Raw genomic sequence first — 82,466 nt, 5'->3', positions numbered from 1 at the left:
CGTTGTGTCGGCTTCTTTCCGTCCACGTTGTCGAGAGCGTCTTGCAATTCCTCGACGGAGATCTCGTCGAGATGATTCACTAGCTACTGCAACTGTCTCTGAGTAAAAAGTTCTACCGGTTACTATAGGTCGAGCCCATCAACTTCTGTCGCTACGTACACCCACGGCTGGGACTTCAGGCCCGCGCTACCACTCCTCTTCTTCAGGTGATCTCGAAAGTAGTCTTGTGGTTCAACTATCGTGCCCCCGCCGAGTTCAACCGACCCATAGCTATCAATCTCTGGATCGCTACTACCAAGCTGAAGTGTATCGCTTTGAGAACCGTTTTCTTCCGGAGCCAGATTCAAATCAACGCCCGTATCTGAAATTTCCCGGACTAATTCACGGCCATCGTACGTTTCCACACGGAGATCGTCCGCGAGCGATTCTGCTTCGTCTGTAAACTCCCCAGAAGTGACGACGACGACTGCGTTGGCGTCAGGAACCTGCTGGTAAAGAGTCGCATACTCTCGAATTTGTTGGCTTCCGACCTTGTTCTTTCCAGTGTACCGTTTAGCTTGTATCACTTCCTTCCAACCCGCACCGACTTTCTCCGCTTCGATGTCGACACCGCGGTCCCCACTTTGCTGGCGGAGATTCGTCTCGAATCCTTTCGCTTCCCAGAGCGATGCGATGGCCTTCTCAAAGTCGTACGGGTCGAGCTCCTGTAGTTGCTCCAGAGAGACCATCAATAGCTTGAATCCGAATTAGACGGTCGTCAGATTATACTTTTGGTCGGAACACCAGCATTTCGTGAAGACGCACCAGATACCGAGGGGATAGGCTTGGAATCAGGGGAAGGGGTGGAACGGCTTGTCCAACCGCGCCTGAAAGCCGAGTTCACGGGGAACCTCACGCGCACGCTCCCCGAAGTACGATTCGTCGACGAACAGCGGCTGGGCTTCCGGGACTAACACCCGCACGGCCTCGAAACCCGCGTCCTCCAAGTCACGAGTCGTGAGGCGGGCGGCGTAGGCGTCGAGGTCGGCGTCCGCGAGCGCGTCGAGGACGGCGTCGAGTTCGTCGGTTCCCTCCGGGGGTTCGGCGGGGCCGACGTCGCTGGCGGGGATGGTCGTGTCGGGGTCGACGAAGCCACGGACGTCGCGGGGGAAGTCGGCGTACTTGCCGATAGCGCCATCCTCCGTGGCGGCTTGCTCGGGGCCCATCGCGCGCAGTTCCATCCAGTTCTGGAGGGCTTCGCAGAGCGCGTCGCGGGCGGCGGCGTCGGCGTCGAGGTCGGCGGCGGAACCGAGCGCGAATCGCGGCCACTCGTCGCGGTGGACCGCGACCGCGACGACGGGGACGTCGACGTCCTGCGTGCACAGCAGCGCCGTAACGTCCAGATTCTCGGCGCTCGCGCGGCGTTCGAGCTCGTCGAATTTGGGGTCGTCGACCTGGAGGCCGAGCGGGTCGAACGTGGAGTACCACGACAGCATCGTGGCGTCGCGCTCGACTGTCTCGTAGAGGCCCGACAGTACTGCGCCGACGCCGGAGTTGCCGAGGCCGAGGCCGGTCGTAATCGTTCCCGGTCGTTCCTCGGGTGGCGGGAAGACGACGCGGTCCGCGGGGAGCAGCGCCGCGTCCTTCGAGGCGAGGTTTTGGCCGCGCACCCACTCGATTTCGTCCGCCTCGCTGCCCGCATCTTCGGGGCGGATGAAGCTCTCTGGTGGGACTGCCTCCTCGTGGTCGACGGGCGCAGTCTCGAAGTCGTCGGTGCGGTAGACGCCGGCAGCGTACCGCTCGAACCCCTCGCCGACCGCTTTCATGTAGGCGGTGTTCCAGTCGGCGGCGACGCCCGCTGATTGCGTCGAGGCTTCGGCGTCGCTGAACGGCGACGTGTCGGTGCCCACGGCGAGGTAGTACGGCGCGGGGAACGACTCTCGTTCGCCGACCGCCGAGAGCACGCCGACGCGGTCGTCGACGAGTGGTTCGGCGGCGGCGAGCGCGTCGTCCAGCGACCGCTCCTCGTCGCTCAACGGGAGGTCGTCGTTCGTGCCGTCGTCCGCGCACGAGCAGTTCGGGACGGGCGCGAGCGTTCGCTCGGCGTGCGGGAGTTCGAGGACAGTTCCAGGTGCGGCGTCCCCGCGGAGCGCGTCGACGGCGAGGCGGCCGGCGTGCGCGCCGGCGAGCCGTACCGCACTCCGGTCGGCGCTCGGCGATTCCGCCGGTTCGTGGCCCGTCGCGGTCACGCGCGCCGCCAAACATTCGAAACACGGCCCCTCCGGAGCGAGCAAGGAGACACCCGCGTCGACGTCCGCGAGCGGGCGGCCGCCGAGCCCGCCGACCTCGACGGTGAGCAGCGGCGTGTCTCCGCTTCGGGCATGCTCATTCGCAGTGCCGAACCCGCCGGAGCCGGAGCCGGCGACGCCGACGACGACGGCGAAGTCCGCGTCGGCGACGCCAGCGACGTCCGTGGCTTCGACAGCGGCGTCGACGTCCGCGAGCGCGTCTCGGATGGCTTCGACGGCCGGGCCGTCGCCGACGACGGCGACGGTCACGGCGACTCCTCCAGTAGCATAGCTACGGGGTGGGGAGACGAGGGGAAAACTGTGCGGGATTCGGTGGACGGCTTACGAGAGGACGGACTGGGCGACGTTCGCGAGTTCCGCGGGCGGCGCGTCTTCGAGGCGCTCGTCGGCGAGCTTCAGACGGAGGCGCGGCCGACCGACGTCGATGGGGACCTTCTCGGTGTCGATGAGACCGAGGTCCTCGAGCTTCGTCTTCGTGCGGGAGAACGTCGCTTTCGACGCGATGCCGACGTCCTCGCCCCACTTGCTGATGTCGTAGAGGAGTTCGCGGTTCTTCGCGGCGACCAGCAGGCTGACGGTGACCTCGTCGAGGCCGTCGCCGTCGCCGCGGGCGGTCTCCATGGATTCGAGGACGCTCTCGAAGTCCTCCTCGACTTCGGGGCTGATGTCCTCGTCGAGCGTCTGTCGGACGCGGTCGATGGCGGGCGTGCGGAGCGTGAACTGCTCTGCGTCGGCCCAGTCGTCGGCGACGGCGTCGTAGGCCGTTTCGGCGAACTCGGCGTCGTCGGTGGTGAGACCGCCGACGAGGCCGCCGACCTCCACGAGCGCGACCGTGCGGTCCTCCGTGACGAGCATCGACGAACGTGCGTCGCCGTCGAACACGCGCAGTTCCAGCACGTCGGCTTCGACGAGGTTCGCGGCGTTGCTCGCGACGATGAAGTCGTCCATCACGTCCTTCAGCGTGCGCTCGTCGCCGAGCAGTCGGATTGATGGGAGCTCCCCCTCGTAGGCGTTGGCGACGTCGACGAGTTCCTCGACGGTCTTGCCGGCGGGGTTCACGACGAATAGCTCGCCGGGTTCGGCGTCGAGGACGGTGCGGACGACGTCGTCCACGCTCGTCCCCAGTAGATTCTGTGACATCTCTGCGTGGGTCTAGGGTCACGACGTATTTAATTTTACCGGACAGCGAGCCAGTAAAACCGCGGGAACCGCGCGCTATCGGCGACTTTCGCCCGTTTCACGTCGTAGAAGCGTTCGGCCGGAGGAGCGCTGCCGCCTCGTCGGACCAGTAGAACTCGCCGTCCACGACGACCGGGTGGTCGGCGTCCGCGAACAGTTCCGCGAGTTCGGCCGAAGGGAGTTCGAACTCAGTCGGGTTCCCGCAGAGTCGCGGGCCCGACGCGGCATCTGCGTCGACGTCGTACCAGCAACCGTGGCCGTCCGCCGCGACGTACTCGTAGGTCACCTCGCAGACACCCGTACCGTCGCGTTCGACGTGCGCGACCTTCGCGCCGTCGCCGTCCGTCCGGGAGAGCGTCTGCATGCCGTCACCGACCACCGCGTAGTCTTTCCCCATCCGGATACGCCGGCGCGCGAGCCGGAGTGCCGTCTCGATGGGGAAGCCGTGGACCAGCAACTCCGCGAACGCAGTGCCGACCTTGGCGGCCTGCTCGTCCAGCACTTTCCGTAGCGTCACCGCGCCCGCGACGCTCCCGCGCTCGACGAGGTCGACGCCCTCGTAGTACGACCCGCAGGCGTTCAGGAAGAACGTCTCGACGTTCGTCTCCGGGACGTCGTCGACGGCAAGATTACCGTCCGCACAACGCAGTCCCTCGACCTCGCAGTGGCCGATGTAGTGGAGGAACTCGTAGTGGTCACCGAGTACGCTCGCGAGCTCCTTCCGGGTGAGGTCCTCGAAGAAGGAGACGTCCATCGGCAGCGACTCGGCGTGCGCCTCGTAGACGTCCGCGACCGCCTCGTGCTCGCCGGTCATGCTGCGGTCGTTGAGCACCACCGCAACCGACAGCTCGTCGGTGGACTCGCGCTGGAAGTCGAGGTGATTGTGGTAGGCCTCGGGCTGGCTCTTGAACACGTCGATGGGCGTGCCGTCGGCGAGCCAGCCCTGCCAGCGGCCGTCACGGAGTTTCGGCTTCAACATCTCGACGGTAGCGACGGGACCGGGCGGCCCGCGGTAGAAGTCGTCGAGCGTGCGTTCCAGCAGCTCCTCGCTCTCCAACGCGGCGGTTTCGGGCGGGTAGACGAGCGCCAGTCGATCGAGGAGGAACGGTAGTGTTTCGACGTGGTCGAGGTTCGGCGAGACGTGCATCGAGAGGTGCCACTCCGGGAGGTCGTCGGCGACGCGCTCGAAGGGCGCGTCGAGGTACGTCGCGAGCCGGTCGGCGGGTGTCGCGTCGTAGGCCGCGACCGGGTCGACATCGACGACGTCCAGCAAGTCGTGCTCGGCGAGCGTCACGTCGACGGGTTCGTGAGTGGGAACCGCGCGCCGCTGCTCGGGCGGGACGGCCGTGCGGACGAGGCAGTCCAGCCAGAACGCGCGCGCCAGCAACTGCGGCACCTCCACGGTCAGCGCGTCGAAGGTGTAGTTGACACCCGAGTCGGGCGCGCGAAGTCGCGGCGTCACGCCCGCGTCGACGGTGACCGCCGCACCGAGGTAGTACGCCAGCGGCGCCGCGACGAACAGGTCCTCCAGCGACCGCGGGAGCAGGAGTTCGATGCCGGTGTCGGGCGTCTCCGCGGCGACCGTCTCGGGCACGTCGACGGTGTCCCCGAACGCGAATTGTGGTGGGTGGCAGCGCTGGTGCCACGCCGACCGGTCGGGAGTCGTCGTCCGATGAGCGGCTGCTGCGTGCGTCACCGCAGTCGCGACGCCGTCCAGCGTCTTCGGGATAGTGATGGTTTCCGTGGGGGCGCGGACGTCGCTCCGGAAGCCGATTGTGACGTCCGTGGGTTCGTCGAAGGCGACGTCGAGTTGGTCGCCCTGCGCCACGACGGCGGGCCCGTCGAAGCCGACGAGCACGTCGACCGCACCGCCGGCTTCGAGGACGTACTCGCCGACGTCGAGGCGGCGGCGTTCACCCACACCGAGCGAATCGGCACGAGCGCCAGCCGCGAACACCGACGCGTCGCTGGTGGGGACGGAAAGCTGCGTGGCGATGCCGGAGGTGGTGGCGTCCGCTGGCCACGCGAGCGTCCGCCCCCTGCTGGCCTGCCGCCAGTCGGGCGCTCGCACCGTCACTTCGTTCCCGGCCGCGTCGGCCGCGGACACCCCTGTTCCGGTTTCCTCCCACTGAATCACGCGGTCGAGACGTACTGCCAGTGGGCTTATATTTCTATCGAGAGCCGAGGGTGAATTATGGCAGGCTCGGTAGACTTATGCCGCGCGCACCGGCCACTCTAGGCATGAGCTACGACGACGTCCGGGACGTCGACCCGGCAGTCGCAGACGCGCTCGTCGGCGAGCGCCACCGGCAGAACGAGACGCTGGCGATGATTGCCAGCGAGAACCACGTCAGCGAAGCCGTCTTGGAGGCCCAGGGCAGCGAACTCACGAACAAGTACGCCGAGGGCTACCCCGGCGAGCGCTACTACGGCGGCTGCGACTTCGCGGACGATGTCGAGGAACTCGCCATCGAACGCGCGAAAGAACTGTTCGGCGCGGACCACGCGAACGTCCAGCCCCACAGCGGCTCGTCGGCGAACATGGGCGTCTACTTCGCGGTGCTGGAGCCCGGCGACAAGATTCTCTCCCTGGACCTCACGCACGGCGGCCACCTGAGTCACGGCCACCCCGCGAATTTTGCGGGCCAACTGTACGACGTCGAGCAGTACGAGGTCGACGCTGACACCGGCCGCCTGGACTACGACGCGCTCTTCGAGAAGGCCGAGGAGTTCGAGCCGGACATGATCGTCTCGGGGTTCTCGGCGTACCCCCGGGAGGTCGAGTGGCACAGCATTCAGGAGGCCGCCGACGCCGTCGGCGCGTACCACATGGCGGACATCGCGCATATCACGGGCCTCGTGGCGGCGGGCGAACACCCTTCCCCGGTCGGCGTCGCGGACTTCGTGACCGGGAGCACGCACAAGACGATTCGCGCGGGCCGCGGCGGCATCATCATGTGCGACGAGGAGTACGCCGGCGACGTGGACTCCGCAGTGTTCCCGGGCGCGCAGGGCGGCCCGCTGATGCACAACATCGCGGGGAAGGCGGTCGGCTTCAAGGAAGCGCTGGACCCGGCGTTCGACCAGTACGCCGCGCAAGTCGTACGAAACGCGGAAGTACTCGGTGAGACGCTCCAGGACCACGGCTTCTCGCTGGTCTCGGACGGCACGGACACCCACCTCGTGCTCGTTGACCTCCGCGACTCCCACCCCGAGGTCTCCGGCGGCGACGCCGAGGAAGCCCTCGAAGAGGTCGGCATCGTCCTGAACGCCAACACCGTGCCGGACGAGTCGCGGTCGGCGTTCGACCCGTCGGGCATCCGCGCCGGCACGCCCGCTCTCACGACGCGTGGGTTCGACGAGGACGCGATGGAGACGGTCGGTGACTGCATCGCGAAGGTCGTGGACAACGTCGGCGACGCCGAAGTGTACGCCGAGGTCGCCGCGACCGTCGAGCGCCTCTGTCAGGACCACCCACTGTACGAGTAATCCGACTGTCGCCAGCCACCTCACTTGGTTCTGGTAGGAGTACGAATAAATCATCGGTGTAGGCAGTCGCTTTCGAGTGGTTTTCCAGGTCCATTAGAGGTACCAGTAGGGTGACGAATGTTGGCTGACGGCCACTCTTCTTTTCCGGGGTCCGAGTGAGGAAATCTGCTGCATGGCGCGACACAGACAAATCGCAGTACTAGTCGTCGTGCTGCTCGTCGGCGTCACACACCCGGTCGGTGCGGCTATGACCGGTGGAGTCGCCGACGGCCCCGAGACCAGAGGCACAGTCACCGCGGACGCGACCGTTGAACTAAACCTGACAGCCGACCCGGCAACGGCGGAGACAGGGTCGAACGTGACGTTCCACACCGTTCGGAACGACACCGGTGAACCCGTGAACGCCACGGTCACTGTAGCGAACGAGACGCTCGCTACGGGCCCCGACGGGAACGTCACGTGGACGGCGACGAACGGGACGTGGACGGCGACTGCGTCGAAGAACGGAACGATGGAGTCGTACGTCAACGACACCACGACCGTCCGCGTCGCCGAGCAGGTCGCCGACCTCTCCCTGCAGGTCAGCGATTCGTCGGTGACCACCGGCGACTCGGTCACGTTCACCGTCAAGCACCCCGCGACGAGCGCGTACGTCAACGCCACGCTCCGCGTCGGCGACCGGACGTTCCGGCTCGGTGACGACGGGAAGCGCGTCGTGTCGTTCCCCGACGCGGGCACGTACGACGTGCTGGCGTCTCGTGAGCGTACCGCGGATACCGTCTACCGGAACGCGTCGGCGACGGTGACCGTCGAGAAGCGACGCGCCGACCTGAAACTCTCCGCGTCGAAGACGAGCGTCACGCCCGGCGAGGACGTGACATTCACGGTCAAGAACGCAGATACGTCCAACTACGCGAACGCCACGCTGCGCATCGCCGGTGACACCTATCGCACGGGTGACGACGGGAAACTCGTGTACGCCTTCCAGCAGGAGGGGACCTTCGAGGTGGTCGCCGAGAAGGCCGACACGGCGGGCACGAACTACGTTAATGCGAGCGTGAACGTCACCGCCGAGCGTGCGGAGTCGAATCTGAAACTCTCCGCCAGCGAGACGGCCCTGCGCCCAGGCGAGTCCGTCACGTTCTCCGTGAAGAGCAGCAAGTCCAGCGAGCACGTGAACGCGAGCCTCCGCCTCGGCGACGAGACGCAGTGGACGGGTAGCGACGGCACGCTCACCCACGCGTTCGACGAGGCAGGTGACTACGCGGTGGTCGCCTCGAAGCCGGCGACGCTGTCAACGACGTACGAGAACGACACCGTCGACGTCACCGTCGAGAAGCGCGACGAACCGCTCGCGCTGTCGGTGAGCGAGTCGACCGTGCGGCCGGGCGAAGCGGTGACGTTCACCGCCAAGAACGCGTACACGTCTAACTACGCGAACGCTTCACTCGCCATCGTCGACAACACGTACCGAACGGGCGCGGACGGCAAGCTCACGTACGCGTTCGAGGAAGAAGGGACGTACGAGGTCGTCGCGAACAAGACGGACACACTCGGGTCGGACTACCACAACGACACCGAGAACGTCACCGTTGAGAAGGCCGACGTCCCGCTCGACGTCTCCGTCAACACCACGAGTCCGCGACCGTGTGAACCCGTGCAGTTCGTGGTGAAGCGCGGCGACACCGGCAACTACGCGAACGCCACCGTCTCCGTCGCGAACCATACGGTCACGACCGGCGAGGACGGCACCGTCGTGCTGTCGCTCGGTGTGGCAGGCGAATTCGCTGCGACCGCGTCGAAGGACGACACGTTCGCGACGGAGTACCGCGACGACACGGTCGCGCTCACGTCCGAGCGGGAGACGGTACCGTTGTCGCTCTCCGCGAACCGGACCGGGCCGCGGCCCGGGCAGCCCGTGGAGTTCACCGTGAAGGACGGCTCCAGTGGCAACGTCGTGAACGCCACACTCCACCTCGGGGACGAGACGGTCGTCACGGGCCCGGACGGCACGGCGACGTACACGTTCGCCGAGCCGACGGCAGTGACGGTGAACGCGACGAAGAACCAGACGCTGTGCACCCGCTACCTGAACGGGTCGGTGAACGTCACCGCCGAGCGCGACGTCATCGAGGTGAAGGTGATGACGAGTCGCGCCGAGCAGATGGTGACGTTCAGTACGAACGACCACAACAGCGGGAACGCGATTCACGCGCGGCTGGTCGTCCGCCCCACGAACAACACGACGTTCTACAACCATAGCGTCGTGAACCGGTCGTACTTCCCGATTCGGAACGGTACTGGTGAGGATGGCCTCTGGTCCCACGAGTTCGACGTCGAGGGGAACTTCGAGGTCGTCGCGTACCGGAACAACACGACCGGCTACACGTTCACGACCGACCGTGAGGTCCTCGACATTCCCGGGCCGACGACGGTCACCGGGAACGAGACCGACGCCCTGGACGCGACTGCGCATGCGAACGACACGACTGCTGCGTTCCGCGCGACCGTCTGGGACGACCGCACGCGCGTTGCGGTGAACCTCACGGACGCGACGCCGGACAACCGAACGGTCGCGAACGTCACGTTCGGACCGACGGCAGCGACGAACGCGACAAACGTCACGAGCGTCGAAGTCGTCGGGAATACGACGAACGAGAACCTGACCGGGAACACCTCAGACGTGAACGTCACTGTGGCTGGCCCCGCGAACGAGACACTCGGCGGGGCGGCCGAGTTGACGAACGCGTCGGCCGTCCAGTACGTGAACCTCTCGGTCGACGGCTGGACGTCTGCAACCGTCGAGAACACGACGGTGCGCTTCTCGGTCGGGAACGCCACGCTCCCCGAGGGCGCGAACGCGACCGACGTGACGCTGTACCGCTACGCGAACAGTACGTGGTCGCCGGTCGAGACGGTTCACCTCGGCGACGGCCACTACACCGCGACGCTGTCCGGTGACGGGCCGCTAGCGGTCGCGGTCGACGACTGAGTCGACTGGTGGCTGGGAGGCCACCGGCGGCTGACGTAGCCACTTCTATGCATACTTTCCTGAGGTTCCCCGCGTGAGTATGCACGAACCGCCGAATTGAAGGCGGGCGAGCGCGGAAGTCGCGGCATGACCAGCATCATCGACGGGAACGCCGTCGCTGCCGACGTCCGTGACAACCTCGCCGAGTCCGTAGCGGCGCTGAAGGACGCCGGTGTGACGCCGCGACTCGCGACCGTCCTGATGAACGACAAGCAGGCCAGCGAGACGTACGTCTCGATGAAACAGCGCGACTGCGAGGAAATCGGTATCGCCGCCGAGGACATCCGCATCGACCCCGACGCCCCCGCCGAGGAACTCTTCGACACGGTCACCGACCTCAACAACCGCGAGGACGTCCACGGTATCCTCGTGCAGGACCCGACGCCCGACCACGTCCCCGACGAGCGCGTGCTCTCCGCGGTCGACCCCGCGAAGGACGTCGACGGCTTCCACCCCGAGAACGTCGGGAAGCTCGTCGCCGGGAACGCGCGCTTCAAGCCCTGCACGCCCCACGGCATCCAGAAACTCCTCGCGAGCGAGGGCGTCGACACCGAGGGCAAGGAGGTCGTCGTGGTCGGTCGCTCGAACATCGTCGGGAAGCCGCTCGCGAACCTCCTCGTCCAGAAGAGTGAGGGCGGCAACGCCACGGTCACGGTCTGCCACAGCCGCACGGAGGACCTCGCCGCACACACGCGCCGCGCGGACATCGTCGTCGCGGCGGCCGGCGTCACCGAACTCGTGGACGGCTCGATGCTTTCGGAGGGAACCGTCGTCATCGACGTCGGCATCAACCGCGTGGACGCCGACACCGAGAAGGGCTACGAGCTCGTCGGCGACGTGGAGTTCGAGAGCGCAAAGGAGAAGGCCAGCGCCATCACGCCCGTTCCCGGCGGTGTGGGCCCGATGACGCGCGCGATGCTGCTGTACAACACCGTGAAGGCCGCCGGCGAACAGACCGGAACGGACGTCGAACTCCCGTAGGCCGGCGAGCCGATTCCACTCAGGCGAGCGCGTCGAGGCGGGTGCGCGCCCGCTCGACGCCCGACTCGTCGCCGCGGAGCGCGTCCGCGATGGCGCGCGCTGCTTCCACCAGTCGTTCCGCGTCCTCCGGAGACACGTCGCCGTCCAGCGCGTCGACGCGCTTGGCGTGGTCGCGGAGGCGTTCGAGCAGTCCGCGCTCGGGTTCCGGTACTTCACCGTCGCAGTACGTCCGCACGTCCGCGCGGTAGGCGTCGACTGCCGCCGCGTACGCCAGCCCGCGAATCGCTCGCAGGGATTCGGGTACCTCGTCGGGCTTGGGCCGGTCGCCATCCTCCGCACCGTTCAACAACGTGAGCACGTAGCGTTCGGCCTCGTCGCTCGTCCGGAGCGCGTCCCCGAGCAGGACCGCCGCGCGCCGGAGTTCCTGAGCCGCGAGGTACGTGTCATCGAGATCGAGCAGGTCGCCACCCGAGACGAACCCCCGGGACTGGCAGTAGTCGCGGCACGCGTCCGCCGCGGGGTCGAGCGCACCGCGAAGGTCGCCGTCCGCGGCGGCGTCGCGGGCAGCCGAGAGGTCGAGGTCGGCGTTCCCGTCCGTGTGCGTGCTGCGCTCGCCGATGCCGACGCTGCGCATACTCCCGCAGTCGGGGCACTCGACGCTCCCGGTCTCGTAGTACGACCACCGCGTCCCACACGATTTGCACTCCCGTTCGCCGCGCACGTCCATACTCGGGTGTTGGGCGTCGCGGGGCAAAACCCCCGTGCATCGGGCTCGTTACTCGTCGACGCGCTCGACGACTTCCACGTCGAACTTCCCGCGCCAGCGGTAGCGCCGGCCACCCCAGACGAACGTCCGGCGGGCGTGCGCGTACACACCGAGCGGAATCGCTGCCAACACTGTGGGGTACGCGAGAATGGCAGTCCATCGCCGAATCCCGAACGCCGCGTAGACGCCCGCGACGAGGGCGGTGAGGCCGGCTGCGGCGTACAGCGGTACGAGCAGGCAGGCGAGGAAGAGCGCGAGCGTCACCAGCGCGACGACGACGTGCCCGCTCGGGTCGTGCGTGGCGACGATTTGCGTGAACCGGACGTGGCGTTCGAGCGTCTGCCGGAACGTGCCGCCGATTTCGACGCGGCGAGTGCGTCGCAGGGGTGTGACGTCGAGGCGCTCGGCGAGCAGGCCGTCGTCGCTGACCGTCCGGCGGAGGTCTGCGAGGAACGCGTCGACGTCGAGGTCGTCGCGCTCGAAGGCGACCGCGCCGGCCCAGGCCTGGTCGCCGACGTAGACGCCGAGCGTGCCGCCGAGCGCGTAGACGGGTTCGAGCAGCGTCGAGAGCGGGTCGCGCCCGACGAAGAACGGGAGTTCGGAGACAGGACCGTAGCGCTCGTAGTCTGCATGGAGGCCGTCGAGCCAGTCCGGTGGGTGGTGGAAGTCGTCGTCGGTCCACACGATGCGGTCGTGTGCGGCGGCTTCCATGCCCGCAGCGATGGCATTTGCCTTGCCCGAACACCCCTCGGGCTCGCCCGCGAACACGAGGTCGGTTTGCTCGGGGAGGTCGTCCACGCGGTCGGCGACGGGGTCCGCCTCGGTGTCGCAGACGACGAGTAGTTCGTCCGCGGGGCCGAGCTGGGCGGCCACCTCGTCGCAGGCCGAGGTCCACTCGACGGTCGGCAGCAGGACGCTCGTCGGCGGAGCCATACGCCGATATTCCGGGAGTCGGGTGAAAAATCGAACGGGCGAGTGCGGTCGGACAGCCGGCATCTGTCCCACCACCGGAGTTAACTATGAGTGCCTGCAACGGTCTCCCACGATGCCGAGTCAGAATCTGACGACGCCGGCACTTGAGGATAGAGTAAGCCACGGCGACGTGGCTGGTCGAGAAATCCGACCGCTCGCCTGATTTCTCCGTCGAGCGCCGCGGCGGCTGGGTCGCCGTCACTGTCGGCGACGAAGAACTGCTTCTCCCCCGCGAGGACGCCGCCGAGCTCCGTGACTCGCTGGACGACGCACTGACCGCTCGAGAGACGTTCATGAACACTGTCGGCGTGCACCGCGCGGACGGTAGTTACGTCGTGGAGCGCCGCGGCGCCGACTCGTCGGGCAACCGCAAAGTGTTCGACTCCTTCGACGCGCTGGAGCGACTCTGCCAGCGCCTCCCCGCGGAGTTCACTGCCGACGATCTCTCCGCGAGCGGGCTGACGGCGGGCCGCCGACACATGGTGTTGTGGCACCTCGCCGAACACCCCGCGTTCGACGTCTCGCTGGCGAGCCGGCAGCCGTTGACCGCCGAGAAGACGGCAACGGAGGTGGTCGAGCCGTAGGCTTTTGCCTGCGGCTGGCTACCTGCCGGCCATGACGTTCTCCATCGTTGCGCGCGACCCGGAGACCGACGCGGTCGGGGTCGCCGTCCAGTCGAAGTTCGTCGGCGTGGGCGCGGTCGTCCCGTTCGCAAGCGCCGACGCGGGTGCCATCGCCACGCAGAGTTTTGCGAACGTCGCGTACGGCCCGGACGGCCTCGACCTGCTACGCGAGGGGTACTCGGCCGACGAAGTCGTCGAGCAACTCACCGAGGACGACGAGGACGCCCCGCAGCGACAGGTGGGCGTCGTGGGGCAGGACGGCTCCGTGGCCGCGTTCACGGGCGACGAGTGCTTCGACCACGCCAGCGACCGACAGGGCGAACAGTACACCGTGCAGGGGAACATCCTCGAAAACCGTGAGACCGTGGACGCGATGGCCGAGACGTTCGAGGCGACCGAGGGTGGCCTCCCGGAGAAACTCATCGCGGCGCTGCACGCGGGCAACGAGGCGGGCGGCGACCAGCGTGGCGAGCAGTCTGCCGCGCTGTACGTCGCGAAACCCGAGGGCGGCTACGACGGCAGGAACGACCGCTGGATAGACGTCCGCGTGGACGACCACGACGCGCCCATCGACGAACTGGAGCGCGTGTTCCGCGTCTACGACGTCACGCTCCTCGAACGCGAGGACCCCGAGGAGTACCGCGAACTCGACGGCGACACCGCCGAAGCCGTCGAGGGAGCGCTCGCCGACCTCGGCTTCTACGACGGGACGCCATCCGGCGAGTTCGACGAAGCCGCTCGGGACGCGCTCGAAGCGTTCCGCGGGATGAACAACTTCGAGAACCACGACCTCGATGCGCTGGAGGATGCGCTCGCTCGCGGTTGGACGGTCGCCGAGGGGGACGGCGAGGAGCGGCTCGTGAACGCCATCTGGCACGGGCTCTCGCGTCTCGACCGGAAGTAGCGCGGCATATTGATACGGCCGGCGTTCCGACAGTCGGTATGCGAAGCGAGGAGGAAATCCGCGAGCAATACGAGTTTCTCGTCGAACAGCTCGAATCCGAGGAGATGAACCACGAGGGCGTCCGCGAGATGTTCACGTACTACCGACGGGCGCTCGGCTGGGTGTTGGAAGAAGAGCACATGTAGCGGCAGCCGTTACTGCCGGGGATAGGTTTATTATCGTCGCCCGTTTTGACCCAGGTGACGCTTCGCTTTGGAGGGCCGAAGCGTCAGCGGGGACCAATTCAGGGCGGCTGCGGGGCCGGCTTTTCCGGCTCCGCATCCTTTTCCGTTGTACAACGCTCGAAGCGGCAGTACTGTGAATTCGTCTCACCAGGCGCTCCAGAGATGGTTCTCGTCAGTATATTCGGTTACGTACAGAGCGCGTCAGCTCGGCCGTATCGTCGTCTGAAAAATTGGAGTGTCGGATGTCGCTGTGAACGACAGGTACGTCGTATTACAGTCGGACGACGTTCGCTGCGCGAGGCCCCTTGGGCGAGGACTCGATGTCGAATTCGACCTCAGTACCTTCGGTGAGGTCTTCGCCGCCGACGTCTTCCATGTGGAAGAACACGTCTTCGTCGTCGTCGAGGTCGCCGTCGTCAGTCGTGATGAAACCGTAGCCGCCAGTGTCGTTGAAGAAGTCAACCTTACCTTCTGCCATTACAACCAAACAGAGGCGCGATACACGGATAACCGTTCCGAGAGGATGGGTAGCACGACTGCCACGAGGTCGAATTCGTCGCGATTGCTCGAAGACGCCGGAAGACGAGGCGTCGAGTCGTCGGGCTGCGCTACCAGAGGAACATCGGCCAGACGAACTGGAACAGCAGCCAGATGAACACCGTCAGTACCGCGGTCATGAGGAGGTTGAGGACGACGCCGGCGCGCATCATGTCGCGCTGTTCGAGGTACCCCGAGCCGAACACGATGGCGTTTGGGGGCGTCGCGACCGGGAGCGCGAACGCGAAGCTCGCGGCGATAGCGCCACTCACCGCCAGGAAGATGGCGGCGGACTCCTCGGCGAGGCCGAGCGTCGCAGCGAGGATACCACCGATAGAGACGAGCACTGGCACGATGATGGTGGCAGTGGCGGTGTTGGAGGTCATCTCCGTGAGGAAGATGACCAGCAGGACGACAGCGGCGACGATGACGACGATGGGGAGGCCGGTGAGCGAGCCGAAGATGGACTCGGCGATCCAGCGTGTCGCGCCGCTGTTGGCGAACCCGGAGGCCAGCGAGAGGCCACCGCCGAAGAGGAGGATGGTCCCCCAGTCGATGTCGACGAGGTCCTCCCACTCGGTGGTGTCCGCGAGCACGAGCGCGGGGATGGCGTAGAGGCCGACCATGACGTAGTACAGCAGTCCCTGATAGCCGCCTTCGGTGCCGAACAGCGTCGGGCCGCTGCCGCCGAACAGCGTGGTGTGGAGGACGTTCGCGGTGTCGGTGCTGAGGCCGACGGTCTCGAAGAGCCACCAGACGGGGCCGCCGAGGCCGCCCAGAACCCACAGGCCGGCGGTCGCGGTGAAGATGTACGCGACGCGGCGGCCGCGCGTGCTCAGTTCGCCCTCCTCGCGAAGGTAGCGGCGTGCTTCCTCGCGTGCGCCACTGACGTCCTCGATTTCCGGCGGGAACAGCCGGAACGTCAGGACGTACCAGACGATGGGGAGCGTGACGACGACGATGGGAAGGCCGATGAGCAGCCAGTCGGCGAACCCGATTTCGTAGCCGAGCTGGTCGTTGAGGACGCCTGCGACGACGGCGTTCGGCGGCGTCCCGATGAGCGTGCCGACGCCGCCGACGCTGGCACCGTACGCAGTCCCGAGGAGGGTGGCGACCTGGATGTTCGTCGTGGGTTCCCCGTCACCGGCTTCCGTGAGTTCATCGCGGCCGACGACTTGCGCGAGCACGCCGACCGCGATGGGCGTCATCATCGCGCTGGTGGCGGTGTTCGAGACCCACATCGAGAGTACCGCGGTCGCGATCATCACCGCGAGGATGAGCTTGCGGGGACTGGACCCCATGCGCGCCATGATGTACAGCGCGATGCGGCGGTCGATGTCGTACTTCTGGAGCGCGTTCGCGAGCATGAACCCCGCGATGAACAGGAAGATGAGGTGGTCGGCGAACGGCGCGAGCGCGTCGTCGAGGTCGCCGAACACCCCGAACGCGGTGAGCAGCGCGGGAATCGAGAGCGCGGTGACCGCCAGTGGGAGCGCGCCGGTCACCCAGAGGATGCCGGCGAACGCCATCGTGGCGATGGCGTACTTCCCTTCGAGGCCGAGGCCCTCGGGGGTCGGTGCGAGCGCGATGGCGGCGGTGACCGCGAGCGCGAGCGCGAACACCGCGAGTCGGCCACGCGTCGAGCGAACGTCCACCTGTATCATTGATACACGGGCAGTCGCCACTCCTATCGTTAATGATTAACGGAATTACTCTCGTCGCGGCGGCTCAGAAGTGCTCGACGATGGCGGCCACCTGCTCGTCGTCGAGTTCGGCCGCGTAGAGGTCGAAGAGGTCGCGGAGGCGGTCGCCGGAGAGCCCGCGGTTTCCACCCTCGAGCATCGAGACGTGGGCCTGCCGGAGGTCCGGAGCTGCGCGCTCGACGTCGCGCTGGCTGAAGTCGGCGGCGACGCGGAGGAGTCGCCACGCTGTCGGCGAGACGTCTGCGAGGTCGTGGGCGTCCACGCCGGCCATGTGAGCGTGTCGCTCGGCGGCCGGCATAAAGTCGGCGGGACGGCGGGCGATGCCAGTTCGAGTCACCGATATCGACATGTCACTTCGATACACGCCCGGTCGTTATCGGCAATCGGCACGCCAATCCCCTACGCTTATGCTTTCCGAGACGAAAGACGTAACGAGAGTAGGACATATGTATGACCTGACAGGGTTCCAGCGCGACCTCCTCTACGTCGTCGCCGGACTAGACGAGCCACACGGCCTCGCCATCAAGGAAGAACTCGAAGAGTACTACGAGTCGGAAATCCACCACGGTCGACTCTACCCCAACCTCGACACCCTCGTCGACAAGGGCCTCGTCGACAAAGGCCAACTCGACCAGCGGACTAACTACTACACGCTCACTCGCCGCGGCCGCCGCGAAATCGCCGCGCGCCGCGAGTGGGAACAGCAGTACGTCGACCTCGACTAGCTGTGGTCTCCTCGCGGACCGCCACCGCCGCCGTCGGCGTGCTCGCGAGCCTCGCTATCAGCGTCGCCGCGTGGGTCGTCTTCGATATCGCCGTCTTCTTCCTCGCAGTGCCGCTGATTCCGCTGCTGTTCCGACGACGCACCGAGGAACCCGCCGTCTACGAGTGCCCGGATTGCGGGTTCCGGACGCAGAATCCCGAATTCGCGTACTGCCCGCACGACGGCACCCGCCTCGAAGCGCGCTGACTACGACCCCCCGCCGTTCTCCGAATCCGACTCGAATTCCGAGACGTCAGTCTGTTCGCCGTCGTCGCTCGCCGTCAAGATGTCGCCCCCCAGCGCCTCCGGTGAAATCTCCTCGCCCGCCAGCAACTCCGGGAGCACGAGCCGGGCGAAGTGGACGACGAACACGAGCACGAGCGGGCCGAGGAACAGTCCGTACCAGCCCCACAGTAGCGGCCCGAAGACGTACGACAGAATCACCAGCCCGAGGTGGATGTCGCGCCCCGAGACGTACGGCCGCAACAGCAAGTCCGGCACGAAGTCCACGACGACCGCGGCGACAGCGACGAAGACGGCGACGAACACGTAGCCGGTGCCGCTCTGGTACGCAACGAAGCCGAGCCACCCGGCTAGCGGTATCCACACGAGTTTGATGCCGACGACCGGAACGAGGCTCGCGATGCCCGTGATGAGCCCGAACAACACGGGATAGGGGATGGCGATACCCGCCGGCGAGAACGCGTCCAGCGTCGCATACGACACCGCGGCGATGACGCCGGTGGCGAACGCGAAGACGATGTTTCCGAAGAAGACCGTCGAGAGGTCGTGGTCGACCGCCCGCGCGTACGCCTCTGTGACACCGCTGCCGTCCGTGAACCGACGCTGGAACCAGCCGCCGAGGCGGTGGTCGTCCCGGAGCAGGTAGAACGCGACGATGACGACCGCGAACAGGTGGACGAACAGCGTCCCGAGGAAGCCGACGTACTCCAGCGCGTTGCTCGCCGACGACGCCAGCGCTTCCTGTACTGACGGCTGGTTCAGGAACGCCTGCGGGTCCTGGACGATGGAGGAGACGTCGAGATACGGGTCGAGAAGCGTTCCGACCCGCCCGAGGTCGACGTTCTGGGCGTCGACGAACTGGTTGAACTCCTGGAGGCCGACGGCGGTGGTGTAGGCGACGACCAGCATCGCGGGGAGCGCGAGCGTCACGAGCGCCACCACCGCGCGGACCGTCGGCTGCTGTATCCACCGTTCGAGACGGCGGTAGACCGGTCGCGTCGCGTAGTAGATGAAGATGCCGAGCACGAACGTCCCGAGGAACGAGTAGACGGTGAACGCGAGCACGCCGCTGAGCACGGCAGCCACCACCCACCACGCGAGTCGACCGCGGTCGACGTCCATTACATGAGATTGCAGCGCGGCCACGCAAAAAGATTCGCCGGCCGTGCCCGGGTGGCAGCCTGTTTGAGCCCGCAAGTTTTTGCCCACCCACGATGAACGCCAGAGAGTGCCCGGAATCATCGAGTTGCTGGCGGACGCCCCGGTGGACAGCCGCGTCGTCCGGCTCGCGCTGTCGGTCGCGCTCGGGCTGTTCATCGGCCTCGAGCGTGAGTGGGCCCAGAAGGCCGCCGGCATCCGGACGTTCGCGCTCGTCAGCGTTCTCGCCACCATCTTCACCGAGGTGGATACAGAGCGTTGCGCGGACGCCGCGGGCGTCTGCCCGCCGTACCTCTCCAGCGTCGGTGCCGCGTTCGTCATTGTCGTTACGGGCGTGCTGATGGTCTCGGGGATGCGCAACGAGGACGAGGGGCTCCACCTGACGACCGCTGTGAGCCTGATGGTGGCGTACGGCGTCGGCGTGCTCGTCGCCATCGACGCGGTGCTCCCCGCGACGGTCGTCGCCGTCACCAGTTCCGTCCTGCTGGTGTTCAAGCGCGAACTCCACGGGTTCGCGTGGGGGCTCTCCCGGGAGGAGCTGCGCTCGACGTTCGAATTCGCGATTCTGGCGTTCGTCGTCTACCCGCTGTTGCCGGCCGGCACCGTCGCGCTCGGGTCGGGGCGGTACGCGGTCGAAATCGAGCCACGCGTCGTCTGGCTGATGGTCGTGTTCGTCGCCGGTATCGGCATCGTGAATTACGTCGTCGTGAAGACGTACGGCGGCCGCGGCATCGCCGTCACGGGGTTCTTCGGCGGGCTGGCGTCCTCGACGGCGGTCGTCGGGACGATGCTCGACCACGTCAGCCAGCGCACGGAGGCGGCGTCGTACGCGGTCGCGGGCGTCTTGCTCGCAAATGCCGCGATGGCGCTCCGGAATCTCCTCATCGTCGTGGTGTTCACGCTCTCGACGGGCGTGCTCGTGGCGGCGACGGTCCCGCTCGTCGTCATCGTCCTCGGCTGTATCGGCGTCGCGGCGGTCACCGCGGACTGGTCGACGCGCGTCGAGATGGAACTGGAGAGCCCGTTCTCAATGCGGAATGCGCTCGCGTTCGGCGCGATGTTCCTCGTCGTCGTGGTCGCGGGTGGGCTCGCGCAGACCCAATTCGGTTCCGCCGGCCTCTACGCGACCGCCATCCTCTCCGGCCTGGTGTCGAGCGCGGGCGCGACGACGTCCGCCATCGTGCTCTACCGGACGGGCGCGATTTCGGGGACGGCCGCCACCATCGCTGTGTTGCTGGCAACCGCCTCCTCCATCGGCGTGAAGGTCGCGCTCACCGCCGCCAGCGACAACCGCTCATTCGCGTACCGTGTCGCCGGATACAGCGCAGTTCTGCTCGTCGCTGGTGGCGTCGCGACCGCTGTCGTCGCGTTCTGACGGCCGGTGAAGTTTGCCCCAACCGTAACGAATCGCTTTTGTCGGCGGCCCGGGCAACCAGTAGCATGGACAGGGAGACCGCGGAGCCGAGCGTCCGGAGCCTGCCCGGCGAGAAAGCCCGGCAGTGGGTCGACTACCACCACGAGCACGCCGCACCCAGCACGTACGTCTACGAGTTCGTCTGGGACATCACCGAAGACGCCGCCGGCCCGTTCTGCCGGGACGTCGACGGTAACGTCCTCATGGACTTCACGAGCCACGTCGCGGCCGCGCCGTTCGGCTACAACAACCCCAAAATCATGGACCGACTGGAGGAGTTCGACGTCGTCGACCCCTCCAAGATTGCGGGCCAGGACTTCTACGCCAGCGGCGGCTGGCCACCCGAGGACGCCGACTTACCGACATCCACGCAACTACTTCACCGGCTCACCGATATCACCGAGGAGTACGGCCTGGACACGGTCTTCCTCTCGAATACGGGCGCGGAAGCCGTCGAGAACGCCATCAAAATCTGTTACGCGAACGGCGGCCACCGCGCGTTCACGTTCGACGGCGCGTTCCACGGGCGCACGCTCGGCGCGCTCTCGCTGAACCGTTCGAAGGCCGTCCACCGCACCGGCTACCCCGAAATCGGCGGCGTCGTCTCCGCACCCTACTGCGCTTGTGAGGGCGACTGCGAGTGCGGCTGGAAGACCAACGGCCCCGGTGGGAACGTCGTTGCGGACAAACTCCATCCCAAGCGCGGCGTCATCGACCCTGAGGAAGTGGCGTACCTCATCCTCGAACCCCAGCAGGGCGAGGGCGGCTACCGCGTCCCCAGCGACGACTTCGCCGACGACATCGCCGACATCCAACAGACCCACGACATCCCCGTCATCGCCGACGAGATTCAGTCCGGGCTCGGCCGCACGGGCGAACTCTGGGGCGTCGACCACACCAGCATCGACCCCGACGTCATCACGTCCGCGAAAGGCCTGCGCGTCGGCGCGACCGTCGCCAACGAGGATCTCTTCCCCGACGAGACCGGCCGACTCTCCTCAACGTGGGGCGCGGGCGACCTGCTCGCGGCCGCACAGGGCGTCGCCACCATCGACGCCATCACCAGCGACGGCGTGCTCGACAACGTCACCGAGCGCGGCCGCCAGGTCGAAGAGATTCTCGCCGACGACGCGCCCGGCTTCGTCGCCGACGTGCGCGGGAACGGCCTCATGCTCGGCGTCGAGTTCGACACCAAGGACCGCCGCGAAGCCGTCGTGAAGGCGTGCCTGGAGCGCGGGCTGCTGTTGCTCGGCTGCGGCTACAAGACGGTGCGCTTGCTCCCGCCGCTGGACGTCACGGAGCGCGAAATCGACGTCGCGATGGACGTCTTCCTGGATGCTCTCGACGACCCGAAGGTCACGAAGGCTGGACCCACTACGGGCCACAGCGAGGACGTCCAGTAACTACTCTTCGACGACGATTGCGCCGGTCATCCCCTGCGCCTGGTGGGGCGTACAGACGTACTCGTAGCGACCCGGCACCTCGAAGGTGTGCTCGAAGTAGAAGCCGCGCTCCTCGATGGTGTCGTGGCCCGACCAGTCGGCGTCCGCGGGCTGACTCGTCACGGCGACGTTGTGCGTCCCGGACAGCCAGACGAACCGCACGGTCGTCCCCGTCGAAATCGTGAGTTCCTCGGGGTCGAAGACGTAGTTCCCGTCGGGGCCGACTTCGACGACTTCCGTGCCCTCCGGAGCGTCGAGTGCGTCGACTTCGTCGTCGCTGCCGCCGCCACCGCCGAGACAACCGGCGAGCGCGGCCGTCGCGCCGATACCTGCGGTCGCTCGCAGCACGTCGCGTCGCGTTCGGTCTCGCATACCTCGTAGTCGGCGCGTCCGGGATTTAACAACCCCGCATTCTGTCGGCGGTCCAGCTTTAGAACTGGTAGCGGCGGTCGTCGTCGGGCTGCTGGACCGCGGCGCCGCCGGTCACGTCGTCGAACGTCATCCCCGAGAGATACTCGTCGTAGGTGACGTCGTACGTCGACCGCAGGTGGAAGTCCAGGCGCCCGGACTCGGTCGTCGACTGGAACAGCAGGTGAATCGCACGCCGCAGCAGTTCGTCCGTGTCGGCGTCCAGCGCCGCGCTCAGCATCGCCAATTCTTGGCGACTCTCGCGGTCGAGGAACTCGTAGTCGTCGAGGTCTTCGTACGCCAATTCGACGTCGGTTTCGAGGTCGTCGAGACTCATACGCGGGACGTGTGCTGGCGTCGGGATACGCCTTTCCGTTGCTCGCAGCGCCCGCGTCAGGCGACAGCGCGGCCGCGCGCGGCCTGGTCGGTGGCGGCGTCGGGCACCGAGATGTTCACCGGCTCGCCGTACTCCGAGAACGTGATCGTGGCGTTCGCGTCCGCGGTCTGCCCGCTGATGGACATCGTGAGGTTCATCTCGACCTGCCGAAGCCGGTGCGTGTCGTTGGCGACGTACATCCGGTAAGTGGCAGACTCGACGCCGACCCCGTCGAGCGCCTGTCCTTGCTGCTGGGCGACGACGGACTTCACATCCGACGGGTCGGGGTCGACCCGCAGCACGGTCGTCGCCACGCCATCCACGGTCGCCGCCCCCGCGACGGTGACGTTACCCGACTCCAGAAGGGCGCGCTGCTGGTCGATGCCGGTGCTCTCGTTCCACGGCTCCCGGTCCGAGAGGTCGCGGGTCTGCCAGATGCCACCGACGTTCACGTACGCCGTCGTGCCGTCGATGTACGTCGTCGTCTCCTGCCCGAGAACAGTCGCGTTCACGCGCGCTCGTTCGGCCTCGTGGTCGAAGACGCCGCGTTGGGTCATCGACAGCGACTGGCCGCTCGCAGAGACGTTCATCCGCATCTCCATGCGGTAGGTGTCGACGTCGGCCATCGCGTCCACGACGTCGCTCTGGAGTTGTGCGGCGTCCGCCGCGTTTTCGCCGTCCGAGAGGCCGGTACAGCCCGCGGTCACGAGCAACGCGGCGACGCAGACCGAGAGGAGGGCGTTCCGTCGCATCACGCCCGATTTCCCGTGCGCAGAACTTAATCCTCGCGGGCGTTCTCCCCGCCTGCAATTCGCGGCCGGCCGCGAACCAGCACCCCTAAGCGCGCGACCGAACAACTGCCGTCCATGACTGAGGGGGCCGGGGAGTACGCACTTCCCAGCGACGTCGACGCCGTTCGGGACGCGCTGGTGTCGTGGTACGAGGACGGCCACCGGGACTTCCCGTGGCGCCGCACCGACGACCCGTACGCGATTCTCGTCTCGGAGGTGATGAGCCAGCAGACCCAACTCTCCCGCGTCGAGGACGCCTACCACGCGTTCCTCGAGAAGTGGCCGACGACGACCGACCTCGCCGCTGCGGACCGCGCGGACGTCGTCGGGTTTTGGTCGGCGAACAGCCTCGGGTACAACAACCGCGCGAAGTACCTCCACGAGGCCGCCCAGCAGGTCGAGAACGACTACGATGGCCAGTTCCCGGAGATGCCCGACGAACTCTCGGAGTTGATGGGCGTCGGCCCGTACACCGCCAACGCCGTCGCGTCGTTCGCGTTCGACAACGGCGACGCGGTTGTGGACACGAACGTCAAGCGCGTGCTCTACCGCGCGTTCGACGTCCCCGACGACGACACGGCCTTCGAGGAAGCCGCGAACGAGCTGATGCCGGACGGGGAGTCCGAGGTCTGGAACAACGCCATCATGGAATTAGGCGGGGTGGCCTGCGGGAAGTCCCCGAGTTGCGACGAGGCCGGGTGTCCGTGGCGGGAGTGGTGTGCGGCGTACGCCTCGGGCGACTTCTCCGCGCCGGACGTCCCCGAGCAGTCCACGTTCGAGGGGAGTCGCCGACAGAAGCGCGGGCGCGCTGTCGGGGCGCTCCGCGAGCACGGCGAACTCGAACTCGACGAACTCGGCCCGCGGGTGCGCGTCGACTACGGCGGCGACACCGGCCGCGAGTGGCTCCGTGGCTTACTCGAAGACCTCGCCGGGGACGGCCTCGTCGAACTCGAAGAGCACGGCGAAGAGACGGTCGCACGCCTCGCGAAGTGAACAGTCGGCGCCTACGCCAGCAATGTCGTTCCGGAGGGAGAACGAATAACCGGCCGCCGAATGTACGTCACGGTCCATGGCCGGGGTTCTCGTTCCACTAGTACTGGTCGTCGTTGGTACTGCCGTCATCTGGAAGGGCAGCAGCTTCTTCGAGCGCTCCGCCGAGCGCCTCAGCAAGTACTACGGCCTCCCCGTCGCCGTCCACGGTGCCATCGTCGTCGCCGTCGGGTCGAGTTTCCCCGAAATCAGTTCCGTCGTCGTCAGCACGGTCGTCCACGGCGAATTCTCGCTGGGCGTCGGCGCCATCGTCGGGAGCGCCATCTTCAACCTCCTCGTGATTCCGGCGCTGTCCGCGTTCTCCAGCGAGGAGCTGTCGACCACGCGGGACATCGTCCACAAGGACGCGCAGTTCTACATCATCTCCATTCTCGTGCTGTTCTTGGTGTTCGCGCTCGGTGCGACCTACGTTCCCGGCGGCACGAACCGGGCGGCAATCCTCACGCCGTCGCTCGCGCTCGTTCCACTCGCGACGTACGGCGTCTACGTTTTCCTCCACCAGCAGGACGCGAGCGAGCACGTCCCCGAACCAGCGCCGGACGTGCGCCCGCGCCGCGAGTGGGCCGTGCTCGCCGCCGCACTCGTCGTCATCGGCATCGGCGTCGAGGGAATCGTGCGCGCCGCGCTCTCCTTCGGCGCGACGTTCGACACGCCGACATTCCTCTGGGGCGTCACGGTCATCGCCGCCGCGACCAGCCTCCCGGACGCCATCGTCAGCGTCCGAGCCGCGAAGAACGACGAGAGCGTCACCAGCGTCACGAACGTCCTCGGTAGCAACACGTTCAACCTCCTCGTCGCCATCCCGCTCGGCGTCCTCCTCGCCGGCACCGCCACCATCGACTTCCGCGTCGCGGTGCCGACGATGGGGTTCTTGGCGTTCGCGACGCTCGTGTTCGTCGTCACTACCCGCACCGACCTCGAACTCACCGACCGCGAAGCTGTCGGCTTCCTCGCGTTGTACGCGCTTTTCCTCGCGTGGATGGTCCTCGAATCCGTCGGCGTCATCGAGACTGTCCGAGGTATCTGACCGCCAGCACCGAATGGCCACGCCTGGTCTACGCTTCGTCCTCGCGAACCGTCAACACGGGGACGTCTGAGGTACGGACGATGCGTTCGGTGACGCTCCCGAGGAGCGCGCGGTCGAGACCACGTCGGCCGTGCGTCCCCATCACGACCACGTCGATGTCCTCGTCTTCGACGTACTGGAGGATGGTCTCGTAGGCACCGCCCTTCATCACGACGCCGACGGCTTCGATGTTCTGGTTGCTGGCTTTCTCGACGACGTCGTCGACGACCTGCTCGCCTTCCTCGGCCAGCGGATCGACGACGTCGTCCTCGAAGGTGACGGTGCTGTACTCGGTGGTATCCGCGACGTAGAGAACGTGCAGGCGGGCACCGTAGCGGTCCGCGAGTTCGATTGCGTGCGGGACTGCAGCGTCCGCGGCACTGCTCCCGTCGGTCGGCAACAGGACGTCGTCGTACATACGCCGCGAGAGGTGAGCCGGCCCAAAATAGGTGCGGGTGGATTCCTGGCTGCCTGTAATCGCCGCCGCAGATGAGCAAGCGTTTTGCCCCGCGACCACCCCCGTTGTGAGCATGCACGCGATTACGAACTCCGGGTGGGTCGAGGTCATCACGGGGTCGATGTTCTCCGGGAAGACGGAGGAGCTGTTGCGGCGGCTGCGGCGCGCGGAAATCGCGGGCCAGGAGGTCGCGGCGTTCACGCCGGCCATCGACGACCGGTACGGCGAGGCGACGCTCGGCTCGCACGCCGGCCGCACGTGGGAGGCAACGGTCGTCGACACCACCGCAGAGGGCGTCTCGAAGATTCCCAGCTACCTCAACGGCGAGGAAGTCGTCGCCATCGACGAGGCGAACTTCTTCCCCGACGAACTCGTCGAAGTCTGTCAGAACCTCGCTAGCGACGGCCGCCGCGTCGTCGTCTCCGGCACCGACCAGACGTTCCGTGGGGAGCCGTTCGACCCCATCCCACAGTTGATGGCGGTCGCCGAGTACGTCGAGAAGTTCCAGGCCATCTGCACGCAGTGTGGGGAGCCCGCGACCCGCAACCAGCGGCTCATCGAGGGGGAGCCAGCCCACTACGACGACCCCACGATTATGGTCGGCGCGGAGGAGTCCTACGAGGCACGGTGTCGGAACTGCCACGTCGTCGAGCGGGACTGAGATGACTACGTGGGTAGAGCCTGAGGGTGGCCGCGAGCGCGGGCCGGTGGGGCTCGCGAAGGCGTTCACGCAGGTGCTCGTGAACCCCACGACGTTCTTCGAGGAAGCCGTCTCGCCGGGCGACCAAGCCCCGGGGCTGGTGTTCGCGATGGCGGTCGTGCTCGTCTCACAGGGAACGCGACTCGTACTGAACCCCGGGCGTGCACTGGAATTCCCGGCCCCATCGTGGCTCGCCGCCACGCTCACACTCGCCCTCGCCGTTCTCCTGATTGCGCCCGCCGCGCTGCACGCGCTGTCAGCTGTCGAAACACTCGTGCTCGCTGCCGTGGTTCCCGACCGCGGTGGCGTCAGCGAAACCGTGCAAGTGCTCGCGTACGCCAGCGCGCCCTGCGCGTTCGTCGGTGTCAGCGTCCCAGTAGTCACGTTCGTCTCCGGGCTGTGGGCGTTCGCGCTGCTCGTGCTCGGGACGCGCATCGTTCACGACACGTCGTTCGCGCGCGCCACGGTAACCGCGCTCGTGCCGGGCGTGCTCGCGTACGGCTCCGGGTTCGGTTGGTTCGCTGCAACGGCTGCGCTGTTCCCGTGGACGGCCGACTACATGCCGTGGGTCGGGCGCGCGGTCGAGGCCGCTGCAGTGCTCGGAGTTTAGTGGGCGCACCGCCAACGTCGGCGTGTGCTCAACGTCAACTTCTCGGACCTCATGTTCGAACTGAAAGACGGTGCTGTCAAGCACGTCGGCCCGTCGAACACGGCCGCCGACGCGAAACTATTCGACGTCGAAGCCGCAGAAGCCCGCGAATTCGGCGACAAGCGCGTCAAACTCGTCTTCGAGGACGACAGCGGCAACGAAGTACAGGTCGCGTTGTTCCCCGAAGACGTTCGCGACGTCGTCGACGATGTGGAAGCGTTGGAAGCCGACAGCCCGGTCTTCGAGTAGCTCGGGAGCGCGAGTGTTACCACGTGGAACCGACGAGCTTTCGATAATCGTTTACGGCAGCACCCGCTCTTTCGAAGCAAATGGGTACGTGTATCATCTGCGGCTCCTCCACGGACGGCCGTGTCTGTGACACCCACGAGGAGGACGTCGCCTTCGAGTTCCGCGGAGATTCTCCCGATCAACTGACGCCCGGTCGCTACTACAAAGGCACCATCGACGGCTTCGCCGACTTCGGCGTGTTCGTCGACATCGGTGACTCTGTCACCGGCCTGCTTCACCGTAGCGAAGTGCCCGGCCGCCTCGAATCGCTCGGCTGGGACGCCGGCGACAAAGTGTACGTCCAAGTTACGGACGTCCACGACAACGAGAACGTCGACCTCGGCTGGTCGATTCGACAGGACGACCGCGACTTCCGCGGCCACCTCGTCGACGACCCGAGCGCGGAGTCGAACGCGGAGCTCCCGGAGGACGACGACGATTCCGACGAGGAACAGGACACCGAGACCAGCACCGCGGACGGCGGAACGCCGGTTTCCGAGGACGACGCCGAGTTCGAATTCGGCGAATCTGAAGACGCCGAACCCGAGCCCGAAGCCGAGGACGAGTCGGAAGCCGAGGACGAGTCGGAAGCCGAGACGGACGAGGAAGCCGAGACGGACGAGGAAGCCGAAGCCGCCGACGGCGAAGCGGAAGCCGCGGAGAGCGAATCTGCGGATGCCGAGTCCGAAGAGAGCGAACCAGAACGCGTTCCGATTGCCGACCTCGAGGACTACGTCGACGAACGCGTCACGGTCGAGGGCGAGCTCGCGAACGCCCGGCAGACCAGCGGCCCGACGGTGTTCGAACTCGCCGACGAGACCGGTGCCGTCGACTGCGCTGCGTTCGTCGAAGCGGGCGTCCGCGCCTACCCCGACATCGAAGCGGGCGACGTCGTCCGCATCGTCGGCGAAGTCGAGCGCCGTCGCGGCGAACTCCAGGTCGAAACCGAGGACCTCTACGAACTCGAAGGCACGGACGCGCAAGCCGTCGAAGCCCGCATGGAGGACGCGCTCACCGAGCGCGCCACCCCCGAGACGACTAACCTGCTCGCCGAGGACGACGCCGTCGAAGCCGTCACCGACGACCTCGTCGACGCCGCGACGGCCATCCGCCGCGCCGTCGTCGAATCTCGTCCGGTCATCGTCCGCCACACCGCCACCGTCGAAGGCTACGTCGCCGGCACGGCCATCGAGCGCGCGCTCCTCCCACTCATCCGGGACGAACACGAGCGCGAGGACGCCGAATACCACTACGTCGACCGGCGGCCGCTCGACGACGCGTTCTACACCATCGACGACGCCACCGGCGACGTGACGTCGATGCTGGAAGCCGCCGAACGCCACGACGAGAAACACCCACTGTTCGTGCTCGTCGGTGCCGGCTCGACCAGCGAGTCCACGGACGCCATCGACCTGCTGGACATCTACGACGCAGACACGGTCGCCATCGACGGCGGCTACACCGACGACGCTGCGGGCGCAGACGTTCTCGTCAGCCCGACGGAAGCCGGCGAGAATCCCGTGAACACGGGGGCGCTCGGCTCGCAGCTCGCCGCGTTCGTCAACGACGACGTGCGCGAGGACCTCTACCACCTGCCCGCCGTCGCGTACTGGGCTGACACGCCCGACGCGTACGCGGACCTCGCCGCCCAGACCCACTACAGCCCGGACACGCTCGCCGAACTCCGAGACGCCATCGCGCTGGAAGCATTCTACCAGTCCTACGAGGACAAACGCGAACTCATCTCGGACCTGCTCTGGGGGGAGGCCGACGACTCGCTCATCGAGCACGTCTCCGAGCAGTTCCGCGAGCGCCTCGAAACGGAAGTTTCGACCGCCGAACCCCACCTCGACGTGCGCGGCCAAGACGGCGTCGCCTTCGAGACGCTGGACGTGGACGCGTACACTCACGAGTACGACTTCCCGCCGGTCGACCTGCTGCTCGACGCGCTCTACCGGCGTCGCGACCGCGCGGACGTGCTCGTCGGCGTGAGTGGCGACGAGATTCGCGTCCGCAGCGACGACGCGGTGGACGTGCGCGCCGTCGGCGAGACGGTCGCCGACGAACTCCCCGAGGCCGGTGTCGAGCCGCGCGGCGCACGCGACGGCCGCATCGAGTTCCTCTCCGGTGAGAAGGACGCGGTCGTCGACGCGGTCGTCGACGCCATCACCGACCAGCTCGCCTAACTGCGACCCCGCAACGACACGTTTTTTCGCTCGCGGCGGCTTCTACGGAGTAATGAGCGCGGACGCCGACCCCGCATTCGAGGCTGCCTGCGAGGAGCTCGTCGAACGAATACTCGACGGGGACGTCGGCAAAGACGACGTCGAGAGCGCGAAGCTCGAAGTCTGTTCGGAGCACTCCGCACCGAAGGTGCCCAAGCACTCGGAGCTGCTGGACTTCGCGCCCGAGGACCGCCGTGACGACCTCGAAGAAGTCCTCCAGCGCAAACCGGTGCGGACCGCGTCGGGCGTGACGCCGGTCGCGATCATGACGAGCCCGCACATGTGTCCGCACGGCAAGTGCCTGTACTGTCCGGGCGGGCCCGCCAGCGAGTTCTCGTCGAGCCAGTCGTACACGGGCCATGAGCCCGCTGCTGCGCGCGGCGTGCAGAACGACTACGACCCCTACGGGCAGGTGACGCTGCGACTCCACCAGCTCCGGGAGATCGGCCACCCCATCGACAAGGTCGAACTCATCCTGATGGGTGGGACGATGACCGCGCGCAGCCACGACTACCAGGAGTGGTTCGCGAAGCGAGCGCTCGAAGCGCTGAACGACTTCGACCCCGAGCAGGAACCGAACCCTTCCGAGACGGAGTCGTTCGCCCAGGACCCCGAAGAGTACGACTTCTCCTATCTCGAAGACGTCATCGCGGAGAACGAGCACGGCGACATCCGGAACATCGGGACGACGTTCGAGACGAAGCCCGATTGGTGTGACCCCGAGCAGGTCGACCGGATGCTCGACCTCGGCGGCACCAAAGTGGAGGTCGGCGTGCAGACGACCTACGAGCGCATCAACCGCGAGATGCACCGCGGGCACGGTGTGCAGGCGTCCATCGACGCGAATCGGCGGCTGCGGGACGCCGCGTTCAAGGTTGGCTTCCACATGATGCCGGGCCAGCCGGGCATGAGCAAGGAGATGTGCCTGGAGGACTTCCGGCGGCTGTTCGAGGACGAGAAGTGGAAGCCGGACTACCTCAAAATATACCCGACGCTGGTGGTTCGGGACACCGTCACGTACGACATGTGGCGGAACGAGGAGTTCCAGCCGCTACAGAACGAGGAGGCCGCCGAGCTCGTCGCGGAAATCATGGATATGATTCCGCGGTACACGCGCCTCCAGCGCGTCCAGCGGGACATCCCCGCGGACCACATCGACGCGGGCGTCTGGAAGTCGAACCTCCGCCAGCTCGCCTGGGAGAAGATGGACGAGCACGGCTACACCTGCGAGTGTATCCGCTGCCGGGAGGCCGGGATGAACGACGAGGAGCCCGAGAACGTCGAACTCGACGTGATGACCTACGACGTCGCGGGCGGTACGGAGCACTTCATCAGCTTCGAGGACTTCGAGAAGGACCTCCTCGTCGGATTCGCACGCCTGCGCTTCCCGAACGACACGGTCCGTGACGAACTGGAGGACGCGGCGCTGCTCCGCGAACTCCACGTCTACGGCGGCGAAGTCAGTGTCGGCGACGACACCGCAGACGGCCAACACCAGCACCAGGGCTACGGTCAGCGCCTGATGACACGCGCCGAAGAGATGGCCGCCGACGCCGGCTTCGAGAAGCTCAGCGTCATCTCTGGCATCGGCGCGCGCCAGTACTACAAGCAGAAGCTCGGCTACCGGCAGGACGGTCCTTACGTCAGCAAGCAACTGTAAGCCGGTTGCGCTCACAGGCGGCTACTTCTCGCGGAGCGTTCGCCGCGCTCGCCGTACCGATTGCTCGGCTCGGAGCGCCCCACGACGAGATTCAGGTCACGCGCAGGATTGGCTCCGTTCCGGTATTTGAACCTACGCAGCCAGTAGCAGCGAGCATTCGCGCGGCTTCGCCGCGCGATTCATCGCGAGCCTTCGGCTCGCGGGCCCCGATGACCCCCGAAGTGGGGTCCGACGGGGCTTTTTCCCCAAGTTTTTGCGAACGAGGACGGCGAAGCCGTCCGAGTGTAGCAAAAAGTGCGTTTTAGAAGGTGTCGAGTTCGCCGTCGATGACGCGCTGGGTGATGTTGGTGATGGTCGCGAGTTCGGCGTCGACAATCTTCTGGATATCGGGTTCGACGTCGGACACGGCGAGGCCGTCTTCGGTGACGACGTGGACGTCGGCGACGTGGGGTTGGTCGATTGGGCGGCCGATTTGGGAGAGGAGGCGGACGCGGAGGTCGCGGATACCGTCCACTTCGTCGACGATGCTCTCGGCGATTTCGGTGGACAGGAGGTTGTAGATTTTCCCGATGTGGTTGACCGGGTTCTTCCCGGAGGTGGCTTCCATGCTCATCGAGCGGTTCGGGGTGATGAGGCCGTTCGCGCGGTTGCCGCGGCCGACGCTGCCGTCGTCGCCCTGTTCGGCGCTCGTGCCGGTGGTGGTGAGGTAGATGGAGCCGGATTCGTAGTCGTCGGCGGTGTTGACGTGGACGGCGACGTCGCGGTCGGTGTGGTCGGTCGCGAGGTCGTGGACGTGTTCGCGGAGTGCCTCGACTTCGGCCTTGTAGGCGTCGAGGTCGTCGACGTGGGCGTCGACGAGCGCGGCGGCGACGGTGAGGTCGATGTGGTCGCCTTCGCGTTTGCCCATGACTTTGACGTCTTCGCCGACGGCAGGGTTGGCGTCGCCGTAGGGCCCATTGAGCGACTGCTCGGTCTCGTAGACGATGCGCTCGGTCTCGGTGAGGGGTGCGTGACCGACACCGAAGCTGGTGTCGTTGGCCATCGGGACGGCGGGACCGTCTTCGACGAACACTTCCTGGAGGTCGCCGGAGCCTTCGCCGAGTTTGACGTCGACGATGACGTCCGTTTCGAGGTCGAGGTTCGGGAAGTTCTCGCGGAGGTAGTCGCGGGCGGCTTCCAGCGCGATGGACTCGACGGGGATGTTGTACTCGACGCCGTCGTCGTCGACGTAGTGGCTCGTCGCGCGGCCGACGACGAGCACGTAAATCGGGTCGATGACTTCGCCGCCGCCGAACGCGGGCGCGGCGGTGCCGGCGACGAGCTGGGTCTCGTCGGTGTTGAAGTGGAGGACTTCGCCGACGCGGTCGATGTACTCGCGGGCGAGCCGTTCGCAGACGTGTTCGGCGATGCCGTCGCAGATGGAGTCGGGGTGGCCGAGGCCTTTTCGTTCGACGATTTCGACCTCTTCGTCCTCGACCGCCCCGCGGTCGAGAGACTGCACTTGGATGTTCCGCTCGGTCATTACGCAAGTGTTGCCCGCCTCCGCTTCTATAACTTGCGAAAAGCACGAGAAGAGATAATATTCCTCGTGCGCATACTCCGGTCAGGCGTCGGCGAGTTTGAGACCGAGATACGACGTCCGAATCTGGTCGGCGGGATCGAGGCCAAGCTGCCGGAGGAGGGCATACGCGTCCTCACGAGCGGCCTCGACTTCACTGTCCGACTCGACCTCGGTTTCGACTTCGACGTACTCGCCGACGTCCTCGACAGCGTCCAGTAGTACCTCGAAGTCGTCGACGTGATGGGTCTCGCGGAGCTTGCGCACCGTCGCGGCGGGATCGAACCCGAGCCGTGAGAGGATTTCACGCATCTCCTCGCCGCTCCCGACGGCCGTCTCGAACTCCTCCCGGGACTTCGACTCAGCCTCCAGCAGCGGGCCCTTGTACGTCACGCGGGACTCGCCCTCCGCACGGTACTCACCGTCGAGCACTGCGTCGATAGCGGCCGTGAGCCCGCCTTGGACAGCGTCCCGTTCGAACGTCTCGGCTGCGGTAGCGACCCGACGAACGCGTAGCGCTTCATCAGTCTCCGCGAAGTCGCGGTGTGGTGCGTCGAAGTACGTGTCCGCCTGAGCCACCGTTCCGACGCGCTCTGCGTCGCCGTCCGCGAGCGCCGCGCGGACCGCATCGTGGCTCGCCGGCACCTTCACCTCCACTTCGTACATGCACGAGTGCTCGCGGTCACCCCGGAAAAACACGGCGCTTCAAAGTGCTCAATAGTGCTACGTGGGGTTCTTAGCAGGCGTTATCCCGCGGTCTCGCGAATCCCGAATCGACTCACGATGTCCACCGACAGCACCCGTGGTGCCCAGCAGTCACGCGACGATGTCGACCGCACGCCGCTCGACGCGACCGTCGTCCGCTACCAGAACACGCCGGACCGCTGCACGCTCTCGCCGCCGAATGTCGACAGCGACCGGCGGCTCACCGCGTGGCTCTCCGTCGACGCCGACGCCCTCGTCACATTAGCCGAGAACCGGTGACCGCGCGACCCGCGATGGCGCTCACGGCCGCGAAACGTGATTCTTAAGGGTGGAACGGGAGTGCGTACTGGTATGAGCGACGAAACTGAGGCCGAGACGGCCGACGAATCCGAGACAGAACAGGGCGGACTTCAGGAGGGGGACTTCGTTAAGCTCTCCTACACCGCCTACACGGTCGACAGCGGCGAACTCGTCGACACCACCGACGAGGAAGTCGCCGAGGAAGAGGGCGTCGACACCGAAGAACAGGAGTTCTCCCCGCGCACCATCGTCATCGGCGAGGGCCACATCTTCGAGGACGTCGAGCAGGACCTCATCGGCAAGGAAGTCGGTGACACCGGCGAAGTCGTCGTCGAACAGGCGTTCGGCGAGTACGACGAGGACGAAGTCCGCACGGTCTCCGCGAACAAGATCCCCGAGGACGAGCGCTACCCCGGTGCGCACGTCGACATCGACGGCGAGCACGGCCACGTCGAAGCCGTCATCGGCGGCCGCGCCCGCGTCGACTTCAACCACCCGCTCGCCGGCGAGGACGTCGAGTACGAGTACGAGATTCTCGACCAGGTCGAGGACACCGTCGAGAAGGCCCGCGGCCTGCTCCAGATGTACTTCGACGCCGACCTCGACATGCACCTCGAGACCGACGAGGTCGAAGAGGAAGTCACCGAGGAGACCGAGGAAGGCGAGACGGAGACCACGACGGAAACCGTCGAGAAGGAGACGCTGTACATCGAGCAGTCCCCCGAACTCCAGTTCAACCAGCAGTGGATGATGGGCAAAGACCAGATTCTGAACCAGGTCATCGACATGCTGGACATCGACCGCGTCATCGTCCAGGAGATCATCGACGGCCAGCCCGCTGGCATGCCCGGTATGATGGGCGGTATGGGTGGCATGGGCGGCGGCGAAGGGCTCGGTGACGTCGAAGAAGCCCTCGAAGACGCCGACGTCGACGCGGACGAAATCGTCGAGGAGCTCGACATCGACGAAGACGAAGCCTAAAGGCGACTTCCGATTCCGGCCGCTCGGCCTACTTTTATCGCAGAACAGAACCGCACGACCCGATAGCCCGGGGTCTCGTCACGCGATGTCGCGGCTGGTGTCGACCTGAACGCGTTCGCCGAGGTTCAGCTTTATCGAGGAGTCCAGGGCGTTGCCGCCGCGGAACTTCGGAACGGTGAGTCGGGTCTCGACTTCGTCGTTGGTCTCCTCGACGCGCAGTTTGAACACGACGTCGGCCATGTGTTCGGTGGTGCCGCGGAGTTCGGGGGCGTGGTCGGTGTCGAGACAGTGCAGGACGGCGATGCCGCCGACGTTGCGCATGTGGTTGCCGAGTTCGTTGACGAAGTTCTCGTAGCGGCCGCGGTCGGCGCGCTCTAACGCGTCGGCGGGGTCGATGATGACCGTCGACTCCGGGGGGACGCTGCGGAACGCACGGCGCGCGTTCTCGATGGCGTCGGCACCCGGGATGTACCCTACCTCGGGGTCGCCCGTCGGCGCGTCCGTCGCCTCGAAGGCGTCCCGGACGGCCTGCTCGGTCCGATTCGTGGTGAGGTAGAGCGTGGGTCGTGGGCGCGTGAGTTCGTACAGCAGTAGCTCTCCCTGACTGGCGGGTGGTGCCTCGTAGGCGACCACCGTCCCGGCCGGCACGCCGCCGCCGAGCTCCCGGTCGAGGACGTCCACGCCGGTGGAGAGCCGCTCGCGCATAATTCCACTGTAGGAGACGGACGCAGGTTAAGTATTTGGCTCGACGTATCCGGCGAGCGTCGCGTACGCTGCGGCCGTCTCCGGTGCTTCGAGCGGCGCTATGGCGTCGGGAATCGGCACAGCGTCGGCGGCCGTCGCGTCCGCGAGCCCTGTTGGGACGGCGACCGCACGAGTGACGCCGACAGCGCGGACTGGCGTCCCGACTGCGCGCGCCATCGCGGCGGTCTTGACGGCGTCCTCGATGCCCTCTCGGCTGTCGGTCGCGACGACGACGCAACTGTCGGCCGCGCGCAGCGGGCGGACTGCGGCCTCGCTGGCACCCGCGGGGCAGTCCAAGATAGTGGGTCGTGATTCGGGCAGCGCGTCGAGTGTCGTGGCGAGGTCGTCTTCGTCGGCGTCGCCTACCGGGAGCACGTCGACGCCGGGAACTGTGGTCGACTCGTGGGCGGTCGCAGTCGGGTTGGCGGCGTCCACGTCGGGGTCTCGCGGGACGCCCGCACGCAGGTGGAGGTTCGGCGCGTCGAGGTCACAGTCCACGACGAGGGGGCGACGCCGCCGCTCGACGAGCGCGCTCGCGAGACCGAGCGCGGTGGTGGTCTTCCCGCTGCCGCCCTTGCCGCCCGCGACTGCCAGCACGCGAGTGAGTGGCCCCGGCTTCGTACTTGAACCTCGGGCCGCGAGTGGGGCGCGGTGGCACATCCCGGAGGTGGCCGTGCTCCGGGACCTTTACGCTCCCGGGGGACGCGTACTGAACCGATGCGTCACGACCACCTCCTCACCGCCAAACAGCTCTCGCGGGCCGACATCGAGACGGTCCTCGACAGGGCGGCGGCCTTCGACGACAACCCGGCGGCCGCCGGCGAGCGGTACGCCGACGAGCTGCTCGCGCTGTGCTTCTTCGAGCCGAGCACGCGTACGAAGATGAGCTTCGAGACGGCCGCGAAACGCCTCGGCGGCGACGTCGTCGACATGGGCTCCGTGGAGTCCTCGTCGGTGAAGAAAGGCGAGTCGCTGGCCGACACTGTCCGCGTCGTCGAGGGGTACGCCGACGGCATCGTGCTCCGCCACCCCAAGCAGGGCGCTGCGAAGATGGCCAGCGAGCACGTCGACGTTCCCGTGGTGAACGCGGGCGACGGCGCCGGTCACCACCCGAGTCAGACGCTGCTGGACCTGTACACGATTCGCGAGCACGCGGGCCTCGACGACATCTCCATCGGCATCATGGGCGACCTGAAGTACGGCCGGACGGTGCACTCGCTGGCGCACGCGCTCACGAATTTCGACGTCCGCCAGCACTTCGTCAGCCCGGAGAGCCTGCAACTGCCGCGCTCGGTGCGCTACGACCTCCACGAGGCGGGCGCGCAGGTACAGGAACACGAATCCCTCGACGCAGTCCTCCCGAACCTCGACGTCCTGTACGTCACGCGCATCCAGCGCGAGCGCTTCCCCGACGAGGACGAGTACGAGGCCGTCGCGGGCGAGTACAGCATCACGCCCGAAACCCTCGACGCCGCGAAAGACGACCTCGCGGTGATGCACCCGCTGCCCCGTGTCGACGAAATCGCGGCCGCGGTCGACGAGACGGAGAACGCGACGTACTTCGAACAGGCACACAACGGCGTCCCGGTCCGAATGGCCCTCCTCGACTTGCTCCTCGACGATGACTGACACTGAACTCCGCGTCTCGAAAATCCAGAACGGCACCGTCATCGACCACGTCTCCGCCGGGGAGGCGCTGCACGTGCTCAGCCTGCTGGGCATCGACGGCACGGAAGGCACGCCGATGAGCCTCGGCATGAACGTTCCCTCGGATCGGCTCGGTCGCAAAGACGTTGTGAAGGTCGAAGGCCGCGAACTCAGCGACAGCGAGGCCGAAGTGCTGTCGCTCATCGCGCCCGAAGCGACCATCAACATCATCCGCGACTACGACGTCGTGGACAAGCGCCGGGTCGAACGACCCGAGGAGGTCGGCGGCGTGCTCGTCTGCCCGAATCGCGAGTGCATCACGAACGCCGGCGAACCCGTCGAGCCGACGTTCGCGGTGCTGGAGGACGGCCTGCGGTGTGAGTACTGCGGGGAACTCATCCGCGAGGATATCACCACACACCTCCGGAACTAACCGCGAGATGTTGGGAGACAATCACGGATTCGTGCCGACCCCGCAAAGCGTTTAGTGCCGGCCGCCGATAGTGTCAGCCATGGCAGGAAAACTCGTGAAAGCCGCCGCTGCACTGCTCGTCATCGCCCTCGTCTGGAAGTTCGTCGTCGGGGGCGACGAAGCGCCCGAACCGCAGGAAGTCGACCGCATCGACTAGTCGGTCCCGCCGCCCACTCCCCGCTTTTCTGACGTGCCGAGAGCGAACGACTTAGGCGGCCCGCCGGCCAACTCGCGTCCATGTACGGCGTCGTCACGCGGAACGCCGAGGAAGTCGAGTGGCCGGAGTTCGACCGCACGTTCTACGAGGTCAAAGACGTCACCGGCCGCCACACTGACCCGCTGGAGGACGCCGTCAGCATGGTGTCCTGCTTCGGGGACAACGCCACCGCCGGCACCGAACCCGACCTCGTGCCCGTCGACGACGAGGGCAACGAGGCCACCCGCGACCAGCCGTACTTCGACTGGTCGTACATCTGCCCGCTCGCCGAGGACTACCGCAACGGCCTCCTGACAGTCATCGAGACGTGCGCGGAGGTCAACGGCGACGTTCGCCTCGACGACGTTGGGTTCCCGCGCGGCGAGTACTGTCACTGCGAGCGCTGCGAGACCGCGTTCGCCGAATCCGAATTCGACGACTGGTACGACTGGCGCGCGAGCGTCATCACGGAGTTCGTCGCGGAGGCCGCCGACCGCATCCCCGGAACGACGTATCTCACCCTCTACCCCGACCCGTATCCGGGACACCTCTACGAGCGCGCGGGCCTCGACGTCGAGGCGCTCGCCGAGCACGTCGACGAGTTCGTCGTGCCGCTGTACGACACCAACTACGGCACGACGTACTGGCTGGAGACCATCGCCTCCGGCTTCGAGGACCTGCTCGACGCGCCGTTCAGCGTCGAACTGTACGCCGTCGACGTCGAGGTCGAGAATCTGGTTCACGCCACTGAGGTCGTCGAGGAGTACGCGGAGGGCGTGTTCTTCGGCTACGAGGCGAGCAACGCCCGCGCCACGCTCCGACGGATGGACGCCGAAGAGCGCGAGGGCAAGTCGTTCGGGCCCGAGTAGTCAGAGCCGCTGGCGGAGGCTGCGGAACTTCGGTTCGAAGCCGTGGTCCTCGTAGAACGCCATCGCGGCGTGGTTGTCGACGTGCACGGAGAGACTCGCGTACTCGCAGTCCCGTTCCCGTCCCCACGCCTTCATCCGGTCGAGCAGGCGGCCCGCGATACCCTCGCGGCGGCGTTCGGGAACGACGTAGAGGCCGTCGACGTAGCAGTTCTTTCCACGGGTGTACAGCGCCGGCGACGACGTGGCGCCGCCGGAGACGACACCGACGGGCTCGGGGTCGTACGCGACGAACATCGTGCGGTCGGCGTCGTCCAGCCACCGCGAGCAGTCCTCGTCGGCGACGACGTCCTCGTCGAGGTCGCTGAACGCGGGGTCGAGGGCTTCAGCCTCGCGGTACGCCGGCCGGAGTAGTCGGTCGGCGACGGCCGCCCGCTCGCTGTCCACCGGCACGCGTACGTCCATTATCGTGAGGAACGCGGACGGACGAGAAAAGCGCTACGAGAGTGCTCGCTCGCGCCAGCGCTGGAGGTCGCGGCGGTCGCGGGTGTCCTCGGGGAGGTCGGCGAACCAGGCGGCATCCGATATTTCTCCGTCCGGGTCCCGGACTTCGAGGTCGGTGTCGTCGGCGCACGCCTCGAAGACGGGGAGGACGCCCCACGCGGAGTAGCCGCTGGACTCGAAGGCGACCGAGGTCACCATCGCGAGGCCGTGGTAGGTAGCATCGACGCCGGCTTCCTCGGCGAGTTCGCGCTCGGCGGCCTCCCGGAACGTCTCGCCGTCGTCGACGCCGCCACCGGGGAGCACCCAGAGGTCGACGTCCTCGTGGCGCACCAGCACCACGTCGCCGTTATCCCGGTAGACGACTGTGTGCGCGCCGTAGGGCGCACCAGTGCGTTCGACGCGTTCTGCGAGCGTGCGGAAGCGCTCCCGGGAGACCGAGCGCCGCCGGTCGAACTCCAGAAAGTCGTCGTGGGTGTCGGTCAGCGCGTGGTAGGCGCGTTCGGCGCGCTGTTCGGCACGGCTCGCGAGATACCAGAGGTCATCGACTGGCATCGCAGTGCGGTGGCTGCAGGCGATTCAAGGACGCTGCGAGCGTGGCGAGAGCGAGGGTCATAGCCGGTCGTACGGCGGACACGCACGTTACCGTTTCGGAGGCGCGAAACCGGGTCGCTTTTGAATCGGCCGCGGAAACTTCGTGCCATGAGCTTCGAAGAAGACGACGAGGTCGTCCTCCACGACAAGCACAGCGAGTACGACGGCGAGACCGGCACCATCACGCAGGTCGTCGACACGATGTTCGGCGAGCCCAACTACACCGTCAGCTTCGACGACGGCCAGGAAGCCGGCGTGCCCGAGGACAACCTCGAACTCGCCGAGGACGACGAGAACGAGGAGGACCCCGACGAGGGCGAGGACGAAGAAGTCGACGACGCCTAACGCGACTTCGAACTTCGTTTTTCAGCCGTTCTCCGTCGACCAGCGGCCGCGTTAGAGGTAGCCGAGGTCTTCGAGGCGCTCGTTGATTTCCAGCATCTCGACGTCCGTCGGGTCGACGCCGCGCTCCGGTAGGCGTTCGCGGAGTTCGGCTTCGAGGTCGGGGTCGTCGGTGCGTTCGAGTTCTTGAGAGTTCGCCTCGATATCGTAGACGCCGGGCTCCCAGTCGCGCTCGGGGTATTCGACGTACTTGGCGTCGTCGTAGCGGACGGCGCGCGCCCAGTTGCGCTCACGGTGGAGGGACGCGCCACACGCACGCATGTACGCAACGCGGTCCTCGACGCCGGGTTTGATAGCGTCACCGTCCGTCTCGTGGTCGACACCCAGTGTGTCAAGCAGCGTCGGGAGGATGTCGATTTGCCGGACCTGGGCGTCCACGGTCGCGGGTTCGACGCCGGGGCCAGCGAGCACGAACGGAACGTTCGTCGTGAAGTCGAAGACGTTCTCGCCGTGCCCGTTCTCGATGAAGTGGTCGTCGACGTCGGGGCCGAACTGGTCGCAGTACTGGTTGATGCGTTCGACGACGCCGCGAGTGTCCACGCCGCCGTAGTACTTCACGGCGTCTCGCAGGGACTTCACGGCGAGCCGAATCGGATTGTTGCGGTGGGTGATGCTCTCGCCGTGGTCGCCGACGACCGCGACGACCGTGTCGTCAGGGACGGCGTCGACGAGCGCCTCGATTTCGCGGTCGAGCGCGGAGAATGCCCGGCCGTACGGCGTCTCGCCGTACTCCGAACTGTCGTACTCGCGGGGGACGTGGATGTCCTCGTGAATCTCCCAGAGGTGGACGAACGCTGCGAACGGTTCCGGGAGGTCGGTGAGCCTCTCGATTCCCTCCTCGCGCCAGTCGCTGAACATCGACTCGTCGCGGTCTCGGCACTCGTAGGTGTCGAACCCACGGTCGAGGCCGGTCTCGGGAACGAGCGGGCCGGTCGCCATCGCTTCGGTGTGGTAGCCGGCGTCGCCGAGGATTTCGGGCATCGAGTCGACGTCTCCGGATAGGCTGCCGCGGCGCAGCGACTGGATGCCGTTTCGCTCGCCGTACGCGCCGGTTAGCAGGCTCGCGACCGCGGGCGTGGTCGTGGTCGCGGTGGCGTACAGTTCGGTGCACTCCTGGCCCCGCTCGCGGAGGCCGTCGAGGAATGGCGTGTCGACGGCGTCCCGGTGCAGGAAGTCCTGTCGGAGGCAGTCCACCACGACCATCAGGAGGTTCGGGGAGTCGGTAGTGTCGTCCATAGTCAGGTTCGGTAGCCGAGGTCTTCGAGGCGTTCTTCGATGACGTCGCCACTCTCGCCAGTGTCGTCGTGGCCCGCGGCGCCGGGGTCGTGGCTGTGCGTGTCCGTCGCGGTCGTCTCGCACCACGGCACCTCGCGGAGGACGGGGAGGTCGACGCCACCCGGGTGGCCGTAGACGTGGTGCTCGCCGAACGCGTTGCCGTGGTCGGCGGTGACGACGACGCGCTCGGCGTCCAGATTCTCGAACAGCAGGGCGAGGTCGTCGAGGACGTACTCGAGGTTCTCGCGGTAGGTCTGCCAGGCGTCGGCCTCGCTGCGGCGGCCGAAGCGGAGGTCGTCCCAGATGGACATCTCGTCGTCGCCGAACTCGTCGAGTTCGACGCCCTCGCTGCGCTGCTCGCGCTCGAGGACCGAGGGGAAGTGAGGCTGCATGTAGTGGACGACCATGCGGTTGGCGGTCGTCTCGCGGCCGGTACGGATGGCGGCGTCCGTCACGGGTCGCGGCGGAATCGTGCCGAGGTCGTCGTCCCACGCGTACCGCCACACCTCGTCGACGGTGTGGAAGCGGTCGTGGTCGATTTTCGACGCGGAGTAGGGGTTGCCGGTGACGTACGCGAGGTCTGCGAGTGCGTCGTCGCTGGCGCCGCCGAACACCGTCTCCAGCCACTCGACGGAGGAACTGGCGGGCGACGTCCGCGACCCCGGCTCCGTGGGGAGGAAGTCGTAGTCGGCGTCCGCGGCGACTTCCGCGAAGAGGTCCGCGCGGCACGCGTCCAGGACGACGAGGACGTCCCAGTGGGCGTCGAGCACGGGGTCCGGGTCGGTGGTCGATTGCAACGAGTACGCCACCAGCGACGCGAGTTCTCGGACGGCGTCGATGCCGCGGTAGCGGAGGTTACGGGCGACGTTGGCCGCCTGAGCGGGCACGTCAACCATGGGCGGATACGGAGGTCTTCTCGTACATTTCCGGGAGAGGTACTCGGTGACTCGGTTGTGACGGGCGGAGAAAAAACCTCCTATTGGCGGGGCAGTCGGACGCGGCGACCGCCAGTACGGGATTCGATGGATTGATTCACGCCCGCCCGCCACTCGGAGGCGTGCAGCGAGAGGACCTGCTGGCGACGGCAGCCGGACTCGTGGGCGCAGCCCTCGTGTTCGCGGTCATGTTCTGGGTCGTAGACGCCCGCGAGGTGCTCGCAGCGGCCAGCCGCGCGGATCCGGTGTTGCTCGCGGCCGTCGCGGGTGTGATACTGTTGTGGAACGCGTCGTGGGGGCTGGCACTCTGGAACGTCCTGCGCGCGCTCGACATCCGCATCCCCGTCCGCACGGCGCTCCTCGTGAACGCTGCCGGTGCGTTCGCCAACCACGTCACGCCATTCGGGCAGGCGGGCGGCGAGCCCGTGACGGCGTGGCTGCTCTCACAGACCGCCGGCACCGACTACGAGGTGAGTCTCGCGTCCATCACCAGCCTCGACGCCATCAACGTCGTGCCGTCGCTGGCGTTCGCCGCAGTCGGCTCGCTCTACTACGTCACCACCGAGACCGACGGCGAACTCGGGCTCTTGCCGCTCGCCGTGATTGGGGCGGCAATCGTCCTCCCAATCGTCGCGGCGCTCGTGTGGCGCTATCGAACGACCATACGCGGCCGTGCAGGCGGGACGGTCGCGGCGGTCGTCCACCGCGTCGTCGGCGCGATTCCACGCGTCTCCCTGCCCGACGCCGAAACCGTCGCCGAGCGCATCACCGGGTTCACGAACGCGGTCGGCCGCGTCGCGGTCTCCCGGGAACGGCTCGTTGCCGCCCTCGGCTGCTCGGCGCTCGGGTGGGCGCTCCAGGCGTTCGCCCTCTGGGTGACGTTCATCGCGCTCGACTCGTTCGTCCCCCTCTACGTCCCCTTCTTCGTCCTCCCGCTGGGGAAGGTCGGGTCAGTGCTCCCGACGCCCGGCGGCCTCGGTGGAACGGAAGCCATCAACGTCACGCTACTCACGCTGCTGACGGCTGTGAGCGCGCCGACCATCGCAGCCGTCGTCACGATTCACAGCGTCGGCGGCTACCTGTTGACGACGACCGTCGGCGCTGCCGCCACCAGCGCGCTCGGCGTGCGCGCTTGAGTCGCCTCGTTCGGAGTGATTTATACCGCTCGCGCCCCGAGAAACGCGCATCGTGACTTCGTCATGAGTGGACGGCCACCGAAAGTCGCCGTCGCGCACTACTGCGAGGGCGCCGGCCACGCAACCCGCATGCTGGCAGTCGTCGAAGAGCTGGAGGCTGCCGGCTACGAGACGGTCATCGCGGGTGGTGGCCCCGGCACGAAATTCGTCGAAGCCAACGGCTACACCGAATTCGAACCGACCGTCGTGGATTTCGTCGACGACCTCCAGGACGGGAGTCTCCTCGACGTCGCCCGGAACAGCGTTCCCGCGCTCTACGAGCGCATCCAGCAGTACCGCGCGTGGTTCGACGACGAAACTCCCGCACTGCTCGTGACGGACGACATTGCTGCGGCGATTGCGGCATCCCTGCACGGCCAGCGCTACGTCTACATCTCGCACGACCCCTCCGCGTTCTACACGTCCGCCGTCGAACGCGTCGGCGCGTGGGTCCGCAACCGCATCGCGGGCCGCGGTGCCGAGCAGTTCCTGCTCCCGAAAGTCTGGGCCGACGAGCCGACAATTGGGGGTGCCGACGACGTGCCGCCGATGGCACCCGCCGGCGACGCACCGGACGAGGACGTCGACGTGCTCGTGGTGCCGAGCGAGTTCAGCGTCGACCCCGACCGGCTCGCGGACGCGCTGGAGGCGCAAGGACGGGACGTGACGCTCGTCGGCGGCGACGACTGGGAACTCCAGGAGTCCCTGCAGCCGTTCATCGCGGGTGCGAACCTCGTCATCTGTAGCGGCTACTCCACGGTGATGGAGGCCGCGGTTGCCGGCACGCCCTGCATCGTCTTACCGGCAACTTCCGAACAGCGCGGCGTCGTCGACGCGCTCGCGGACACCCCCGGCTTCTACGCCGCGGACTCGATTGCGGGCGTCGAAGCGCTCCTCGACACGGTCGAAGCGCCCCAGCCACGCGAGAACGGCGCGAAACGCGTCGCGGAAATCGCTGCGACGTACCTCCCGGACAGCCCGCAGTAGCGACGTTTTTACCGCCGCGGCCGCTACCGCTACGTAATGAGTGAGGTTCCGTTCCACTACGTCGACCTCCGTGCGTTCTGCTACGGCACGGAGGACGAGGTTCGCGTCGCCGACGCGCTCGGCCACTTCCTCCCCGAGGAGGTCGAACTCGAACGCGCCGAGAGCGCAGGCCACCTCGGCGACCGCATCGTCGTGCTCTCCGCGCGCGTCGAACGTGCCGACGAGATGCGCCACGTGCTCGGTCAACTCCGGGACGGCGCGGACATCGAGCGCATCCGGGAGGAACTCGACCAGCGCGTCGACGACAACTGCTCGCTGTTCGTCCACCTCGACAAACAGGAGGCGTTCCTCGGCGACGCCCAACTGGGCGACGGCATCGCGCTCCGCGCGAAAGTCGAAGCCTACCCCGCGAAGAAGGAAGCCGCCGTCGAGAATGCCCGCGAAGCGCTATCGTAGTCGAGAACAGTGATTGAGGACGTCGTCGCGACGCTGTTCGGCGACCCGTTCGCCGTGATGAACACCGTCGGGCTGGTTGCGTTCGCGCTAGTCGGGGCCTCGAAGGCGATTCGCGAGGAGTTCGACGTATTCGGTATCGTCATCGTCGGGCTGGCGATGGCGTTCGCCGGTGGCGCGACGCGCGACCTCCTCGTGGCACGAGTTCCGCTGGCGCTCCAGTCGCCACTCGAAGTCAGTCTGGGATTGCTCGGGGTCGGCCTGGCCATCGCACTGAGCGTCGGGCTGTCGTCGCCGGATACCCATCCAGTCACGCTGGTCTCGGACGCTGTCGGGCTCGGTGCGTTCGCCACGACGGGTGCCATCGTCGCGACCGACGCCGGCGTTTCGGCGTTCGGTGTCGTCGCGATTGCGACGATAAACGCCGTCGGCGGCGGAGCGTTTGCGGACATCCTCCTCGATAGAGCACCGTTCATCCTCTTCGAGGACTTCTACGCGAGCTGTGCCGTGCTCGGGGGAGTTGCGTACTGGACTGCGGGAACACTCGGTGCGACCGGGAGTACGGCTGCCGTCGCGTGTGCGGTTGTGACCGTCGGAACCCGATTAGTTGCAGTCGTGTACGACTGGCACCTCCCGACGGTCCAGAACTTCCGACGGTTCAGTGGGTGACCGCCGTTCGTCCTGGAGACGCGACGGCGAACGCACGCGTTTTTACGGACCGACGACGAACGGACTGTCGTGTACGAGGCCGTTCACGCCCACCCGGGCGGCGACAGCACGGTCGCGCGGTTCGCCGCGACAGCCGCTAGCGTCGGCTACGACGGCGTCGTCGTGCGGAGTCGGTCGGACGCCCGGCCGGACGTCGACCACGAAGCCGTCGCCGAGGAGTACGGCATCGACGTGGTGTCGGGCGTCGAACTCGACGCGGAGAACACGTCGCAGGCCAGCGGCGCCATCGCGAACCTCCGCGAGCAGGCGACCGTATTGGTCGCGCGCGGCGGCACGCCGGAGTTGAACCGGTTCGTTGCCGAATCGCAGCGCGTGGACGTGCTCGCCGGACCGATGCGGGGACGCGGCGACGTCAACCACGTCGTCGTGAAGGCGGCCGAGCGGAACGCGGTTCATCTGGAGTTCGACTTCTCGCGGGTGCTGCGCGCGAGCGGCGGGGAGCGCGTCCAGGCGTTGCGTGGGCTACGGAAGCTCCGCGAGCTCGTCGACCACTACGACGCGCCGTACGTCGTCAGCGTCGACCCCGAGTCCCACCTACAACTGCGCGCGCCCCGCGAACTGCTCGCCGTCGGCGAAGAGATTGGGTTCAACCGCGACCAGATTCGGACCGGGTTGGAGGCGTGGGGCGAGCTGGCGGAGCGCAACCGCCACCGGATGTCCGAGGACTTCATCACGTCGGGAGTCGAACGCGGCAGGTATGAAGAAGACAGTTGAGGAGCACGCCGCGCGTTTCGACGACCTCGCGGCCGACTACGACGAGGAGAAGTCCGTGGAGTACAACGAGTGCGTCGCGCTCGTCCTCGAACACGCGAACCCCGACAGCGACGACACCGTCCTCGACTTGGGCTGTGGGACGGGAGCCATCGCGCTCGGGCTGGCCGAGGAAGCGGGCCACGTCGTCGGCCGCGACATCAGCGAGGGAATGATGGACGAGGCGCGCCGGAAGGCCGACGAGCGCGGCCTCGACAACGTCGAATTCGGACAGGGGCAGTTCCGCGAGCCGAACTACGACGGCGAGGTCGACGTCGTGACCTCGAATTTCGCGATGCACCACCTCAGCGACGAGGAGAAGCGCGAAGCCATCTCGGTCATCGCCGGTCTCGGCCCGCGGCGAATCGTGCTCGGGGACGTGATGTTCTTCGGGGAGCCCGACCCAAAGGAGCCGTTCTACAGCCCCGAGGTCGACGACCCGGCGACAGTCGGCGTGCTCGTGGACGCGTTCACGGACGAGGGGTACGCAGTCACGGCCGTCGAGATGGTTCACGAGCAGGTTGGCGTGCTCGTCGCCGAACGCCCGTGAAACACCTCCCGAAACACCTCCGGCCGCGGTGGCGGTACCTCGCCGTCGAGCTGGAGGCGTGGCCCGACGCGGACGTCTCGCAGGGGGACTTCCAGCGCAGCGTCTGGTTCGCCGCGCAGAATCTCTACGGGGACACGGGGAGCGCGGACGCCGACCTGCGCGTGCTGCAGTTCTCCTTCGAGGACGGCAGCGGGGAGGCACTGGTGCGCGTGCGCCACGGCGAAGTCGAGCGCGGGCGAGCGGCGCTGGCGTGCGTCGACGACGTTCGCGACGACCCCGTCAGGGTGGCGGTACGCGGCGTCTCCGGCACGATACGGGCCGCTGAAGAAAAGTATTTAGGACGGCCGGGTGAATCCGCAGCCGAAGCCAGCGTCGCGTTCGCGGGCGAGACCCGTCCGGCAGTCCGCCGAGGTGACCTCGTCGACGTCGACTCCGAGGGCGGGTACGTGGGCGCGACGGACCTCGACTGCTAACCATGCAAGGACAGAACCAACAGCAGGCCTACGACCGCGGTATCACCATCTTCTCGCCGGACGGCCGCCTCTATCAGGTGGAGTACGCCCGAGAGGCAGTCAAGCGAGGGACGCCCAGCATCGGCGTCCGAACGGACGGCGGCGTCGTCCTCCTCGTGGACAAGCGCATCAGCTCGCCGCTGATGGAGGAAGCGTCCGTCGAGAAAATCCACAAGGCCGACAACCACATCGGCATCGCGAGCGCCGGTCACGTCGCCGACGCCCGCCAACTCATCGACTTCGCGCGCCGCGACGCCCAGGTCGAGCGCGTACGCTACGACCAGCCCATCGGCGTGGAGACGCTGACGAAGGACATCACCGACCACATCCAGCAGTACACGCAGGTCGGCGGTGCGCGCCCGTTCGGTGTCGCGTTGCTCATCGGCGGCGTCACGGACGGCGAACCTCGCCTCTTCGAGACGGACCCCTCGGGGACACCCTACGAGTGGAAGGCCATCGCAATCGGCGAGGACCGGTCGACAGTGCAGGGCTACCTCGAAGACCACTACGACGAGTCGCTCCCCCTCGACGAGGGCGTCGAACTCGCGCTCCGAGCGCTCGGCGAGATTCGGGAGTCGCTGCAGCCCGAGGGTGTCGGCGTCGCGACCATCGACGCGGAGACTGGGGCGTTCATCGAACTGTCGGACGACGAAATCCGAGAGTACCTCGCCGAACACGACTTGCTCGGCGGCGAAAGCGAGGACGGCGATGCGAGCGCAGACGGTGACAGCACGGACGGCGACGGCTCCGACGAGGAGTAGCCGCGTCGCCCTGATGGGAAAAGGTCTTTTAAGTATACCCGTCGAACCCACACGTATGATATCACTCGACGAGGCGGTGACCGCGCGCCTCGAAACACACGGGGAACGATTCGAAGTGCTCGTCGACCCGGACGCCGCGCTCGCGATGAAGCGCGGCGAGTTCGAGGGCGAACTCGAGGACGTCATCGCGGCCCGCGACGTCTTCGAGAACGCCTCCCGCGGGGACCGACCTGCCGAAGAGGATTTAGAGGAAGTGTTCGGGACGACCGAGCCGATGGAGATTATCCCCGAAGTCATCGAGCGCGGGGAGATTCAGATTACCGCCGAGCAGCGCGCGGAGATGCAGGAGCAGAAGCGCCGCAAGCTCATCAACATCATCACGCGAAACGCGGTGAACCCGCAGATGGACAACGCGCCGCACCCGCCCGAGCGCATCGAGACCGCGCTCGAAGAAGCCGGGTTCACGGTCGACCCGATGGAGCCCGCCGAGAGCCAGGTCGACGACGCGCTCGACGCGCTCCGCCCCGTGATTCCGATTCGCTTCGAGGAGGTCACGGTCGCGGTGAACCTGCCGCCGGACTACGCGGGCAGCGGGCAGGCCAAAATTCGGGAATTCGGCGAACTCGACCGCGAGGAGTGGCAGGCCGACGGCTCGTGGGTCGGCGTGCTGACCTTCCCCGCGGGAATGCAGAACGACTTCTACGACCTCGTCAACGAGGTTTCGGAGGGCGAAGGCGAGACGACAATCGTCAAGGAGAAAGGCGAACTCGGGACGCGCTGAGCGGTTCGACGCGGCGATTTCGGCGTTACCCTTTCTTGAAGCCGACGAGGAACCCACCGGTGAAGCCGGCGCTGACCGACAGCGTCGAGAGGATGGTGTTCACCCACGACGGCGGGGCGGCACCATTGGCAGCCTGCGTGATGTCGAGCATTCCGCCAGTGAGGCGGTCCCAGTCGACGGTGAGGATGCCTCGTGATTCGAGGAATTTGAACAGCGCGAGTTCGAGACCGACGATGACCGCGATGAGCTTCGCGACCTTCTTCGCGGCGAAGCCGATGATGGCGCCGATGCCAGCGCCACCCCCGAACTCCAGGCCGAGGGTCGTGAGATTGATGTCCGGCATGGTCGCTCATCCGCGAGCGACCGGTAAGTCTCTTTTGTCAGACGCACTGACGACACCGGGCGCGCCCGGGGCTTAAGTAGCACGGGCACCTACTACGTGACAAGTGACCGGAACAACGACGAAAACGGCGGTCGTCGCCAAGCGTGTCGACGAGGGCACGCCCGACACCGCCGAAATCAGGGACCTCGTCCGCGCCGCGGGCTACGACGTCGGCGGCGAAGTGACGCAGACGCGTACGGCCGACCCGGCCCTCCAACTCGGGGAGGGGAAGGTTGAGGAACTCGCAGCGGTCGTCGAGGAGACGGACGCCGAGCGAGTCGTCTTCGACAACCGGCTCGGCCCCTACCAGACGTACAACCTCGGCAAGCAGCTCCCCGAGAACACGGAAGTGGTGGACCGCTTCCGGCTCATCCTCGACATCTTCGGACAGCGCGCCCGCACCCGGAAGGCGCAACTGCAGGTCGAACTCGCAGAGCTGCGCTACGAGCTGCCGCGCGCGGAAGCGAAGACGAGTCTCGCGAAGCGCGACGAACGCCCCGGCTTCATGGGGCTCGGGGAGTACGACGAGAGCCGCGAGCAGGACATCAAAGCCCAGATTAGCCGCATCCGGGACGAGCTCGCGAGCATCGAGAAGACCGAACAGCAGCGCCGCGAGACGCGCCGCGAGTCCGGCTTCGAATTGGTGGCGCTGGCGGGCTACACGAACGCCGGGAAGTCGACGCTGCTGCGCCGCCTCGCGGACGATCTCGACATCGACGAGAACGAAGAACTCCACCCGGACCTCGACACTACAGCGGAGTCCCAGAACCAGCTGTTCACGACGCTGGGGACGACGACGCGGCGGCTGGACATGGACCGCCGGGACGTGCTGTTGACGGACACGGTTGGATTCATCAGCGACCTCCCGCACTGGCTCGTGGAGTCGTTCAAATCCACGCTCGAATCCGTCTACCAGGCGGACCTCGTGTTGCTCGTGGTCGACGCCAGCGAGTCCATCGACGAGATTCGCGAGAAGCTCGTGACGAGCCACGACACGCTCTACGAGCGCAACGAAGCGCCCATCGTCACCGTGTTCAACAAGGTGGACAAGGTCGACGACGACGAACTCGCGGAGAAGCAGGAGGCGCTGTCCGCGCTCGCGCCGAACCCAATCGCGGTCAGCGGCCGCGACGGTATCAACGTGGACGCGCTGCGCGCCCGCATCGACGCCGAGTTGCCGCCTCGGGAGCGCGAGACGCTGGTGCTCCCGATGACCGACGAGACGATGAGCGTGGTGTCGTGGGTCCACGACCACGCGTACGTCCGCGACGTCGACTACGGCGACGAACAGGTCGTCGTCGACTTCGAGGCGCTCCCGACGGTCGTCGAGAAGTCGCGCGCGAAGGCCAGCGACCTCGTCGCACAAGCCTAGAGTTCTCGTTTCTCCTTTCGGACCACTTCCACGCCCTCGATAGCCGTGCCCGGGTACTGCCCCTCGTCGTCTTTCTCCGCGGCCTTCACCATGTCCCAGACGACGTTCAAGCCGGTCGTCACTCCCTCCAAGGCTTCCATCTCGCAGCCGGTCTTCCCGGTCGTCTCGACAGCGACTTCGAGGACGACCCGGTCCTCGCGCACGTCGAAGTCCGTCTCGACGTTCGTAATGGGAATCTGGTGGCACATCGGAATCGTCTCCCACGTGTGCTTGACTGCCTGGACGGCGCCGACGCGCGCGGTCGCGAGCACGTCGCCCTTCCCGATTTCGTCGCCGCGAATCGCCTCGACGGTCGATTCGGAGAGCTGAATTTCGCCGCGCGCGACCGCCCGGCGAGCGGTGTCCGGCTTGTCCCCGACGTCGACCATCTGCACGTCGCCCTCCTCCGTGGTGTGCGTGAGTTCGTCTTGAGAGTTCTCAGGCGCATCAGTCATCACGACCACCCCACAGCGCCGCGGGCAGCGCATCCAGGAGGTCGGTGGCGAGCAGGCCGTAGCCGTGCTCGTCGACCACCTGGTCGCCGGCGTCGCCGTTTGCGTACGCGCTGATACTCGCAGCGGGAACGGGGTCGAGCGTGGAGAACATCGCGGCCGTGGCGCCCGCGAGCACGTCACCGGTGCCTCCGACGGTCATTCCCGGATTCCCGGTGCGGTTGACGCGCGTCGTCTCGCCGTTCGAGACCACGTCGTACGCGCCCTTCACGAGCAGCGTCTGCCCGAGGTCGGCGGCGAAGTCCTCAACCGCCCCGGCCCGGGCACGCCAGTCGTCTTCTGCTGGTCCCCCCATTTTCTGGAGTTCTCCTTGGTGTGGCGTGCAAACGAGGTCCGCGTCGGTGTCGACGTCGGGGACGGCCTGGAGCGCGTCGGCGTCGACGACTGCGCGGCCGTCGTAGGTGGCGAGGAACTGCCGGACTGCTGCGAGCGTGTCGTCCGAATCTCCGAGGCCCGGTCCCAGGACGACCACGTCGACGTCCGCGGCGCGGTCCAGAATCTCGTCGACGTGCTCGGGGAGCAGGCGTGTCCCGACGTAGGAGTCCACGATGAGGTTCTCGCTGTACCCCTGGACGGTCTCGGCGATGCTGTCGGGGACCGCGAGGTACGCGAGATCCGCGCCAGCCCGTAGTGTGGCCTGCGCGCTCAGCGCGGGCGCGCCGGTGTAGGGGCCGCCACCGACGACGAGCACGCGCCCGAAGTCGCCCTTGTGGGCGTGCGGGTCGCGTTCGAGCTGCTGGAGGTCGCCCGGCCCGACGAACAGTTCCGCGGCTTCTGGAATACCGATGTCTGCAACCGTAACGTCCTCCCGGTCCACGAGTGCGGGCTTCACGTCGTGGAACGTCACTACGTGGTCGGCGTCGACGGCGACGCCCGGCGTCTCGCCCGTGTCGGCGTTCATTCCAGAGGGAACGTCCACCGCGACGACGGGCGCGTCCACGTCGTTGATGGCTTCGATAGCGGAGGCTTCGGGTTCGCGGGGCGCGCCCGAGACGCCAGTACCGAGCACGGCGTCCACGACGACGTCCGGGTCGCCGAGGGTCAGCGCTTTCGAGTCTTTCACGACCTCCGTGGGGAGTTCGGCTTGCTGGAGCGCGTCCCAGTTCTCCCGGCTGATGTCCGTCGTGATGGTTTCGGGTCGCCCGAGCAGGTGGACGGTGACGTCGTACTCGCTGAGGAATCTGGCTGCGACGAACGCGTCCCCACCGTTGTTCCCGCGGCCCGCGACGACGGCGACGGTCGCGCCCACATCGGCGGTTTCGCGGACGGCGCGCGCGACGGCGTTCCCACTGGACTCCATCAACTGCTTGCGCGGCACGCCGACCGCCGCCGCATTCCGGTCGACGGCGGCCATCCGCTCGCTGGTAATCATGGCTGCACGTTCAGCGGGGACCGCCGTAAAAACTCCGCGTCCGCGTCAGCGCCGAATCTCGAAGCCGTCGAGGCCCTCGGGGTCGTCGTATTCGGCTTCGACGTCGTCGACGCGTGCTGCGGGACTGCCCTCGTGGCACCACTCCACCATCGCGCCGACGTCGTCCGCAGGTCCCTCGAAGACGGCTTCGACGCGGCCGTCCCGTAGGTTCCGCACCCAGCCGTCGACGCCGCGTTCGCGGGCCTGCTCGCGCGTGTTCGCCCGAAAGTAGACGCCCTGCACCTTCCCGGAGACCAGCACGCGTGCGCGAGTCCACTCGCTCATGTAGTGGGGTGGGACGGCAATCGCCAAAAAGTTACGCGCGCCTACTCGTCGCCGCCCGACCGGAGATAGTGGAAGAGGTACGTCTGCGTGTAGCCGGCGTACGGGCCCAGTTGCTCTCGAATCGCGCGGGAGGTGTCGGCGTAGTTGCCGCGGTCGCAGTCCGGGTAGTGCTCCTCGATGGCCGAGCGAATCCACGTGTCCAGTGGGACGGCTTCGAGGTAGCCCAGCGAGAACAACAGCACGCAGTCCGCGACCTTGTCGCCGACGCCGACGAAGTCCGTGAGTTGCTCGCGAGCAAGTTCGTACGCGCGGCCCTGCACGTCGCGCTGAGTGAGTTCGCCCGTCGCGACCATCTCGGCGGTGCGCTGGACGTACGGCGCGCGGTAGCCGAGTTTCAGCTCCCGGAGGTCCTCCTCGGTGGCGGCCGCAAGCGCCTCTGGTTCGGGGAATGCGTAGACGGTCTCGCCGTCGTACTCGATTGGTTCGCCGTAGTGTTCGCGGAGGGATTCCTGCATCGCGAATATCCGTTCGACGCGCATCTGCGCCGAGCAGATGAACGAAATCAGGCAGCCGAAGAACGGGTCGCGGACGATGCGGAGGCCGTCGTAGGCGTCCCACGCGGCCGTCGTGAGGTCGTCGTCGGTCGCGGCAGCGCGAATCTCCTGGAGGTCGTCGTTCAAACCGAGGAGTTTGCGCACGAGCGGGTCCGCGTCCGTCGTAGACTGCCACTCGACTGCGGTGTCGGTCTGGCGGACTTCGACGACGTCACCGTCGACGACCGTGCGGTACCACGCGCTCCCGCCGGACGCACCGTCGGTCTCGTAGGTGGTTCCATCGGGCCGCCACCAGAGGTACGTCTGGCCGCTCTCCAGGGTCGCTTGGACGTCGACCGCGCCCGCAATCTCGTCGGTCGGAATGGCGCCGCGCTCCATCTCGGGCGGGCTTGGCGGCGCTGGGGGAAGACGAGTTCGATTCCGGGCCAAAGTTCTTCTACGTTGCGTGTGAACGTTCCACGTAGCCATGGATTGTAGGGTGGTCGTCGAGGCCGCAGTCCCCGTCTACGACGTCGAGACCCCCGACGAAGCGGTGCGCATCGCCATCTCGAAGACTGGCGAGCTGCTGAATCCCGACCTCAACTACGTCGAAATCAGCATGGGCGAGCGGACGTGCCCGCACTGCGGGGACGACCTCGACCCCGCGTTCGTCGCTGCCGACGAGAGCCTCGTCGCGCTCGAATTGGAGATGAGCGTGTTCAATGTCGAACGGGAAGAACACGCCTCCCGCATCGCCCGGAAGGAGATCGGCCAGCGCCTCGAGAACATTCCGCTGGAAGTGCTGTCCGTCGAGGAGGAAGTCAGCGAGGAGGAGACAGAGAGCGGGGAGTCCGAAGGCGCGGCGGACGGGGCGTAACGCTGTCGCTAGGGAGGTAGTGGGTGTAAGGAGACGTCGCGTGTCGCTACGTTAGTCGGCTTGGGCGGGGACGGCTTCCTGTTCCTCAGGTTCGTCCATCGCCGAAGTGATGCCGCCCGCGAGCGCGAAAACAGCCGCTTTGTGGTCAGTCTTCGATTTGTGAATCGATGTCGGTCGTACGCCGAGATCCTCGTACTCGTCAAGGGAAATCTCGTCGGACTCGCACTCCTCGTAGTAGTTCCCGACCTCTGCGAGGAGGCCGTGGAGGTGGATGAGCTCCTGCTTCTTCATGGCAGCCAATTCTAACGGTCACGGGGTTATAGTATTATCCTGAGAGCTGTTACCACGGGGCTCGGCCGAACGGGCCAAAATCGGGGTGACCCGGGCTTTTGAAAGGCTTTTGTGCGGGCCGCTACTTCGTTGGGGTATGGATTACGAGGAGCAACTCGACCGCGCGATGCAGGAGAAGCCCGACGTCGCGGGCAGCGAGAGCCGGTTCGAGGTTCCCGAGCCGAACGTCCGCGAGGAAGGCAACGTCACGGTGTACGAGAACTTCCAGGACACGCTGGACCGACTCGGCCGCGAGCAGGACCACGTGCTGAAGTTCATCCAGAACGAGCTCGGGACGAGCGCCCAAATCGACGAGAACGGGCGCGCCCGATTCACCGGTGGATTCCGTCAGCGCCGCGTCGAGGACGTCCTCGACGAGTACGTCGACACGTACGTCACGTGCCCCGAGTGCGGGCTTCCGGACACCAATCTCGAAATCGAGGACGACACCGAACGCCTCCACTGCGAAGCGTGTGGCGCTCGGACGGTCGTCTAAGTTACTGGAGCCGCTTTAGATTCTCGAGATCGCGGTCGGTTCGCATGAACTCCGCCGTCCGCCGCGTGGCGTGACAGTTCGGACAGCTGAAGTTCTCGTCGTGGGTGGGCAACTCGCTCGGCGTGCTCTCCCACTGCTTTTGACATTCAGGACAGACCAACTGCACGTACGCCTCGTGCGCCATGCTCACCAGTGGAACGGCTGCCGGGAAAAAGGTTGAGGCCCCGTCTCGCTCAGTAGTACTCGTCGGTGCCGACGAGGTCGAAGAGGTCGTCGTACTCCGCGGGGAGCTGGGCGGTGACGTCCTGGAGTTCGCTCTCGGGCACCGTCTCGTCGACGACGTCCATCACGACCTGCGCGTAGAACGCGGCGTCGGCGTAGTCGGCGTTCGCGCGCTCGGCGACCCGCTGGACGAAGTCGTCGTAGTCGAATATCTGGCCGGAGTCAGCCTGGTGGAGGAAAATGTCGATTTCCATCGGGAGCGGGCCAGCGAGGTCGGACGCTTCGCCCGGCTGCAGCCGTTCACCGAGCGTGGTGAGGACGGCGCGGGTGACTCGGATTGCTTCGCCACGGGAGGCCAGTTCGGCACGGTTCTGGACCGCACCGACGAACTCGTCGTGCTTCATGAACGTGTGAACGTAGACAGGCCCCTGAAAAATGGCTGGTGGCCGTTTCGCTCGCGCTCGCCGGGCCGAATCCCGGTGCCGAGCGCGTTACTGCTGGCGAACAGCCAGCAGCGCGGCTCCGAGGAGCGCGACGAGCGCGATGCCGATGCCGAAGCCGGGGACGCTCCCGCCGGATTCGCCGTCGGTCGTGTCGCCAGCCTCGGTGGGCTCCATCATTTCAGTCGTCTCCATCGTCTCGGTGGTCGTCGTCATCGCGGGCGCGTCCACCGTCGCGGAACTCATCACGGGCGCGCCGTTGGCGACGTACGGGCCGTCAGCGCTGCCCTCGGACTCGACGAAGTCGTAGGTCTCGTCGCCGTCAGAGTCTGCGTGCGCCATCGCGAACACCGTCGTCTCGCCGTTGAGTTCGCTGTCCAGCATCACTTCGACGTTCTCGTGGGTGCCGGGCGCGAGATACTCGGAGGTGCCGCGGACGCTGTCGAAGACCGCGCCGTCGGCGAGGGTGCCGTCGTGAATCGTCACGAACCCGCCGTTCGCGAGCGTCACCGAGTCAACGACGACCGTCGACCCGTCGCTCTCCTGGTCGCTGATGGTCGTGACTGCGTTCACGGACGCGTGGGCGGTGTCGACGACGGCGCCGCCGTTCGCGGTGAACGGCCCGTCGTCGCTACCCTCGGAGGTGACGAAGTCGTACGACTGGTCACCGTCGGAGTCCATATGTGGCATCGCGACGACTGTCTGGGACTCGTTGATTGGGTCGTGGAGGGTGACTTCGACGTCATCGTGGTGGCCGGCTTCGAGGTACGTCGACGTCCCCGCGACGCTGGCGAGCGTCTCGCCGGCGAACAGGGAGGCATCGTGAATCGTCACGAAGCCGGGTTCGCTGAGGTCGACGGAGTCCACGACGACCGTGTGACCGTCGGACTGCTGGTGGTCGACGCTGACGGACGCGGAGACGGTCGCGGACGCAGTGTCGAGGACCGCGCTACCGTCAGCCGTGTACGGGCCGTCCTCGCCACCCTCGGACTCCTCGAACGTGTACGCTTCGTCGCCGTTCGTGTCCATGTGCGCCATCGGCACGAGCGTCCCGTCCTCGGTGTACGGGTCGTCGAGGCTCACGCGGACGTTCTGGTGGAGGCCCGGTTCGAGGTACGTGGAGGTGCCGCGGATGCTGTCGAAGACCGCACCCTCAGTGACGCTGCCGTCGTGGACGGTGACGAACCCGCCGTCGGGCAGGAACACCGAATCGACAGTCGCAGCGTGACCGCCAGTGGTCTGGTTCATCGCGGAAACGGACGCCGTGTTCGACTGCGTGACCATCGCGGTGTCGAGGACGGCTTCCCCGTTCATGTCGGTGAACGGCCCGTCGGCGCTGCCCTCGGAGGTGACGAAGTCGTAGGTCTCGTCACCGTCGGAGTCGACGTGCGGCATCGGAATCACCGTCTCGTTGCCGACCGACTCGTCGAGTTCGACGCGGACGTTCTCGTGGACGCCCGCGGAGAGGTACGCGGAGTGTCCGACGACGCTACCGAGCGCATCGCCGTCGAGGAGGCTATCGTTGTGGACGGCGACGAAGCCGGGTTCGGCCAATTCAACGCGGTCAACGACGACGGAATTGCCGTCGGTCGGCTGGTCGCTCATCGACACGGTCGCAGACGCGGTGACGTTCGCCGCGGCGACGACGGCGCCGCCGTCAGCCGTGTACGGGCCATCGACGGCCGCGTTCCCGGAGACGAACTCGTAGACGCGGTCGCCGTCGGTATCCATGTGCGGCATCGCGACGAGCGTGTCGTCCTCGCTGAGCGGCTCGTCCAGGTGGACGGTGACGTTGTCGTGCGTGCCGGGTTCGAGGTATGCCGACGACCCGACGACGCTGGCGAGCGTCTCGCCTTCCTGCACGCTGCTGTCGTGAATTGTCACGAACCCGCCGTCCGGTAGCGTGGCGCTGTCGACGGTGACCGTGTGGCCACCGGAAGTCTGTGCGTCGAATGTGACGCTCGCAGCTGCCTGCTGGTCGGCCGTCGCTGCCGCGGGTGCGACGGCGAACAGCGAGCCAACGACGACGGCTGTGAGCACGAGTGCTTGGATGCGTTCCCGCATACCCCAGGCGACACCCGGTACTTGAAAGAAGATTTCCCGAATTCAGGCCCAATTTCGACCGAAAACCCGCCAAATTGCGGCCCTAGGGAGTTCTAGCGCCGATATCATAGTATTGTCAAAAGGGGCGGGTTAGGGGTTCGGGCGTGGTGGCTGCGGCTTGGCTAGTCGTCGTGAGCGAGTCGAAGAAACGAGTTCAGTGTCAGGTCAGCGCCGAGCCAGTATCGGGTCAGTCCCACGTCACCCACAGCAGGAACACGATGGCGGCAGTTTCGAGCAGCCGCAACGCCATCATCGCGGTCGCGGAGATCGACGGGAGACCGCTGAACCACGCGGTCAGCGCGTCGTGCATCACGAAGTAGTAGAGCCCGAGGGCGTTCTCCCCGAGCAACAGCAGGCCGAACACGAGCAGGCCGAGCGTGTGTTTCGACTGTATCTGCCGATAGTTGCGAACCCACACGCTGCAGAGCGCGAGCAGTGCGACGACGTTGAGTGCCATCGCCGCTCGCGTCACGTCCGCCCAGACTGTCATCTACACCACCGTTGGCAGGAGCGGTAGTTATACGCTTTCCCAAATTCGGCCGGTATTCCCCTAGAATCGTGCATCATTCGACCTCCTCGATGATTTCCTCGATGGTGTCCCAGTTGTCGCGTGCCGCGTCCGTCGGCAGGTACACCGCGCCGTAGTCGTCGCCGCTGGACTGCACGATGTCGTTCTCGACGAGCACGTCGAGGTGGTGCCGGACCGTCTTGTAGTCGAGGTCCAGGTCCTCCGCGAGCTGGTTCGCGTTTCTCGGCCGGTCGGCGAGCGCCCGCAACAGGCGGACGCGGTTCGGTCCGCCGCGCGTCCCCGTCAACACGTACCAGAGCGCGGCCTCCATCGACTACTTCGAGAGGATGCAGTACCGTAAAACTACCCGACCCCGCGCCGCGCGCCGGTTCCGGCCGCGAACGCTCACACAGTGAACAGGTGGCCGGTCTCGGGCACGTCGAACAGGCCGATGCGGGCGCCCGCGTCCAGCCACGCGTGCCCGTAGGAGAACGCCGCGAGCGCGTTCACGGGGTCGTCGTGGTCGCGGAAGTGACGGCCGTCGTCGAGGTACGACTGCGCCATCTCCTCGTACTCTGCGGCGGCCTCCCCCAGCGGTGTGTCCGCGGGGGGAACGGCTTCGGCTTCCGCGAGCGCTTCGGCCAGCAGGCCCTCGTAGCGATCCATCTTCTCGTGGAGGTCGGCGGGCATACCCGAGTGTGGGGCGACGCGGGGCGTAAGCGCTTGGGTAGCCGGCCTCCGATGTGCCGGCACACTTCCCGGCCAACACAACGTACAAACACCGCGGTCACCGACTAGGACGTATGACCGACGAGCCCCGAGTGGAAATCTACACGAAGACAGACTGCTCGTACTGCGAGAAGGCCAAGGACCTCTTCGACGCGAAGGGCGTCGACTACGTGACGTACAACGTCACGGGCGACGAGGAGCTGTTCGCGGAGATGAAAGAGCGCGCGAACGGTCGCGAGACCGCCCCCGAGGTGTTCATCGACGACGAACTCATCGGCGGCTGGGACGACACCCACGAACTCGACCAAAGCGGCGAACTCGACGAGAAACTCGGCATCGCCGACGATAGCGACGACGACGTCGTCGAGCACCGCAAGCTCATCATCACCGGAACGGGCATCGCGGCGCTCACGGCAGCCATCTACGCGGCGCGCTCGAACAACGACCCGCTGCTGTTCGAGGGCGACGAACCCGGCGGCCAGCTCACGCTCACGACCGAAGTCGAGAACTATCCGGGCTTCCCGGAGGGCATCTCGGGTCCGGACCTCATCAACAACATGAAAGAGCAGGCTAAGCGCTTCGGCTCGGAACTGGAACACGGCGTCGTCGAGAACGTCGACGACTCCCAGCGGCCGTTCCGCGTCGAACTGTCGAACGGCGACGTCTACACCGCCGACGCCGTCATCGCGGCCTCCGGTGCGAGCGCCCGGACGCTCGGCATCCCCGGCGAGGACGAACTCATGGGATACGGCGTCTCGACGTGTGCGACCTGCGACGGTGCGTTCTTCAAGGGCGAGGACATGGTCGTCGTCGGCGGCGGCGACGCGGCGGCCGAGGAAGCGAGCTTCCTCACGAAATTCGCGGACACCGTCTACCTGGTCCACCGCCGCGAGGAACTTCGCGCGGAGGACTACTGGCAGGAACGCATCGAGGAGCACGTCGAAAACGGCGACATGGAAGTGCTGTGGAACACGGAAGCCGTCGAGGTCAACGGCACCCCCGAGGCCGGCGTCGAAGACGTGACGCTCGTGCGCCATCCCGAAGGCCACCCGACGGCGAAGCTCGACGACGACGAGACCGAGCAGTTCTCGCTGTCGGTCGGCGCCTTCTTCGTCGCCATCGGCCACACCCCGAACACGGACTACCTTGAAGATACGGGCGTCGAACTCGACGACGAGGGCTACATCGTCACCCACGGCGGCAAGGGCGGCGGCCAGACGCTCACCGACGTCGAAGGCATCTTCGGCGCCGGCGACGTCGTCGACTACCACTACCAGCAGGCAGTCACCGCGGCGGGCATGGGCTGCAAGGCCGCGCTCGACGCCGACGAGTACCTCGAAAGTGAAGTGAGCGCGACCGCCGCCGAAGGCACCGAGGCCGCGCCCGCGGACGACTGAAGCCGGCGTGGTCGGGGGCGCGAGCCGGCGGCTCGGTCCCGTAACCACACTCATTTTAGTCGCGGCCCCGTCCGTGCGAGCATGGACGAAGCCACGTTCACCATCGAGGACCCGGACGGCGACACAAACGAGGTCACGATTCCCGCGCGACTCGTGGAAATCTTCAGCGAGGAGGACGACGAGAGCGAGGCACAGGTCGTCGGCGACATCGCGCTGATGGCGTTCGCGCAGCGCGCTCACGCCCTCGTCCACCACGGTCAGGGCGAACCCACCGAAGAACTGCAGAACGTCGAGGAAGCCGTCCTCGACAACTTCGAAGAGCGCTTCGGGCAGACGTACGCGGAAGCGACCGGCCACCAGCACTAACTCGTTTTCGACGGGCTGTAGCGGTCCGCGCGTGCAGCCCACTTCGGGGAAGCGTATTTGTTCGCCGTCCGAGACTAGCCGCGGGTGTACTCGACGATTCTCGTTCCAACGGACGGCAGTGAAGGAGCGTCGGAGGCGATTCGCGTCGGCCTCGCCTTAGCCGAGCGGTTCGACGCCGAGGTGCACGCGCTGTTCGTCGTCGACGAACGGTTCGTCGCGACGGAGTTCGACCTCGTCGTCGAGGAAGCGCACGCGGAGGCCGAGCGCGCGCTCGACCGCGCCGGCCGGCAGGGTGAGGACGCCGACGTCACCGTAGAGAAGCACCTCCGAACCGGTCTCCCGCACGAGGAGATTCTGGACGCCGCAGGCGACTACGACGCGGACCTCGTGGTGATGGGCAAGCACGGCCGCAGCGGCCTCGACCGGTTCCTCAACGTCGGGAGCGTCACCGAGCGTGTAGTCCGGCGAGCGGAGGTACAGGTCACGACAGTTCCCGTCTCGCAGGAAGCCAGCGAATAGCGGTCTGGGAAGCCTCGTCGTTCACGGCGAGGAGGGCGTCACTCGGCGACGAGCAGACCGAGGAGACCGAGCACTACGCTGGCGTACGCGAGCGGCTCTAGTCCGCCGAGGAGGCCGCCGACGAGCGTGAGCTGGATGGCGAACAGCAGTATCTTCGTTCCAGTTATCGACGGCGCTCCGCCGTTGCGTTTCGCTCGCCGCACGCGGGCGAGCGCTCCGGAGTCGTCAGAATCACTCATGGTCGGAAGTTCGAACGGCGCCGAATAGTAACTGCCGGACGCCTCGGCCTAACAGTCGTATTCGAGGAGAACACCGTCGTCGATGCGTTCGACGCCGGTCAGGTCGAGTTCCGGGAAGTCGCGCACGAAACCGTCGCCGTCGGCGAGCGTCGGGGCGTCCCGGCCGCCGATAATCTTGGGCGCGACGAACACCGAGAGGTCGTCGACGAGGTCGTCGGCGAACAGCGAGAAGATGAGTTCGCCGCCGCCCTCAACCATCAGATCCTCGACGCCGTGGGCTTCCAGTTGGTCGAGCGCTGCGGGGAGTTCGACCCGACTCTCGCCGGCGACGACGACAGTAGCGCCAGCGTCCTCGAGTGTCTGGCGGTGCTCGCGGGGTTCCTCTTCGGCGACGAGGACGTACGTCTCGGCAGCACCGTCGAGCACGCGGGCGTCGGGCGGCGTACGGGCGTGCGAATCCGCGACGACGCGAGCGGGCTGGGGGGAGTCGCCGCGCTGGTCGCGTTCGGCGACTAGGTCAGAGTCGTCGACGGTCAGCGAGGGGTTGTCCGCGAGCACGGTGCCGACGCCGACCATTACGGCGTCGACGCTCGCGCGCAGTTCGTCCACGCGCCGGAAGTCGGCCTCGCCGCTGATGGCGACCTGCTCGCGGCGGCGCGTTGAGAGCTTGCCGTCCGCGCTCATCGCGGCGTTGACGACGACGTGCATACCCGGGGTAGGCGGTGGCCGCGGGAAACCCGTTTCGCTACTCGCCAGCGCTGCCATTCGGTGGTGCTGTCGGGCTCACTTGCCGGCGAAGTCGACGCCCTCGGGCATCCGCACGTCGACGTGTTCGGCGGGGACGTAGACGTCGTCGGCCAGTCCGGATTCGGCGAACGGGAATTCACTATCGTCGAGTGCGTCCGGTGTCTCCGGCGCGTACGGGAGACCGTATTCGGGCGCGAACTCGCCTAATGGGTCCTCGATTTTGCAGTCGTGGCGCTCGAAGAATCTGCGGTAGCGGTCGAAATGAGGCTGTATTTCGCCGGGTGGGAACTCCATCAGTTCCGCCCACCCGTGCTCGTGGAAGTCCAGCGTCGCCTGAATGTGTGTGACTTCGCGGGCCTGTGCCTCCGGGTAGCCCTCGGCGAGCGCGCGCTCGTAGACGTCCACGCTGGCATCGAAAAGCGCCCGCAGGTGGGGTTCCCGTGCCTCGCCGTCCCGGGCGGACTGCTCGACGAAGAACGCGGTGTGGTAGTCGACGATGCGCTTGCGGACGAGTTGGCGGACGCCGGGAACCCCGAGGCCGACGTGCGCGACGTAGTTCTTCCACGTCTGGTAGAGCCGCACGAGCGTCGGGTCGGCCGGGAATCGGGTAGGTTTTCGGGCCGAATTCGACCTGCTTCGCGCGCGTTCGCGCGCCACGCGAGGAACCCTTTTACGGCAGGCAGCCCGAAGTACGGACGCATGAACATCGACGATCACGCCGAGGAGCTCGCCTCCGACCTCGGTGTAGACAAAGCGGAGGTCAAAGAGAACCTGCAGAACCTCGTGGAGTACAGCGTTCCCGTGGAGGAGGCCAAGCGTAGCCTCCGTCGGAAATTCGGCGACGACTCGGGCAGCGGCTCCAGCGGCCCGACCGCAGAAAACATCGTGGACATTAGCCCCGACTCGGGCAGCGTCACCGTGACGGCGAAAGTCCTGACGGCCGGCAAGCGCTCGATTCGCTACCAGGGCGACGACCACGTCATCGGCGAGGGTGAACTCGCCGACGAGACCGGGAAAATCTCGTACACTGCGTGGGAGGACTTCGGTCTCGAACCCGGCGACACTGTCACCATCGGGAACGCCAGCGTCCGCGAGTACGAGGGTGAACCCGAGCTCAACTTCGGGGAGTCTTCCACCGTGAGCAAGGCCGAGGACATCGACGTGCCCTACGACGTGGGCGGCGACCGCGACCTCGCCGACCTCGCGCCGGGCGACCGCGGCCGGAACGTCGAAGTCCGCGTGACTGAAGTCGAGACCCGGACCATCGACGGTCGAGACGGCGAAACGGAGATTCTGAGTGGCGTTCTTGGCGACGAGAGCGCGCGACTCCCGTTCACCGACTGGGACCCCCACGCAGAAATCGAGGAGGGCGCGTCCGTCCGCCTCGAAGACGTCTACGTCCGCGAGTTCCGCGGCGTCCCCTCCGTGAACGTCTCAGAGTTCTCGACGGTCACGGCGCTCGACGAACCCGTCGAAGTGGGCGGCCCGACTCGGATGGCGATTCGGGAGGCCGTCGACCGCGGCGGCGCGTACGACGTCGAACTCGTCGGGAACGTCATCGAGGTTCGGGACGGCTCCGGGCTCATCCAGCGTTGTCCCGAGTGCGGCCGCGTCGTCCAGAAGGGGCAGTGCCGCCAGCACGGCGACGTGGAGGGAGAGGACGACCTGCGCGTGAAGGCGATTCTCGACGACGGCACGGACACCGTTACGGTGATTCTCGACCGCGAACTCACCGAGGAGGTGTACGGCGGCGACATCGAGGACGCACGCCAACAGGCCCGCGACGCGATGGATCAGACCGTCGTCGCGGACACCATCGCCGAGAAGCTCGTCGGCTCCGAGTACACGGTTCGCGGCCACCTCTCGGTGGATGATTACGGCGCGAACCTCGAAACGCTGGAGTTCCGGGAGTCCGCCGACGACCCGGCCGAGCGTGCGCAGGCCTTCCTCCAGGAGGTGGAAGCATGAGTTCCTCCGAGGACGAGGAGGTCAACCGCCGCGAGGTCGCCTACCGACTGTTCGCCGCGGAATTCGACGACGCGAACTACTCGTACGCCGAGAGCGACGAGGAACGCGCCCCGAACTACGTCGTGACGCCGACCGGCGCGCGCGTCAACCGCGTGTTCGTCGTGGGCGTGCTCACCGAAGTCGAGCAGGTCAGCGACGACGTGGTGCGCGCACGGGTTGTCGACCCGACGGGCGCGTTCGTCGTCTACGCTGGGCAGTACCAGCCCGAGGCGCTGGCTGCTCTCGAATCCGCAGACACGCCGTCGTTCGTCGCGGTGACGGGGAAGGCCCGGACCTTCCAGCCGGAGGACGCGGACGTCATCTACACGTCCATCCGCCCGGAGGAAGTGAGCGAGGTCGACGCGGAGACCCGCGACCGCTGGGTCGTCTCGACGGCCGAGCAGACCGTCGACCGCGTAGCGACGATGGCAGCCGCCCATGAGCGCGTCGAGCGTGGTGAGAACCTCCGCGAGATTCTGGAAGCCGCGGGCGTCCAGCACGGGCTCGCGGCGGGCATCCCGTTGGCGCTTGACCACTACGGTACGACGCCAGCGTACCTCGACGCAATTCGCACGCTCTCCCTGGACGCGGCGCGCGTGGTCGCCGGCGAGCGCGACGAAGTCGGCGACCTCACGCTCTCTCCGAGCGACGAGGGCGACGCCGACCTGCGCTTCGCAGCCGACCTCGATATCGACAGTGAATCGGCCGACGTGGACGAGAAGGAAGCCGAGACGACTGAAACTGAATCCGCCGAACCCACGGAATCCGAAGCCGCCGAGAGCGACGAATCGTCCGAATCGGGGACGGTAGACGCGGACTTCGGCGAGGGCGACGAGGAGACGGAAGTCGAGACTGCGCCCGCGGTCAGCGAGACCGAGGAAGCACCCGAGACGGAAGCCGAATCCGAGTCGGCTGCCGAACCGGAAGGCGAGGAGAACGTCGAAGCGAGCGAATCGGAGGCAAAGCCGGAGTCGGAACCGGCGTCGGAACCGACGTCGGCGACCGGTCCAGCCGCCGAGACGCCCGAGCCCGACGAAGTCGCTGCGGAAGCCGCGCCCGAGGAGGGCGACGCAGCCGCGGACGGTGAGATGTACGAACTCTCCGAGGAGGAGCGCGAGGAAGTCAAGGAGAACTACGACGTCGGCTTCTCGACGGGGAGTGAAGTTCCGGACGCCGGCGAGTCAGACATCGACGTCCCGGAATCCGACGAGGAAGTCGGCGAGGACGAAGCAACCGAGGAAGCCGCCGACGAGGACGACCTCGGTGACTTCGACGCTGACGACGAGGCGTTCGACGACTCCCAAGACGAGGGCGCTGACGACCTCGACGACTTCACCGAGGACGAGTACGACGAGCCTGAGTCCGACAGCGAGGACTCCGAAGCTGGCGAGATGGACCTCGACCTCGAAGACTACGTCGTGGAGCTGATGGACGAACTCGACGACGGCGACGGCGCGCTCCGCGAGAACGTCGTCTCGACGGCGGCCGACGAGCGGGACGCCGACGAGGGCGAAATCGAGGATGCAATCCAGGAGGCGCTGATGAGCGGGCGCTGCTATGAGTCCGGCGACGACCACCTGAAAGCCATCTAGATGGCGCTGGTGGAGCCGGTTCTCGGCGAACCCGCCGCGGTCGCCGACATCGGTAGTCGCGACGGGAATGCGACTAGCGAGCGCGCGCTGGTCGTTGCGGACTACCACGCGGGCATCGAGCGTTCGTTGCGCCGCGAAGGGCTGGAAGTCCAGAGTCGCGCCGAGCAGCGCCGCGAGCGCGTGCTCGACCTCGTGAGCGAGACGCGGCCAGACCGCATCATCTTCCTCGGCGACCTCGGACACGCCATCGGCACGCCGGAGGGGGCCGAACACGACGAACTCGAAGCGTTGCTCGACGCGCTCGACGTCCCAGTGACGCTGGTCGTGGGGAACCACGACGGCGGACTCGCCGACGAGTTCGACCTCGACGCGACACCCCCAGAGGGTGCGCGCTTCGGTGACGTTGGATTCGCGCACGGCCACACGTGGCCCGCGCCCGAAGTGCTGGAAGCGGAGACAGTCTGTGTCGGCCACGAACACCCGACGGTCCGGTTGGAGGACGAGGTCGGCGGGACGCGCGTCGAGCGCGCATGGCTACGCGGACCGCTGGATGCAGCGCCGTTCGAGGAGTACCACGGTGCTGACCTGGACGTGCACGGGGACCTCGCCGTGTTCCCGGCATTCAACGACCTCTCCGGCGGGACATGGGTGAACGTCGAGGGCCAAGAGTTCCTCGCGCCGTTCCTCCCGGAGGCGTGCCCGGACGCCGAACTATACTTGCTGGACGGGACGCGTCTCGGCCGCTATCGCGACGTCTGAGCGGCCGTAGAATTTTTGCCGAACCGCGAGTCTAGATTCAACTGAGCCATGAAGGGGCTCGTACTCGTGACCGACGGCTTCGAGGACAGCGAGTTCAGCTATCCCTTCTACCGCCTCCGCGAGTCGGGGTGGGACGTCGACGTCGCCACGCCCGACGGCGACAGCGTGACCGGCGAGCACGGCTACGAGTTCGACGGGGACGTCGCCATCGACGAGGAGTCGCCGTCGTGGTTCGCCGAAGAGTACGACCTGCTGGTGGTGCCGGGCGGCGACTCCCCGGAAGCGCTCCGCACGGAGGCGCCGGCGGCCGCGGACGTCGTCGCGGCGTTCGACGACCGCGAGAAGCCCATCGCCGCCATCTGCCACGGCGCGCAACTCCTGATTAGCGCCGGTATTCTGGCGGGGCGGCGCGCGACCGGCTACTGGTCGCTGGAGGTCGATGTGGAGAACGCGGGCGCGGAGTACGTTGACGAGCCAGTGGTCGTCGACGAGAACCTCGTGACCTCCCGCGTGCCCGACGACCTGCCGGCGTTCATGGACGCGACGCTGCGCCTCGTGGAGGCCGACCCCGAGGCGGAGCCCGCGGCTGCGCGCGTGTAAGACTCGCCCGCTAGCCACCGATATTTTCTGTCGTTCGCGCCGCCCACAGCGGCAGCGACTTCGCCCGGCAACGTGCTTATTCGGGTTGCGGCCCTACGTTTGGAAGATGAGTGAGACGCGGGGGATGGACGCGTTCTCCCACCTCGGCAGCGAGGTCCGGGCGGCGCTCTCCGAGCGGGGGTTCACGACGCCGACGGAGCCACAGCGCCGCGCGATTCCCGCGCTCGCGGACGGCCGGAACGGGCTCGTCGTCGCGCCGACCGGCACCGGGAAGACGGAGACGGCGATGCTCCCAGTCCTCAATAGCATCGTCGAGGAGGGCGCGCCCGAGGGATTCGCAGCGCTGTACGTGACGCCGCTACGCGCGCTGAACCGCGACATGCGCGAGCGCCTCGACTGGTGGGGGGAGACGCTCGGTCTCGACGTGGACGTCCGACACGGCGATACGACGCAGTACCAGCGCGGGAAGCAGGCCGACGACCCGCCGGACGTGCTCGTGACGACCCCCGAGACGCTGCAGGCGATGCTCACGGGAGAGAAGCTCCGGAACGGCCTCGCGGACGTGCGCCACGTCGTCGTCGACGAGGTGCACGAACTCGCGGGCGCGAAGCGCGGCGCACAGCTCTCGATTGGGATGGAACGCCTCGTGGAACTCGCGGGCGACTTTCAGCGCATCGGGCTGTCGGCGACCGTCGGCGACCCCAGCGAAGTCGGCGCGTTCCTAACTGGCGGTCGCGGCTGCGAGATTATCGAAGTCGACGTCACGTCGAAAGTCGAGTTCTCGGTGCACGAACCCGAAATCGCCGACAGCGACGAACGGTTGAGCAACGAGTTGATGACGTCACCGTCGATGGCGAGCCACGTGCGCGCCATCCGGGAAATCGTCGACGAGCACGACTCCACGCTAATCTTCGTGAACACGCGCCAGACCGCAGAGGCGCTGGGCTCGCGATTCAAGGAATTGGACGCCAACATCGGCGTCCATCACGGCTCCCTGTCGAAGGAAGCCCGTATCGAGGTCGAGGACCAGTTCAAGGCCGGCGAACTTGACGGCCTGCTCTGCACGTCCTCGATGGAACTCGGCATCGACGTGGGCCGCATCGACCACGTCGTCCAGTACTCCTCGCCACGAGAGGTCGCACGTCTGCTCCAGCGCGTCGGACGCGCCGGTCACCGCCGCGACGAGGTCAGCCATGGCACTGTCATCACGGGCAGTCCGGACGACACGTTCGAGGCGCTGGCCATCGCACGACGCGCTGGCGAGGGCGACGTGGAGACAATGCAGATTCACCACGGCAGCCTCGACACGGTCGCGAACCAAATCGTCGGCGTGGTGATGGACTTCGGGGAGACGAGCGCGCGCCACGCCTACCAGATGGTGACGCGGGCGTACCCGTTCCACGGCCTCGCCGAGGAGACGTTCCGCGAGGTGGCGATGGAACTGCACAAAAACCGCGTCGTCTACGTGGACGAGGACGACGACACTATCTCGAAGTCCGGCGGGACGTGGCAGTACTACTACGCGAACCTCTCGATGATTCCCGACGAGGAGACGTACGCCGTCTACGACATGGCCGGGGGCCGGCAGGTCGGGACGCTGGACGAGCGCTTCGTCGTGAACTTCGCGGAACCCGGCGCGACGTTCGTCCAGCGGGGGGAGATGTGGCGAATCACGAACATCGACGAGGAAGAAGAAGAGGTCAACGTCTCCCCCATCGAGGACCCCGCTGGAGAGGTCCCGTCGTGGACGGGCCAGGAGATTCCCGTGCCATACGAGGTCGCCCAGGAGGTTGGGGAGATGCGCGAAGTCGCGGCCGACCAGTTCGACGCTGGCGCGACCCGTGACGGGGTGGCGCGGGAATTCACGGCGCGCTACCCGACCGACGAGTACACCGCGGGCGAGGCGCTCGAACAGGTCGAGTACCACGTCGACAGCGGGAACGCGATGCCGAGCGACGACCGCATCGTCGTCGAGCAAGAGGGCCAGACTATCGTCGTGAACGCGGCGCTCGGCCACGAAGCGAACGAGACTGTGGGCCGGTTGTTGTCGGCCTTACTCGGCCAGCGCACCGGCTCTTCGGTGGGACTGGACGTCGGCCCGTACCGCATCGAGTTGGACGTGCCCGCACGAATCAGCGCGAACGACGTCGTGGACCTGCTGCACGAGACGGACCCCGAGCACGTCGAGCCGCTGCTGGAGTTGAGCCTCAAGCAGTCCGAGACGCTGAAATTCACGCTCGCGCAGGTCGCCGCGAAGTTCGGCGCGCTCAAACGCTGGAAGGGACGAGACGGCGTCGGTCTGTCGCGGCTGCTGGGCGCGCTCGAAGACACGCCCGTCTACGACGAGGCCGTCCGAGAGGTGTTTCACACGGACCTCGACGTCGAACGCACCAGCGAGGTCCTCGACGCGATTCAGTCGGGTGACCTGGAGGTCGCCATCGAGGGCGAACGAACGGCTATCGGCGTCGGCGGCCGCTCGTCGGGGTCGGAACTCCTCACGCCCGAAAACGCGGACGCCAGCGTCGTCCAGGCGGTTAGGGACCGCATCCAGGACGACCGCGTGAAACTGTTCTGCACGCACTGCCAGGACTGGGAGCACGAGACGAAAGTCCGGCGCGTCAGCGACCAGCCCGAGTGTCCGCACTGTGGGTCGACGCGCGTCGCTGCGCTGTCGCCGTGGGCCGACGACGCGGTCAAGGCGGTGCGCGTCGACGACAAGGACGACGAACAGCGCGACCGCACGGAGCGCGTCTTCCGGAACGCGAGCATCGTCCAGAGCCACGGCAAGAAAGCGATTATCGCGCTGTCCGCGCGCGGCGTCGGCCCGCGCAACGCCGCCCGCGTCATCAACCGCCACCGCGAGGACGAGGCCGACTTCTACCGGGACATCCTCGAACGCGAACGGGAGTATGCCCGTACGAAGGCGTTCTGGTAGTCAGAGGTCGCGGAACGCGGCTTCGAGGTCGTCGTCGTCCATCTCGCCGACGACGTCGTCGAGATCGCTGTCGAGTTCGTCGCGGCGCTCAACGAGCTGCTGGTAGGTATCGCTGTCTTCCAGTTGGGACGCGCGCTTCTCGTCTTCGAGCGCCGCGATCTTCCGGGAGACGGCGAAGAACTGGCGGGATTGGTCGCCGAACGACGATAGCCCGAGGAGGTTCTCGACGGTGTCACGAATCTCTCCTTGGTCGACGGGTTTGGTGAGGTACGTGTCGAAGGGCATCTCCGCGATGTCGAAGTCGGGGTCGACGGCGGTCACCATCGCCACCCGGCAGTCGAGGCCGCGCCCGCGGAGGCGGTCCAGTACTTCGTCGCCGGAGAGGTCCGGCATGTGGCGGTCGAGGAGGACGACGTCGACGTCCTCGTCGGCTGCGTCGAGGGCTTGCTCCCCGTTCGTCGCGGTTCGGACCTCGTACTCGTCGGGGAGCCAGAGCGCGTACGCCTCCGCGACGTTCGCCTCGTCGTCCACGACGAGCACGACCGGCGCGTCGTGGTCGAGGCTCCCGTCTGCGGCGCTTTCAGTAGACATCACTCGCCACCTGATTTGGTTCGACGGTACTTGGATGTAGTGGCACGCCGGAGAAGCACCGCCTCAAGGGTGTCAGGCGTCCGAACAGTCATTCGGTATCGCCGTTCTCGCTCCGGCGAACGCCCGAGAACTCGAAGCGCGCACCGCCCGCTTCGCTGTCGGTCACGCCCACTTTCCAGCCGTGGGCATCTGCGATGCTCTCGACGATGTTCAGCCCGAACCCGGTGCCGCCGTCGTCGGTCGTGAACCCGTAGTCGAAGACGTCCGCACGGTCGGATTCGGGGATGCCAGGGCCGTCGTCGGCGACGTAGAAACCGTCACCGGCACTCAGCGGGCCGACTTCGACGGTGACGTCGTCCCCAGCGTGTCGTACAGCGTTGCCGAGGAGGTTCTCGAACAGCGACAGCAGGCGCTCGCGGTCGGCCCGCACGACGCCAACCTCTTCGACCCGTAGCGTCGCCGCCGAGCCGCCGACGGTCTGCCACGCTTCCTCGGCGACGGTAGCGGGCGAGACCGGTTCGGGCTCTCCGACGGTATGGCCTTGTTTCGTGAGCGTGAGCACGTCCTCGATGAGGTCGCCCATGCGCTGGTGGATGTGTTCGAGTTCGTCGAGGTACTCCGTCGGGTCGTCGGCGTTCTTCGCCAGCGCCACCTGCGCACGCGCCGTGTTCAGTGGGTCCCGGAGGTCGTGGCTGAGGATGCCCGCGAACCGCTCCAGTTGCTCGTTCTGCCGTTCGAGCTTGCGCTCGCGCTCCACGCGGTCTGTGATGTCGCGCATGATGCCGGAGAACACGCGCTTGCCCTCGTACTGGTGTTCCTCGAACGTGATCGAGAGCTGGACCTCGTGGCCGTCCTTATGCTCGCCCGGGAGTTCGATGCCATTCCAATCGAGCGTGCGCTCGCCCGTTTCGATATACTCCGCGATGGCAGCGTGGTGGGTACCCTGGAAGCGCTCGGGCATCACCGTCGTGAGCGGCTCGCCGACGAGTTCCGCGGGCTCGTAGCCGAACACGCGCTCGACCGAGCGGTTCGCGAACAGGATCGTGCTGTCCGCGTCGATGCTGATGATGGCGTCCGAGCCGTGCTCAACGAGCGTCCGGAAGAACGACTCGTCCTCGACGACCCCCGCTGGTTCGATGTCCGTGCTCATCGCAGTTACGGAAGTATGAACGGCGACCATTCGGATTACTCTGACGCCGACCCGAGCACACACCGCAACGCGTTCCAACTGTGAGCACCGAGCCACGCGCATGAGCGAGGACACGCGCTACTTGCTATGGCCGAACGGCCTGCGACCGCCGGACGTCGACGTGCCGGACGGGTACGCGCTCCGAACGAGCAAATTAGCCGGACGGGACCGGGAAGCCATCGAGGAGTTGCTCGAAACGGGCGGCTGGGACGTTGGTGTCGAAGCGTTCCGCGACCGCGTGCTACCGAACGGCTCGTTCGTCGCCGTCGAGCGCGCGACGAACGCCGTCGTCGGGACGTGTTCGGCCGTCCACAATCCGAATGCGGGCGACCACCGCTTTCCGTTCGGCGGCGCGCTGGCGTATCTCGTTGTCGACCCCGCGCACCGGCGCGAGGGGCTGGGACGCGCGCTCGCCGCTGCGGCCACTCGTCGGCTGCTGGACGCGGGCTACGATAGCGTGCGCGTCGGCGTCGAACCAGACCGTTATCCGGCGCTCGCGCTCTATCTGAACGCTGGCTACGCGCCCTGCATCATCGACGAGAACGACGTCGGTCGGTGGCGCGACGTCTTCGACCACCTCGGGCTGCCGTTCGACCCCGAGCGCTGCCTGCGGCCCTAGTCGCGGTCGAGCGCCGCGAGCACGCGGTCCCGGAGATCGAGGCCGTCCGCCGCGAGTTCGTCTGCGGGTGAGAGGTCCATGTCGTCGTTGACGGACGTATCGAGCGCAATCACGTGCGCGCCGGCGCGAGCAGCCGACTCGACACCGTTCCCGGAATCCTCGACCACCACACAGTCCTTAATATCGACGTCGAGTTCGTCGGCGGCCGCCTCGTATATATCCGGCTCGGGCTTACCCGGAACGTCGAGGTCGGCGGCGTTGACGACCTCGTCGAAGCGCCCGTGGAGGTCGAACGTGTCGAAGGCCATCTCTATCCAGTGTGGGAACGACGACGTGCAGACCGCCGTCGGCACGCCGCGCTCGTCGAGTTCGTCCAAGAGGTCGTGGAATCCGTCGAGCAGATCGCACTTCTCCGTGTAGACGGTTTCCGCACGCTCGTCGTAGAGCTCGAAGTACTCCGCTTTCGATATCTCGGGGTCGTAGTTGGCCGCGAGCCAGTCGTACTGGTCGTAGACGTTCGCACCGAGGACGTCCTCTGGTCCGACCTCGTCGCCGACACCGGCTTCGTCGAGAATGCCCTCGACTTCCTCGGCCCAGTACCGCTCTGAGTCGACGATGACCCCGTCCATGTCGAAGATGACAGCGCTGGCCACACCGCGGATTCGACGCGAGGGGACGTATGCCTACTGGCGAACCACCCAGTGTCGGAGGGTGTCTGGTCGGGGCAACGGTTTTTAACTCGGGCGACGGAGACTCACGCATGGTCGAGGAGACTGAGCGCGACGGCATGCTCTGGTACCGCTGCGAAGAGTGCGGGTTGATGTTCGACGACCAGGGGGACGCCGAACAGCACGAACAGAACTGTGACGCCGAAGACCCCTCCTACCTCCAATAACGGGCGGTCAGAGCGCGTTCACTCCTCTGACTCTGCTGCGAACAGCTCGAACGAGCGCTCGCCGAGCTCGTCCTCCTCGAAGACGAACACGCGACCACGCGCCTCCTCTGGGTCGGCTTCGACTTCCGTCGCGTAGCCGTCCGCGCGTACGGTCACGCCCGGGAACAGTTCTTCTTCCTCGCCGGGGTCGAGCAGGACGCGGCCGACGCCCGTCGATTCGAGAATCTCGTCGTGCGTCTTCAGGTCGTTCACGTAGACGAGGACACCCTCCGTCTCCGTCGGGTCCGTGACGAGGACGTGGACGTCCTTGCCCGGCCGGCACCGCACTGTCCCGTGGACTTTCTCCGGGACGCCGTTGTAGAACGTACGGCGGCCGTCCGTGTACTCGACGTAGACGCCCTCCTCTTCGAGGTCGACGCCGAGGGTGCTCGGCGCGATGTCGTTGCGGGCGCTCATGTCCGTGGATTACGGATGGGAGAGGAAAAGCCCGCCGTTTGCGTGGTGCGCCAGCGGCGCACCACGTCGAAGCGAACGGTGAATGGAGTGAACCGTGAGCAGCGTGGTCTCCCGCTGGTTGAGCACGCTGCTCGCGGCTCCCTTTGGTCGCCGCTCGCCATAACGTGGCCTCGCTTCGCTCGGGCACGCTCTCCTTGCCCGAAACGCCAGTCGTAAATACGGGCCGTGGCAGGACAACACATGGACGGCCGTGCAGCAGCGCCAGCCGCGGGCACCGTGTTGAACGCGCTCGCGACGGGCATCGGGTCGGCGTTCGCGCTCGACTTCGACGTGACAGCCGAGGTGTCGCTGGACGCGGCCGCCGACGGCGTCACCGGCAGCATCGCCGACCACCCGGACGCCGACACCGAGCTCGTGGAACGCTGCGTGTCGCTGGTGACCGACCAGTACGGGCACGGCGAGGGCGGTACCGTCCACACGGACAGCGAGGTGCCGCTGGCGTCCGGCCTGAAGAGTTCGAGCGCGGCCGCGAACGCGACCGTGCTCGCGACGCTGGACGCGCTCGGCGAGATTGGAAGTGTCTCCCGCGAGAAGGCGGCACGCCTCGGCGTCGAAGCCGCTCGCGACGTCGGTGTCACCGTCACGGGCGCGTTCGACGACGCATCGGCGAGCATGCTCGGCGGGCTCACGATGACGGACAACCGCGAGGACGACCTGCTGTTCCGCGAGGAAGTCGAGTGGGCGGCGCTCGTGTGGACGCCGCCCGAGCAGTCCTTCTCCGCGGACGCGGACGTCGAGCGGTGCCAGCGCATCGCGCCGATGGCCGAACACGTCGCGGACCTCGCCGTCGACGGCGAGTACGGCACCGCGATGACGATTAACGGGCTGGCGTTCGCGGCGGCGCTCGGCCACCCGACCGAGCCAATCGTGGACGCCCTCCCGCACGCCGACGGGGCGTCCCTCTCGGGCACCGGCCCGAGCTACGTCGCCGTCGGTGACCACGACGCACTCACGGAGGTGAAACCACTATGGGACGAGAACCCGGGGACAGTCCGGCTGACGACGACACAGTTGGACGGGGCCCGGACGATATGAGTCTAGAGGAACTGCGCGAAGAAATCGAATCAATCGACCGCGAAATCGTCGACCTCATCGCGCGACGCACGTACGTCGCCGAAACCATCGCGGAGGTCAAAGACGAACGCGGCATGGCGACCACCGACGAGAGCCAAGAGCAAGCGGTGATGGACCGCGCCGGCCGGAACGCCGAAGCGTTCGGCGTCGACCCGAACCTCGTGAAGGCCATCTTCCGACTGCTCATCGAGTTGAACAAAGTGGAGCAACGGAGCAATCGGTAGCCGAATTTCGGCGCCTTAGGACGTATACTCCACCTCATTAAGAGAAATCGTCTTCCGGCAGTTGCTCTTCCGTCCCGGACTCGATGAGTAGCCGGAAGATTCGGTATTGGTCTACTACACAGGCTACGACTACCGTTACGAGCAACCCGAATTCAGTATCGATGACCGACTCTCGCTAAGTACAGCCATCAGGCCTGACGGAACATATTTTGAAAGAACGCGTCCGATAGTGTCATAACACAACTACACTATCTTAGCAATATTTATGTGTATAGCATAAGGTCCCCAACATATGTTTCATAGGACGTGGATGACCCTGAGGCAAGGGGGAGCCTTTGCCATATGGGGATTCGGAGTTTTCCTCGTTCTCCGCTTTTGTTTCGATGTCCTACGCATAAGAGGTAATGATTTGCTCGTCATCGCAATTGTCGTCAGCTTCGGGTCATTTTGGACTATATTTCTGCCACTCTGGCGGCGTCTACCGAAAGAATGGAGACGAAGTTGACCACTTAATAGTCGAATTTTGCTCGACTCGCACGCCAACTTATCAGCTAGCAGGCGTCGATATCGACTCCGTCGAAGCGGTTCGGGACGTGCGCGAGCGCCGATGAAAGTTCTGGTTGATACGAACGTCTGCGTCGCCAGTTTGACCGACGAACCTGGCTGGAGAGACGTTCGACAGAACTTCTGAATCAGGAGCACGACCACCGCTTCGTTCGATGACCGGGTTTGGTGCAGACTGTCCGACTGTCGGTAGTTTAACGACGTACACTCCGTAGGTACGTTCGTGACCGAGTACACGGGTACAGAGCCGGTGTTGCTGACACCGCTACAGTCCGATATCCCGGTTGACGAAACGCTGGCAGTAATCGCTGCTGCGATGCTTGCCGGTGTCGGCATCTGGTACGTCGGAACGCTGCTCGAAGCACGCTTCCGAGCGGTGAACGCCAAACTCGCCCGTTCGCTCCTGCTGTTGCTCCTCGCCGGTGGCGTCGCGGTCGTCCTGGTTCAGCGGTGGGGAGCGACCGGCGCGTTAGTCTCGATGACGGGTGTGCTGGAGTTCGGCTTGAATACGGCGCTTCGCATCCTCATTACGGTCTTTCTCTTCGTGGCCGCCCACACGTTTACGCAAGTCGTCAAGCGCATCCTCCTCGGCAATAACCGCTCGAACGGTCGTGCGACCAGCGAGCACCAACGCCGGATTTTCTTCTACATCAGTCAGGTCATCATCTACATCGCGGCCGGCGTCGCTACGCTCTCCCTCTGGGGCATCCAGATTAGCGACCTCCTGTTGGGCGCTGGCGTCCTCGGCATCATCCTCGGGTTGGCGTTCCAGAGCACGCTCGGCTCGATTCTCGCCGGCTTCGTGCTCATGCTCTCACGCCCCTTCGAGATTGGGGACTGGGTTCGCATCGGCGACCACGAAGGGTTCATCACTGAGATTTCGATTAACCACGTGCGACTCCGGAATCTCGACGGCGAACACGTCGTCCTCCCGAACGAAGCGGTCAGCAACCGCACAATCATCAACCGCAGCGACGAAGGGAAACTCCGGCACACCATCGAGGTCGGCGTCGATTATGCCGTCGACCCAGAGCGCGCCGAAGCCATCGCACGTGAGGCGATCAGCGACCTCGACGAAATAATGAGCCATCCCGCCCCACAGGTACTGCCGGTTCGTTTCGGTGATTCCGCGGTCGTCCTCGAAATTCGCGTCTGGATCGATAATCCAACCCCCCAGCGGAAGTGGCGCGCCGCTCAGGCAGTCATCTACGCTGTCAAAACCGCGTTCAATCGGGAGGACGTGAAGATTCCGTTCCCCCAGCGCGAACTCACCGGCCGCCACGAAGATGACGGATTCCGTATTATCGATACCTCCCCGGAATTCGACAGCCAGGAGCAGTCTGACTGACAATCTCGAAGGCGCGAAATACGGACACGGCGTATCGGCTGTTCGTCCTCCGGACTCACTCGATGCGGGCTATAGAGCGACTGGCGGACGTCGACGGGGATGGGGCGTACGTAGAACGAGTTCTACAGGCGGTTCGTCTCGGTTCGGAACAGATACTCGCCTCCACCGAGGACGCCGTAGAGAACGAGGGCGATCGGCGAGAGATACGCTGCGTAGAGGGCGAGGGCGAAAATCGTCTCGAGTGAGAGCAAGCCCTGTACTGCGCCGAGGATGAGCCACGCGAGTGCTGCGAGCACGAGAACCACGAGCGGGCTAACCAACTGGAATCGGAGGAACACGGAGATGGGGAGGCCGACGGAGGCGACGACGAGAGCAATCATGCCGACGAAGTACCCGACAGTACCCGGCGAAAGTCGAACGAGGAAGTCGTTGATGCTCCATCCTGCGACGAGCAGACCGAGGCCGAGGTACAGACACACCACGCCGAGACCGACGACAGTCCCGACGAGTGCTGCAGTGCCGGTCGAGGTTTGACGTCGTTCTCGGGAATCCATACCGAACACTACACTGAGGCTGGCGATAAAGGCTGGCGTGGAAATAACGGCGCCCATCCAGTCGATTGGCAGACGTCGACTCCATCGAAGTAGGAGAATCAATGAAGGGACGCCACGAGCACGTCTATAGTCCCAAACTGTGGGGTACGGAGCACTCATATCAACCTCTTTGCGACTGCTGGACCCGACTTCGAATCGATGTCATCCAAGGGTGCTCCGGAGTTCTCCAGGCAGGTCGTCGAGCAGACCGACGCGTATCTCGACGCCATCAGCGAGTGTGTCGACCTGCTGTCACGACTCGTCGAGAACTACGAGCCCGGTGACTCGGCCCGACACCTCGTCGAGGAAATTCGGGGCCTCGAAAGCGACTGCGACGCACAGAGCCGACGACTCAGCGCGCTCATCACGAACACCACCGTCAGGGAGTTCGGCATCCGCAACTCCCGCGTGCACCTCAACGCCGAACAGGTCGTGCGCCTCTACCAGCTGCTCGACGAAATTCCGAACGCGGCCGAACAAATCGCCGAAGACCTCGTAACGATTGCCCCAGAACGGCGGCGCTCGTGCTTCCGACGATACCGGGAGATGGTCGACCACGCGACGACGGCGATGGCCGCGCTCGCTGACGCCGTCCACGAGTTCGTCCGCCTGCTGTGTTCCTCGACCGAGACGGGGTCGATAACCAGGCACGTAGAGACGATTCGAGCCACCGAATCCGAGTGCGACGGCGTCCGAAACGCGGTCATCGCCGACGTCTTCGCCGACGAAGCCATCCCCCAGCCGATGGTGTACCGGGAGTTCGCGTCCCTGTTCGACCGGCTCGTCGACGCGATGGAGGACGTGACCGACCAGCTCGTGTTGCTCTCCAGTAGCGAGCAGTGGATTACGGCAGAGCCGCAGAGTCAGTGAGCTACGACACCGTCACGTGCTGGCAGTTCGGTTCGATGCGAACGGACGGCTCCCCGTCCTCGTTCGACACCCAGACCTCGATTCCCGTCCAGTTCTGTCCATTACAGGGTAACTCTGGCTGCTCGAAGCCCGGCCAGTCGCGCTCGAAGCGTCGGCCGTCGACGGTCACGACGACGGTTTCGGGAGCCGTAGACTCGGGAAACGTCGCGTCCTCGTCGGCTTCGTTGTGCTCGGAAAGGTCGTACGTTCGATTGAACACAGTGTCGCCGTTCTCGGCTTCGACGGCCACGGTGACCTCACGCGGGTCGTCCTCGTCGACCAGATACACGGAGACTGTGTGCGCGGGCTGTTCGGACGTCGGGCTGGTACAGCCGCTGACGGCGGCGAGCATCGCGCCCACGCTCGCGAGGAACGTGCGTCGCTTCGTGGAGGGCATGCGACTGCACGTTCACTGCGTCTCACGTGTTAAGTACCGCTATGAGGACTATATAGTCGCGGTGTGGGTTCAGAGGGACCTTGCTGCGGGCGAAGAAACAACTCAAGTCGCGCCGTAGCGTGGCTCATGCCCCTCGTGAACGAGGCCGACCTCGACTGGACCGACGTCGCTGACGAGAAGATGCGCGTGCGCCGCAAGCAACTGGGAGAAGCAGCGGGCAGCGACCAACTCGGCTGCAGTCTCTACGAACTGCCGCCGGGCGAGGCGTCGTGGCCGTACCACTACCACACCGCCAACGAGGAAGCGCTGTACGTGCTCACGGGCACCGGGATGCTCCGTCTCGACGGGGAGACGCAGCCGCTCCGAGCGGGCGACTACGCCGCGCTCCCCGCCGACGAGTCCGGCGGGCATAAAGTCATCAACGACTCGGAGGGGCCACTACGCTATCTCGTCGTCTCCACGATGAACGAACCCGACGTGACCGTCTACCCGGACTCGGGGAAAGTCGGCGTCTTCGTCGGCGCACCACCTGGAGGCCGAGACGAGCGCTCCCATCACGGCTACTACCGTGTGGAGGATGCCGTCGACTACTGGGACGGCGAGTGAGGGGTGCCAGAGCGGTTATGTCGCCAGCCGGAGTGGCTTGCAGTAATGCGACGACGAGACGTACTTCGAACGGGTGCGGCTGCCGGAATCGCGGGCCTCGCTGGCTGTGTCGTGCCCGGCGACGACGATGACGATGCGGAGTTCACTGAGAGCTTCGAGGACGGGCTCGGCAACTGGGAGACCGGCGCGGCCATCGGCCCGGAAGTCGATATCACGGAGTTCGAGTGGGAGGTCGGCGTCTCGGACGCGCAGGCGGCGACTGGCGACCAGTCGCTACGGGTGTGGAACGAAGGTGACTACGACGACGGCGTGACGTGGGCCGTCCACCCGGTGTCGGTCGAACGGGGACGGGCGTACGAAGTCGAGGTCGAGGGACAGTTCTGGAGCGAGTCGGAGTCGTTCAACACGATTCGCCACGCCGTGATGCGTCTCGCCCCGGAACCGCCCGAGGTCGAGGAGGACTTCCCACAGCCGGGCGTCAACACGTCCGAGCACGGGGTGACGCCGTACGGTGGCCTGCGAGAACCGTTGTGGCTGGCGGACGGCTGGCACGAGTACGAGTTCGAGTGGACGACACCCGAGTTATCCACGGACGCGCTGTACCTCGCGGTCGGGACGGCGGTCATCTGGGAAGCCGACGCGACTCACTACGTCGACGACCTGTCGGTGAGCATCGAGCCACGGTGAGCGGCGAGGCGACTGGCGGGCGTGACGGTCAGCCGAAGTTCCTTATGCGCTCGGCGGCGACGTGGGAGGTATGACGGAGTACGAACTCGACGAAACCGACCGGGAGATTCTGTACGCGCTCCAGGAGGACGCGCGCAACCTCTCCTCCGGCGACATCGCCGAGCGCACCGACACGTCGTCGAGCACGGTCCGCAAGCGCATCCAGCGGCTGGAGTCGGAGTCGGTCGTCAAGGGGTACAGTGCGGACGTCGACTACCAGGAGTCCGGCTTCCCGCTCAGGATGTTGTTGTTCTGTACGGCACCGATTCCGGAGCGTGGGAACCTCATCGAGGACGTGCTGGACATCCCGGGCGTGGTGTCCGTTCAGGAGCTCGTCACTGGGGAGGAGAACCTGCTTGTGACGGCAGTCGGCGAGACGGACAGCGACATCACGCCGGTTGCGCAGGCGCTGCTGGACATGGGGCTGTCCGTCGTCGACGAGGTGCTCGTCCGTAGTCACGAGTCGACCCCGTTCGAGGGATTCTCCTCGGAGTGAGGGCCGTCGGGCCGTTGACTCGATGGGCGACTCACGCCCGGCCACGGAACCCACATTATCGACCGTGTTGTTACTTCGCGAAGTTGCTACGAACACTTCGTTAGTACAGAAGGATATAATAACCAGTCTGTTCTACCGTGGAGTAACGTCGACCAGTTCGTCTGCGGTGGTGCCGACGAGACGACGCCGCTGGTCGAGCAGAGACCCCGAAAAATGGCTGGCCAACCACAGTCGAACGACACCGCACCGCTCTCCGAGACCGCGACCCCCTCGACCTCGCTGATTCCGCGAGCCGCGACCTACGCCGTCTGGTTGCTGTTCGTCCTCAGCCTAGGTGCCCTCACGCTGACGGTCCGAGACGGGCGAGAGTGGGCGTTCGCGGATGCGGTCGTCGTGGACGGGCTGACCACCGTCGTATGGGTCGCAGTCACGTTCTTCAGCGGCATCGTCCACAGTTACGCCCGCCGCTACATGGCGGGCGACTGCGACCTCGACCGCTTCTACGCGCGGACCATCGCGTTCACGCTCGCCGTCATGACGATGACCGCGGCCGACCACGTGGCGCTGTTCGCGGCAGCGTGGCTGACGATGGGCCTGGTGATGGCGTCGCTCATCGGGCACGTCCGCGACTGGACGCAGGCCCAAGCCGCCGCTCGGACCGCTCGCCGGTACTTCCTCGCCAGTAGCGCCCTGCTCGGCATCGGCCTACTTATCCTGTCCTGGGCGACGGGCACGACGACGATCACCGGCATCCTCGGGCAACTCGAAACGATTCCACGCCCGCTCGCGCTCGCCGCCGTCGGCTGCCTCTTCCTCGCCGCGATAGTCCAGTCGGCGCTGTTCCCGTTCCACACGTGGATGCTGTCGTCGATGACGGCGCCGACGCCGGCGTCCGCCCTGATGCACGCGGGGTTCGTCAACGCCGGCGGCATCCTCCTCACCCGGTTCTCGCCGCTGTTCGTCGACGAGCCCGCGGTCATGTCCGGCATCGTCCTCGTCGGCGCGTTCAGCGCCCTGTTCGGACAGGCACTGTTGCTCGTTCAGACGGACGTGAAGTC

Annotated in this window: 96 protein-coding genes (1 of these 96 only partly in view); 53 read left to right on the top strand and 43 right to left on the bottom strand. The window is 66.4% G+C overall.

Annotated features, from left to right (window positions below):
* Window positions 1–122: 122 nt before the first annotated feature.
* From LPA46_RS09785 to LPA46_RS09770, 4 genes are all read right to left on the bottom strand, one after another.
* Entirely contained in the window at window positions 123–728 is a 606-nt protein-coding gene (locus tag LPA46_RS09785) for a restriction endonuclease (RefSeq protein WP_230892359.1), read from the bottom strand.
* A gap of 102 nt (window positions 729–830) precedes the next feature.
* Window positions 831–2,537: a YcaO-like family protein gene (locus LPA46_RS09780; protein ID WP_230892358.1), complete on the bottom strand. Its 1,707-nt coding sequence runs from the start codon at window positions 2,535–2,537 to the stop codon at window positions 831–833.
* A 72-nt stretch (window positions 2,538–2,609) separates the two neighbouring features.
* Window positions 2,610–3,428, bottom strand: a complete 819-nt coding sequence (gene tbsP, locus LPA46_RS09775) for a transcriptional regulator TbsP (RefSeq protein ID WP_230892357.1) — start codon at window positions 3,426–3,428, stop codon at window positions 2,610–2,612.
* Window positions 3,429–3,525: 97 nt separating this feature from the next.
* A complete protein-coding gene (locus LPA46_RS09770; protein ID WP_230892356.1) occupies window positions 3,526–5,604 on the bottom strand; it encodes a hypothetical protein in 2,079 nt (692 codons plus the stop codon).
* Window positions 5,605–5,708: 104 nt separating this feature from the next.
* Here LPA46_RS09770 and glyA point away from each other — a divergent pair, with 104 nt between their 5' ends.
* From glyA to LPA46_RS09755, 3 genes are all read left to right on the top strand, one after another.
* Window positions 5,709–6,956: a serine hydroxymethyltransferase gene (glyA, locus tag LPA46_RS09765; protein ID WP_230892355.1), complete on the top strand. Its 1,248-nt coding sequence runs from the start codon at window positions 5,709–5,711 to the stop codon at window positions 6,954–6,956.
* Between the two features lie 172 nt (window positions 6,957–7,128).
* Window positions 7,129–9,948: a PKD domain-containing protein gene (locus tag LPA46_RS09760; protein WP_230892354.1), complete on the top strand. Its 2,820-nt coding sequence runs from the start codon at window positions 7,129–7,131 to the stop codon at window positions 9,946–9,948.
* A 126-nt stretch (window positions 9,949–10,074) separates the two neighbouring features.
* The gene (locus tag LPA46_RS09755; RefSeq protein WP_230892353.1) at window positions 10,075–10,968 is read left to right on the top strand and encodes a bifunctional methylenetetrahydrofolate dehydrogenase/methenyltetrahydrofolate cyclohydrolase; all 894 of its coding nucleotides are present in this window, start codon (window positions 10,075–10,077) and stop codon (window positions 10,966–10,968) included.
* A 19-nt stretch (window positions 10,969–10,987) separates the two neighbouring features.
* Here the strand turns inward: LPA46_RS09755 and LPA46_RS09750 are convergent, their stop codons facing one another.
* Window positions 10,988–11,695 (bottom strand): DUF7117 family protein, encoded by a 708-nt coding sequence (locus LPA46_RS09750; protein WP_230892352.1) that lies wholly within the window; start codon window positions 11,693–11,695, stop codon window positions 10,988–10,990.
* 48 nt (window positions 11,696–11,743) lie between these two features.
* Window positions 11,744–12,667 carry a glycosyltransferase gene (locus LPA46_RS09745; RefSeq protein ID WP_230892351.1) on the bottom strand — a complete coding sequence of 308 codons (924 nt, stop codon included), beginning with the start codon at window positions 12,665–12,667 and terminating at the stop codon, window positions 11,744–11,746.
* Window positions 12,668–12,840: 173 nt separating this feature from the next.
* Here LPA46_RS09745 and LPA46_RS19115 point away from each other — a divergent pair, with 173 nt between their 5' ends.
* From LPA46_RS19115 to LPA46_RS09730, 3 genes are read left to right on the top strand one after another with little or no spacing between them, the layout of a single operon-like run.
* Complete coding sequence (locus LPA46_RS19115; protein ID WP_442908232.1) at window positions 12,841–13,290, top strand: DUF7528 family protein; 450 nt, start codon at window positions 12,841–12,843, stop codon at window positions 13,288–13,290.
* Between the two features lie 31 nt (window positions 13,291–13,321).
* Window positions 13,322–14,233: a DUF1028 domain-containing protein gene (locus tag LPA46_RS09735; RefSeq protein ID WP_230892349.1), complete on the top strand. Its 912-nt coding sequence runs from the start codon at window positions 13,322–13,324 to the stop codon at window positions 14,231–14,233.
* A gap of 38 nt (window positions 14,234–14,271) precedes the next feature.
* Window positions 14,272–14,418 (top strand): hypothetical protein, encoded by a 147-nt coding sequence (locus LPA46_RS09730; RefSeq protein ID WP_230888933.1) that lies wholly within the window; start codon window positions 14,272–14,274, stop codon window positions 14,416–14,418.
* A 310-nt stretch (window positions 14,419–14,728) separates the two neighbouring features.
* Here LPA46_RS09730 and LPA46_RS09725 read toward each other — a convergent pair whose 3' ends face one another.
* From LPA46_RS09725 to LPA46_RS09715, 3 genes are all read right to left on the bottom strand, one after another.
* Window positions 14,729–14,935: a cold-shock protein gene (locus tag LPA46_RS09725; protein WP_230888932.1), complete on the bottom strand. Its 207-nt coding sequence runs from the start codon at window positions 14,933–14,935 to the stop codon at window positions 14,729–14,731.
* Between the two features lie 130 nt (window positions 14,936–15,065).
* On the bottom strand, window positions 15,066–16,658 hold the full coding sequence (locus LPA46_RS09720; RefSeq protein WP_230892348.1) for an SLC13 family permease: 1,593 nt from the start codon (window positions 16,656–16,658) through the stop codon (window positions 15,066–15,068).
* Window positions 16,659–16,722: 64 nt separating this feature from the next.
* Complete coding sequence (locus LPA46_RS09715; protein ID WP_230892347.1) at window positions 16,723–16,968, bottom strand: hypothetical protein; 246 nt, start codon at window positions 16,966–16,968, stop codon at window positions 16,723–16,725.
* Between the two features lie 175 nt (window positions 16,969–17,143).
* On the opposite strand from LPA46_RS09715, the gene LPA46_RS09710 reads away from it, so the two are divergent.
* Both LPA46_RS09710 and LPA46_RS09705 read left to right on the top strand, forming a co-directional pair.
* Complete coding sequence (locus LPA46_RS09710) at window positions 17,144–17,422, top strand: PadR family transcriptional regulator (RefSeq protein WP_058983503.1); 279 nt, start codon at window positions 17,144–17,146, stop codon at window positions 17,420–17,422.
* Between the two features lie 2 nt (window positions 17,423–17,424).
* The gene (locus LPA46_RS09705; protein WP_230892346.1) at window positions 17,425–17,667 is read left to right on the top strand and encodes a hypothetical protein; all 243 of its coding nucleotides are present in this window, start codon (window positions 17,425–17,427) and stop codon (window positions 17,665–17,667) included.
* On the opposite strand, the gene LPA46_RS09700 is transcribed toward LPA46_RS09705, so the two are convergent.
* Entirely contained in the window at window positions 17,668–18,825 is a 1,158-nt protein-coding gene (locus tag LPA46_RS09700; RefSeq protein WP_230892345.1) for an AI-2E family transporter, read from the bottom strand.
* Window positions 18,826–18,931: 106 nt separating this feature from the next.
* Between LPA46_RS09700 and LPA46_RS09695 the strand changes: the two genes are divergently transcribed.
* Both LPA46_RS09695 and LPA46_RS09690 read left to right on the top strand, forming a co-directional pair.
* Window positions 18,932–20,236 (top strand): MgtC/SapB family protein, encoded by a 1,305-nt coding sequence (locus tag LPA46_RS09695; RefSeq protein WP_230888927.1) that lies wholly within the window; start codon window positions 18,932–18,934, stop codon window positions 20,234–20,236.
* A 65-nt stretch (window positions 20,237–20,301) separates the two neighbouring features.
* Window positions 20,302–21,678, top strand: coding sequence for a class-III pyridoxal-phosphate-dependent aminotransferase (locus tag LPA46_RS09690; RefSeq protein WP_230892344.1), 1,377 nt, complete (start codon window positions 20,302–20,304; stop codon window positions 21,676–21,678).
* On the opposite strand, the gene LPA46_RS09685 is transcribed toward LPA46_RS09690, so the two are convergent.
* From LPA46_RS09685 to LPA46_RS09675, 3 genes are read right to left on the bottom strand one after another with little or no spacing between them, the layout of a single operon-like run.
* Window positions 21,679–22,089 carry a plastocyanin/azurin family copper-binding protein gene (locus LPA46_RS09685; protein WP_230892343.1) on the bottom strand — a complete coding sequence of 137 codons (411 nt, stop codon included), beginning with the start codon at window positions 22,087–22,089 and terminating at the stop codon, window positions 21,679–21,681.
* 58 nt (window positions 22,090–22,147) lie between these two features.
* Window positions 22,148–22,462 carry a hypothetical protein gene (locus LPA46_RS09680; protein ID WP_230888924.1) on the bottom strand — a complete coding sequence of 105 codons (315 nt, stop codon included), beginning with the start codon at window positions 22,460–22,462 and terminating at the stop codon, window positions 22,148–22,150.
* Between the two features lie 56 nt (window positions 22,463–22,518).
* Window positions 22,519–23,253: a DUF6612 family protein gene (locus LPA46_RS09675; RefSeq protein ID WP_230892342.1), complete on the bottom strand. Its 735-nt coding sequence runs from the start codon at window positions 23,251–23,253 to the stop codon at window positions 22,519–22,521.
* 114 nt (window positions 23,254–23,367) lie between these two features.
* On the opposite strand from LPA46_RS09675, the gene LPA46_RS09670 reads away from it, so the two are divergent.
* On the top strand, window positions 23,368–24,285 hold the full coding sequence (locus tag LPA46_RS09670; RefSeq protein WP_230892341.1) for an A/G-specific adenine glycosylase: 918 nt from the start codon (window positions 23,368–23,370) through the stop codon (window positions 24,283–24,285).
* A 76-nt stretch (window positions 24,286–24,361) separates the two neighbouring features.
* Entirely contained in the window at window positions 24,362–25,369 is a 1,008-nt protein-coding gene (locus LPA46_RS09665) for a sodium:calcium antiporter (protein WP_230892340.1), read from the top strand.
* A 28-nt stretch (window positions 25,370–25,397) separates the two neighbouring features.
* Here LPA46_RS09665 and LPA46_RS09660 read toward each other — a convergent pair whose 3' ends face one another.
* Window positions 25,398–25,826: a universal stress protein gene (locus LPA46_RS09660; protein WP_230888920.1), complete on the bottom strand. Its 429-nt coding sequence runs from the start codon at window positions 25,824–25,826 to the stop codon at window positions 25,398–25,400.
* A gap of 112 nt (window positions 25,827–25,938) precedes the next feature.
* Between LPA46_RS09660 and LPA46_RS09655 the strand changes: the two genes are divergently transcribed.
* The 5 genes from LPA46_RS09655 (at window position 25,939) to LPA46_RS09635 (ending at window position 31,387) form a co-directional block, all read left to right on the top strand.
* Complete coding sequence (locus LPA46_RS09655; protein WP_230892339.1) at window positions 25,939–26,526, top strand: thymidine kinase; 588 nt, start codon at window positions 25,939–25,941, stop codon at window positions 26,524–26,526.
* 1 nt (window position 26,527) lies between these two features.
* Entirely contained in the window at window positions 26,528–27,175 is a 648-nt protein-coding gene (locus LPA46_RS09650) for a YIP1 family protein (RefSeq protein WP_230892338.1), read from the top strand.
* 51 nt (window positions 27,176–27,226) lie between these two features.
* The gene (locus LPA46_RS09645) at window positions 27,227–27,463 is read left to right on the top strand and encodes a hypothetical protein (RefSeq protein ID WP_269069861.1); all 237 of its coding nucleotides are present in this window, start codon (window positions 27,227–27,229) and stop codon (window positions 27,461–27,463) included.
* Between the two features lie 80 nt (window positions 27,464–27,543).
* Entirely contained in the window at window positions 27,544–29,688 is a 2,145-nt protein-coding gene (locus LPA46_RS09640; RefSeq protein ID WP_230892337.1) for a DHH family phosphoesterase, read from the top strand.
* Window positions 29,689–29,740: 52 nt separating this feature from the next.
* Window positions 29,741–31,387, top strand: a complete 1,647-nt coding sequence (locus LPA46_RS09635; RefSeq protein ID WP_230892336.1) for a tRNA uridine(34) 5-carboxymethylaminomethyl modification radical SAM/GNAT enzyme Elp3 — start codon at window positions 29,741–29,743, stop codon at window positions 31,385–31,387.
* Window positions 31,388–31,688: 301 nt separating this feature from the next.
* Here LPA46_RS09635 and LPA46_RS09630 read toward each other — a convergent pair whose 3' ends face one another.
* On the bottom strand, window positions 31,689–32,909 hold the full coding sequence (locus LPA46_RS09630) for a methionine adenosyltransferase (protein WP_230892335.1): 1,221 nt from the start codon (window positions 32,907–32,909) through the stop codon (window positions 31,689–31,691).
* Window positions 32,910–32,990: 81 nt separating this feature from the next.
* A complete protein-coding gene (cyaB, locus tag LPA46_RS09625) occupies window positions 32,991–33,611 on the bottom strand; it encodes a class IV adenylate cyclase (protein WP_230892334.1) in 621 nt (206 codons plus the stop codon).
* 117 nt (window positions 33,612–33,728) lie between these two features.
* On the opposite strand from cyaB, the gene LPA46_RS09620 reads away from it, so the two are divergent.
* Together LPA46_RS09620 and LPA46_RS09615 are read left to right on the top strand one after the other, a co-directional pair.
* The gene (locus LPA46_RS09620) at window positions 33,729–33,929 is read left to right on the top strand and encodes a DUF7511 domain-containing protein (RefSeq protein WP_230888912.1); all 201 of its coding nucleotides are present in this window, start codon (window positions 33,729–33,731) and stop codon (window positions 33,927–33,929) included.
* 72 nt (window positions 33,930–34,001) lie between these two features.
* On the top strand, window positions 34,002–34,931 hold the full coding sequence (locus tag LPA46_RS09615) for an FKBP-type peptidyl-prolyl cis-trans isomerase (RefSeq protein ID WP_230892333.1): 930 nt from the start codon (window positions 34,002–34,004) through the stop codon (window positions 34,929–34,931).
* Window positions 34,932–35,009: 78 nt separating this feature from the next.
* Here the strand turns inward: LPA46_RS09615 and LPA46_RS09610 are convergent, their stop codons facing one another.
* The gene (locus LPA46_RS09610; RefSeq protein WP_230892332.1) at window positions 35,010–35,636 is read right to left on the bottom strand and encodes an RAD55 family ATPase; all 627 of its coding nucleotides are present in this window, start codon (window positions 35,634–35,636) and stop codon (window positions 35,010–35,012) included.
* A 27-nt stretch (window positions 35,637–35,663) separates the two neighbouring features.
* Window positions 35,664–36,272, bottom strand: a complete 609-nt coding sequence (locus LPA46_RS09605) for a MinD/ParA family ATP-binding protein (protein WP_230892331.1) — start codon at window positions 36,270–36,272, stop codon at window positions 35,664–35,666.
* Window positions 36,273–36,392: 120 nt separating this feature from the next.
* Here LPA46_RS09605 and pyrB point away from each other — a divergent pair, with 120 nt between their 5' ends.
* From pyrB to LPA46_RS09590, 3 genes are all read left to right on the top strand, one after another.
* The gene (gene pyrB, locus LPA46_RS09600; RefSeq protein ID WP_230888908.1) at window positions 36,393–37,304 is read left to right on the top strand and encodes an aspartate carbamoyltransferase; all 912 of its coding nucleotides are present in this window, start codon (window positions 36,393–36,395) and stop codon (window positions 37,302–37,304) included.
* The gene (gene pyrI, locus LPA46_RS09595; RefSeq protein ID WP_230892330.1) at window positions 37,297–37,755 is read left to right on the top strand and encodes an aspartate carbamoyltransferase regulatory subunit; all 459 of its coding nucleotides are present in this window, start codon (window positions 37,297–37,299) and stop codon (window positions 37,753–37,755) included. Before pyrB ends, pyrI begins: the two co-directional genes overlap by 8 nt.
* Window positions 37,756–38,031: 276 nt before the next feature.
* Window positions 38,032–38,859, top strand: a complete 828-nt coding sequence (locus LPA46_RS09590) for a hypothetical protein (RefSeq protein WP_230892329.1) — start codon at window positions 38,032–38,034, stop codon at window positions 38,857–38,859.
* On the opposite strand, the gene LPA46_RS09585 is transcribed toward LPA46_RS09590, so the two are convergent.
* Both LPA46_RS09585 and LPA46_RS09580 read right to left on the bottom strand, forming a co-directional pair.
* Window positions 38,860–39,321: a GNAT family N-acetyltransferase gene (locus tag LPA46_RS09585; RefSeq protein ID WP_230892328.1), complete on the bottom strand. Its 462-nt coding sequence runs from the start codon at window positions 39,319–39,321 to the stop codon at window positions 38,860–38,862. It abuts the gene before it with no gap.
* 33 nt (window positions 39,322–39,354) lie between these two features.
* Window positions 39,355–39,912, bottom strand: a complete 558-nt coding sequence (locus tag LPA46_RS09580) for an NUDIX domain-containing protein (protein WP_230892327.1) — start codon at window positions 39,910–39,912, stop codon at window positions 39,355–39,357.
* Window positions 39,913–40,059: 147 nt separating this feature from the next.
* Between LPA46_RS09580 and LPA46_RS09575 the strand changes: the two genes are divergently transcribed.
* A complete protein-coding gene (locus tag LPA46_RS09575; protein WP_442908228.1) occupies window positions 40,060–40,296 on the top strand; it encodes a DUF1918 domain-containing protein in 237 nt (78 codons plus the stop codon).
* Window positions 40,297–40,347: 51 nt separating this feature from the next.
* Here LPA46_RS09575 and LPA46_RS09570 read toward each other — a convergent pair whose 3' ends face one another.
* Both LPA46_RS09570 and LPA46_RS09565 read right to left on the bottom strand, forming a co-directional pair.
* Window positions 40,348–41,589 carry a sulfatase-like hydrolase/transferase gene (locus tag LPA46_RS09570; protein ID WP_230892326.1) on the bottom strand — a complete coding sequence of 414 codons (1,242 nt, stop codon included), beginning with the start codon at window positions 41,587–41,589 and terminating at the stop codon, window positions 40,348–40,350.
* 2 nt (window positions 41,590–41,591) lie between these two features.
* A complete protein-coding gene (locus LPA46_RS09565; RefSeq protein WP_230892325.1) occupies window positions 41,592–42,524 on the bottom strand; it encodes a hypothetical protein in 933 nt (310 codons plus the stop codon).
* Between the two features lie 83 nt (window positions 42,525–42,607).
* On the opposite strand from LPA46_RS09565, the gene LPA46_RS09560 reads away from it, so the two are divergent.
* From LPA46_RS09560 to LPA46_RS09520, 9 genes are all read left to right on the top strand, one after another.
* Complete coding sequence (locus LPA46_RS09560) at window positions 42,608–43,699, top strand: lysylphosphatidylglycerol synthase transmembrane domain-containing protein (protein WP_230892324.1); 1,092 nt, start codon at window positions 42,608–42,610, stop codon at window positions 43,697–43,699.
* A 63-nt stretch (window positions 43,700–43,762) separates the two neighbouring features.
* Window positions 43,763–44,725, top strand: a complete 963-nt coding sequence (locus LPA46_RS09555; protein WP_230892323.1) for a hypothetical protein — start codon at window positions 43,763–43,765, stop codon at window positions 44,723–44,725.
* 36 nt (window positions 44,726–44,761) lie between these two features.
* A complete protein-coding gene (locus LPA46_RS09550) occupies window positions 44,762–45,181 on the top strand; it encodes an RNA-binding protein (RefSeq protein ID WP_230892322.1) in 420 nt (139 codons plus the stop codon).
* A gap of 57 nt (window positions 45,182–45,238) precedes the next feature.
* The gene (locus tag LPA46_RS09545; protein ID WP_230892365.1) at window positions 45,239–45,847 is read left to right on the top strand and encodes a trimeric intracellular cation channel family protein; all 609 of its coding nucleotides are present in this window, start codon (window positions 45,239–45,241) and stop codon (window positions 45,845–45,847) included.
* Window positions 45,848–45,916: 69 nt separating this feature from the next.
* Entirely contained in the window at window positions 45,917–46,621 is a 705-nt protein-coding gene (locus LPA46_RS09540) for an RNase P subunit p30 family protein (protein WP_230892321.1), read from the top strand.
* Window positions 46,605–47,207: a class I SAM-dependent methyltransferase gene (locus tag LPA46_RS09535; RefSeq protein ID WP_230892320.1), complete on the top strand. Its 603-nt coding sequence runs from the start codon at window positions 46,605–46,607 to the stop codon at window positions 47,205–47,207. The genes LPA46_RS09540 and LPA46_RS09535 overlap by 17 nt, the downstream gene beginning before the upstream one ends.
* Window positions 47,204–47,680, top strand: a complete 477-nt coding sequence (locus tag LPA46_RS09530) for an Rpp14/Pop5 family protein (RefSeq protein ID WP_230892319.1) — start codon at window positions 47,204–47,206, stop codon at window positions 47,678–47,680. Before LPA46_RS09535 ends, LPA46_RS09530 begins: the two co-directional genes overlap by 4 nt.
* A 2-nt stretch (window positions 47,681–47,682) precedes the next feature.
* Window positions 47,683–48,480: an archaeal proteasome endopeptidase complex subunit alpha gene (psmA, locus tag LPA46_RS09525; protein WP_230892318.1), complete on the top strand. Its 798-nt coding sequence runs from the start codon at window positions 47,683–47,685 to the stop codon at window positions 48,478–48,480.
* Between the two features lie 55 nt (window positions 48,481–48,535).
* On the top strand, window positions 48,536–49,261 hold the full coding sequence (locus LPA46_RS09520; protein ID WP_230888892.1) for a ribosome assembly factor SBDS: 726 nt from the start codon (window positions 48,536–48,538) through the stop codon (window positions 49,259–49,261).
* Window positions 49,262–49,286: 25 nt separating this feature from the next.
* On the opposite strand, the gene LPA46_RS09515 is transcribed toward LPA46_RS09520, so the two are convergent.
* Window positions 49,287–49,604, bottom strand: a complete 318-nt coding sequence (locus tag LPA46_RS09515) for an FUN14 domain-containing protein (protein ID WP_230892317.1) — start codon at window positions 49,602–49,604, stop codon at window positions 49,287–49,289.
* A 103-nt stretch (window positions 49,605–49,707) separates the two neighbouring features.
* On the opposite strand from LPA46_RS09515, the gene hflX reads away from it, so the two are divergent.
* Window positions 49,708–51,015 carry a GTPase HflX gene (hflX, locus tag LPA46_RS09510; RefSeq protein WP_230892316.1) on the top strand — a complete coding sequence of 436 codons (1,308 nt, stop codon included), beginning with the start codon at window positions 49,708–49,710 and terminating at the stop codon, window positions 51,013–51,015.
* Here hflX and moaC read toward each other — a convergent pair.
* From moaC to LPA46_RS09490, 4 genes are read right to left on the bottom strand one after another with little or no spacing between them, the layout of a single operon-like run.
* A complete protein-coding gene (moaC, locus tag LPA46_RS09505; RefSeq protein WP_230892315.1) occupies window positions 51,012–51,509 on the bottom strand; it encodes a cyclic pyranopterin monophosphate synthase MoaC in 498 nt (165 codons plus the stop codon). The genes hflX and moaC overlap by 4 nt on opposite strands.
* On the bottom strand, window positions 51,502–52,938 hold the full coding sequence (locus tag LPA46_RS09500) for an NAD(P)H-hydrate dehydratase (RefSeq protein WP_230892314.1): 1,437 nt from the start codon (window positions 52,936–52,938) through the stop codon (window positions 51,502–51,504). The genes moaC and LPA46_RS09500 overlap by 8 nt, the downstream gene beginning before the upstream one ends.
* Before the next feature lie 45 nt (window positions 52,939–52,983).
* Window positions 52,984–53,262 (bottom strand): acylphosphatase, encoded by a 279-nt coding sequence (locus LPA46_RS09495; RefSeq protein WP_230892313.1) that lies wholly within the window; start codon window positions 53,260–53,262, stop codon window positions 52,984–52,986.
* A gap of 41 nt (window positions 53,263–53,303) precedes the next feature.
* On the bottom strand, window positions 53,304–54,194 hold the full coding sequence (locus tag LPA46_RS09490; protein WP_230892312.1) for a DNA-3-methyladenine glycosylase family protein: 891 nt from the start codon (window positions 54,192–54,194) through the stop codon (window positions 53,304–53,306).
* Between the two features lie 88 nt (window positions 54,195–54,282).
* Here LPA46_RS09490 and LPA46_RS09485 point away from each other — a divergent pair, with 88 nt between their 5' ends.
* On the top strand, window positions 54,283–54,672 hold the full coding sequence (locus tag LPA46_RS09485; protein WP_230892311.1) for a DUF555 domain-containing protein: 390 nt from the start codon (window positions 54,283–54,285) through the stop codon (window positions 54,670–54,672).
* Between the two features lie 51 nt (window positions 54,673–54,723).
* Here the strand turns inward: LPA46_RS09485 and LPA46_RS09480 are convergent, their stop codons facing one another.
* Window positions 54,724–54,963: a UPF0058 family protein gene (locus tag LPA46_RS09480; RefSeq protein WP_230888884.1), complete on the bottom strand. Its 240-nt coding sequence runs from the start codon at window positions 54,961–54,963 to the stop codon at window positions 54,724–54,726.
* A gap of 136 nt (window positions 54,964–55,099) precedes the next feature.
* On the opposite strand from LPA46_RS09480, the gene LPA46_RS09475 reads away from it, so the two are divergent.
* Window positions 55,100–55,498, top strand: a complete 399-nt coding sequence (locus tag LPA46_RS09475; protein WP_230888883.1) for a translation initiation factor IF-2 subunit beta — start codon at window positions 55,100–55,102, stop codon at window positions 55,496–55,498.
* Between the two features lies 1 nt (window position 55,499).
* Here the strand turns inward: LPA46_RS09475 and LPA46_RS09470 are convergent, their stop codons facing one another.
* From LPA46_RS09470 to LPA46_RS09445, 6 genes are all read right to left on the bottom strand, one after another.
* Window positions 55,500–55,682, bottom strand: coding sequence for a DUF7836 family putative zinc-binding protein (locus LPA46_RS09470; protein ID WP_059057016.1), 183 nt, complete (start codon window positions 55,680–55,682; stop codon window positions 55,500–55,502).
* A gap of 49 nt (window positions 55,683–55,731) precedes the next feature.
* Window positions 55,732–56,124 (bottom strand): DUF2267 domain-containing protein, encoded by a 393-nt coding sequence (locus LPA46_RS09465; protein ID WP_230888882.1) that lies wholly within the window; start codon window positions 56,122–56,124, stop codon window positions 55,732–55,734.
* 87 nt (window positions 56,125–56,211) lie between these two features.
* Window positions 56,212–58,224 carry a DUF7282 domain-containing protein gene (locus LPA46_RS09460; protein ID WP_230892310.1) on the bottom strand — a complete coding sequence of 671 codons (2,013 nt, stop codon included), beginning with the start codon at window positions 58,222–58,224 and terminating at the stop codon, window positions 56,212–56,214.
* Window positions 58,225–58,450: 226 nt separating this feature from the next.
* Window positions 58,451–58,753, bottom strand: coding sequence for a hypothetical protein (locus LPA46_RS09455; RefSeq protein WP_230888880.1), 303 nt, complete (start codon window positions 58,751–58,753; stop codon window positions 58,451–58,453).
* 73 nt (window positions 58,754–58,826) lie between these two features.
* A complete protein-coding gene (locus LPA46_RS09450; protein ID WP_059057013.1) occupies window positions 58,827–59,102 on the bottom strand; it encodes an ArsR/SmtB family transcription factor in 276 nt (91 codons plus the stop codon).
* Between the two features lie 74 nt (window positions 59,103–59,176).
* Window positions 59,177–59,461 carry a DUF357 domain-containing protein gene (locus tag LPA46_RS09445; RefSeq protein ID WP_230888879.1) on the bottom strand — a complete coding sequence of 95 codons (285 nt, stop codon included), beginning with the start codon at window positions 59,459–59,461 and terminating at the stop codon, window positions 59,177–59,179.
* Between the two features lie 113 nt (window positions 59,462–59,574).
* Between LPA46_RS09445 and LPA46_RS09440 the strand changes: the two genes are divergently transcribed.
* The 3 genes from LPA46_RS09440 to LPA46_RS09430 all read left to right on the top strand — a co-directional run bounded on the left by LPA46_RS09440 (window position 59,575) and on the right by LPA46_RS09430 (window position 61,782).
* The gene (locus tag LPA46_RS09440; RefSeq protein WP_230892309.1) at window positions 59,575–60,897 is read left to right on the top strand and encodes an FAD-dependent oxidoreductase; all 1,323 of its coding nucleotides are present in this window, start codon (window positions 59,575–59,577) and stop codon (window positions 60,895–60,897) included.
* Between the two features lie 81 nt (window positions 60,898–60,978).
* Window positions 60,979–61,263 (top strand): DUF7545 family protein, encoded by a 285-nt coding sequence (locus LPA46_RS09435; RefSeq protein ID WP_230888875.1) that lies wholly within the window; start codon window positions 60,979–60,981, stop codon window positions 61,261–61,263.
* Between the two features lie 84 nt (window positions 61,264–61,347).
* Entirely contained in the window at window positions 61,348–61,782 is a 435-nt protein-coding gene (locus LPA46_RS09430; protein ID WP_230892308.1) for a universal stress protein, read from the top strand.
* Between the two features lie 38 nt (window positions 61,783–61,820).
* Here the strand turns inward: LPA46_RS09430 and LPA46_RS09425 are convergent, their stop codons facing one another.
* The 3 genes from LPA46_RS09425 to LPA46_RS09415 form a co-directional block, all read right to left on the bottom strand.
* On the bottom strand, window positions 61,821–62,021 hold the full coding sequence (locus tag LPA46_RS09425) for a hypothetical protein (RefSeq protein WP_230892307.1): 201 nt from the start codon (window positions 62,019–62,021) through the stop codon (window positions 61,821–61,823).
* A gap of 48 nt (window positions 62,022–62,069) precedes the next feature.
* The gene (locus LPA46_RS09420; protein ID WP_230892306.1) at window positions 62,070–62,729 is read right to left on the bottom strand and encodes a 2,5-diamino-6-(ribosylamino)-4(3H)-pyrimidinone 5'-phosphate reductase; all 660 of its coding nucleotides are present in this window, start codon (window positions 62,727–62,729) and stop codon (window positions 62,070–62,072) included.
* Window positions 62,730–62,804: 75 nt separating this feature from the next.
* A complete protein-coding gene (locus tag LPA46_RS09415) occupies window positions 62,805–63,350 on the bottom strand; it encodes a DUF6149 family protein (protein ID WP_230892305.1) in 546 nt (181 codons plus the stop codon).
* A gap of 117 nt (window positions 63,351–63,467) precedes the next feature.
* On the opposite strand from LPA46_RS09415, the gene LPA46_RS09410 reads away from it, so the two are divergent.
* The 5 genes from LPA46_RS09410 to LPA46_RS09390 all read left to right on the top strand — a co-directional run bounded on the left by LPA46_RS09410 (window position 63,468) and on the right by LPA46_RS09390 (window position 70,661).
* Entirely contained in the window at window positions 63,468–64,736 is a 1,269-nt protein-coding gene (locus LPA46_RS09410; protein ID WP_230892304.1) for a Single-stranded DNA binding protein, read from the top strand.
* Window positions 64,733–66,367, top strand: a complete 1,635-nt coding sequence (locus tag LPA46_RS09405) for an RPA family protein (RefSeq protein WP_230892303.1) — start codon at window positions 64,733–64,735, stop codon at window positions 66,365–66,367. Before LPA46_RS09410 ends, LPA46_RS09405 begins: the two co-directional genes overlap by 4 nt.
* Entirely contained in the window at window positions 66,368–67,126 is a 759-nt protein-coding gene (locus LPA46_RS09400) for a metallophosphoesterase (RefSeq protein WP_230892302.1), read from the top strand.
* 48 nt (window positions 67,127–67,174) lie between these two features.
* On the top strand, window positions 67,175–67,726 hold the full coding sequence (locus LPA46_RS09395; RefSeq protein WP_230892301.1) for a type 1 glutamine amidotransferase domain-containing protein: 552 nt from the start codon (window positions 67,175–67,177) through the stop codon (window positions 67,724–67,726).
* A gap of 106 nt (window positions 67,727–67,832) precedes the next feature.
* Window positions 67,833–70,661: a DEAD/DEAH box helicase gene (locus LPA46_RS09390; RefSeq protein ID WP_230892300.1), complete on the top strand. Its 2,829-nt coding sequence runs from the start codon at window positions 67,833–67,835 to the stop codon at window positions 70,659–70,661.
* Here the strand turns inward: LPA46_RS09390 and LPA46_RS09385 are convergent, their stop codons facing one another.
* Window positions 70,662–71,252, bottom strand: coding sequence for a response regulator (locus LPA46_RS09385; RefSeq protein WP_230892299.1), 591 nt, complete (start codon window positions 71,250–71,252; stop codon window positions 70,662–70,664).
* Between the two features lie 88 nt (window positions 71,253–71,340).
* Window positions 71,341–72,402, bottom strand: a complete 1,062-nt coding sequence (locus LPA46_RS09380; protein ID WP_230892298.1) for a sensor histidine kinase — start codon at window positions 72,400–72,402, stop codon at window positions 71,341–71,343.
* Window positions 72,403–72,502: 100 nt separating this feature from the next.
* Here LPA46_RS09380 and LPA46_RS09375 point away from each other — a divergent pair, with 100 nt between their 5' ends.
* Window positions 72,503–73,060, top strand: coding sequence for a GNAT family N-acetyltransferase (locus LPA46_RS09375; RefSeq protein ID WP_230892297.1), 558 nt, complete (start codon window positions 72,503–72,505; stop codon window positions 73,058–73,060).
* Here the strand turns inward: LPA46_RS09375 and LPA46_RS09370 are convergent.
* Window positions 73,057–73,713, bottom strand: a complete 657-nt coding sequence (locus tag LPA46_RS09370; RefSeq protein ID WP_230892296.1) for an HAD family hydrolase — start codon at window positions 73,711–73,713, stop codon at window positions 73,057–73,059. The genes LPA46_RS09375 and LPA46_RS09370 overlap by 4 nt on opposite strands.
* A 107-nt stretch (window positions 73,714–73,820) precedes the next feature.
* Between LPA46_RS09370 and LPA46_RS18825 the strand changes: the two genes are divergently transcribed.
* Window positions 73,821–73,955 (top strand): DUF7128 family protein, encoded by a 135-nt coding sequence (locus tag LPA46_RS18825; RefSeq protein WP_269069850.1) that lies wholly within the window; start codon window positions 73,821–73,823, stop codon window positions 73,953–73,955.
* A gap of 18 nt (window positions 73,956–73,973) precedes the next feature.
* Here the strand turns inward: LPA46_RS18825 and LPA46_RS09365 are convergent, their stop codons facing one another.
* Window positions 73,974–74,411, bottom strand: coding sequence for a DUF5796 family protein (locus tag LPA46_RS09365; protein WP_230892295.1), 438 nt, complete (start codon window positions 74,409–74,411; stop codon window positions 73,974–73,976).
* 240 nt (window positions 74,412–74,651) lie between these two features.
* On the opposite strand from LPA46_RS09365, the gene LPA46_RS09360 reads away from it, so the two are divergent.
* The 3 genes from LPA46_RS09360 (at window position 74,652) to LPA46_RS09350 (ending at window position 77,681) form a co-directional block, all read left to right on the top strand.
* Entirely contained in the window at window positions 74,652–75,506 is an 855-nt protein-coding gene (locus LPA46_RS09360) for a shikimate kinase (RefSeq protein ID WP_230892294.1), read from the top strand.
* The gene (locus tag LPA46_RS09355; protein WP_442908227.1) at window positions 75,440–75,769 is read left to right on the top strand and encodes a chorismate mutase; all 330 of its coding nucleotides are present in this window, start codon (window positions 75,440–75,442) and stop codon (window positions 75,767–75,769) included. The genes LPA46_RS09360 and LPA46_RS09355 overlap by 67 nt, the downstream gene beginning before the upstream one ends.
* A gap of 787 nt (window positions 75,770–76,556) precedes the next feature.
* A complete protein-coding gene (locus LPA46_RS09350) occupies window positions 76,557–77,681 on the top strand; it encodes a mechanosensitive ion channel family protein (RefSeq protein ID WP_230892293.1) in 1,125 nt (374 codons plus the stop codon).
* Window positions 77,682–77,803: 122 nt separating this feature from the next.
* Here LPA46_RS09350 and LPA46_RS09345 read toward each other — a convergent pair whose 3' ends face one another.
* A complete protein-coding gene (locus LPA46_RS09345; protein ID WP_230892292.1) occupies window positions 77,804–78,235 on the bottom strand; it encodes a hypothetical protein in 432 nt (143 codons plus the stop codon).
* A 198-nt stretch (window positions 78,236–78,433) separates the two neighbouring features.
* Between LPA46_RS09345 and LPA46_RS09340 the strand changes: the two genes are divergently transcribed.
* The gene (locus LPA46_RS09340) at window positions 78,434–79,144 is read left to right on the top strand and encodes a DUF47 family protein (protein ID WP_230892291.1); all 711 of its coding nucleotides are present in this window, start codon (window positions 78,434–78,436) and stop codon (window positions 79,142–79,144) included.
* A 1-nt stretch (window position 79,145) separates the two neighbouring features.
* On the opposite strand, the gene LPA46_RS09335 is transcribed toward LPA46_RS09340, so the two are convergent.
* Window positions 79,146–79,580 carry a hypothetical protein gene (locus LPA46_RS09335; RefSeq protein WP_230892290.1) on the bottom strand — a complete coding sequence of 145 codons (435 nt, stop codon included), beginning with the start codon at window positions 79,578–79,580 and terminating at the stop codon, window positions 79,146–79,148.
* A 126-nt stretch (window positions 79,581–79,706) separates the two neighbouring features.
* On the opposite strand from LPA46_RS09335, the gene LPA46_RS09330 reads away from it, so the two are divergent.
* From LPA46_RS09330 to LPA46_RS09315, 4 genes are all read left to right on the top strand, one after another.
* On the top strand, window positions 79,707–80,186 hold the full coding sequence (locus LPA46_RS09330) for a cupin domain-containing protein (protein WP_230892289.1): 480 nt from the start codon (window positions 79,707–79,709) through the stop codon (window positions 80,184–80,186).
* 45 nt (window positions 80,187–80,231) lie between these two features.
* Window positions 80,232–80,873, top strand: a complete 642-nt coding sequence (locus LPA46_RS09325; RefSeq protein ID WP_230892288.1) for a hypothetical protein — start codon at window positions 80,232–80,234, stop codon at window positions 80,871–80,873.
* A gap of 70 nt (window positions 80,874–80,943) precedes the next feature.
* Window positions 80,944–81,408 (top strand): Lrp/AsnC family transcriptional regulator, encoded by a 465-nt coding sequence (locus LPA46_RS09320; protein ID WP_230892287.1) that lies wholly within the window; start codon window positions 80,944–80,946, stop codon window positions 81,406–81,408.
* Window positions 81,409–81,621: 213 nt separating this feature from the next.
* A protein-coding gene (locus LPA46_RS09315; protein WP_230892286.1) for a proton-conducting transporter transmembrane domain-containing protein crosses the window boundary here: on the top strand, window positions 81,622–82,466 show its 5' portion. 643 nt of this gene lie beyond the right edge of the window; 845 of the gene's 1,488 nt are visible here — the first part of the coding sequence; the start codon lies at window positions 81,622–81,624; the stop codon falls past the right edge of the window.

It is taken from the genome of Halobacterium sp. KA-6 (assembly GCF_021029015.1).
GTDB lineage: Archaea > Halobacteriota > Halobacteria > Halobacteriales > Halobacteriaceae > Halobacterium.
The sequence above is the reverse complement of the archived record's forward strand: the minus strand, read 5'-3'. Positions and strand labels throughout refer to the sequence as shown.

Excerpts from the sequence above, each read along its gene's own strand:
- LPA46_RS09750 (WP_230892352.1), bottom strand. The coding sequence starts at position 11,695 with ATGGACGTGCGCGGCGAACGGGAGTGCAAATCGTGTGGGACGCGGTGG.
- LPA46_RS09465 (WP_230888882.1), bottom strand. The coding sequence starts at position 56,124 with ATGAAGCACGACGAGTTCGTCGGTGCGGTCCAGAACCGTGCCGAACTG.
- LPA46_RS09680 (WP_230888924.1), bottom strand. The coding sequence starts at position 22,462 with ATGAGTCTCGACGACCTCGAAACCGACGTCGAATTGGCGTACGAAGAC.
- LPA46_RS09380 (WP_230892298.1), bottom strand. The coding sequence starts at position 72,402 with ATGAGCACGGACATCGAACCAGCGGGGGTCGTCGAGGACGAGTCGTTC.
- LPA46_RS09615 (WP_230892333.1), top strand. The coding sequence starts at position 34,002 with ATGAGCGACGAAACTGAGGCCGAGACGGCCGACGAATCCGAGACAGAA.
- pyrI (WP_230892330.1), top strand. The coding sequence starts at position 37,297 with ATGACTGACACTGAACTCCGCGTCTCGAAAATCCAGAACGGCACCGTC.
- LPA46_RS09425 (WP_230892307.1), bottom strand. The coding sequence starts at position 62,021 with ATGAGTGATTCTGACGACTCCGGAGCGCTCGCCCGCGTGCGGCGAGCG.
- LPA46_RS09450 (WP_059057013.1), bottom strand. The coding sequence starts at position 59,102 with ATGGAGGCCGCGCTCTGGTACGTGTTGACGGGGACGCGCGGCGGACCG.
- LPA46_RS09660 (WP_230888920.1), bottom strand. The coding sequence starts at position 25,826 with ATGTACGACGACGTCCTGTTGCCGACCGACGGGAGCAGTGCCGCGGAC.
- LPA46_RS09555 (WP_230892323.1), top strand. The coding sequence starts at position 43,763 with ATGAGTGGACGGCCACCGAAAGTCGCCGTCGCGCACTACTGCGAGGGC.
- LPA46_RS09460 (WP_230892310.1), bottom strand. The coding sequence starts at position 58,224 with ATGCGGGAACGCATCCAAGCACTCGTGCTCACAGCCGTCGTCGTTGGC.
- LPA46_RS09565 (WP_230892325.1), bottom strand. The coding sequence starts at position 42,524 with ATGGTTGACGTGCCCGCTCAGGCGGCCAACGTCGCCCGTAACCTCCGC.
- LPA46_RS09665 (WP_230892340.1), top strand. The coding sequence starts at position 24,362 with ATGGCCGGGGTTCTCGTTCCACTAGTACTGGTCGTCGTTGGTACTGCC.
- LPA46_RS09755 (WP_230892353.1), top strand. The coding sequence starts at position 10,075 with ATGACCAGCATCATCGACGGGAACGCCGTCGCTGCCGACGTCCGTGAC.
- LPA46_RS09735 (WP_230892349.1), top strand. The coding sequence starts at position 13,322 with ATGACGTTCTCCATCGTTGCGCGCGACCCGGAGACCGACGCGGTCGGG.
- LPA46_RS09655 (WP_230892339.1), top strand. The coding sequence starts at position 25,939 with ATGCACGCGATTACGAACTCCGGGTGGGTCGAGGTCATCACGGGGTCG.
- LPA46_RS09330 (WP_230892289.1), top strand. The coding sequence starts at position 79,707 with ATGCCCCTCGTGAACGAGGCCGACCTCGACTGGACCGACGTCGCTGAC.
- LPA46_RS09570 (WP_230892326.1), bottom strand. The coding sequence starts at position 41,589 with ATGGACGACACTACCGACTCCCCGAACCTCCTGATGGTCGTGGTGGAC.
- LPA46_RS09515 (WP_230892317.1), bottom strand. The coding sequence starts at position 49,604 with ATGCCGGACATCAATCTCACGACCCTCGGCCTGGAGTTCGGGGGTGGC.
- LPA46_RS09685 (WP_230892343.1), bottom strand. The coding sequence starts at position 22,089 with ATGCGAGACCGAACGCGACGCGACGTGCTGCGAGCGACCGCAGGTATC.
- LPA46_RS09335 (WP_230892290.1), bottom strand. The coding sequence starts at position 79,580 with ATGCCCTCCACGAAGCGACGCACGTTCCTCGCGAGCGTGGGCGCGATG.
- LPA46_RS09710 (WP_058983503.1), top strand. The coding sequence starts at position 17,144 with ATGTATGACCTGACAGGGTTCCAGCGCGACCTCCTCTACGTCGTCGCC.
- LPA46_RS09470 (WP_059057016.1), bottom strand. The coding sequence starts at position 55,682 with ATGGCGCACGAGGCGTACGTGCAGTTGGTCTGTCCTGAATGTCAAAAG.
- LPA46_RS18825 (WP_269069850.1), top strand. The coding sequence starts at position 73,821 with ATGGTCGAGGAGACTGAGCGCGACGGCATGCTCTGGTACCGCTGCGAA.
- pyrB (WP_230888908.1), top strand. The coding sequence starts at position 36,393 with ATGCGTCACGACCACCTCCTCACCGCCAAACAGCTCTCGCGGGCCGAC.
- LPA46_RS09580 (WP_230892327.1), bottom strand. The coding sequence starts at position 39,912 with ATGCCAGTCGATGACCTCTGGTATCTCGCGAGCCGTGCCGAACAGCGC.
- LPA46_RS09395 (WP_230892301.1), top strand. The coding sequence starts at position 67,175 with ATGAAGGGGCTCGTACTCGTGACCGACGGCTTCGAGGACAGCGAGTTC.
- LPA46_RS09590 (WP_230892329.1), top strand. The coding sequence starts at position 38,032 with ATGTACGGCGTCGTCACGCGGAACGCCGAGGAAGTCGAGTGGCCGGAG.
- LPA46_RS09485 (WP_230892311.1), top strand. The coding sequence starts at position 54,283 with ATGGATTGTAGGGTGGTCGTCGAGGCCGCAGTCCCCGTCTACGACGTC.
- LPA46_RS09440 (WP_230892309.1), top strand. The coding sequence starts at position 59,575 with ATGACCGACGAGCCCCGAGTGGAAATCTACACGAAGACAGACTGCTCG.
- moaC (WP_230892315.1), bottom strand. The coding sequence starts at position 51,509 with ATGACTGATGCGCCTGAGAACTCTCAAGACGAACTCACGCACACCACG.
- LPA46_RS09520 (WP_230888892.1), top strand. The coding sequence starts at position 48,536 with ATGATATCACTCGACGAGGCGGTGACCGCGCGCCTCGAAACACACGGG.
- LPA46_RS09675 (WP_230892342.1), bottom strand. The coding sequence starts at position 23,253 with ATGCGACGGAACGCCCTCCTCTCGGTCTGCGTCGCCGCGTTGCTCGTG.
- glyA (WP_230892355.1), top strand. The coding sequence starts at position 5,709 with ATGAGCTACGACGACGTCCGGGACGTCGACCCGGCAGTCGCAGACGCG.
- LPA46_RS09325 (WP_230892288.1), top strand. The coding sequence starts at position 80,232 with ATGCGACGACGAGACGTACTTCGAACGGGTGCGGCTGCCGGAATCGCG.
- LPA46_RS09640 (WP_230892337.1), top strand. The coding sequence starts at position 27,544 with ATGGGTACGTGTATCATCTGCGGCTCCTCCACGGACGGCCGTGTCTGT.
- LPA46_RS09340 (WP_230892291.1), top strand. The coding sequence starts at position 78,434 with ATGTCATCCAAGGGTGCTCCGGAGTTCTCCAGGCAGGTCGTCGAGCAG.
- LPA46_RS09545 (WP_230892365.1), top strand. The coding sequence starts at position 45,239 with ATGAACACCGTCGGGCTGGTTGCGTTCGCGCTAGTCGGGGCCTCGAAG.
- LPA46_RS09400 (WP_230892302.1), top strand. The coding sequence starts at position 66,368 with ATGGCGCTGGTGGAGCCGGTTCTCGGCGAACCCGCCGCGGTCGCCGAC.
- LPA46_RS09630 (WP_230892335.1), bottom strand. The coding sequence starts at position 32,909 with ATGACCGAGCGGAACATCCAAGTGCAGTCTCTCGACCGCGGGGCGGTC.
- LPA46_RS09690 (WP_230892344.1), top strand. The coding sequence starts at position 20,302 with ATGGACAGGGAGACCGCGGAGCCGAGCGTCCGGAGCCTGCCCGGCGAG.
- LPA46_RS09500 (WP_230892314.1), bottom strand. The coding sequence starts at position 52,938 with ATGATTACCAGCGAGCGGATGGCCGCCGTCGACCGGAATGCGGCGGCG.
- LPA46_RS09455 (WP_230888880.1), bottom strand. The coding sequence starts at position 58,753 with ATGACAGTCTGGGCGGACGTGACGCGAGCGGCGATGGCACTCAACGTC.
- LPA46_RS09390 (WP_230892300.1), top strand. The coding sequence starts at position 67,833 with ATGAGTGAGACGCGGGGGATGGACGCGTTCTCCCACCTCGGCAGCGAG.
- LPA46_RS09635 (WP_230892336.1), top strand. The coding sequence starts at position 29,741 with ATGAGCGCGGACGCCGACCCCGCATTCGAGGCTGCCTGCGAGGAGCTC.
- LPA46_RS09445 (WP_230888879.1), bottom strand. The coding sequence starts at position 59,461 with ATGCCCGCCGACCTCCACGAGAAGATGGATCGCTACGAGGGCCTGCTG.
- LPA46_RS09670 (WP_230892341.1), top strand. The coding sequence starts at position 23,368 with ATGACTGAGGGGGCCGGGGAGTACGCACTTCCCAGCGACGTCGACGCC.
- LPA46_RS09405 (WP_230892303.1), top strand. The coding sequence starts at position 64,733 with ATGAGTTCCTCCGAGGACGAGGAGGTCAACCGCCGCGAGGTCGCCTAC.
- LPA46_RS09345 (WP_230892292.1), bottom strand. The coding sequence starts at position 78,235 with ATGGATTCCCGAGAACGACGTCAAACCTCGACCGGCACTGCAGCACTC.
- LPA46_RS09745 (WP_230892351.1), bottom strand. The coding sequence starts at position 12,667 with ATGGCTCCGCCGACGAGCGTCCTGCTGCCGACCGTCGAGTGGACCTCG.
- LPA46_RS09785 (WP_230892359.1), bottom strand. The coding sequence starts at position 728 with ATGGTCTCTCTGGAGCAACTACAGGAGCTCGACCCGTACGACTTTGAG.
- psmA (WP_230892318.1), top strand. The coding sequence starts at position 47,683 with ATGCAAGGACAGAACCAACAGCAGGCCTACGACCGCGGTATCACCATC.
- LPA46_RS09355 (WP_442908227.1), top strand. The coding sequence starts at position 75,440 with ATGGGACGAGAACCCGGGGACAGTCCGGCTGACGACGACACAGTTGGA.
- LPA46_RS09700 (WP_230892345.1), bottom strand. The coding sequence starts at position 18,825 with ATGGACGTCGACCGCGGTCGACTCGCGTGGTGGGTGGTGGCTGCCGTG.
- LPA46_RS09420 (WP_230892306.1), bottom strand. The coding sequence starts at position 62,729 with ATGCACGTCGTCGTCAACGCCGCGATGAGCGCGGACGGCAAGCTCTCA.
- LPA46_RS09490 (WP_230892312.1), bottom strand. The coding sequence starts at position 54,194 with ATGGAGCGCGGCGCCATTCCGACCGACGAGATTGCGGGCGCGGTCGAC.
- LPA46_RS09360 (WP_230892294.1), top strand. The coding sequence starts at position 74,652 with ATGGACGGCCGTGCAGCAGCGCCAGCCGCGGGCACCGTGTTGAACGCG.
- LPA46_RS09585 (WP_230892328.1), bottom strand. The coding sequence starts at position 39,321 with ATGGACGTACGCGTGCCGGTGGACAGCGAGCGGGCGGCCGTCGCCGAC.
- LPA46_RS09495 (WP_230892313.1), bottom strand. The coding sequence starts at position 53,262 with ATGAGCGAGTGGACTCGCGCACGCGTGCTGGTCTCCGGGAAGGTGCAG.
- LPA46_RS09760 (WP_230892354.1), top strand. The coding sequence starts at position 7,129 with ATGGCGCGACACAGACAAATCGCAGTACTAGTCGTCGTGCTGCTCGTC.
- LPA46_RS09645 (WP_269069861.1), top strand. The coding sequence starts at position 27,227 with ATGTTCGAACTGAAAGACGGTGCTGTCAAGCACGTCGGCCCGTCGAAC.
- LPA46_RS09410 (WP_230892304.1), top strand. The coding sequence starts at position 63,468 with ATGAACATCGACGATCACGCCGAGGAGCTCGCCTCCGACCTCGGTGTA.
- LPA46_RS09730 (WP_230888933.1), top strand. The coding sequence starts at position 14,272 with ATGCGAAGCGAGGAGGAAATCCGCGAGCAATACGAGTTTCTCGTCGAA.
- LPA46_RS09715 (WP_230892347.1), bottom strand. The coding sequence starts at position 16,968 with ATGGCCGGCGTGGACGCCCACGACCTCGCAGACGTCTCGCCGACAGCG.
- LPA46_RS09320 (WP_230892287.1), top strand. The coding sequence starts at position 80,944 with ATGACGGAGTACGAACTCGACGAAACCGACCGGGAGATTCTGTACGCG.
- LPA46_RS09385 (WP_230892299.1), bottom strand. The coding sequence starts at position 71,252 with ATGTCTACTGAAAGCGCCGCAGACGGGAGCCTCGACCACGACGCGCCG.
- LPA46_RS09650 (WP_230892338.1), top strand. The coding sequence starts at position 26,528 with ATGACTACGTGGGTAGAGCCTGAGGGTGGCCGCGAGCGCGGGCCGGTG.
- cyaB (WP_230892334.1), bottom strand. The coding sequence starts at position 33,611 with ATGTACGAAGTGGAGGTGAAGGTGCCGGCGAGCCACGATGCGGTCCGC.
- LPA46_RS09720 (WP_230892348.1), bottom strand. The coding sequence starts at position 16,658 with ATGATACAGGTGGACGTTCGCTCGACGCGTGGCCGACTCGCGGTGTTC.
- LPA46_RS09725 (WP_230888932.1), bottom strand. The coding sequence starts at position 14,935 with ATGGCAGAAGGTAAGGTTGACTTCTTCAACGACACTGGCGGCTACGGT.
- LPA46_RS09435 (WP_230888875.1), top strand. The coding sequence starts at position 60,979 with ATGGACGAAGCCACGTTCACCATCGAGGACCCGGACGGCGACACAAAC.
- tbsP (WP_230892357.1), bottom strand. The coding sequence starts at position 3,428 with ATGTCACAGAATCTACTGGGGACGAGCGTGGACGACGTCGTCCGCACC.
- LPA46_RS09610 (WP_230892332.1), bottom strand. The coding sequence starts at position 35,636 with ATGCGCGAGCGGCTCTCCACCGGCGTGGACGTCCTCGACCGGGAGCTC.
- LPA46_RS09475 (WP_230888883.1), top strand. The coding sequence starts at position 55,100 with ATGGATTACGAGGAGCAACTCGACCGCGCGATGCAGGAGAAGCCCGAC.
- LPA46_RS09620 (WP_230888912.1), top strand. The coding sequence starts at position 33,729 with ATGTCCACCGACAGCACCCGTGGTGCCCAGCAGTCACGCGACGATGTC.
- LPA46_RS09535 (WP_230892320.1), top strand. The coding sequence starts at position 46,605 with ATGAAGAAGACAGTTGAGGAGCACGCCGCGCGTTTCGACGACCTCGCG.
- LPA46_RS09365 (WP_230892295.1), bottom strand. The coding sequence starts at position 74,411 with ATGAGCGCCCGCAACGACATCGCGCCGAGCACCCTCGGCGTCGACCTC.
- LPA46_RS09480 (WP_230888884.1), bottom strand. The coding sequence starts at position 54,963 with ATGAAGAAGCAGGAGCTCATCCACCTCCACGGCCTCCTCGCAGAGGTC.
- LPA46_RS09375 (WP_230892297.1), top strand. The coding sequence starts at position 72,503 with ATGAGCGAGGACACGCGCTACTTGCTATGGCCGAACGGCCTGCGACCG.
- LPA46_RS09550 (WP_230892322.1), top strand. The coding sequence starts at position 44,762 with ATGAGTGAGGTTCCGTTCCACTACGTCGACCTCCGTGCGTTCTGCTAC.
- LPA46_RS09575 (WP_442908228.1), top strand. The coding sequence starts at position 40,060 with ATGAGCTTCGAAGAAGACGACGAGGTCGTCCTCCACGACAAGCACAGC.